Raw genomic sequence first — 94,520 nt, forward strand, 5'->3', positions numbered from 1 at the left:
TCGGTCAGGAAGCGGGGCTTGGCAATCAGGTAGAAATCAGCGCGGGGCATGGCGGGGTCCGGGTTGCAGGCGAAGACCTGGTCGAAACCGGGTCGTGTCATGGCCGGCACGGATGCCGGCCACAGGGCGACAGTGGATCAGGCGCGGCCGACCTGGTCCAGCAGCCACTGGCTCAGCAGGCCGACCGGGCGACCGGTGGCCATGCCGCGCTTGCCTTCGTCGCTGGCCACGCCGGCGATGTCCAGGTGGGCCCAGCGCTGGCCTTCGGTGAAGCGCGCCAGGAAGCAGCCGGCGGTGATCGCACCGGCCCAGCGGCCGCCGATGTTGTAGACGTCGGCAAAGCTGGAATCCAGCATCGGCTGGTATTCGTCCCACAGCGGCAGGCGCCAGGCGCGGTCGAACACGTGCTCGCCGGCGGCCAGCAGTTCGCTGGCCAGGTCGTCGTGCTTGGTCATCAGGCCGGCGGTCTGGTGGCCCAGGGCCACCATGCAGGCGCCGGTCAGGGTCGCCACGTCGACCAGCGCGGCCGGCTCGAAGCGCTGCGCATAGGTCAGCGCGTCGCACAGGATCAGGCGGCCTTCGGCGTCGGTGTTGCCGACTTCGATGGTCTTGCCGGACATCGAGGTGATGACATCCGACGGGCGGTAGGCATTGCCGTCGATGGCGTTTTCAACCGCCGGCACCACCACCACCAGGTTCAGCGGCAGCTTGGCCTTGACGGCGGCCACGAAGGTGCCGATGACGTTGGCGCCACCGCACATGTCGTACTTCATTTCCTCGATGCCGCCCTGGGTCTTCAGGTTGACGCCACCGGTATCGAAGGTGATGCCCTTGCCGACCAGCACGTAGGGCTTGGCGTCGCCGCCGTTGCTCCACTTCAGCACCACCAGCCGCGGACGGTTGGCCGAGCCGCGGGCGACGGCCAGCAGCGAGCCCATGCCCAGCGCTTCCATCTGCGTCTCGTCCAGGATCTCCGCTTCGGCGCCGTCGTGCTCGCCGGCGAACTTCACCGCCACGTCGGCCAGGTAGGCCGGGTTGCAGAAGTTCGGCGGCAGGTTGCCGAGCTCGCGGGCGAACTCCACGCCGCTGGCGATGGCCTGGCCCTGCAGCAGGGCCTGCTCGTCACTGCCGGCGATGGCCAGCTGCTGCAGGCCGGCGTCTTCAGCTTTCTTCTTGCCGAAGGTGGCGGTGTAGCGGTAGCTGGCGTGGTCGGCGGCGATGATCGCCTGGCGGATCGCCCAGGCCGCGTCGCGGTCCTTCACGGGCAGGTCGACCAGGGTGAACAGCGCGCTGCGGCTGGCGCCGGTCTTCAGCGCGCGCACGGCGTCGCCGATGGCCTTGAGGTACTGCGGGACGCCGAAGCGGGCGGCATCGCCCAGTCCCACCACCAGCACGCGCGGGGCGCTGACGCCCGGCAGGTCGTGCAGCAGGGCGGTGGCGCCGGTCTTGCCGGACACATCGCCCCGCTGGGCCAGGGCGGCCAGGCGACCGCCACTGGCGGCGTCCAGCGCCTGCGCGGCGGGCGACAGGGAAAGATCGGCGAAGGCGCCGACGACCACGCAGTCGACCCCGGCAGAGGTCGGCGACGCTTGGTTCAGGGTGAATTGCAGGGCCATTGATCAGATTCCGTTGGCATATCCGTACAATCGCGGACCGTTTACGTCCAGCCGGTAGACTGGGCGGACCCGCGAACGAACCTGAGAGTTTAAACCACGGCCCATGTTGAAGCTCGACCGCTATCTATTGGGCGATTTCGTCCAGAGTTTCCTGGCCACCCTGATCGTCCTGCTGGTTGTCAGCGTGGGCGGCGTGCTGGTGGATATCCTTGGCAACATCGCCGACGGGCGCCTGCCTGCCCGCCTGTTGTTCTCCCAGCTGGGCCTGCAGTTCATCGTCTACATGCCGCTGATCCTGCCGTTGGCGCTGATGCTGGGCCTGCTGCTGGCGGTCGCCCGGCTGTACCGCGATTCGGAAATGGCGGTCATCACGGCCATTGGCGTGGGCCCGCGCCGCCTGCTCAAACCCTTGCTGCTGCTGGTGCTGCCGGTGGTCGGGCTGATCGGCGCCTGCTCGCTGTGGCTGGGTCCATGGGCCGACCGCACCAGTGAGCAGATGATCGACCAGGCCAACCGCAGCGTGCTGATGGCCGGGCTGGAGGCGGGGCGCTTCACCAACCTGTCCAACGGCGGGGTGGTCTATCTGTCTTCCATCTCCCCTGATGGCACCGGCCTGGGCCGGGTGTTCATGAACCGTGCCCGCGAGGGCCGGATCGAGGTCGTATCGGCCGCCAGCGGCAAATTGTTCTTCGAAGGCAAGGACCGCCGCTACCTGCAGCTCAACGATGGCCATCAGATCGAAGGCCCCGCCGACGGCGGCAAGGGCTACCGGCTGGCGACCTTCGCGCGCAACGACGTGGCCATGCCCGACGGTGCGCAGACCCGCCAGTCCAACGATCCCGAACTACTGCCGACCAGCCAGCTGATCGGCGATGAGCGGCCCGAGGCGAAGGCGCAGCTGCACTCGCGCATCGCCCCGCCGCTGATCGCGTTGGCCTTCGCCCTGCTGACCGTGCCATTGGCGCGCAGCTCGCCTCGCCAGCAGCGCTACGGCCGGATGATGCTGGCCTTCCTGGCCTACATGGTGGGCATGAACCTGATGTTCATCGGCACCGGCTGGATTGCCGATGGCAAGGTGCCCAATGGGCTCGGCCTGTGGTGGCTGACCCTGCCGCTGCTGGCGTTGGCGATCTGGATGTACCTGCGTGACGGCCACCTGTCGCGCCCGAAGAGAGTGACCGCATGATTCCGCGTCCGATGCGTTTCGATTACTACCTGGGCCGGGCGGTGTTCGGCACCGTGCTGCTGACCTGGGCGGTGCTGGTGGGACTGGACGTGGTGATGGCGTTCTCCGGCGAGTTCAAGGACGTCGGCAAGAACGGATACACCCTGGGCCATGCGGCGGCCTGGGTGCTGTATACCGTGCCACGCCGCGCCTATACCTTCTTCCCCACGGCGGCGGTGATCGGCTCGCTGATGGGCCTGGGACAGCTGGCGGCGACCTCCGAACTGACTGCGCTGCGTGCATTGGGCCTGTCACGTCGTCGCCTGAGCCTGTCGGTGGCGGTCGCGCTTTCGCTGCTGACCGGCGCAATGGTGGTCAGCGGCGAAACGATCGCACCGTGGGGGCAGGAACGTGCCGACAACATCCGCATGAGCGCCAAGCGCGGCGGTGACATGTCCGTCGCCCGCTATGCCGGTGTCTGGGCCCGCGAGGGCGATACGTTCCTCAACGCACAGGGTGGTGAAGAGCAACTGGTGGAGGGCGGTGGCACGCGCCTGGTGCTGCACGACGTGCGCATGTACCGCATCGGCCCGGAAGGCGAGATCGTATCGCTGACCCATGCCGCCACCGCCGAACACGATGCGTCCGGTTGGGTGCTGAAGCAGGTGCGCCGGGACATTTTCGGCGAGCGTTCACTGACGCGCGAGGAAGCGCCGAGCGAGAAATGGGATTCGCAACTGGATGCGGCGGCGCTGGCCACCGGTATCTCACGGCCGCGCAACCTGCGCGCGGCTGACCTGCGCACCAGCATCGAATACCGCGAGCGCAACGGCCTGGATGCGCGTGACTATGAAGATGTTTACTGGAGCCGCTGGTTCTATCCGGTGAACGTGCTGGCGTTGTGCCTGGCGGCGGTACCGTTCGCGTTCGGTTCGCTGCGCAGCGGCGGCATGGGCAAGCGTTTGTTCCTGGGCATCCTGTTTGCCTTGGGGTTCTGGCTGCTGCAGCTGTTCTTCGGGCGGATGGCCGGTGCGTTGAAGTTTGATTACCGGGTGGCGTATGCGTTGCCGCCGATTTTGATGCTGGGTATTTCGGCGATGCTGTTCCGACGCAAGTCGGGTTGAGTGTGTTTGATTGCCGGGCTGCGCCCGGCACCTGCCGAAGCAACGGCAATTGCAACGGCAAAAGGCGCAGGGCTGTTGCGTTGGCGGGGCGGGTCCGCGGGGGCCTTGGTAGCGCCGACCCATGGTCGGCGGAATGTTTCCGCCAACGGCCCGCTGCGCTCGCCGACCATGGGTCGGCGCTACCAGAGCGCCGTGCCGTGCCGTGTCGGGTGGAGGGAGCCCCTGAGTCAGGGGCGGCCGCGAAACGAGGCACGCAGGATGCAGTCCTTGCCGTCCCCCGACCAGCCCCGCCGCCCGGTGCCAAACCCGTAGCCATGAGCAAGCTGTCAGCCGCGAGGGGGTCTCACCCGTTCGACCCACCCACACCCTGCGCAAGCGCCATGAAGTTCGCCTCAAGCGGAAGCCGCGGCGCAGGGCACAGGCCATCCGGGGCGGACACATCACGCGACATCCAGTCATCCACGATGCCGCCCAGCAGATCGATCCGCATCGGCAGGGTGATGTGGTCCTCGCCGCGCATTTCGATGTAGTGCGCACGCGGACTGGCCTGGGCCAGCCGGCGTCCCTGGTCCACGCGGATATGCTGGTCCTGGTCACCGTGAAGCAGCAGCACGCAGGCGCGGCTGGCGGCGACCGCACGGCTGACATCCACCTGGTCCAGGTCCACCCCCAGCCGCCGGTTGGCTGCGGCGATCACCGCGTCCATGTCCTGGTCGGCATACCGCCAACGGGCGTACGCCGCCACCGCCTGCGCCTGCCAGCCGTGCGGCTGGCTGGCCAGCAGGTGCGGGATCATGCTGCGGATCGCATCGCCGGCGTTGGCGAAGGATTCCATCGCCACCACGCCCTGCACGTCGCCACCCAGTTTCTCGGCAGCAAACAACGCGGTCGCAGCGCCGTAAGACACCCCGAACAGATACAGCGGACCCTGCACTTCACCGCGGGCACGCAAGGCACGGATGACATCGATCACCTCGTCCGATTCCACCGTTCCATAACCTGCCGGGCCACCGCCTGAGTGACCGTGGTTGCGCAGGTCGATGGTGATGACGCGGTAGCCGGACTGGGCCAGCTGCAGCGACCACGGCAGCATCGCATCGCCGCTCATCATCCAGCCGTGCAGCAGCACCACGGTGCCGCGCGGCGCACGCGCATGGAACGGCCGCGGTGGCTCCAGCCGCAGGTCCATGTCCACCGGCTCGCCGCCTTCATGGCGCGGGCGCGCATAGCGGTAGCGCAGCCCGTAGTCGCCTGCGTCGAAGGCGCGCCAGAACAGGCGCACGTCCTCACTGCTGGTCACGTAGCCATTCCGGTTGGGCAGGGTGGCGATGGTGGCTGCGATGTGCGCCTGGTCGAGCAACGGCGAGGCACCGCCGGGCGATACCAGACGTTCGCTCAGCGAGGTGGAAGCAGTAGGGGAGCAGGCGGCCAGCCACAGGCACGCGCAGGCCAGCAGCAGGCGCATCATCATCAGGGCATCGAACGGATTGGCCGTACAGGCTACGCAGCGCCCCGGTGTGCGATCTATCGTGGATCGATGACGGCTTGATGACAGTGCGGCGTGGGTTCAGCTACGCGGGCCGGACTCATCGCTTGGAACGGCGGATCATCCGGGTGCCGCTGGCGCGGTCGTGCCAGGTCAGCCGGTCGCGGTCGATCAAGGCCCACCAGAAGCCCAGCCCGGCAAGGCCCAGGGACACGCTGGCAACGGCGTAGCGAACCCACAGCGAGGGAAGCGACGGCGGCTGCACATCATCGCCGGTCACCGCGATCCGCCACGGCCGCATGCCCAGCGTCTGGCCGCCACGGCGCCAGCTCCAGGTGGCATACAGACCGGTGAGCACCCAGCAACACGCCCACAACGCCCACTGCCAGCCGCTGAACGGAGCGATGTTTTCGTGGGTTGTGTGGCCGTTGATGGTGAATGCAACCACGAACAGCGATGCGGCCAGCATCCACAACGCAAGCGCCGGGAACAGGTCGTACAGCAAGGCGAGCAGGCGCCAGCCAAGCAGGGCAGCAGGGCGCACGGCAGCGGCAGCGACGGCAGGGGCATCATGCGGATCAGCCATGCGGGGAAGCATACGCAATGCTGGTGGGGTGCGCAGCGTGCGGCGTATCCTTCGCCCATGTCCGTTGCTTCCTCGCCTGCCGAACGCCGCCAGCTGATCCAGGCGCTACCCGAACTCGACGCCGCAGATTCGGTGGCGATCACCCGCTTCCTTGATGCGGCCTGGGCCGAACATGGCCTGGCGCGAGCCAGCGTGGACAGCTACCGGCGGGACCTGGAAGGGTTGGCGCGTTGGCGCAGCGGGCAGGCCGGCGGCCTTGCCGGCGTCGATCGCGCCGGGCTGTTCGACTACCTGGCCTGGCGTACCCGCCACGGGTGGTCGCCGCGCAGCAACGCGCGCCTGCTGTCGGCCTTGCGCGCGTTCTTCGCCGACAGTGTCCGCCGCGGTGCACGCAGCGATGATCCGACCGCCTTGCTGGATCCGCCGAAACTGCCACGGCTGCTGCCCAAGGCGCTGGCGGAAAGCCAGATCGACGCGCTGCTTGCGGCCCCCGACGTCGATACGGCGCTGGGCCTGCGCGACCGCGCGATGCTGGAATTGATGTACGCCGCCGGCCTGCGCGTAAGCGAACTGGTGGGCCTGCCGGCAACCGCGGTGAACCTTCGCCAGGGCGTGCTGCGCGTTACCGGCAAAGGCAGCAAGGAACGGCTGGTTCCGCTCGGCGAGGAGTCCCAGCATTGGCTGGAGCGCTACCTGCAGGAGTCACGACCATCGCTGGCGAACAAGCGCAGCGTGCCGGCCGATACCGGCGGCCAGGTGCCGCTGTTCATCGAGCCGAGCCTGCGCCCGCTCAGCCGCCAGGCATTCTGGCATCTGGTCAAGCGTTATGCGGTGCTGGCCGGGATCGATCCGGTACGGATCAGCCCGCACGGCCTGCGCCACAGCTTCGCCACCCATCTGCTCAACCGGGGAGCCGACCTGCGCGCGTTGCAGATGCTGCTCGGCCACAGCTCACTGTCCACCACCCAGATCTACACGCTGGTGGCGCGCGAGCACCTGCAGAAGCTGCATGCCAAGCATCATCCGCGGGGGTGATCGGGGTGATCGGGGTGATCGGGGTGATCGGGATGATCGGGCCTTTCCGATGGCAGCTGCAGCGATTGCAGGGTGCGCTGCAGCGGCATCCGCAGCGCCTCGATGCCATCGGGCTGCTGCGCGGTGATGAACGACAGTATCTCCTGAACCGCGCTGTGCTCCACGAGATCACGATCGGCTTGTGACCCTTGGGCCGCTATGGCCTCGTTGTGTGCCTGCTTCATCACCTGTCTGCGCAGTTCCAGGGGCTCGCTCAGATGCCCCGCCCAGAACGCGTCGGCCAGCATGAGCCGCGCCTGGTTGCGCACGTGGTCGGGGGCCAGCAGTCCCTTCAGCTGCTGCTTCACCGCCGGATCCACCGGGCGGTCGGTGTGCAGATGGGTGCGCACCAGCACCCGGTGGAAGGCGCTGGCCAGTTCGGTGGGGCGGCTGTCGGCCTGCGTATCGATCTCGTACAGCAGTACATCCTGGCGCGCCAGTTCGCGCGCCTTTCGCTGCAGCTGATCCAGCGACAAGCGACCGCCATTGAAGCGGGCAGCGAGCTGGACTTCCCGGTTGTTGATGCCGGTCAGCGCCGCGGTGAACCGGGCGGGAGAATAATGGCATCGGGCCAGCTGCACTTTTGCCGAGAGCTGGTTGAGGACGGTGGCCCGGAAAATCAGTCCGAGCTGGGCGACGATCTGCATGTTGGCCTCCAGTATCCGGCTTCCCTGCTGAAGGATGGCGGGAGCTGGGTGTGATTGCTTCCATGAATCGCTCAGGGCGTCGGAAGGGCTGAGGCAGGACGCGGCGCGACGGTGATACGCCCACTCAGCAGTGCTGTGCGAGAATCCAGCTTCCCTTTCATCCTGCGGTCCCTCCCCGATGCTCCGAGTCCTTACCGCCGTACTGCTCGGCGCGCTCAGTCTGACCGCCTGCGCCCAGCCTGCACCGCCTTCTGCAGGCAAGTCCGCCGTGACAACCAACGCGGCGCCCGCAGGCAGCGGTGCGGAGCAGAAAGTCCGTGCCGCCTTGACCCAGCTGGATCCCAACTTCAAGCCCGACTACATCGGTGCCGCCCCGTTTCCCGGGTTCCGCGAAGTGGTGGTATCCGGCCAGGTGCTGTACGTGTCCGATGATGGCAAGTACCTGATGCAGTCCCAGCCCTACGACATCCAGGCCAAGGCGCTGGTCAACAGCGAAGGCCTGCTGGCGTATCGTCGCGGCCTGCTGGAGAAGGCCAATCACGGTGACCGCATCGTGTTCGCCGCACCGAATGCCAAGCACACCATCAGTGTCTTCACCGATATCGAGTGTGGTTACTGCCGCAAGCTGCACCAGGATATCGCCGAGCTCAACCGCAACGGCATCACCGTGGAGTACCTCGCCTTCCCGCGCATGGGCCTGGGCAGCAAGGACTACACCGACATGATCTCGGTCTGGTGCGCCAGTGATCGCCGCAAGGCCCTTACCGCCGCCAAGCAGGGCAGCCCGGTACCGGCCAAGAACTGCACCAACCCGGTGGCGATGCAGTACGCACTGGGCCAGCAGCTCGGCGTCAACGGCACGCCGGCGATCTTCGCCGCCGATGGCACCCAGCTGGGTGGCTACCTGCCGCCCGCGCAGCTGAAGGCCGCGCTGGACCGCCGCGCGCGCTGAGCCGATGTTTCCGCAAAGGCGCCGGCCGGTCCGGCGTCCTGGCGGAATCCGCTGCAGTAAACATGCAAGCCGGCGCGGTGAGGCGCGTGCAGGGTAGAGGCCTTCTGCTGGAGATTGCCTCTCATGCTGCCGCGCGCTTCTGCTTCCTCCGTTCCACCGCCCCGTCCGCTGGGCCGATCGCCGGCCCCGCCGCCGAGAGTGCCCATCGCCAACCGCCTGGCCGGCGCTGTGCCGACCGCGATCGCCAACCTGCCGCCGCGACCTGCCACGGCGTGCACGAAGGACACGCGGGACACCCGCCGTGACGACGCCGCCACGGCGATCCGCCGGGTGTCCATCTGCAGTGACGATTCGGATAGCTGGCCGCTGGGCAGCAGCGATGACGCGCTGTTCCTGAAAGCACCCTCGGGCAGCTGGCCGCTGCCGCCGGCCAACGTGTCCCACCTGCGGCCGGCGAAACCTTTCTGATGCTCCGTAAAGCAGACGACGACTCCCCGCAGCCCGCAGTGTTCGCGGGGAGCCGTCGCTGGTCTTACTTCAGGCCATCACTGATGCTGCGCGCCAGCGTGCCCTGCGTGTCGTCGCCACTGAACTCCCAGAAAAACGCCCCGCCCAGTCCCTGGGCTTTGACATAGGTCATCTTGCGGCTCACGTTGGCGGGAGTGTCGTAGCTCCACAGCGTGCTGCCGTTGTAGGCCCAGGTGGCGCCGGCGGTCGTGTCGGTGTAGGTCGGCCAGCCCAGGTTCTTCAACACCTTCCAGTCTTCGATGCCGGCCTCATAGGTGCCTGGCGCAGCGCCCGAAGCGGTCTGGTACATGCCGTTGTTGCCGCCGCCCACGCCGTTCCAGCCGCGGCCGTAGAAGCCGATGCCGAGGTTCAGCTTCGACGCCGGAACACCGCGCGCGATGAAGGCTTCGATGGCGTCATTGCTGTTGTACTGCAGCTGGTCGCCAGTGGACGGGTCGGCAGCGGCATTGAACAGCGCCGAGTGATGGTTGGTCCGCGGATCCCACGCGCCGTGGAAGTCGTAGGTCATCACGTTGATGTAATCCAGGTACGGATGATAGGCGGCTGGATTGGTGACCCGGATCTTGTCGATGCCGGCGCCCACGGCGACCGTCAGCAGCAGGCCCGGCCGCACCGCATCGAGCTGGCGGCGGAACTCGGCCAGCAGCGCGGTGAAGTTGGCGTTGTCTTCCGGCGCACCGCAGGCGATGCCGCAGGCGACCGGATACTCCCAGTCGATGTCGATGCCATCGAACACGCCCAATGCTGCCGCCGTGCCGCCCGCGCCATCGGTGACCGGCAGGTTGCCGCGGATGTAGGCGTCGATGCACGAGGCCACGAAGGCCTGGCGGTTCTCCGGGCGGGCGGCGCTGGAGAAGCCGCGCGACCAGGTCCAGCCGCCGAGCGAAATCAGCGCCTTCAGGCCCGGATGCTTGGCCTTCAGCTGCTTCAGCTGGTTCCAGTTTCCACGCAACGGCTGGTCCCAGGTATCGGCACTGCCACTGACGCTTTCGGCGGCGGAGAACGATTTGCTGTAATCGGCGAAGGCATCGCCACCGGCGCCGGTATTGGGGTCCGAAGGCTGGGTGACGCCGACTTCGCAGCGATTGTTGCGTACGTTGCCGAAGGCGTAGTTGATGTGGGTCAAACCCGCTGCCGAGCCGCTGCTGTCGATGTTCTTCACCCGGTAGTTGCGGCCATAGATGCCCCACTGGGTGAAGTAGCCGATGACACGCTTGCCGGTGGTGCCCCCATCGCCGGCCAGGGTCGTTGCGCTGACCGTACCGCCCTGGGCCGACGCATTGCCGGCATTGTCGCGCGCACGGACCCGGTAGCTGTAGCTGGTGGAGGGCGCCAGCCCGCCATCGATGTAGGACGCGCTGGTGGGTGAGCCGACCAGGCTGCCGTTGCGGTACACGTCATAGCCGGCCACGCCGCTTCCGCCGTTGTTGTCGGTGGATGCGTTCCAGCTGAGGGCAACGCTGTTGGCGGTGCGGGTACCTACGGCGAGCCCGCCAGGCACGCTGGGCGCGGTGGTGTCGCCACTGGCCGCGTTGACGGTGATGGAGATCGTGGCGGTGCTGGCCGTGGCGTTGTTGTTGTCGGTGGCCACCGCGCGCAGGGTGTGGGTACCGGCGCTGGCATTGGCCCAGCTGGCACTGTAAGGCGCGCTGGTGTCGATGCCGATGGAGCTGCCACCACGGAAGAACTCGACCTTGCTGATGCTGCCATCGGTGTCGCTGGCGTTGGCGCTGACGTTCACCGTGCTGCCGGCGCTGAAGGTGGCGCCGTTGGAAGGCGAGGTCAGGCTGACCACCGGCGGCTGGTTGCTGCCGCTGCCGTCGCAGGCGCCGAGGTTGGTGTAGTACGGGGCGCCGGCGGGGTGGTCCGGCGGGGCATTCCAGATGTCCTGTTTGGCTTGGTACAGCACCCCGCCTTTCTGCAGGGTGTCGCCGGCGCGGTAGATCCTGGCCTGGTCCCATTGGCCCACCCCTGCGCAGTTGGCGGCTTGCGCCAGCCCAGGCAGGGCGCCACTGATGGCCAGGGCAAGAAGCCACCCGGGGCGGTGCGGGAACGAGCGGGCGGGACGAGCGGCACTGCGTGCAATCGGGTCATGCATGGGATATCTCCGATCGAATCAGATTTTCGCGCGGGTCACGATGACGCCGCGCGTGACGCAGGTCCGCGCGCCGCAGGCAGGCGGCGGAGGGGGAGCGGACGACACCGCCACCCTGGGGTGGTCGGTGACGACAACGTTGTCATCAATGCACACCGCAAACCGTGATCTGGTTCCCTGTTTGTGTGTGAAGGTGGTTACGCCTACATTCGCGAGGATTACAGCCGGAAAGTCTCCCGGTGAGGTTGCGCCGATTCACGCCGTGTCAGGTCTTTAGCATTTGCCACGCGGACGATGTCCCAACAGGCATTGATGTCCTCGGTGACGCGCTGCTCGTGCTTGTCCAGCAATCCACTCGCGCCGATGCCTGTCAACGTGTCAAGCATCTCCTTGATCACGCCCTGTTTGATCTCCGCGTCCCTGGCAAAGAGTTCGGCTTCATCAAGTCCCGCGGGATTGTCGGTGAGTACCTGTTCGATCCTTTCGACGTAGCGTTTCCAGGCCGTCCCAAGTGCGGCCCGGATCCGATGCTGCAGTGTCGTATCAACGGCATCCAGCATCCCGGCCACTGACTCCACCAGGTCGTTGACCGTTGGTTCATGGATCGAAGACAGAGCCTGCGGAGCGTAAACATCCGTGGCAAGGAGGTCGTCGTTCTCGAACATGTAGTCGTCCGGCGCGACCGAGCCGATGGTGCGCTGCTCGGTCAGCGGACCGTCAACGGCGCTCAGGAGCTGCAACGCATCCTGTCGGGTCCAGAGATGCTCCGCGAGCTGTTGGCGCAGGGCCAGGTTCGACGCCGCCATGTCGGGGCTGCGCAGTGCCTTGGACAGGCAGCTGAAGAAGCAGTCGCCATCGGCCGCGACGTCATCGACGACCGCATCCCGGTCGCGCCGCAGCAGGCTGAAATGACGGTCGTGGCGCAGCAGGATGATCTCGTCGTCCTCTACCTCGGGCAACTCCCCGCCGCCCGGGTAATGATATGCCTCGGGTTGCCCGGGGCGGTAAAGATGGATCGCGTCATTGTCGGCATCCACGATGCGCAGCGCGCGGCCTTCGGGCCAGTCCGCGCTGTCAACGATGAACGGAACCAGGTCGCCAGCGCCTTCGTTCCACACACGCGGTTGCTGGAGCAGCTCCAGGGAGAGGCCGACGCACAGCAGATCTCGTTGCTGATCGGTGAGCTGTGCCAACCGGGGACAGCCCGGACCAGGCATGCGGACGGCATCGCGAATGTCGCGCAATGTATCCAGCGACACGCTGGCCGGCTGGATGCCAAGTTCCTGGGCAAGCAGCTCGAAGGCGTGTCTGCTGATGGGCGCATGCACAGGCGCCGTTGCAGCCTGGCTGAAAGCGAGGAACGCAGGATTCCGCATGCCGGTGAGAAGCTCGCCGTTGCGTGGCGGCTGTGCAGTGGGTTCTGCGCCGTTGCGGATAGTGGCCACCGGGAATCCGAAATGGCCACTTGAACGCGGGCGACGTATGGCCGGCGAGATTACTGTTACGGGTAGCGACGTAACGCGCGGCGCCGACAGGTTATCGGGAGAGGCGGTTCCAGGCACGGCGGGTGGATTCCGAAAAGGAGAGGCGTGCGGCAGGCTTCAGCCGTCGGCGTTTCGCGCCTGGGCGATTTCTGTGCTGATGCGCTGCACGGCGACGTCCGCAGTCCGCGTGGCAGCGGTCGCGTTTGCCTGTGCTGCGTAGTGCCCGCTCTGCCACTTCAACCTGATCGTGGCGATCCTGTCCAATGCGCGATCGCCTGCTCCTTCCCCCGGCCTGCTGACCGGCTGCGACGCGGTTGGCGCGCCGGCCGGCACCACCGCTTTTGCAGGTTGCGCCTCGTTTTCTGCCGCCCCGGTGGCGGCTGCGACCAGCACGCCAAAGGTCAATCGCGGCGACGACGCACGCGCGGCGTCGCCCGCCGGACGCTCCATGGCGGTGCGCAGGCCGGGGCCGGCGTTACGCCTGATGGAGGTGAGCGCTTGGTCGGGATCGAACTTGCCGTTCTTCAGGGTGAGGCCGGTGAATGCGCACAGTTTGCGCGTGCTGGCGGGCAGGGTTGGCCGCGCGCTCTGCTCAGCAGCGACCTGCTGCGCAGGGATGAGAAACGAAGACGATTTCGGGCCCCAGGCCCGCATGCCTTGCGCGTAGTTGACTAATCGGTGGGGCACCAGGGGGGTGCGCTGCGCCGGCGATGCGGCCTGCACGGCTGCGCTGGCCTGTACGGTACGCGGCAAGGGCGCAATCGCGCGGTGCATGGGGGGAGGGCTGTAGACGACGCGGATCATGGGGCTTTCGCCTGCAAAGGGAAGGTGCCTCCAGCTTGGCCGCCACCGCGCCGGGACGCTGTCGGAAATCGCGCAGCTGCTGGCTCGCCACGGTCATGTCCGGCCATCGCGGCACCGACCAGCTTCCGATGGATGCCGTAGGGATGCAGTTCGCTTTTCTGCGGGCGCGTGGGATAGCTGTGCGGGGGATGGGGGCAGTGCACCGATGGCCTCGGGATCAGGCCACGCAGCAGGTCGTCAAGGCGTTGCATGTCCGGGCAGTCGCGGCGCCGCGCGGCCATCTGCCGTGCGCAGGCAACGGCCTCTGCGGCCAGGTCCTCGCCATCGGAAGCGCACAGTGACAGGCCGCTGTCGGGTGAGCCGGGCATGCCGTGCAACGGACCCGTAATGGACTTCCACGCACTGGATTCACCCCCGGCCGCGGCATCCCGCGCCTGCTTCAGCGCGACCGCGCGCGCCACCGTGCCACGCACAACGCTGGTGCTGGTGCGGCTGGGCCAGGGATGGCTGCCGTGGCTTGTATTGCGCTCCAACAGCGGCAGTCCCTGCAGGCTGAGCAGGCCCAGCGGATGATGCTCCTCGCGGCGCACCACGATCTGCTGTTCGCACAACCAGCTCTCCAGATCCAGGCTGGGCTCGAAGCGCTTGCGCACGGCCTCGACGATCCTCGGCGGAGCCGACACCTGCGGCCTCTGCCAGGGGCCGCAGCGGGCCAGCGCGAATACACGCGACGGAGGCAACGGGAAAGCGCCGTACAGCGGCCGGGGCGGTTGAGGGTGCGCTTGCGGTCGCTGCGGCGAGGGTGCGGGGCGTACCAGGCTGAGCGGGTCCGGCTGCCCTTGCCAGAAGCGCATGGCGTTTTCACGCACGGCGCGAAGCCCACCCAGGTCCAGCTGGTGATCGGCGATCCGGCCCGGCCGGCAGTTGACGACATGCCGGGGCACGGGAGCGGGCGCCAGCCCGGCCGCGCTGATCTGGCGCAGGCCTTGCCGCAGCAGGGCGGTCGAGGACAGGCGTCCGGATGTAGTGGACAGAATGTTCGCGGAAGCAGGAAGCATGGCAGCGTGCCCGTCGGGAAAGGGGCGATCACCTTCGCGCGTGGTCCGCGCAGCGGCCTCCAGTAATCGGCCATCCGGGCCCGCCGCGCCGCTTCCGGTACACTATCGGGCCCGTTTCCCAACCACGGTTCCCCGGACATGATGGTCCTCGAGGGCGCGCCCGCCCTGTCGGCGTTCCGCCGCGAACGTCTCGAATCCCGCCTGCAGTCCATTGCCGCCGATCTGCGCATCAGCGGAGCCTGGCAGGTCTACTTCATCCAGCCCGACGGGCAGGGCGTGGCCGATACCGCCACGCTGTGCCGGATCCTGGAGGCGCGCGAACGGGCCGAGCCGGTGGCCGAAGGCGCCACCCAGCGCTTCGTGGTGCCGCGCCTGGGTACCCTTTCGCCGTGGTCCAGCAAGGCCACCGAACTGGTACGCGGTGCGGGCCAGCCGGTCAGCCGGGTGGAACGCGGCCTGCGCATCGATGTGCTGGGCTGGCCGACCGACGCGGCGGTGCAGCAGGCGTTGGTGAAGGCGCTGCATGACCCGATGACGCAGTCGGTACTGCAGACCGTGGAGCAGGGCAGCACGCTGTTCTCCACCCCGGCGCGCGGCGAACTGGAACGTGTGGCACTGGATGACCTGGAAGGCGCCAACCAGCGCCTCGGCCTGGCCATGGCGCAGGACGAGATCGACTACCTGCGCGAGCGCTTCGGCCAGCTCGGGCGCAAACCGTCCGACGTGGAACTGATGATGTTCGCGCAGGCGAACTCCGAGCACTGCCGGCACAAGATATTCAACGCCAGCTGGACCATCGACGGCCACGAGCAGGATCGTTCGCTGTTCCGGATGATCAAGAACACCCACCAGCAGACCCCGCAGCACACGCTCAGCGCTTACAGCGACAACGCCGCGGTGATCGAGGGCCATCCGGCCGCGCGTTATCGTCCGGATCCGGCCAGCGGCGAGTACCGCAGCGAAGCGGTGCTGCCAAGCGCGTTCCAGATCAAGGTGGAAACCCACAACCACCCGACCGCGATCGCCCCGTTCCCGGGCGCGGCGACCGGTGCAGGCGGTGAGATCCGCGACGAAGGCGCGACCGGCCGCGGCGGCAAGCCGAAGGCCGGCCTGACCGGTTTCTCGGTGTCGCACCTGCGCATCCCGACCCTGCCGCAGCCATGGGAGGCGCCGCGCGCGCTGAACCCGCGCATGGCCCCGGCGCTGGACATCATGCTCGACGGCCCGCTCGGCGGTGCCGCGTTCAACAACGAATTCGGCCGACCGAACCTGCTGGGTTACTTCCGCACCTTCGAGTTGGCCGAGGGCGGCATCACCCGCGCCTACGACAAGCCGATCATGCTGGCCGGCGGCCTGGGTGCCATCGATCGGGTGCAGGTCGACAAGATTCCACTGCAGGCCGGCGATGCGGTGATCGTGCTGGGCGGCCCGGCGATGCTGATCGGCCTGGGCGGCGGTGCCGCCTCGTCGGTGGCCTCCGGTGAAAGTGCCGAAGACCTCGATTTCGCCAGCGTGCAGCGCGACAACCCGGAAATGGAGCGTCGCTGCCAGGAAGTGATCGACCGCTGCGTCGGCATGGGGCTGGACAACCCGATCAAGTTCTTCCATGACGTGGGTGCCGGTGGCCTGTCCAATGCCATCCCGGAGCTGCTGCACGATTCCGGCGTGGGCGGGGTGATCGACCTGGGCAAGGTGCCCAGCGATGATCCCTCGCTGTCGCCGATGCAGCTGTGGTGCAACGAATCGCAGGAACGCTACGTGCTGGGCGTGGCCCAGGAACGGCTGGCCGAATTCGCCGCGCTGTGCGCGCGCGAGCGCTGCCCGTTCGCCGCCGTGGGCGTGGCGACCACCGAAGAACACCTGGTGGTGGCTTACGGTGCGACGCCGGGCAACATCCCGGCCGATGCTCCGATCGACCTGCCGATGGACGTGCTGTTCGGCAAGCCGCCGAAGATGCATCGTGATACCAGCCACCCGCCGGCGCCGCGCTGGCCGGCGTTGAAGACCAGCGGCCTGGACCTGCATGAAGCCGGCCTGCGGGTACTGGCGCACCCGACGGTGGCCGCGAAGAATTTCCTGGTCACCATCGGCGATCGCAGTGTCGGTGGCCTGACCGCGCGCGAGCAGATGATCGGGCCGTGGCAGGTACCGGTATCGGACGTGGCGATCACCTTGACCGGCTTCGATGGCGTGGTCGGCGAGGCGATGTCACTGGGCGAACGCACCCCGTTGGCCCTGCTGGACGCCGCCGCATCGGCCCGCATGGCTGTCGGCGAGGCGATCACCAACCTGTGTGCCGCCCCGGTGGATGCGCTGGATGAGGTGAAGCTGTCGGCGAACTGGATGGCCGCGGCCGGCCATGAGGGCGAAGACGCGCTGCTGTACGACGCGGTCAAGGCGGTGGGCATGCAGCTGTGCCCGCAGCTGGACATCAGCATTCCGGTCGGCAAGGATTCGCTGTCGATGCAGGCGCAATGGCATGACGCAGGCGAGGCGCACAAGAGTGTGTCGCCGGTGTCGCTGGTGATCACCGCCTTCGCCCCGGTGCTGGACGTGCGCCAGCAGCTGACCCCGCTGCTGCAGCGGGACCTGGACAGCGAGCTGTGGCTGATCGGCCTGGGTGCCGGCAAGCAGCGCATGGGCGGTTCGATCCTGGCCCAGGTGCACGCCGACCACGGTGGCCTGCCGGCCTTCGGTGGCACCGCGCCGGACCTGGATGATCCGCAGCGGCTGCGCGCATTCTTCGAACTGATCCGCGATGCGCGCCGTGATGGCCTGCTGATGGCCTACCACGACCGCAGCGACGGCGGCGCGTTTGCCGCACTGTGCGAGATGGCGTTTGCCTCGCGGATGGGCCTGGACATCCTGCTCGATGCCTGGGGCGATGATCCGTTCCGCAGCCTGTTCAACGAAGAGCTGGGCGCGGTGGTGCAGGTCGCGCGCGAAGACCGGGCGGCGTTCGCCGACCTGGTGGAACGCCACGCCCTGACCGAGTGCGCGCAGCGCATCGCGCGGCCGACCACCGCACCGGTGGTGCGTGTATCGCTGCACGGCGAAAACGTGGTCGAGTGGCGCTGGGAAGCGCTGTTCGATGCCTGGTGGTCGGTCACCCATGCCATGCAGAAACTGCGTGACAACCCTGAGACCGCCGACCAGGAGCGCGAGGTGGCACGTGCGTTCAATGCGCCGGGCCTGAAGCCGAAGCTGGGCTTCGACCTGGATGAGGACATCGGTGCGCCGTTCATCAACACCGGCATCCGGCCGAAGGTCGCGATCCTCCGCGAGCAGGGCGTCAACGGCCAGATTGAAATGGCGAACGCCTTTGAACGTGCCGGCTTCAGTGCGTTCGATGTGCACATGAGCGACCTGATCGAAGGCCGCGTGGACCTGCGCGATTTCACTGGGCTGGCCGCCTGCGGTGGCTTCAGCTACGGCGACGTGCTCGGTGCCGGGCGTGGCTGGGCAACCTCGATCCTGGAGCGCAACGCGCTGCGTGATGCCTTCGCGGCGTTCTTCGCGCGCGAAGACAGCTTCTCGCTCGGCGTCTGCAACGGTTGCCAGATGATCAGCCAGCTCAAGTCGATCATCCCGGGTGCCGAGCACTGGCCGCAGTTCCGCCGCAATGCCAGCGAGCAGTTCGAAGCCCGCACCGCGCTGCTGGAAGTGGTGGAATCACCTTCGATCCTGCTGCGCGGGATGGCCGGTTCGCGGCTGCCGGTGGCGGTGGCGCACGGGGAAGGCCGCGCGGTGTTCGACACCGCCGTGGACCAGGCCGCGGCACGGGTGTCACTGCGCTATATCGACGGCGACGGCAACGTGGCCGGCCAGTATCCGCTGAACCCGAACGGGTCCCCTGAGGGCATCACCGGCCTGACCAGTACCGATGGCCGGGTCACGATCATGATGCCGCATCCGGAACGCACGCCACGTGCGCTCAACCTGAGCTGGGCACCTGCTGAATGGCAGGGCGACTCGCCCTGGCTGCGGATGTTCCGCAACGCCCGCGCATGGTGCGGCTGAACACCGTTCAGTGATGCAGAGCGCCAATTCGCAGGCGTACTGAGAACCCGCCGGGCAACCGGCGGGTTTTTTCTTGCAGCGCGCCCAATGGACGACGTTGGGCGCCGATGGGTGACTGAACAGGCAGCCTTGCGCCCCATGGAAGCAGGCCGCCTTCTTCACATGAATGCACTGAACCGAGAAGGCAGTCACGTCATTTCTTTTTTCTTCGTCAAGCTATTGACGTTGAGAAAGGTTCACGTTAAACCTTTAGCTCGTTCTGGAAACATTCAGTCAGCCACACCCGCAGGACCGCACGCACCGCTTCACGTTGCACTGCGCGCCGTTCGGCAACTGCAGTAAATCACGCGAACAAACGCCCTCAGGGGACGTTGGGCCATCGGGCCCGGCGGTGGCGTTGCTTTGCCCGAAAACCAGCCCAACCAGGAGTCGTACGCAGATGAATCGGATTTATCGCAAGGTCTGGAACAAAGCACTCGGACAGCTGGTCGTGGCCTCGGAACTGGCCTCTTCCGACCAGCCCGGCAACGTCATCGACAAACGCCGCCGAGGCAGTGGTCCGATCCTGGTGGGCGCCTCGTTGGCGATGGCCTTGGGATGGGGAGCGGCCATGCCCTCGGCCTTGGCCCAGTCCGTTGCAGTCGGTGGCACCGAAGAGTGCACCCTGGCGGACGGCTCGCTGGCGCAATGCGCGGTGACCGGCAACGCAGTGGTTTCCGGTGCGACCGCGGTTGCCGTGGGTGACAGCAGCACCGCCACCGGCCTGTACGCCGTGGCCATCGGCGCCGACGCCATCGCCGGCAAATCGCTTGCGTCCGCCTTCGGTGGCGGCGCGCAGGCCACCGCGACCGGCAGCACCGCACTCGGTGCAGGCAGCGTGGCATCGGCCAGCAACAGCGTGGCGCTGGGCGCGGATTCCATCGCCACCCGCGCCGACAGCGTGTCGGTCGGCAGCGCCGGCAGCGAACGCCAGATCACCAACGTGAAGGCCGGCACGGCCGACACCGATGCGGTCAACGTGGCCCAGCTGGACGAAGTGGCTGCCGTCGCCGACACCACGGCGAAGTATTTCCAGGCCACCGGCAGCGACGACAGCGATGCCGGCGCCTTCGCCGCCGGTGCCAATGCCACCGCCATCGGTGAAGCGTCCAATGCGCTGGCCGATGGCAGCACGGCCCTCGGCAGCGGTGCTGCCGCCGTGGCCAGCAATGCGACGGCGGTCGGTTTCAACGCGCTGGCCAGCGGCCAGAACAGCGCCGCCTTCGGCAACAACGCCCAGGCCAACGGCCCGGGCAGCGTGGCGGTCGGTGGTGCGGCAGTGGACGCCGATGGCAACCCGCTGATCACCAACGGCGGCGTGCCGGTGGATACCGGCGCCACCAGCGCCGGCGTGGGCGCCACTGCGGTCGGGGCCAGCGCCGAGGCAAGCGGTTTTGCGTCGTCTTCGTACGGCCTGGGTGCCTACGCCGGCGGCGCGCAGTCCTCCGCTTTCGGTGCGGTGTCCAATGCGATCGGCGATTACTCCACCGCCATCGGCACCGAATCGGTCGCCACCGGCACCAGCAGCGTGGCCATCGGCGGACCGGCGGACCTGATCCCGGGCCTGGGCTACTTCGTGCAGACCCAGGCCAGCGGCGAATCGGCCACGGCCGTGGGCGCCGGTGCCATCGCCAGCGGTGACCTCAGCCTGGCCAGCGGCACGCTGAGCGAAGCATCCGGCGAGCAGGCCACTGCTGTTGGTTACTTCGCCTACGCCCCCGGCGACCGCGCCAGCGCGCTCGGCGCGCAGAGCTGGGCCAGCGGCGAAGACAGCACAGCGGTCGGCTTCTACAGCACGGCACGGGGGGCCAACAGCGTGGCGCTGGGCGCCAACTCCGAGGCAGTGCGCGCCAATTCGGTCGCGGTCGGCAGCGTCGGCAACGAGCGCCAGATCACCGATGTAGCGGCCGGTACCGAGGCCACCGATGCGGTGAATCTCGAACAGTTGGACGCAGTGGCTGCAGTAGCCGACACCACCGCCAAGTACTTCCAGGCCACCGGCAGCGAAGACAGCGACGCCGGCGCGTTCGCGGCCGGCGCCAACGCCACCGCCATCGGCGAGGCGTCCAATGCGCTGGCCGACGGCAGCACCGCGCTCGGCAGCGGCGCGACCGCCGTCGCCAGCAATGCGACGGCAGTCGGCTTCAACGCGCTGGCCAGCGGCCAGAACAGTGCCGCCTTCGGCAACAACGCCCAGGCCAACGGCCCGGGCAGCGTGGCCGTTGGCGGTGCGGCAGTGGACGCCAATGGCGACCCGCTGATCACCAACGGCGGGGTGCCGGTGGATACCGGCGCGACCAGTGCCGGCGTGGGCGGCACCGCCGTTGGTGCCAGCGCCGAAGCCAGCGGCTTCGCTGCCTCCTCGTACGGTGTGGGGGCCTATGCCAGCGGCGCGCAGGCATCCGCGTTCGGTGCGGTGTCCAACGCCACCGGTGATTTCTCCACCGCCATGGGTACCGGCAGCGCAGCCACGGGCAACAGCTCGGTTGCCGTGGGCGCCGATTCGGCGGCCAGTGGCGGCTACAGCACCGCAACCGGCCAGGCCAGCATCGCCAGTGGCACCAACAGCGTGGCCGTCGGTGGGGCGCTGTTCGGCCTGCTCGCCACCGAAGCCTCCGGCAATTTCTCCACCGCCGTCGGTGGCGGTGCCTGGTCACCGGGTGCCAACAGCACCGCGCTCGGCAATGCGGCCGAGTCACGCGGTGACAACAGCGTGGCGCTGGGTGCCGACTCCATCGCCACCCGCGCGGACAGCGTGTCGGTCGGCAACACCGACCTGCAGCGGCAGATCACCAACGTGGCCGCCGGTACCGAGGGCACCGACGCGGTCAACCTGGACCAGCTCAATGCGGTCGCCGCAGGTGCGGAGAACACCAGCAAGTACTTCCAGGCACAGCCGGAAACCGGCACCGACATCGGTGCATGGGCCGAAGGTGAAGGGGCGTTGGCGGCTGGTTCGGCCAGCAACGCCATCGGTGACGGCGCCGTCGCACAGGGCGCAGGTGCTGCTGCCGTCGGCAACGACAGCGTAGCGGTCGGCCGCAACACCAGCGCTGGCGGCGAAGGTGCGGTGGCCATCGGTGGCCTCGGCCAGGCGTATGACGAATACAACTCGCCGATCTTCAGCGACGACGGAACCGCGGTGCTGACCGGCACCAGCGCCAGCGCGGGTTCCACTGCGGTGGGCAACGCGGCGCAGGCTACCGGCCTGGTCAGCAATGCCTTCGGCTCCGGTGCACAGGCCACCGGCGACAACAGCTTCGCCGGCGGCAACAAAGCGCGCGCAACCGGCGGCTACAGCGTGGCGATCGGTGACAGCGCGTGGGCCAGCAGCGATGAAAGCACGGCCGTAGGTGGCTACAGCTTCGCCACCGCGGCAGGTGCAACGGCGTTCGGTTCCAGCGCATGGGCGACGGCGACCAATGCCTCCGCGTTTGGTCCGGCGGCTTGGGCCAGCGGCAGCGGGTCGACCTCCATCGGTTACAACAGCTGGGCCGATGGGGCCAGCTCCACGGCGGTCGGCCGCGGTGCATTCGGCTACGGTGACTACAGCGTCGCCCTGGGTTACCAGGCGCTCGGCAACACCATCAACAGCATCTCCATCGGCACCAATTCCGAAGCGCTGGGCGAGAGTGCCATCGCGGTCGGTGCGGGCAGCAGCGCCGCCGGTGACAACAGCGTGGCGCTGGGTGCAGGTTCGATCGCTGGTCGCGAACGCAGTGTCTCGGTCGGCAGTGCCGGCAGCGAGCGCCAGGTCACCAACGTGGCAGCGGGTACCCAGGGCACCGACGCGGTGAACCTGGACCAGCTGGAAGCCGTGGCGGCAGCAGGCGAAACCACCAGCAGGTATTTCCAGGCCAGCGGCAGCGCAGACAGCGATGCGGGTGCTTTCGTCGAAGGCGAAAACGCCTTGGCCGCGGGCGAGGCCAGCAATGCCATCGGCGATGGCGCCGTTGCACTCGGCAGCGGCGCGACCGCGATCGGCAGCAATGCCGCCGCGGTGGGTTTCAATGCCTTGGCCTCGGGTGAAAATGCCAGCGCCAGCGGCTTCAACGCACAGGCCACGGCGGCCAACGCCATCGCCAGCGGCGCCAACGCCGTGGCATCCGGCGAGTACGCCACGGCCAATGGCGCAGAGAGCCTGGCGTCGGGTGAAATGAGCGCCGCTTTCGGCGCTGGCAGCATGGCAACCGGCGCCGGCAGCACCGCCAGCGGCGTACTGGCTGAAGCCAGCGGCGAAGAAGCCGTCGCCGTAGGTTACTTCAGCACCGCCGATGGCAGCGGTGCCACCGCAGCGGGTTCCGAAGCGGTCGCCATCGGCACGACCGCCGCCAGCTTCGGCTTCGCCGCTGAAGCGACCGCCGGCTACAGCACGGCGGTGGGCGGTTACGCGCAGGCGTCGGCGTTCAACGCCACGGCGCTGGGCAGCTTCGCCGATGCATCGGGCGCGAACTCGTTGGCGCTCGGCGGGGACTCGGTGGCCAGCGGTGCGTACAGCACGGCGGCCGGCCAGGCCAGCATCGCCAGTGGCACCAACAGCGTGGCCGTCGGTGGCGCGCTCGGTGGGCTGTACGCCACCGAAGCATCGGGCAACTACTCCACCGCAGTCGGTGGTGGCGCGTGGTCGTCCGGGGTCAACAGCACCGCGATCGGCAATGCGGCGATATCCGCAGGGCTCAACAGCGTCGCGCTGGGTGCAGACTCCATCGCCGACCGCGACAACAGCGTGTCGGTCGGTGGCGGTGGCGCCACCCGCCAGATCACCAACGTGGCCGCCGGCAGCGAGGCCACCGATGCGGTGAACCTGGCCCAGCTGGAAGCCGTCGCCGCGGCCGGTGCAACGGCCAGCAAGTACTTCGCCGCCAGCGGCAGCGAAGACAGTGACGCCGGTGCGCTGGTGGACGGCGAGAATGCGCTGGCCGCAGGCGAAGCCAGCAATGCGCTGGGGGACGGTGCGATCGCGCTGGGCAGTGGCGCGACCTCGGTGGGTGCCAATGCCTCGGCAGTCGGCTTCAATGCCCTGGCGGCAGCAGCGAATGCCACCGCCAGCGGTGCCAACGCGGCCGCATCGGCCGAGTACGCTACCGCCAACGGTGCAGAGAGCGTGGCATCGGCTGAAACCAGCTCGGCGTTCGGTGCCGCCAGCGTGGCCAGTGGCACTGGCAGCACCGCTGCTGGCGCCTTGTCCGAAGCATCGGGCGTGGAGTCGGTGGCAGTGGGCTACTTCAGCAGCGCCGCCGGCGATGCGGCGACCGCCGTCGGTGCGGAGAGCAGCGCCAACGGCAGCGTGGCCGCCAGCCTCGGCTTCCGTGCCGACGCCAGCGGCGACTTCAGCACGGCAGTCGGCGGCCTCTCGCAGGCCAGCGCCTTCAACGCCACCGCGGTCGGCAACTCGGCCGTGGCCTCCGGTTCCGGCTCGCTCGCCCTTGGCGGTGACGCGCTCGCCAGCGGCGCACGCAGCGTCGCACTCGGTGCCGGTTCGCAGGCGCTGGAAGCAAACGTGGTGTCGGTCGGCGGCGGCAACGGAGCCAGTGCACCGGCGACCCGTCGCATCGTCAACGTGGCCGATGGTCGCCTGACCGCCGACAGCAGCGATGCGGTGACCGGTTCGCAGCTGAGCACCACCAACCAGCGCGTGGGTGCGGTGGAAACCAAGGTCAGCGATATCGACAACCGCATCGGCGGGCTGCAGACCACCCAGGCAAACACCCTGGCCTACGATGACTCCGAGCACGGCAAGCTGACCTTCGGCGGGGCCCAGGGCACGGTGGTGGACAACATCGCCGCCGGCAGCATCAGCGGCGACAGCCGCCAGGCGGTCAACGGTGGCCAGCTGTTCCAGTCGCTGGCCAATGCGGCCAGCATGCTGGGCGGTGGCGCCAGCGTCGGCCTGCAGGGCGTGTTCGTCGCGCCGAACTACATCATCCAGGGCAGCACCTACAACAACGTCGGCGACGCCTTGACCGCGCTGGACAGCCGGGTTTCCAACCTGGGCCAGAGCCTGGCTTCGGGTGCGCCGGTCAGCACCGCACCGTCGCCGGCCGCCGGTGGCAGCGGCCCGTCCACGGCCGCCGGCGGCACATTGCCGGTCGCCACCCCGAGCGCGGACGTCAGTGCGCAGGCGGTGGTGGGCCAGGGCGCGCTCGCCAGTGGTGCAGGCGCCACGGCGATCGGCCTGGGGGCAACGGCCTCGGCGGACAATTCGGTGGCACTGGGCCAGGGCTCGGTCGCAGACCGCGCCAACTCGGTGTCGGTCGGCAGCGTTGGCAACGAACGCCAGGTGACCAACGTCGCCGCCGGTACCCAGGCCACCGACGCGGTCAACAAGGGCCAGCTGGACAGTGGCGTGGCCTCGGCCAACAGCTACACCGATTCGCGCGTCAAGTCGGTCGCCGACAGCTTCGACGTGTTCAAGGGCGATGTCGACGGCAAGCTGCGCAACATGGACCGCCGCATCGACCAGCAGGGCGCGATGAGCGCGGCGATGCTCAACATGGCCACCAGTGCGGCCGGTGTGCGCACCCAGAACCGGGTCGGCGTCGGCGTCGGCTTCCAGGGCGGCGAATCGGCGTTGTCACTGGGCTACCAGCGTGCGGTCAGCGACCGCGCAACGGTGACCTTCGGCGGCGCGTTCAGCAGTGATGACAGCTCGGTAGGCGTCGGTGCCGGCTTCGGCTGGTAACGCCTGGCCGAGCGCAGAAACAACGCGGCGACCGTCCGGTCGCCGCTGGCCAGTGAAGCCTGAGGGGGCGGGTCACGGCAACCCTGGCGAGGCCAGCCAGGGGTAGTTGCAGGGAGTAAGGCCGCAGGTTTGGTTCCACCATCGACCCAGAAGAGGATTTCGACGTGATCAACAAGCAGAACCTTCGCATCAACGTACTCGCCGCCGCCGTACTGTCGCTGACCGCAGGCGCGGGCATGGCCCAGGCCGCCGACCTGAAGGTCAGTGCGCCGCAGCAGGTCCCCACCGCGCAGCAGCAGGCGGCGAACGGCATCATCGTCAAGTACAAGGCCGGCAGCAGCGCGGCGAGCAGCAGCGCAGCCAAGGTGGCGGTCGTCAATGGTGCGCTGTCGCGTGCCACGTTGTCCGGCAACCGCGGGACCGCCAGCGCACGCGCTGCCGCGTTCAGTCCGCAGCTCGCCCGCCGGCTCGGCGTGGGAGCCGACCTGATCCGCCTGAAATCCCGCCTGGCCGGTGCCGACCTGGACAAGGTGCTGGCGGAACTGCGCGCCGACCCGGCCGTACAGTACGCCGTGCCGGACGCACGCATGTATGCCATCGACGCCGGCACGCCGGCGCGCGCGCGCGCCGTCGTACAGGCTGACGCAACGCCGGCCCTGGTGCCGAACGATCCGTACTACGCGCAGTACCAGTGGCATCTGAACAGCGCCACCGGTGGCATCAATGCACCGGCTGCGTGGGATGTGGGGGCCGGCGAAGGCGTGGTGGTGGCGGTGCTGGACACCGGCATCCTGCCGCAGCACCCGGACTTTGCCAGCGGCGCGCTGCTGCCCGGCTACGATTTCATCAGTGATGCGGAAACGTCGCGTCGTGCGACCGACGAGCGCGTCCCCGGTGCGCTGGACATGGGCGACTGGGTCGAGAACGACAATGAATGCTACGACGGCTCGCTGGCCGAAGACAGCTCGTGGCACGGCACGCACGTGGCAGGCACCATCGCCGAGGCGACCAACAACGCGCTCGGCATGGCCGGCGTGGCGCACAAGGCCAGCGTGCTGCCGGTGCGCGTGCTGGGCAAGTGCGGTGGCTACCTGTCCGACATCGCCGATGCGATCACCTGGGCATCAGGCGGCACCGTCGCTGGCGTTGCGGCCAATACGACCCCGGCCGACATCATCAACATGAGCCTGGGTGGCGGCTCGGCCTGTGATCCGCTGTACCAGGATGCGATCAATGGCGCAGTATCGCGCGGTACCCTCGTGGTGGTCGCGGCCGGCAATTCGGCTTCCAATGCGGCCAACTTCCGCCCGGCCAGCTGCAGCAACGTGATCGCGGTCGGTGCGAGCCGCATCACCGGCGGCATCGCCTCCTATTCCAACTTCGGTACGGTCGTCGACCTGTCCGGACCGGGCGGCGGTGGCGGTGTCGATGGCAACCCGGGCGGCTACGTGTGGCAGGCCGGTTACAACGGCACCACCACCCCGACCTCCGGTGCCTACAGCTACATGGGCATGGCCGGCACCTCGATGGCTTCGCCGCATGTGGCCGGCGTGGCTGCCCTTGTGCAGGGCGCGCTGGCCGCTGCGGATCGCGATCCGCTGACCCCGGCAGAGATGGAGACGCTGCTCAAGCAGACCGCGCGTGCGTTCCCGGTCACCATCCCGGCCGGTACGCCGATCGGTACCGGCATCGTCGATGCAAAGGCGGCCCTGGATGAAGCATTGAAGGAGCCGTGCACCGAAAACTGCGCACCGCCTGCCACTCCGCTGACCAACAAGGTCGCCGTGGCCGGCATCGCCGGCGCCAGCGGCAGCGAGAAGCTGTACAGCTTCGTCGCCACGGCCGGCAAGCCGGTCAGCTTCGTCACCTACGGCGGCACCGGCAATGTGTCGCTGCACGTGGGCGCGGACACCGGCACCTCGACCGTGGTGTACACCGCCAAGTCGACACGTGCAGGCAATGCCGAAACCGTGCGCATCACTGCGCCGGTGGCTGGCACCTACTACGTGAAGCTGGCCGGTGACGCGGCGTTCTCCGGTGTTTCGCTGCTCGCCACGCAGTAAGTCATCTCGTTGACCTGGACGGCCCGCCAGCTTGCTGGCGGGCCTTTTTATTTGACGCAATCGAGATTTTCCCGCGCTGAACGGCTGTGACCGATGGCGAACTGCTAAAGTCTGGACGATTGCAGGCGAGGCACTTTGTGAACGCAGTAGCCGACCAGGTCAACGTGGACACCATCGAAACGTCGCTGATCGACGCGCTGCTCCTGCGCGGACGGTTGAAGGATGCCGATCTGGTCCGCGCCCGCACCCTGCATGCCGAATCCGGTGGCAGCCTGCTGTCGCTGCTGGTCCGCCTGGGTCTGGTGTCCGAACGCGACCAGGCGCAGGTCAGTGCCGAGGTGCTCGGGGTGCCGTTGCTCGAGGCACGGCAGATGCCGGAAACACCCCCGTCTTCGCTGGTCGACGCCTTGCCGGTGACGCTGCGCTTCCTCAAACAGTTCCACGTCTGTCCGGTTTCGCTGGATGAACAGGGCCTGCTGCTGTGGCAGGCCGACGTGCATGATCCGTATCCCTGCCAGGCCATCAGCCTGGCCATGGGCGTGGACGTGCACCCGCGGGTGGGCCAGCGTTCGGAGATCGACGACCAGATCGAGCGCTGGTTCGGCCAGGGCCGCAGCGCCATGGGCGCGATCGTTGAAACCGCAGATGGCGAAGGGGCGGCGGTGGATGACATCGAACACCTGCGTGACCTCGCCTCCGAAGCACCGGTGATCCGGCTGGTGAACCTGGTCATCCAGCGTGCGGTGGAACTGCGCGCCTCGGACATCCACGTCGAACCCTTCGAAACGCGCCTGAAGGTGCGCTACCGCGTCGACGGCGTGCTGATCGACGGGGAAAGCCCGCCGTCCAACCTCACCGCTGCGGTGATCAGCCGCATCAAGATCATGGCGCGTCTGAACATCGCAGAACGTCGCCTGCCGCAGGATGGCCGCATCATGCTGCGCGTGCAGGGCAAGGAGCTGGACCTGCGCGTCAGCACCGTGCCGACCGCGCATGGCGAAAGCGTGGTGATGCGCCTGCTGGACCGCGAGACCGTGGTGTTCGACTTCCATCGCCTCGGCTTCACCGATGAATTCCTGCCGGCATTCCGCAAGGTGCTCGAGCAGCCGCACGGCATCCTGCTGGTCACCGGGCCGACCGGTTCGGGCAAGACCACCACGCTGTATACGGCGTTGAGCCAGCTCAATACCGCCGACGTCAAGATCATCACCGTCGAAGATCCGGTCGAGTACCAGATCGAAGGCATCAACCAGATCCAGGCCAAGCCGCAGATCGGGCTGGACTTCGCCAATGCGCTGCGCAGCATCGTGCGCCAGGATCCTGACATCATCATGATCGGCGAAATGCGCGACCTGGAAACCGCGCGCATCGCGATCCAGTCCGCGCTCACCGGCCACCTCGTGCTGTCCACGCTGCACACCAACAACGCGGCCGGTGGCATCACCCGCCTGCTGGACATGGGCGTGGAGGACTACCTGCTGACCTCCACCATCAACGGCATCCTGGCCCAGCGCCTGGTGCGCCGGCTGGAGCCCACCCATGCCGAACGGTATCCCGCCTCGCCGGAGGAAATCGAACGCTTCGACCTGCGTCGGCTGCAGCCGGAAGGCACCATCCATCTCTACCGTCCGCGGCCATCGGCGCTGGCGCCCACCGGGTACCTGGGGCGCACCACGATCGTCGAATTCCTGGTCATGAACGATGAACTGCGGCGCGCGGTGATGCGTCGCGATGGCATGGGTGAAATCGAACGCATCGCCCGCAGTGGCGGCATGCGCACCATGTACGAAGATGGCCTGCTGAAGGCGCTGGCCGGCCAGACCACGCTGGAAGAAGTCCTGCGCACCACCGAGGAAAGCTGAGCATGCCGGTGTTCCGATACAAGGCACTGGATGCGCAGGGCGAAGTAGTGGATGGCCAGATGGAAGCGGCCAGCCAGGCCGAACTGGTGGTCCGGCTGCAGGAGCAGGGCCACCTGCCGATGGAAACCCGCCTGGCCAGCGAAGGCGGCCTGGAGGCGGGGCGCCTGCGCGGCCTGTTCAAGCAGCGTCCGTTCCAGGGCGCCGCGCTGCTGCAGTTCACCCAGCAGTTGTCCACGCTGCTCGGTGCCGGCCAACCGCTGGACCGCGCCCTGACCATCCTGCTGAGCCTGCCCGAAGACGAACGCTCGCGGCGCGTGGTCAGCGAGATCCGCGACACCGTGCGCGGCGGCGCTTCGCTGTCCAGTGCGCTGGAACGCCAGCACGGACTGTTCTCGCGCCTGTACATCAACATGGTGCGCGCAGGCGAAGCCGGTGGCAGCCTGCACGACACGCTGCAGCGGCTGGCTGATTACCTGGAACGCAGCCGCGCGCTGCAGGGCAGGGTGGTCAATGCGCTGATCTACCCGGCGATCCTGCTGGTGGTGGTCGGCGGGGCGCTGCTGTTCCTGCTCGGCTACGTGGTGCCGCAGTTCGCGCAGATGTACGAGAGCCTGGATGTCACCCTGCCGTGGTTCACCCAGCTGGTGCTGCAGATGGGCCTGCTGGTGCGTGATGGCTGGATCTTCTTCATCGTGGTGCCGGCGCTGCTGGCCTGGCTGGGGGAACGCAAGGCGCGGCAGCCGGCGTTCCGGCTGGCGCTGGATGGCTGGCTGCTGCAGCGCAAGGGTATCGGTGGCCTGCTCGGCAAACTGGAGACCGCGCGGCTGGCCCGCACCCTGGGCACCCTGCTGCGCAATGGCGTGCCATTGCTGGCGGCGCTGGGCATCGCGCGCAACGTGCTGGGCAACCGCGCGCTGGCCGCCGACATCGACCTGGCCGCCGATGAAGTCAAGAACGGCAACGGCCTTTCCGCCGCATTGGCACGTGGCAAGCGCTTCCCCCGCCTGGCGCTTCAGATGATCCAGGTCGGCGAGGAATCCGGTGCACTGGATACCATGCTGCTGAAGACCGCCGACACCTTCGAGCAGGAAACCGCACGCAGCATCGACCGCATGTTGTCGGCGATGGTGCCGGCGATCACTCTGGTGCTGGCCTCGGTGGTGGGGCTGGTGATCATCGCCGTGCTGGTACCGATGTACGACCTGACCAATGCCATTGGCTGACCCTGTTTTCCCCGTGGAAAGGAACCCCTGACGATGCGACACCGTCCCCTGAAAGCTTTTACCTCCGCTCGCCGCCAGTCCGGCATGAGCCTGCTGGAGATCATCATCGTCATCGTGCTGATCGGCGCGGTGCTCACCCTGGTGGCCAGCCGCGTGCTGGGTGGTGCCGACCGCGGCAAGGCGAACCTGGCCAAGGCCCAGGTGCAGACCGTTGCCAGCAAGATCGACAACTACCGCCTGGACACCAATCGCCTGCCTGGCAAACTGGATGAACTGGTCACCGCGCCCAGTGGCGTGAACGGATGGATGGGCCCCTACGCGAAAGCATCGGACCTGGACGATCCATGGGGCCGGCCGCTGGATTACCGTGCCCCCGGCGAGAGCCAGGACTATGACCTGATCAGCCTGGGCAAGGATGGCAAGCCGGGTGGCACCAGTTTCGATGCGGACATCCGCTACGAACAGTGATGCAGCCAAGGGCCCGCACATGCCGGGGCTGAGCCGCCTGCGCCTGCAGCCGATGCCCGCGCGCCACCCGCGCGTGGGCGGCATGTCGCTGCTGGAAATGCTGCTGGTCATTGCGCTGATCGCACTGGTCGGGCTGGTCACCGGCGGCATGTTCGCGCGTGGCATGTCCGGCGCCCAGCTGCGCAATGCCGGCAAGGAGCTGGCCAGCCAGCTGCGCCTGACCCGCGCCGAAGCCATCGCGCGTGGTTCCGTGCAGCGCTTCGTCATCGAGCCGCGTGCGCGCCGCTGGGAAGGAGCGGGCGGACGCAGCGGCAGCCTGCCCGAATCTCTGCAGGTGAGCTTCGAGGGGGCCGCGCAGCTTCAGCCGGGCGCGGGGCGTGGCGCGATCGAGTTCCATCCCGATGGCGGCTCCAGTGGTGGCCGTATCGTGCTGAAGCGAGGAGACGCCCGGTGGCGCATCGACGTGGGATGGCTGACCGGCGAAGTACGCTCCGCTCCGGATGCGGCCCCGTGACACGCGCCCGGTATGCAATGCGGGTACGTCGCCGCGCGGGCGGTTTCACCCTGCTCGAAGTACTGGTGGCGTTCGCGCTGCTTGCCATCGCGTTGACCCTGCTGTTGGGCACCCTGTCCGGCGCCGCGCGACAGGTCGGGCAGGCCGATGTGCGCACCCGCGCGGTGCTGCACGCACAGTCCCTGCTGACCAGCGTGGGCATCGAGTCGCCGCTTCGCGAAGGCCAGCAGCAGGGTCGCTGGGAGCAGGGCCGCTACCAATGGCAATTGCAGGTACGTCCCTACGTGGAAGCCCGTGATACGCCCGTGCCGCCCGCACAGGCGCAGGCATCGGCCGGCCCGCGCCTGGTGGAGCTTGAACTGCAGGTGCGCTGGACCCAGCCGCGCGCCGGTGAACTGCGCTGGCGCACGCTGCGCCTGTTGCCGCCGATGCTGGAGGCAAGCCCATGAATCATCGCCCGTCGGGCTTCACCCTGATCGAAGTATTGCTGGCCACCGCGCTGTTGGCTGCCGGGCTCGCCTTGGCCTTCGTCACCGTGCGTTCGGCAATGACCATCAGCCAGCGTGGCGAGGCGGTGGCCGCCGACAACGAGCGCATGCGTGCGGTGCAAAGTCTGTTGCGACGGCAGTTGAGCCAGGCGCTGCGCAGTCGCATCGAGCCAGCCGATCCTGCGCGGGAACCGCTCTATTTCATTGGTGAAGCACAGCGCCTGCGCTTTGTTTCCGAGGTCCCGGGCTACCTCGGGCGCGGTGGATCCTACGTGCATGACCTGCAGGTGGTGCGCAGCGGGCAGGGCGTTCGGCTGCAGCTGGGGCTGGTGATGGTGCAGGACGGCGTGCAGATCCAGGAGCGTCCCGCGCGCGCGCCGGAGCCGCTGGCCGATGGCCTGCGCCAGGTAACGCTGCGCTACCGCGGCCGCGACGAAACCAGTGGCGGATTGAGCGACTGGGTGGACACGTGGCCGGATACGCGCCGTCCGCCGTTGCTGGTTTCCGTGCAGGTGCAGCCGCTGCGCGGACCGGCATGGCCGGAGCTGCGCGTGGCGCTGGAAAACGGCGGCCAGGAGCAGGCGCGATGACCGCCGTGCCAGCCCGTCGCCAGCGCGGTGCGGCACTGGTACTGGTGCTGTGGCTGATTGCCTTGCTGACCGCGCTGGTCGGCGCTTTCGCCTTGTCGGCGCGTATCGAGCAACTGCAGCAGCGGGTGCAGGACGACACCGGTCGTGCGCAGGAAATCGGCCGTGCGGGGGTGGCGTATGCCATGTCCCGGCTGCGCGCCGATTCCGCGCGTCCCCCTTGGCAGCCCGATGGACGGCCGTATCGTTGGCAGTTCGACGGTGCCAAGGTGGATATCCGGATTGAAGACGAAGGCGGCAAGATCAACCTGAACCTGGCCGACGCCGCCTTGCTCGAGGGTTTCCTGCGCGCGCTGCAGGTCGACCCGCAGCAGGCAACGCAGCTGGCCGGTGCGATCATCGACTGGCGCGACGCCGATGACCTCAGTCCCGCAGGAGGCGGCGCCGAGCTGGGCGACTATGTCGCCGCCAGCCTGCCGTACGGCCCGCGCAACGCCCGCTTCGAGACCCTTGGCGAGCTGCAGCGGGTGCTGGGAATCAGCCCGGCGCTGTACCGCCAGATGCGCCCGATGTTGACCCTGCACAGCCGCCAGTCACGCCCGGACGGACGCTTCGCGCGCGGCCCGGTGTTGACCGCGCTGGGCCTGGATGCCGCCCTGGTGCTGGCCCAGCGGGAGCAGGAATGGAGCGGCGCCGACGATCCGTCGCGTCCCGCCTCTATTGCCACCGGCAGTGGCACCTATAGTATCGACTGTCGGGTCACGGACGACCGGGGTCGCATCGCCAGCAGCCGGGCCGTGGTGCGCAATGCCCAGAGCGTGGCGATGGGGCGGGCTTACACAGTGCTTGAATGGGAACAGGGAATGGCATCGCAATGACAGCGTGGCAGCAAGGATTCAGGCAGGTAACGGCGCAGGTAGCGCCGCGAGCCAGCCATTTCCTGCACTGGTGGCGGACTTCACTGCTGGCCTGGTTGCCGGCCCGCTGGCAGTGGGCACTTGGCTGGGCGCCAGCGCGGCTGCTGCTGCGGCAACAGGATGACCAGTTGCACCTGGAACGTGAGATCGGCACCCAGCGGCTGGCGGTGGCCACGCTGCCATGGCCGTGCCAGGCCGCCGCGCTGGCCACTGCACTGCCGCCGCGCCTGCAGCGTCTGCCGCGTTACTGGCTGTTGGATGGCGGCCAGGTGCTGCGCCGCACGCTGCGGGTTCCGGCTGCTGCAGCGGGTCGCCTGCTGGACGTGATGGGCTTCGAAATCGATCGGCAGACCCCATTCACCGCCGACCAGGTGAGCCACGACGTACGCCTGTTGGGTGATGCCGGCGCCGGCCAGCTGGATGTCGAGCTGGTGGTCCTGCCACGCGTGCGCCTTGAGCAGTGGCAGCAGGACGTGGGCAGCTGGGCCGATGCAGTCAGTGGCATCGACGTGATGGATCGCGCTGGTGAACCGTTGAAGGTGAACCTGCTGCCGCCTCCGTTGCGCCGACACATGCGCAATCCCCAGCTGCGGCTGGAGCTGCTGCTGGCGGTGGCCGCGCTGGTGATGTTGCTGCTGGCGGGCAGCCAATTGCTGCATAACCGCGAACAGGCCGCCGATACGCTGCGTGCGGAAGTCGAGCGCAGTGCGCGCAACGCACGTGGCGTGGCCGATGAACGCGCGCGCCTGCAGGCGCTGGTGGATGGGGCACGCTTCCTTGACGAGGAGCGCGACAAGCGACCGACGATGCTGGCGGTATGGAATGAACTGAGTCGGAAGCTGCCCGATGGCAGCTTCCTAGAGAAGATCGGCGTGGAGAACCAGCAACTGCAGTTGATCGGGCTGAGCCGCGAGGCCAACCAGCTGGTGCCGCTGCTGCAGCAGTCAGCGCTGTGGCAGCGGGTGAACCTGACCGGCGTGCTGCAGGCCGATGGAACCGCAGGCGGCCGTGACCGCTTCACCTTGACCGCCGAGCTGCGTGCTTCGGCCAACGCTGCCGCCGCCATGGCGAAGAAGGGAGCGGCCGATGCCGGTGCAAACGACGCCCCGTGACCGCTGGCTGGCGCTGGCGCTGCTGCTCGCCGTGCTGGCGCTGGCCTACCTGCTTCTGGTCCACCCCTTCTTTACCGTGCCGTGGCGCGCGATCGACCAGGAAATCGTCGCACTGCAGGAACGCCAGCACCGTGTGCAGGTACAGATCGACCAGCGACCGGAGGTGAGCGCGCGCCTGCAGCAGGTGCAGCAGGCGCTGCGTGAGCGTCCTGGCTTCCTGCCCGAAGCCACCGCCGAGGCCGCGGCGGCGGCATTGTCCTCGCGCGTCCAGGACGTGGTGCTGTCCGCCAGCCCGGGCAACCGCGGCTGCGTGGTCAGCAATCGCACGCCGATGCCGGACAACCGTACCGAGGCCAGCTATGTCCGGGTCGCCTTGCAGGTCAGGTTGCGCTGCGGCGTGGATGAAACGGCCAGCGTGCTGCACGCGCTGGAAACCGGGGCGCCACGCCTGTTCGTGGAAAACCTCAACATGCTTGCGCAGCGCTTCCAGCAGTCCACCGAGGAAGCCGGTACCGGCCTTGACGTGTCCTTCGAGCTGATCGGTTATCTGCAGCCGGGAATCGCCGATGCCGGCGCGGCCCCTGGCTCTGTGGGAGATGACGAAGCGGCAGCCGCGGCAACGGAGACGGCGCGCGCGCCGGCCACCGACGAGGTCGATGCCGCCGACAGCCCGCCTGCCGAAGTGGAGCAGACCGATGCAGAGTGAGCGCTTCAGCCTGCGCGGCGCGATCCTGCTGGGGCTTGCCCTGCTGGCGGCGGCGGCCTGGTTGGCCACGGTGCTCGGTGTGGGTACCCGCATCCGTGGCCAGGACAACAGCGAGGTGGCGGCGCCCCGCCTGCCAACGCTGCCTGATGCTGCGGCTGATCCGATGGCCGCACTGTCCAGTTTCAGCGCCATCACCGAGCGTCCGGTATTCGCCGAAGACCGCCGGCCGCATCCGTTCCGCCTGGGGGGGCAGCAGCAGGCTACGCCCGGTGGTGCATTGCGCTTGACCGGCGTACTGCTCAGCGGCAGCTTCGGCATGGCCACGCTGTCCGGCGACAACAACCGTTCGCTGCGCCTGCGCCTCAATGGCGAGGCGCTCGAAGGCTGGCAGCTGCTGGCGCTGGAGCCGCGCCGCGCGACCGTACTTGGCCCCGACGGTGCGCAGGTGCTGGAACTGGCGGTGTTCGATGGCCAGGGCGGGCAACCGCCTACCCAGCTACGCGATCCGCGAGCGCCCGCCGGCGCGGCACGGCCGGGCACCGTCGTGCCGTCCCCCGCCGCCGCTGCGGCACGCGCAGGGCAGGGGAGCCCGGCGGCGGTTCCTGCAGCTGCCGCGCCCACCCCTGCCGCCAATGAAGCGCCTGCCAACCAAGGGCCCAGCGAAGAGCAGATGCGCGCCATCCGCGAACGCATCCGTGCCCGCCGCGAGCAACTCCAGCAGCAGCAACAGCAACAGCAACGCCAGTCGACGCCGCCCCCCGGCGGCGCTGCCAACCCTTAGAGTGAAAGCATGAACCTGCGTTTCCCCAGCTGCTCTTTCGCCCTGGCCCTGCTGGTCGGATGCACGACGGTGCCCACGCCGGACGTGCAGCGCAAGGCGCGTTTCGACACCGGCATCAGCACCCCGACCGAGACCCTCGAGACGGAAGAGCAGGGCACGCCCAAGGCCGTGATCCGCCGCGGCACCGGCACGATGATCAACCGGAGTGCCGCAGCGGCGCGGTCACCTGCGCTGGCGCAGGCCAGCAACGGCGATGCCACGTTCAATTTCGAAGGCGAGTCGCTGCATGCGGTGGTCAAGGCCATCCTGGGCGATCTGCTGGGACAGAACTACGTCATCGCCCCTGGCGTGCAGGGCACGGTGACGCTGGCCACGCCCAAGCCGGTGTCCGGCGCGCAGGCGCTCAACCTGCTGGAGATGGTGCTGGGCTGGAACAACGCCCGCATGGTCTACAGCGGCGGCCGCTACAACATCGTCGCCGCCGACCAGGCGCTTGCCGGCACGGTGGCGCCGAGCACCGCGCCAGCGGCCAATGCGCGTGGATTCGAAGTGCGCGTGGTACCGCTGCAGTACATCTCCGCCACGGAGATGAAGAAAGTGCTGGAGCCCTACGCCCGGCCAAACGCGATCGTGAATGTTGACAGCGGACGCAACGTCATCACCCTGGGCGGCACGCGGCAGGAACTGGAAAATTACCTGCACACCGTGCAGATCTTCGACGTCGACTGGTTGTCCGGCATGTCGGTGGGCGTGTTCCCGATCAGTTCCGGAAAGGCCGAACAGGTCTCGGCCGATCTGGAAAAGATCTTCGGCAAGGACAGCGAGACCCCCAGTGCGGGGATGCTGCGCTTCCTGCCGCTGGAAAATGCCAATGCCGTGCTGGTGATCACCCCGCAGGTGCGCTACCTGGACCAGATCCAGCAGTGGCTGGATCGCATCGATACCGCCGGTGGTGCGCCGCGGCTGTTCTCCTACGAACTGCGTTACGTCAAGGCGCGCGATCTTGCCGAACGGCTGGCAGAGGCCTTCGGCAGCAGCGGCAGCAGTCGTGGAGGCGACAGCGGCGCCTCGCTGGCACCGGGTGGCACCAGCTCGCGGATCGACGGGGGCGACAGCCGCGCGCAGGACGCCGGACTGGACAGCAATGCGCTGGGTACCTCCGGCAGCGGCGCCGGCCAGGGTGGTGCTTCGATGAACCTGCCGCAGCGCCAGTCAGGCAACGCCAGCGTCACCCTGGAGATCGCCGGTGACACGGTCGGCGTGTCCGCCGTGGAAGAAACCAACACCCTGCTGGTGCGCTCCACGCCGCAGGCCTGGCGATCCATCCGCGAGGTGGTGGAAAAGCTGGACGTGATGCCGATGCAGGTGCATATCGAAGCCCAGGTCGCCGAGGTCAGGCTGACCGGTGAGTTGAGCTACGGCGTGAACTGGTACTTCGAGAACGCCGTGCAGGGCGCCGGGTATACCGGCGCGGCGGTCGGCGCCACGCTGCCCAATGCGGCAGGCCGCGATATCTGGGGGACCTTCTCCGGTGCGGTCACCGGCGGCAGCGGACTGGGCTGGACCTTCCTCGGGCGCAATGCCGCCGCGGTGGTCAGCGCGCTGGACAAGGTGTCCGATGTCCGGCTGCTGCAGACGCCCTCCATCTTCGTCCGCAACAACGCCGAAGCGACCCTCAACGTGGGTGAGCGGGTGCCGATCACCAGCACCTCGTTCAACAGCGGCGTGGGCGGTGGGACCTACGGCCAGGTGCAGTACATCGATACCGGCGTGATCCTGAAGGTGCGGCCACGGGTGACCCGAGATGGCACGGTGTTCCTGGATATCGTGCAGGAGGTGAGCAACGCCGAGGCGGTCGCCAGCAACTGCGACCAGGCCAGCGGCGGCTGCAATCCGCGCATCACCACGCGCAAGCTGGCCACCGAAGCGGCAGTGCAGAGCGGCGATACGATCATGCTCGCCGGACTGACCACCGACTCCGGCACCGACAGCAGCAGCGGCATCCCCGGCCTCAGTCGTATTCCGGTGCTTGGCGCGCTGTTCGGCAGCAAAGGGCGCAACAGCGGGCGCTCGGAAGTCATCGTGCTGTTGACCCCGACCATCGTCCGCAACGGCCAGGAATCGCGCGACCTGACCGACGAATACAGCCGTCGCTTCCGTGCGATGGAGCCGATCAACGCCCCGCGCGCGAAGTAAATCACGACAAGGACGGTCGCATTGCGGCCGTCTTGCTTGCTACGCTGGCCGCACATGGCCGTGGCAACCGCCCGCCGTGCATCCACCAGCGGAGGCGGGATGGGGGCGATCGTGTTGTTGCCGTTGGGCGTGGACGACGCTGCGTTGGACCGCTGCCTGGCGGCCTTGGATGCAGCCACCCCGCCCGGTACCGCCGTATGGCTGGCCGACGACGCACAGGCCGGACCGCGTGCGCAGGCCGTGGTGGAACATTGGCTGGCCCACACGCCGCTGCAGGCCGAGTACACGCGGCGTGCGCGGCCGTTGGGTGAAGTGGCCCATCTGGATGAGATGCTGCGCGCCTGCGCGGGGCTGGACGTGGCAGTGCTGGCGCCGGACAGCGTGCCGGGACCGGGCTGGCTGGAGCAGCTGCAGGCCTGCTTTGCGCGCGATGCCTCGATCGCCACGGCCACGCCGTGGTGCAACGCCGGCGAGACCGTTGCATGGCCGCGGATGGGAGAGGTCAATGCCATGCCCGACGCGCTTGAAACACTGTCCCGGGCATGTGCCGACATGCCGCCCAGGTATCCGGAACTGCCCTCGGCGGTGACCCACGCGGTGCTGGTGCGGGGCACGGCGCGGCAACGTGCGGGCGGACTGGACGCGGACAGTTACGGCGGCTGGAGCGCGGCGCTGATCGACCTGGGATTGCGCATGGCCGGACTGGGTTGGCGCAACGTGCTGTGCGAGACCGCCTTCGTCGCCCGCGCCGACGAGGGCGGCCACGCGCCGGGGGACCTGGAAGCGCTGGCCAGTCGCTGGCCGGCGTGGACGCCGCGGCTGGCCGATTTCCTGATGCACGATCCGCTGCGTGCTGCACGCGAGGACCTGCAGCTTGGCTACCAGCGCGCGATAATGCCGAAGGCGCAGGGCGATCTGTTCGGCGTCGCCCCGCCGCCGCAGGAGCCGCCCGCTTGAACCCCGCCATCGTCGCCGTCGTCGTCACCTACCAGAGCAGCACGACCATCGAGGACTGCCTGCAGCGCCTGCGCGACGCGCGCGGCATCGCCGAGATCCGCGTGGTGGACAACGGATCGACCGACGACACGGTGGATATCCTGCAGCGGCATGCCAGCCATGACCCGCGCGTGCGCTTCATCGCCAACCCGGACAACCCCGGTTTCGCTGCCGCCAACAACCAGGGCGCCGGCGATTCCAGCAGCCCGTGGCTGGCCTTCATCAATCCTGACGTGATGGTGGAAGCGGAGACCCTGGCCCTGCTGTGCGAGCGCGCGCAGGCGCTGGGCGACTGCCTGCTGGGCGTGGAGCAGGTCGATGAGAACGGCCGTGCCGACGACGCGGTGCGCCGTCGCGACCCAGACTTCCTGGCCATGCTGCGCTCGCCCGGGAGCGGGTCGAAGCTGGCCATCGCACGTGATCCCAGCGTGGCGATGCAGCGCGTGCCGGCGATCTCCGGTGCGGTGATGCTGATGCCGCGCGTGCTGTTCGAACGCATCGGCGGTTGGGATGCCGGCTACCGGCTGCACGCCGAAGACCTCGATCTGTGCCGTCGCGTGCGTGAGGCCGGCGGCGTGGTGGCCATCGCCAACGACCTGCAGGTGCTGCACGTACGCGGCGTGTCCAGCCGCTCGCGGCCATTCTTCGTGGAATGGCACAAGCATCGTGGGCTGTGGCGATACTTCCAGCGCTTCGAAGCGCGGCAGCGCAGCCTGCCGGTGCGGGTGGCGGTGTGGGGGGCGATATGGGCGCACGCGGTATTGCAGGTGCCCAGGCTGCTGCGAGCGGCGTAGCCCCTCGTGGTGGCGGTTGCTTCAGGTGGCCGGGTTGGCGCCGGGTGGTGGGGCTGGGCGGGGGACGGCAAGAGCCGCTCCTGCGGGCCTCGTTTCGCGCCATTCATGGCGCGGGTACACGTCATCGCATTCGCGCTGCCGCTCCCACGGTTTGCTGCGCAAACCATGGGCCCCTCCTCACCAACGCCCACACCCCGCCGCTTCGCGGCCGCCCCTGACTCAGGGGCTCCCTCCACCCGACACGCTACGGGGCCCCGGTAGCGCCGAGCCGTGCTCGGCGAGCGCAGCGGGCCGTTGGCGGAAACATCCCGCCGACCATGGGTCGGCGCTACCAGGACCGCATGGTCCAAGGCGGCCATGGACCTGTCGAAGGTGGGGCGGGGTGGGTTGGCGGGAACGCTCATCCGCATGGATGCGGATGGCGAGCCTCCAAGGACGGATTCACGGCGATTCCCACCAACCCACCCCGCCCCACCAACGCAACAGCCCTGCAGCCATTGCCGTTGCCCTTGACGTTGCCTCTGCGGGCGCCGGGCCGCAGGCCCGGCACCAACCCCCGCACGCGGCGCATAATGGCGGCATGATCATCCAATCCCTGCTCGACACCGACCTGTACAAATTCACCATGATGCAGGCGGTGCTGCACCAGTACCCCGGCGCCACGGTGCAGTACCGGTTCAAGTGCCGCACGCCAGGCATCGACCTGGCGCAGTTCATCGGCCAGATCGACGAAGAGATCGACCACCTGTGCAGCCTGCGCTTCAGCAGCGAAGAACTGGATTACATGCGCGGCCTGCGGTTCGTGAAGCCCGACTTCGCCGACTTCCTCGGCCTGTTCCACCTGGACCGCAAGTACATCAGCCTGCGTGCCTCGGACAGCGTACCCGGCGAGATCGAGCTGGACATCACCGGGCCCTGGCTGCACACGATCATGTTCGAAGTGCCGCTGCTGGCGATCATCAACGAGGTGTGGTTCCGCAACACCACCACTGCCGACATCGCCGAAGGCGAACGACGGCTGCAGGCCAAGGCGGCGCTGCTGCGTGACACCCCGGGTTTCGAACACTGCCGCGTCGCGGACTACGGCACGCGCCGGCGCTATTCGCGCGACTGGCATGCCCGCCTGCTGCCTTTGCTGCGTGACGCGCTGGGAACCCAGCTGGTCGGCACCAGCAACGTACATTTCGCCCGGCTGTACGGCATGACGCCGCACGGCACGATGGCTCACGAGTACCTGCAGGCGTTCCAGGCGATCGGTCCGCGCCTGCGCGATTCGCAGGTGGCCGCGCTGGAATCATGGGCGCGCGAATACCGCGGTGACCTTGGCATCGCGCTGTCCGACGTCGTCGGGCTGGATGCGTTCCTGCGCGATTTCGACATGTACTTCTGCAAGCTGTTCGACGGGGTGCGGCATGATTCCGGCGACCCCTTCGACTGGGGTGACCGCATGCTGGCGCATTTCCAGCAGCGCCGCGTCGATCCGCGCAGCAAGGTACTGGTGTTCAGCGATGGGCTGGACATCGAAAAGGTCATGCGCCTGTTCGATTACTTCCGTGGCCGCTGCCAGGTCGCCTTCGGCGTCGGTACGCACCTGACCAATGACCTCGGTCCGACGCCGCTGAACATCGTGATCAAGATGGTCCGCTGCAATGGGCAGCCGGTGGCAAAGCTGAGTGATTCGCCGGGCAAGAGCATGTGCGACGATCCCGGTTACCTGGCCTACCTGCGCCAGGTTTTCGAGTTGCCGCCAGCGCTCTGATCCGCGCGGACTTCCGCTGCGCTCGCCGAGCATGGCTCGGCGCTACCGAGGGGGTTGGGATCGCCGGGTAGCGCCGAGCCATGCTCGGCGAGCGCAGCGGCAATGCGGTCACTCCAGCGCGTAACGCAGCACGAACAGGCCGGCCACCAGCCAGACCGCGGGATGCACCTCGCGCCAGCGCCCGGTGCCAGCCTTCAATGCGGCGTAGGCAATGAAGCCGAATGCCAGCCCATTGGCAATGGAGTAGGTGAACGGCATCGCCAGCGCGCACAACGCCGCCGGCACCGATTCGGTGAGGTCATTCCAGTCCACCTCCACCAGCTCGCGCAGCATCAGGCCAGCCACGAACAACAGGGCGGGGGACGTGGCATAGCCGGGCACCATCGCCGCCAACGGCGAGAACAGCAGGGCAGCCAGGAACAGCGCGGCGACCACCAGCGCGGTCAGTCCGGTACGCCCACCCACCTGCACGCCGGACGCGCTCTCTGCGAAGGCGGTGGTGCTGCTGGTGCCCAGCAGCGAACCGGCGACGATGGCGGTGCTGTCGGCCAGCAGCGCCCGGCCGAAGCGCTTCTGCGCGCCGGGCAGTTTCAGCAGGCCGGCCCGGCCGACCACGCCGTACAGCGTGCCGGTGGCATCGAAAACTTCCACCAGCACGAACACCAGCACCACCTGCAGCAGCACCGCCAGCGGCGCGCCGCCGTCGTGATGCAGCAGGCCGGGCAGGTCCAACTGCAGGAAGGTCGGGGCCAGGCTGGGCGGCAACGAAACCAGCCCTTGGTACTGCACGCTGCCGAGCAGCCAGCCGGCGCCGGTGACCGCCAGGATGCCGATCAGGATGGCGCCACGCACGCGGCGTGCCTCCAGCACGGCGATCAGCAGGAAGCCGGCAAGCGCCAGCAGCGGCGGGGCGGTGTTGAGGGCGCCCAGCGCCACCAGCGTGTCTTCATTGCCGACGATCACCCCGGATTTCTGCAGGGCGATGATGGCCAGGAACAGACCGATGCCGGCCACGATCGCTGAACGCAGCGATGCCGGTATGCCCGCCACCAGCCAGGCGCGCACTCCGGTCAGCGACAGCACCAGGAACACCAGCCCGGAAATGAACACCGCCGCCAGCGCCTGCTGCCACGGCAGGCCGGCGGCACCGACCACGGTGAAGGCGAAGAACGCATTCAAGCCCATGCCCGGTGCCATGCCCACCGGGAAGTTGGCGGCGAAGGCCATCACCAGCGAGCCCAGTGCGGCGGCCAGGCAGGTGGCCACGAATACCGCGCCAGCATCCATGCCGGTGGTGGACAGGATGTCCGGATTGACGAAGACGATGTAGGACATCGTCAGGAATGTGGTCAGGCCGGCCAGCAGCTCGGTGCGCACGGTGGTGCCGTGCTGCTGCAGCTGGAACAGGCGTTCGAGGAGGGCCATGGAAGTCTCGTGACGATAAGGTGTCACGACCAACGGCCGTGACCTGCCGGAATGTAAACGGCCGCGCAGTGCGCGGCCGTTTTTCCTTCTTATTTAAGCGCCTTGAAGCGCAGGCGCTTGGGCGCAGCGTCATCGCCCATGCGGCGGCGCTTGTCTTCTTCGTACTCGCGGTAGTTGCCCTGGAAGAACTCCACGTGCGAATCGCCTTCGAAGGCCAGGATGTGCGTGGCGATGCGATCCAGGAACCAGCGATCATGCGAAATGACGAACGTGTTGCCGGGGAACTCCAGCAGCGCGTCTTCCAGCGCACGCAGGGTTTCGATGTCCAGATCGTTGGACGGTTCATCGAGCAGCAGCACGTTGCCACCCTGCAGCAGGGTCTTGGCCATGTGCAGGCGGCCACGCTCACCACCGGACAGCGAACCGACCAGCTTCTGCTGGTCCTGGCCCTTGAAGTTGAAGCGGCCGATGTAGGCGCGCGACTGGATCTCCACGCCGTTGATGTTGAGGATGTCCAGCCCGCCGGCGATTTCCTGGAAGACGTTGTGGTTGCCCTCCAGCGCGTCGCGGCTCTGGTCCACGTAGGACAGCTTGACGGTCGGGCCGACCACGATCTCGCCGGTATCCGGTTTTTCCTGGCCGGTGATCATCTTGAACAGGGTCGACTTGCCGGCGCCGTTGGGGCCGATGATGCCGACGATGGCGCCGCCCGGCACCAGGAAGTTCAGGTTGTCGAACAGGAGGCGATCGCCGAATTTCTTCGAGACGTTCTTGAACTCCATCACCGCATTGCCGAGGCGCTCGCCCGGCGGGATGAAGATTTCATTGGTCTCGTTGCGCTTCTGGTAATCGACCGACTGCAGTTCTTCCAGGCGGGCCAGGCGGGCCTTGCCCTTGGTGCGGCCGCCCTTGGCATTCTGGCGCGACCATTCCAGTTCCTTCTGGATGGCCTTCTGGCGCGACTTCTCCTGGTTGTCTTCCTGCTTCAGGCGCTCGTCCTTCTGGGTCAGCCAGTCGGTGTAGTTGCCCTTCCACGGAATGCCGCGACCGCGGTCCAGTTCCAGGATCCACTCGGCGGCGTTGTCCAGGAAGTAGCGATCATGGGTGACCGCCACGACGGTGCCGGTATAGCGCGCCAGGAACTGCTCCAGCCATTCCACCGATTCGGCATCGAGGTGGTTGGTCGGCTCATCGAGCAGCAGCATGTCCGGCTTCTGCAGCAGCAGGCGGCACAGTGCCACGCGGCGCTTCTCACCACCGGACAGGGTGCCGACGATCGCTTCCCATGGCGGCAGGCGCAGTGCATCGGCGGCCACGTCCAGCTGGTTTTCCAGGGTGTGCGCATCGCCGGCGGCGAGGATCGCCTCCAGGCGCTCCTGTTCCTTGGCCAGCTTGTCGAAGTCGGCGCCTTCCTCGGCATAGGCCAGGTACACCGCGTCCAGCGCGGCCTGTGCCTGCAGCACCTCGCCCACGCCTTCCTCGACCGATTCACGAACGGTCTTGGTCGGGTCCAGCTCAGGTTCCTGCGCCAGGTAACCGACCTTGATGCCGGCCTGCGGGCGGGCCTCGCCCTCGAAATCGTTGTCCACGCCGGCCATGATCTTGAGCACGGTGGATTTGCCCGAACCGTTCAGGCCCAGCAGGCCGATCTTCGCCCCCGGGAAGAACGACAGCGAGATGTCCTTGATGATCTGCCGCTTGGGCGGAACCACCTTGGACACGCGGTTCATGGTGTAGATGTATTGCGAGGACATGCAGTCTCCCAGAGGGTCGATCCACCGGACCGAGAGCGCTGGCCGGCGGAAAACGGAATATTTGACCCACGATTATCGCCGATCCCCCCTTTCACTGCCATGGCAGGCGGCGGCGGGTTCAGCCATGGGGGAGCACCGACGGGGCAGGGGCCGTAAGGACCACACCTGAAGGCCGCTATCCCGACTGTGGCAGACCGGGGCACCGATCAGGCTGGTGGCTCCAACCCATGGAAATCACGCATGAACCTCATCCGTACGTTGTTGATCACCGCCCTGCTGCCGCTGTCGGCTGCCGCCCAGGTGGCCCCGCCGCTGCTGCCATCGAGCCTGACGCTGCGGGATCTGGAGCTCGCCTCCGGAAGCCTGCGTGAATTCGAGATCGAGGTGGCACGGACAGAAAAGTGGTTGCCCTATGAACTGGTCGCCGCAGCGGACAGCGCCGGTCTGTCAGGCACCCTGCTGATCTCGCACGCTTATGGGCAGCCGCTGCGGGAGGTCGTGCTGGATGGCAAGCGCATCGTCGGCGGCCTGGTGACGCTGCCCTCCAGTGCCTCCGCGCGTCGGCTGCGGGTCAGCCTGCGCGGCGGCGCGGAGGACATGCGTGCCGACCTCGCGCTGACCCCGCAGCGCCCCCAGCTCAAGTCCGGCCAGGTCGTCCCGGTATTTCCCCGTCGAATGGCAGCGGATTCCTTCGCCGAGACCCTGGAGCTGCGGCTGACCAAGCCCTCCGATGTGGACCTGCGCACCTGGGGAGGCAGTGCCGCGGTGACATTGCAGGTGAAAGGAGAGGCGATGGGGGGCGGCTTCCCGGTAGCGGTCTGCAAGGATCAAGGAGATGCGTGGCGGCGTTGCCTGTTGCCCCGCCTCGGGCCGGGCGTGTACTGGGTATCCGTTGAAGGAACCGGTGCCCCGGTCAACCTGCTCGGAAGCTGGACGGCAAGCCAGGGCGAGGAAATACCTGCCGGAATCTGAACAGGGGTTCCGGCTGACGCATTGGTAAGCGTTTCCAGCCGGAATACATTCAGATCGCATGGGCAATATGGACATCACCACCCACCCAGCAGAGGTAGACAATGCGCATCAATCGATTCCTGGCCGGTGCCGTTGCCTCCGTACTGGCCTTCGCGGCGGTCAGCCCGGCATTCGCCGATGACAACCGGCATCGTGGCCATGATCGTCGCGAGTGGCGCGATGACCGTCGCGATGATCGCCGCGACCACCGCAACGATCGTCGCCAGGCACGGCACGACTGGGGTGACGACCGCCGACATGACCGCCGCCATTGGCGCGATGACCGGCGCCATCCCGGCTATTACCGCCCGGCCCCGCCGCCGCGCGTGGTCTATCGGCCCGCCTATCGTCCGGCGTATGGACCGGGCCCCGGCTATGGGTGGAAAGTCGGCCACCGCTATCGCGATTATTACCGTGGCCCGATCTACGTGGTGAACGACTACAACAGCTATCACGTCCGTCGCCCGCCACGCGGTCACCATTGGGTGCGGGACGACCGCGGCAACCTGTTGCTGGTTGCCATCGCCACCGGGATCCTGGCCGACTTCGTGATCAACGGCCGCTGATAGCGCAGGCCCGGGCAGGGAAGCTGATACGCGACGGCGCCGATGGGCGCCGTCGTCGTTTGTGGGGAAGCCGGCATTGGCCCCCCTCCCGGCGCAGGCACTACAATTGGCAGCCTTGCTGTCCCTTTCCTGCCTGCCCCCGGAGAAACCGATGTTCCCGCGCGACGTCCGAATCGAAAGCTACGATCCCGAACTGGCCAAGGCCATCGCCGATGAGTCCCAGCGCCAGGAAGACCACGTCGAGCTGATCGCCAGCGAGAACTACGCCAGCCCGATGGTGATGGAAGCCCAGGGCAGCCAGCTGACCAACAAGTACGCCGAAGGCTATCCGGGCAAGCGTTATTACGGTGGTTGCGAATACGTCGATATCGCCGAACAGCTGGCCATCGACCGCCTCAAGCAGCTGTATGGCGCCGACTACGCCAACGTGCAGCCGCACAGCGGATCGCAGGCCAACCAGGCGGTTTATTTCGCCCTGCTGCAGGCCGGTGACACCATCCTGGGCATGAGCCTGGCCCATGGCGGCCACCTGACCCACGGCGCCAAGGTGAACGCTTCGGGCAAGCTGTTCAATGCGGTGCAGTACGGTGTGAACGACCAGGGCCTGATTGATTACGACGAAGTGGAGCGCCTGGCCGTCGAGCACAAGCCGAAGATGGTCGTCGCCGGGTTCTCGGCCTATTCGCAGGTGGTTGATTGGGCGCGTTTCCGTGCCATTGCCGACAAGGTCGGTGCGTATCTGTTCGTCGACATGGCGCACGTGGCGGGTCTGGTCGCCGCCGGCGTCTACCCGAGCCCGCTGGAGCATGCCCATGTGGTGACCTCCACCACCCACAAGACCCTGCGCGGTCCGCGTGGCGGCATCATCATCGCCAAGGGCGCCAGCGAAGAACTGGTCAAGAAGCTGCAGTCGATCGTCTTCCCGGGTATCCAGGGCGGCCCGCTGATGCACGTCATCGCGGCCAAGGCCGTGGCGTTCAAGGAAGCGTTGGAGCCTTCATTTGCCGCCTATCAGCAGCAGGTGGTGAAGAATGCCCAGGCGATGGCGAAGACCCTGATCGCACGTGGCTACAAGATCGTTTCCGGCGGCACCGAAAACCACCTGATGCTGGTCGACATGATCGGCAAGGACGTGTCGGGCAAGGACGCCGAAGCGGCCCTCGGCAAGGCCCACATCACGGTCAACAAGAACTCGGTCCCCAACGACCCGCGTTCGCCGTTCGTGACCTCCGGCCTGCGCCTGGGGACCCCGGCGGTGACCACCCGTGGCTATGGCGAACAGGACTGTGTAGACCTGGCCAACTGGATCGCCGATGTGCTGGACGCACCGGCGGACGACGCGGTGATCGCACGCGTGCGCGAGGCGGTCAGCGCGCAGTGCCGCAAGTATCCGGTGTACGGCTGAGCGATCGGGACTTCCGCGGTCGGGCGATGACGCCTGACCGCGCGCCTGCCTCACGCCATGGGCAGCTCTTGTTTGCTGCACATGGCCTTCTCAGGTACCGTTGCGACGCCGCCATGTCCATCGCATGACGTTTCCGAGACTCAAGGCGCCCCATGCATTGTCCGTTCTGCCAACATGCCGATACCCGTGTAATCGATTCGCGCGTCTCTGAAGACGGCGCGACGATTCGTCGTCGGCGTGAGTGCGAGGCCTGCAGCGAGCGCTTCAGTACGCTGGAAACCATCGAGCTGAAGCTGCCGACCATCGTCAAGGGCGATGGCAGCCGCGAAGCGTTCGAAGCGCGAAAAGTACGTGCCGGCTTCGATCGCGCGCTGCAGAAGCGCCCGGTGCCGGAAGACAAGATCGAAGCGGCGGTGCGTTCGGTGATCCACCAGCTGCGCATCTGCGGCGAGCGCGAAGTGCCCTCCATCCGCGTCGGCGAGTTCGTGATGAACGAACTGCGCAAGCTCGACCATGTCGGCTACGTGCGCTTCGCTTCGGTCTACCGCAGCTTCGAGGATGTCGCGGACTTCCGCGAAGAAATCGAGAAGCTGGAGCGGGATCTGCCGGCCAGCACCGGGCAGCTGCAACTGCTGGGGGATGTGATCGCCCTGACCAAGAAAAAGAAAGGCTGACGCGCACCGCTGCGCGCCTGCGCCCAAGGAGCACCGATGAGCGCCTTCTCCGCGCTGGACCACCTGCACATGGCCAGTGCCCTGCGGCTGGCCGAACGCGCCGCCTATACCACCCGCCCCAACCCGATGGTCGGTTGCGTGATCGCTCACGGCGAGCAGGTGGTCGGACAGGGCTGGCATCAACGCGCCGGCGGTCCGCATGCCGAAGTGTTCGCACTGCGCGAAGCGGGCGAGCAGGCGCGTGGCGCCACCGCCTACGTCACCCTTGAACCGTGTGCGCATTTCGGCCGCACGCCACCCTGTGCATTGGCACTGATCGAAGCCGGCGTCAGCCGCGTCGTGGCCGCCCTGCGCGATCCATTCCCGCAGGTCGACGGTGGCGGTTTCGATCTGCTGCGGGCAGCGGGGATCGAGGTCCATGAAGGGCTGATGGCGATGCAGGCTCGGGAACTCAACCGCGGTTTCCTGTCGCGCGTCGAGCGCGGCCGCCCGTGGGTGCGGGTCAAACTGGCCGCCAGCCTGGACGGCCGCACGGCGATGGCAGATGGCAGTTCGAAATGGATCACCGGGCCGGCCGCGCGCGAGGACGTCCAGCATTGGCGGGCGAGGGCCGGTGCGATCCTGACCGGTGCCGACACCGTGCTGGCCGACGACCCCATGCTGACCGTGCGCCTCCCCGGGGTCGACGTGCTGCCGCCGTTGCGCGTGGTGCTCGATGCACGGCTGCGCTCGCTGGAATGTACGCGGGTGCGGGAAGGCGGAGCGCCGACGTTGTACCTGCACGACCCCGCCATCACGGCCCCTGACGCAGCCGATGCGCAGTTCGCCAGCGTGCCCAGCGTGGGGGGGCGGCTGGACCTGGGCGCGGTGCTTGCCCTGCTCGCAGCGCAGGGCGTCAACGAAGTGCACACTGAAGCCGGTGCGACGCTTGCGGGTGCCTTGATGTCCGGCGGCTGGATCGACGAGCTCCTGCTTTACCAGGCGCCGACCCTGCTCGGCGAGCAGGGCCTGCCGTTGTTGTCAGGCCTTGGCATCCAGGCCATGACGCAGCAGTTGCGCATGCAGGTCATTGAACAGACACGGGTGGGAGAGGATCAGCGTGTTCTGCTGCGTCCGCAGTCGCGTTGACGCCAAGGGGCATGTAGCCGTCCGGGGCGCGGCTTGACGTGTCGCGGGGAGACGTGGCTTTCGAACGTCCGACCAGCTTCCTGTTGTTGCGCCAATCATTCCCGCTGACTTTGAACACCAGCAGTTCGCGGTCCTGGGGATTATAGAAAGCAGTGAGAAATGTCTCGCGGGATGCTGCGCCGCTCAGGTACACCGGAATCGTGCCGACTGTTCTGTATTTTCCCGCCGAGCCGTGCAGATGTCCGGCGAAAATGCCGAGAATGAGATCTTCATTGTCCTTCATGAGCTGCCGGAAGCGCGGACTATTGGGCGACTGCCAGTCTTCATAAGGTGGTTTGTGCATGTTGAGGATGACATCCTTGCCTGCTGCGCGCGCCCACTTCAGCTCCGTCTCGAGAAACCCAAGCGAGTCGTTGATGATGAATGTCCTGCGAGCGGATTCGTACCTCACGCTGTAGGTCGGTTCGTTCTGCAACTGGATCGCCAGGATGTCACCCAGAACCAGGGAGTAAGCCAGGCTGCCACGATGCATTTCCCAGCCGTTGTCTTTGACCGAGTAGTCGAATGCGCGTGTGGGGTAGCTTCTTGCCCAGCCCGCCATGTCCTTGTACATGTCCCGCGCGCAGCCGTTGTCGGCGCAGTCGTTCACGTTGTTCTGATAGTCGTGGTTGCCGAGATTGGCGTAGAAATTCCGACGATAGAAGTCCTTGAACGGGTGGTTGTACATGTAGTCCCGTTCCCCGCCATGGCCGAATGCGGTGATGTCGCCGTTGAGGAACAGCGGTACGTTGTCGAGCCCGCCGAACTTGATCCGGTATTCCATCGTGGCCAGTGCCTGGCGGTTGATGAAGAGTTTGGAACGGCGCACCGTCTCGTCGTTGCTCTCAGGCTCGTCAGAGTCCGATTTTTCGGTCCACGGATGTTGCGTGTCGGAGATGAAGACGAAATCCTGCAGCACCGGCTCGGAGGATGAGACCGGGAAGGGCAGCAGGCAGGCTAGAGCGGCTGACAGAAGCCAGCGGACGTTGTCGTGCGGGAGAGGCAAGGGCCAGGAAGCGCTGCAGGACATGGCGGTACTCCTTCGGGGATGCTGTCCATCAGACACGCGCTGGCAAGGCACTGCAGTCGGTGGAATGCCCGCGCGGCCTGGAGGTCGCAGGTGGGCAGGCTGGCCGCGTGGCGGCCCGGACAGGGCCCACCGTCATCGTGGGTCGCAGATGGCCCGGATGCTGTCGGCACTTCCGCACCCTTCAACACGAGCAGAAAAAAAAATGGGCTCCCGAAGGAGCCCATCATGTCCAGCCTGGAGCGACAGGATCAGAAGCTGGCGCGGACGCCGGCCGAGTACTGGGTCACGTCTTCGATGACCTGCACTTCGCCCACCACGCCCCACATCGGGGTGATGTTGATCTGGCCGCCGACGTTGCCGACCCAGGTGCCGTCCATGTCGCTGCCATCCATGTAGCCGGCTTTCAGCCAGGCTTCGGTGCGCGCCGACGGCTTGCCGCGCACGCCGAAGGTGCCGCGGGCGGCGTTGAAGTGGTCCTTCTGGCGTACGGTGGCGAAGCCGGTTTCCTTCAGGGTCAGCTCGGCGTTCTGGCGGGTCCAGGCGATGTCGGCGGTGAAGTCCACGCGGTCGCTCATGCCCATGTGGTAACCGATACCGAACTCGGGCTGGTCCAGTTCCAGCTTCAGGCTGCCGCCATCGAAGCCGTAGGACTTGGACACCTGCGACCAGGCGCCGAACAGGTAGACCTGCGGTGCGATCGCGAACGAGCCACGGATGTAGCCGCCGTCGACCTTGGGGTCGTCCAGGAAGTCATCGTTGACCTGGAACTGGGTCCAGCCTGCCTCGACGTAGGTGTAGCTCAGATCGTCGGCGGCGAAGGCCGGCAGCGGCGACAGGGCGAGCAGGGAGGCGGCCAGCAGCATCTTGCGCATGCGTGAATTCCTTGAGGTTGCGTTCCATTGCAGGCAGCCGGTCCGACCGCCCGGGGCGACGTCGTTGTCGCACTCGGCGCGGATTCTAACGAAACTTTCACAAAAAGCGAGCCTTCAGCCTCATTTGTTACACTGGCCCCGCCGGTTCGCCGGTATACAAACGTCTTCAGGGCGGGGTGCGATTCCCCACCGGCGGTAGGTGCCCGACACGGCACGAGCCCGCGAGCGCTCCGGCAGGGTCATCCCGGCAGGAGGTCAGCAGATCCGGTCGGATGCCGGAGCCGACGGTCATAGTCCGGATGAAAGAAGACGGTGCCACGGAACCTTGCGGTGCCGTGCGTGCCTGTTTGCCTTGCGGCGTTTTTCGCTCACTCCTGCGGAGAACGTTACTTGTTTACTGGAATCATTGAAGGCCTCGGCCACCTGGCCGCCCGCGAAACCCTCGGCGGCGATGTCCGCTTCACCTTCCACGTCGGCAGCCTGCCGTTCGACAACGTCCAGCTGGGCGAAAGCATCGCCATCAACGGCGTGTGCCTGACCGTGATCGCCTTCGACGCGCAGACCTTCCAGGCCGATGCATCGACCGAAACGCTGGGGCTTACCACCTTGGGCCAGCTGGCCGAAGGCGCGGTGATCAACCTGGAGCGCGCCATGCGCCCTACCGACCGGCTGGGCGGACATCTGGTCAGCGGGCATGTCGATGGCCTGGGGCAGGTCCTGTCCATCCATGACGACGCACGCGCGCAGCGCTGGCGCTTCGCCGCCCCGGCCGCCCTGCGCCGCTACATCGCAAAGAAGGGCTCGATCTGCGTCGACGGTGTCAGCCTGACCGTCAATGAAGTGGACGAGGAGGGGTTCGACGTCGCCCTGATCCCGCATACCGTCTCGCACACTGCGTTCTCCAACACGGCGGTCGGCAGTGCGGTGAACCTGGAAATCGACCTGGTCGCCCGCTACGTGGAACGCCTGCTGGGCGAAGGAGCACGCGCATGAATTTCGCCCCGATCCCCGAGATCCTGGAAGACATCCGCCAAGGCCGCATGGTGGTCATCGTCGACGACGAAGACCGCGAGAACGAAGGCGACCTGATCATGGCCGCCGAGCTGGTCAAGCCCAGCGACATCAACTTCATGGTGACCCACGGCCGCGGACTGGTGTGCCTGCCCTTGACCCGCGAACGGGCAGCCGACCTCGGCCTGGCGCCGATGGTGCAGGCCAATACGGCGCAGTTCCAGACCAACTTCACGGTCAGCATCGAGGCCGCCGAGGGCGTGACCACCGGTATTTCCGCGTATGACCGTGCCCACACCATCCGCACTGCGGTCAAGCCCACCGCCAAGGCCAGCGACCTGCACCAGCCCGGCCACATTTTCCCGCTGATCGCCCAGCCGGGCGGGGTTCTGACCCGCGCCGGCCACACCGAAGCCGGCGTGGACCTGGCGATGCTGGCCGGGCTGGAACCGGCCGGCGTGCTGGTGGAAATCCTCAACCCGGACGGCAGCATGGCGCGGCGGCCGGAACTGGAAGTGTTCGCCCGCGAACATGGCCTGAAGATGGGCTCCATCGCCGATCTGATCGCCTACCGGCTGGCCACCGAGAAGACCGTCGAGCGCGTCGATGAGCGGGAAATCGACACCGAGTTCGGTGCCTTCACCCTGGTCACCTACCGCGACCGCATCGCGCATGACCTGCATTTCGCGCTGGTCCGCGGCACCCCGGATGCCGATACCCCCACCCTGGTGCGGGTACAGGTGGAAAACCCGCTGGCCGACCTGCTGCACTGGCGCCGTGATGATTTCGGCGTGGCCGCGACCGATGCGCTGCGCGCTATCGCCGCGGCAGACAGCGGCGTGATGGTGGTGCTGTCGGCACCGCGCGATGGCGAGGCCCTGCTGGCACGCCTGCGCCAGCAGCCGCAGCCGATCGCCCCGGGCAAGGACAAGGATGTAAGCCAGTGGCGCCGCAATGGGGCCGGTGCGCAGATCCTGTCCGACCTCGGGCTGGGCAAACTGCGCGTGCTGGGCACGCCGCGCCGCCAGGTCGGGCTGGCCGGCTATGGCCTGGAAGTGGTTGAAACGCTGGGCTGCTGAGCCCGGCATGGCGCGGGCGGGCTCACGGAGGACCCGCCCACAGCCCGCGCGCGGTAAACTTGCCCTCTCTTACGTACCCCATACCCGCACATGAGCCATTTCGAAGGCGATCTTCGCTCTCCCGGATCGGCGCGCCTGGCCATCGTGGCCAGCCGCTGGAACGCCCGCATCACCGACGCGCTGGTCACCGGCGCGCGGCAGAGCCTGGCCAGCAATGGCATCAGCGAAGAGGCCGTGGATGTCATCCGGGTGCCCGGCGCCTGGGAAATCCCGCTGGTCGCCGCGCGCCTGGCCGCTGCCCACCAGCATGCTGCCATCATCACCCTGGGCTGCGTGATCCGTGGCGACACCCGCCATTACGAGCACGTGGCCGACCGCTGCGCCGAGGGCCTGATGCGCGTGCAGCTGGACTTCGGCGTGCCGGTGCTGAATGGCGTATTGGCGGTGGAACGTGCCGAGGATGCCGAAGCACGTGCTGGCGGCAGCCATGGCAACAAGGGTGAAGAGGCCGCCTTGGCGGCCTTGGAAATGATCAATCTTCTGGAGCAGCTGCCATGAACAACCATTCCCAGGGCAGGCCGTCCGGCAGACCCGTACGCCGTGACGGCGTCGATCCCGTGCTGCGTTCGCGCGCACGTCGCCGTGCCGTGCAGGCCATCTATGCCTGGCAGATCTCCGGCGGAAATGGCCAGTCACTGGTCGCCCAGTTCGCCCACGAACAGGCGCGCGAAGTCGCCGACCTGGCTTACTTCGAGGCGCTGGTGCACGGCGTGCTCGACAACCGTCGCGATATCGACCAGGCGCTGGCGCCGTACCTGGACCGCACCATCGAAGAAGTCGATGCGATCGAACGGGCGGTGCTGCGGCTGTCCGCCTACGAACTGCGCTTCCGTGCCGACATTCCGTACCGCGTAGTGATCAACGAGGCCATCGAATCGGCCAAGCGCTTCGGCTCCGAACACGGCCACACCTATGTCAACGGCGTGCTGGACCGTGCCGCCGTCGAGTGGCGCAAGACCGAAAGCGGCCACTGACCCGTGATGGCGGCGGACGACGTCCGGCGCCACGGACACCTCGTATGTCCCTCGCCGAATTCGCCCTGATTGACCGTATCCGCGCCCGCAGCAAGGGGCGCGATGACGTCGTGCTGGGCATCGGCGACGACGCGGCGCTGCTGCAGCCGCTGGCCGGACACTGGCTGGCGGTGACTGCCGACACACTCAACAGCGGCGTGCATTTTCCGCCGGAAACACGCCCCGCCGACATCGGCTGGAAGACCCTTGCGGTGAATCTTTCCGATCTGGCGGCGATGGGCGCCACCCCCGCGTGGGGCACGCTGGCGTTGTCCCTGCCGGAAGCCAGCGCGGCGTGGATCGATGCCTTCGCCGACGGCTTCTTCGCACTGGCCGATGCGCATGACTGGCGGCTGATTGGTGGCGATACCACGCGCGGCCCGCTTTCGTTGTCGGTGACCGCGTTCGGCCAGGTACCGCACGGGCAGGCCTTGCGGCGCGATGGCGCGCAGGTGGGCGACGACATCTGGGTGAGCGGCACGTTGGGTGATGCGGCCGGTGCGCTTGCGCTTTGGCAGCGTGGTGAGCTGGACGTCACCCGGCCCGCGGCGGATGCGGAGACCGAGTTCCTGCGCCAGCGATTGCTGCGGCCGACCCCCAGGGTCGAGCTCGGCGTCGCGCTGCGGGGGATAGCGTCAGCTGCGGTGGATATATCCGACGGTCTGGTAGCCGATCTTGGCCACATCGCACGGCGGAGTGGCGTCGCCGCCTGTCTCGATGCCTCGTCGCTGCCCCTGTCGCCCGCGCTGCGCGACGGATTCCAGGAGGACGCTGCGCGGAACCACGCCATGGGCGGAGGCGACGACTACGAACTCTGTTTCACCGCAGCGCAAGCCCAACGCCAGACGGTCGACGGACTGTCGCGTGCCCTGAACCTCCGGCTGACTCGGGTGGGACGAACCACTGCGGACGCCGGAATGCACGGCGAAGGGAGCGGGAGCCATGGCTATGAGCACTTCCGATAATAGGATCGGTCAATCGTATTGGACCGTCAGGATCGCCTTGCCTTCCAGCGTGCCAGGCTGCAAGGGACCGGCCGTACGCAGGTAGCGCGCGCCCAGTCGGATGTGCTGATGTCCTTGTTGGGATGGACCGTATGGCCAGGGCGCGCCCAATTGGAGCGGCATGCCATCGCGGGTCAACTGTATCCGCACGCCGCGGGAAGTGGACCCTGCAGGAGGTTTCAACGCATTGCTGCCGTTGGTGAAATCATTTGCGTCGATGAGGACGAGGGAAAGCGGCCTTCCGTCTACGGGGCACTCCATGTCGATCGCAAACTCGCGACCTTCTGCGGTCGAGTCTGGCGTTGCCAGCGAGGAGGGATCCGCTGGATCCAGTTGCTGCGAAACGTCCCGCAGGGTGCACGTCGCAACCGCCACCCTGGCGTGGATCTGCAGGCTGTAGCGCAGCGGATCGGTGCCCGGGTGGGCACTCAATCCAAGCTCCGCTGAAAGCAGAGGGGATACGACGTCGGTCATCTGTCCACCCCGCGAGAACAGGGCGAATGCGAGCGTCAGGCCCACATCACCTCGGCGGGACACCATCATGCGGGTACTGATGGGCAGGTCCGCGCGCACGGCAGCAGGTCGGTTGTCGAGGCCGGAGGCGTTGTCCGCGTACTTCAACAGCTCGAAGATGATCAGCGGAGACGTGGATGACCACTGGAAAGCCGGATGGGCGAGGCCATCAACCGAGATATCCTTTACGTAGTGCAGGCTCGCCATGGAAGGCCGGAACGACAACGCGTAAGACGCGCTCGGCGTGCATCGTCGAAAGCCAAAGCGGCGTTCGGCGGCGCGCTTCCATCCGGTGATCTGGATATCCGGGCGCAATTCATTCGGTATATCCAACGTCTCGCTGAACGAATCCTCGCCCATGGACTGACATTCCTGGGCGGCAGCCGGGGGTACTCCATTGACGGCCAACGCGATGGCATACAAGGCGCGTGGCAAACGCAGCGTCCCGTACACGGCGTGCCTGACCCGCCTGATCAGGGGAGCGGGATGCATCATGGCGAAACCGTTGCCATGGCTTTACGCGATGCGCCGTAGTCGTCCAGCCAGGAATAGGTGACATGCGGGGGGGCAACGGTGCGGGACGGCAATGGCATCCGAAGCGTGCCGAACGGCAGCACCATGTCTGCCGCCAGGGAGGTGCCGTCTGGCGTGGTGACACTTGCCAACGTCACATGGTAGGCGGTCGGATTGTGCAGCAGCAGCGCGCCGTGCACGGCTGTCCACTGCAAGGCCCCCGCAGCATCGGCGGCTTTTCCGGGCAGCCCTTCGGGTCGGAAGAACAGCTTGATCCGCGTGCGTACGGCAAACTGCAGCAGGTTCTTCCCTTCCGCATCGGCCGGCTTGGGAGGGATGTCCAGCAGGTTGAAATAGAGCACCGACTCGCGGTCAGCGGGCAGCGGGGGATCGGAGGGACGAGGTGCGTAGGTGATGCGGTAGGCCTGTCCCTGGTGTGGCTCCAGCAGCCGGGGAGCGGCAGGAGTCAGGTGGAAGGGCACGCGTACGTCTTCGGGTCGGGCGCGGTCATCGCCTGAGTCGATCCATACCTGGGCCAATGCCTTCTCGTCACCCGTGTTGCTGGCTCGTACCGTGACATCACGGCCCTTCGATGCATCGTGCACGATGCGGGTGCCCTGCAGCGTCACCGCCGCGGGCGCAGATGCTGGCAGCGACAGCATTGCCACCAGCAGCAGGTTGTCCTTCAGCCGTGAGTGCGGTCTCATCGATCACCTCGTCGCGTTGTATCCGGGGCCACGTCACCATGCGTTGCGTTCAGCGCAGAGAGCGGTTTACTTGTAGAGCACGACGAAATTGCCGGATGCGTCCGCCGTACCCGCCTCGGCGTCCTGTCCCGGCGCGCTGTACCACGCGCTGTAGGCCAGCACGCCGGTCGCGCCGGCGGCGACTGTGACCCAGCGGGTAGGATCGTCGCCGATTCTCTGGTGGCGGCCATCGGCATCGTAGATCGCCACGCTGACATTACGAGCCGTGGACGCACCCGTCAGCGCAAGGTCTCCGCTGCTGCCGTGCGCGGCGCCGCCGAAACGGATGCCCACGTCCTGGGGCGCGCCCGAACCGGAGCAGTCCAGTGTGATGCTGAAGTTCTTCTGGCCTGCGCGCGTGTTGGCATTGACGGAAGCCAGGTCGACCTTGCCCATCGGTACGCTGATGGCGCCGCCTGGGGTCTGCACCAAGCAGGTTGAGGGCAGCAGTTCGCCGGTAATCTCGAGTTGCTCGGCAAGCGCCACCGGGGCGGTGGGCAACAGCAATATCGCAGCAAGGAATGGACGTGGTTCAGTGCGCATGAATGGCCTATTGAAGCTGATGGATGAAAGCGAGGTCAGGAGATCCCTTGTGGCGTGCAGTTTTGCGTGGCTGCGTCCGCCCCGCCATGCGCAAAACTGCAATGGGGGGCAAAGAACTTGCAATGAATAACGCGTGATTGATCAGCAGGCTAAGTGGTCAATACGTCATAGAAAACGTCATGCCCCGAATCCACTTTCCCTCATGGGCGGTGCCGCGTCGGATAAATAAGCTGCGACCCTTCTTCTCCGGGAAAGTCTGACATGCCGACATCGCCTGCGATGTTCCGCGCGTCCCGGTCGTCGCGACCGATCACACCAGCCAGTCGCTTCTCGCAGCGTCTGGCCCTTGCTGTTGCACTGGCTCTGGCACTGGCAGGCCAATGCGCGCGCGCCGATCCGCAGGCGTCCACCGAGTTCAGTGATGGGTTTCTCATCGGTGGCCAGGCCATCGACATGCGCCACTACACGCATGACGCACTGCTCGAGTCGGGCACGCATCGGTTGGATGTAATGCTGAACGGTCAGTGGCAGGAAACCGCGGCGGTGCAGGTCGAGGCGGGGCAAGCCTGCGTGAGGTCTGGACTGGCTCGCCGATTGGGGTTGAGCGCGGCCCATGTCGCATTGCTTGATCCCGATCCCGATGCCTGTGTAGCGCTGGTCGATCAGGTCGAGGGGAGCAGCGTGGTGATCGACAGCGAGACACTGCAGCTGCGCATCGGCATTCCGCAGGCGATGCAGGAGGCCGCGCCACGTGGCGAGATCACACCGGAGCAACGCGATTACGGTATCACCGCCGGATTCATTGATTACCGCTTCAATCAGCACCGAACCCAGGACCATGACAGCCGCTCGGTGGGGCTGCAGGCGGGATTGAACCTTGGGGGCTGGCGTCTCCGCCACCGCGCCTGGGTCAACCAGGATGGCGGACGTATCGGCTACGCGGCGCTGGCCAGCGAACTGCAGCGCGATCTGCCTGCGTGGAACAGCCAGGTGTTCATCGGCCAGGGGAGTACCGGCGGTGAACTGTTTGAAAGCAGCGCCTTCACCGGTGTGCGGGTCGCCACCGATGAGCGCATGCTGCCCGATTCGGTGCGCGGCTACGCACCGGTGGTGCGGGGCATCGCCGAAGGCAATGCGGTGGTCAGCGTTCGCCAGAACGGCCATGTCATCCATGAAGAAAGCGTTGCCGCCGGTCCTTTCGTGATCGCGGATCTGTATCCAACCAGCTTCGGTGGTGATCTGGAGGTCTGCGTTACCGAAGCCGACGGACGCGAGCAACGCTTCACGGTCAGTTATTCTGCGGTGCCGCAGGCGCTGCGCTCCGGGTCGATGCGGTTCGGCGCAAGTGCGGGGGTCCTGCGTGATGCGGGTGGCAGCATGCAGCCGCTGCGTTTCGCCGAAGGCACCTATGCACGAGGCCTCAATAATCACGTGACCCTGCTCGGTGGCATGCAGGCAGGCGAGGGCTATCAATCGATGCTGGCCGGTACCGCCCTGAACACCGCGATCGGGGCCTTCGGTGCCGACCTGACCCAGTCACGCGCCCGTCGGCAATCTGGGAATCCGCTGACAGGCAACAGCATCCGCTTGAACTTCCAGCGCTATGTCGCAGGCACGCGCACCCATGTCGGCCTTGCCGCGTATCGGTACAGCATGAGGCGCTTCCTCACCCTCAACGACGCCGCGCGCCTGCGCGGCAACCGGTATGAAGGCAGTCACCCGCGGCAGCGTTACCAGGTGAATTTCACCCAGCAGTTCGGCGCGACCAGCTCGGTTTATCTGAGTGGTAGCCGGGTCGGGTACCGGGACAGCACGACCCGGCAGAACGATTTCCAGCTGGGTGTGCAGAGCACCCTGGGCCGGGCGAATGTCAGCCTTTCGGCGATGCGCTACCAGCTCATCGACAGGCGCCAGGATACGCGCTACACGTTCACCTTCGGCATCCCGTTGGGGCGCAGCATCGGTGCTCCCCGCGCCACTGCCCAGCTTGGCCACGCCGCGAACGGCAACACGCTGCAGGCGGGAGTAGCCGGTGCGCTGGGCAAGGCCCGCGCGCTGACTTACACCGTTACGGCCAGTCAGCCGGCCGTCGGCTCCGGCAGCTACGACACCTATGTTGCCTACCAGAGCGGCAGTACTGCGTTGGACGCCGGCTACAGCCATTCCGCGCGCCACCGAAGTGTCACCCTCGGTGCCGCCGGCAGCGTGGTGCTGCACCCGGGCGGGCTCAACTTCGGTCCGACCGTGGGCGAGGGATTCGTGCTGGTCCAGGCCGAGGGCGGCGAAGGCGCGGTGGTCGGTCATGCCGACCAGATCCGCGTGGCACGCAATGGTTACGCGGTGCTGCCGCACGTCAGTCCCTACCGCTGGAACCCGATCGAGCTGGATCCCTCCGGGCTGCCGCTGGAAGTCGAGCTGCTGCAGACCTCGCAGCGGGTGGCGCCTACCGCCGGCAGCATTGTGCGGGTGGTGTTCACGGCACGTCGCGAGCGCACCTTGTTCATCGATGCCACCGATGCGCGCGGGCAGCCGTTGCCCTTCGCTGCGAGCGTGGAGGCCGAAGATGGACGCGCCATGGGCGCGGTCGGGCAGGGCAGCGTGATCCAGCTGCGCGGTGCGCAGGATGCAGGCGTGCTGGTGGTTGACCCTGCCGGACCGCACCGCTGCCGGTTGGAGTACATGACACCGGTGGTGGCGGATCGACATGGCCTGCGCTGGCATCAGGCGAAATGCTTGCCGCTTGCGCCGCCAGCGTTGCCGCGTGCCGAGCCGGACCTGCCGCCGCGCTGATTTTCTTTACTCATCGTTTCAATCGAAGGTTTCCCATGCCAAGCCCCGTGCGTTATTTCCCTTGCATCGTCGTCTGCAGCAGTCTGCTGGCCGGTGTATCGCCGTGCCATGCCGACACCGCCACACTGACCATCAGCGGGCGTGTGCAGCCCGGCACCTGCATCGTGGCTGCGGCGCCGATCAGCCTGGACGCGATCCGCGCGGACCAGCTCGTTCACGGCGACAATGCCTTGAAGGACAGCACGCTTCAGTTGACCGGCTGCGTCGGTGTCAGCAGCGCCGAGTTATCGTTCGAAGGCACGGCGGACCCGGCCAATGCCGAGGTATGGAAGAACACCGCCCCCGCCGGCGCTGCCGACGGCCTGGCGATCGCGCTGCTGTCCGGTTCCAGTGGCACGACTTACGTTAAGAAGGGCGACACGCTTCCCGTGGCCATCAGCGGCAATGGCGGCAGTCTCGCGGTGCGCGCCGGTTACCATCTGTCCGCCACCGGCCCCGCCGCCGTGACCGCCGGGGCCCTGCAGACTGAAATCGTCATAACGGCTGTCTACAAATGAGCCAGGGTCAGCCGGGTCCGCCGGGTGTTTGCCTGGCGTGCCACGGCATGCCGTGGTGATCAGCTCTGTTCGGGCAACACCTTGCCCGGGTTGAGAATCCCATCCGGATCCAGCGCGGACTTGATCGCGCGCATTGCCAGCAACGTTTCGGGGGTAAAGGCCTGTGCCATGAATCCACGCTTGGCCAGGCCGATGCCATGCTCGCCGGAGAGCGTGCCCTCCAATGACAGCGTCAAGGCGAAGATCCGCGGCAGCGCGGCCTGCGCGCGCGCATTCTCATCCACATCGTCCGGGTGATACAGGATGTTGACGTGCAGGTTGCCGTTGCCGGCATGCCCGAAGGTCACGATGGTCAGATCGAACTCGGACGCCAGTGCCTGCACCCCGCTCACCAGCGCCGGAATGCGTGACACCGGCACCACCACGTCTTCGTTGATCTTGCCCGGCGCGATGCTGCGCAGCGCAGGTGAAAGTGCCTTGCGCGCCGCCCACAGCTTTTCCCGCGCGGCGCCTTCCATCGCCACGTCCAAGGCCAGCATGCCTTCGCCTTCGGCTGCGTTGGCCAAGGCCTGCAGCAGGTAGGGCAGGGTGTCATGGTCGCCATCGGCTTCGATCAGCAGCATTGCGCCGGCGTCCGGCACGTCGGCGCCGTTGAGCCGCAGCAACTGCAGGCTGCGCGCATCCATGAACTCCAGCCGCGTCGGCACCACGGGCTGCCCCATCACCCGCGACACCGCCTGCGCGGCAGCGTCGGCATCGCGATACAGCACGCGCAGCCCTGCCTGGGCCACCGCCACCGGGGTCAGTTTCAGGGTGGCTTCCACGATGATCGCCAGCGTGCCTTCACTGCCCACCAGCAGGTGGGTCAGGTCATACCCGGTGGCATCCTTGGTATAGGCGCCACCGCAGCGGATCAGATCGCCATTGCCGGTCACCGCCACCAGCCCGAGCACGTTGTCGCGGCTGGTGCCGTACTTCACCGCGCGCGGCCCACCTGCGTTGCAGGCCAGGTTGCCGCCGATGCTGCAGATGTCCGCACTGGACGGGTCGGGCGCCCAGAACAGGCCATGTGGGGCCAGTGCCTGCTGCAGATCACCGTTGAGTACCCCGGGTTCCACCACGGCGCAGCGATCGCCCGGACGAATGGAGAGGATCTGGTTCATGCGGGCCAGGGACAACACGATGCTTCCCTGCAGGGGGACTGCGGCACCGGTGGTGCCGGTGCCGGCGCCGCGTGCGACCAACGCTACGCGATGCGCGCGGCAGGCCTGCACGATCGCCTGCACCTGCTCGCGGTTGCAGGGCAGGGCCACCGCGAGCGGCCGCTGGCGGCGCCAGGAGTTGTCCTGCGCATTGGCGTCCAGCGCGGTGGAATCGGTGCGCCAACCGTCGGTGCCGAGCAGCAGTGACAGTTCGGCAACCAGCGTGGCGGGCAGTTCGGTGTGCATGGTGATTCCAGCGGAAACCAAAGGATGGGGCGCTCAGCTGTCCAGCCGGAACGCATCGCGCAACCACTGCAGGCGGGGCGGGTCGCCGCTGGCCTGCACCACGTCGAAGCGGCACGGCTGTTCGCACAGCGCCGGATGCGCCTGCAGGTACAGCTGCGCGGCCAGCACCAGCCGCTGCTGCTTGCGGCTGTCCACCGATGCGGCGGCACCGCCGAAATCCGCGCGTGCGCGATAGCGCACTTCGACGAACACCACCGTGCCGGCATCGTTCATCACGCGGTCCAGCTCGCCGCCGCGGAAGTTGACGTTGCGGTCCAGCACCTGCAGCCCAGCCGCGCACAGCAGGCGCTCGGCGGCCGCTTCGACCGCCGCGCCACGCCGCGCCCTGTCAGTTGGCATTGGCGATCGGCATCGGCCGTCCGCCACTGAAGGTCGACCACGCCGGCACGCGCAGGATGTTGCCACCGCCGTCCAGGTACAAGGTGCCGGTGGCGCCGGACAGCCCGCCCTGGGCGGCCAGCGATTCCATGTACGCGCTGATCTTCCACGCATCGAAACCGAAGGCGAACAGCCGGCCGGCCGCACCGCGTGCGCTGGGCAGCATCTGGCCGGCGGTGCCGGCGCTGGGCAGGCCGGCCACGCCGCGCACGTTCCAGGCTTCGTTCGGATAGATGATGCCGTCCAGTGCCACGTCTTCTTCCGGCTTGCCGCTGCCCACGGTCAGCTGCGATGTACCCACGCGGGTGCCGCCGCCGACGCCGGCGAGGGCAAGCTGCGGTGCCAGCTGGCGGGCCTGCGGTGCACGCACGGCCAGCAGCACGCCGTCGGCCTGCCCGGCAGCGCGCAGGCGCGCGCTGATGTCGCCCACGGGGTCGGCCACCCCGATGGTGGCCAGCACCTGGCCGCCGCGCTGGGTGAAGCGTTCGGCGAACGCGGCCGCGGTACGGCGGCCGGTGTCATCACTGCTGTGCAGCACGATCACCTTGGCGCGTTCGCGGCCACGCAGGTATTCGGCGGCCATCACCCCATCGTCTTCCGGCGCCAGCGAAAAGCCCGCGCTGCCGGCCGGCGGCGCGTCCTTGCCGCGGTTCAGCGCCAGCACCGGTACCGGCAACTGGGCGCGGCCGTAGACGGCATCCACTTCGTCGCGTCCCAAGGGGCCGACGATGAAATCCACGCCGCTGGCCACGGCCCGGTCGTAAGCCGACAGGGCGCCGGCCGGGGTCCCGGCGGTGTCGATGAAATCAATCTCCGGCTTGCGCCGGGTTTCACCGTAGTAACCGGTCAGCAGGCCATCGCGCACCGGCTGTGCGGCCGTGGCGAGGCGGCCGCTCAATGGCAGCAGCACGGCCAGTTTCACCGGCGGCCGGTAGCCGTCGCTCATCGCCGGCGGACGCTTGCTGGTGTCGAACTGGGCGCTGGCCGCGTCGCGGTCGAACGGACGCGGCAGCGGCATGCCGCGCGCGATCAAGGCGCGGCCGGCGAAGTTGTACAGCGGATCATTGGCCGGCAGAGCCGCCGCGCGCGACTGCAGCGTGGCATCGTCCAGCGTACCGAGCAGGCCGACGATGGCGGCCTGGTTGTCCGTGCGGGGTTTGCCTGCCAACCCGACATGCGCACGGGCACGCTCCTGGGCGGCGCCGAAGTTGTCGCCGGTGGCCTGCAGCGCAGCGGCGCGGGCCAGCTGCCAGCGCGATGCCAGCGCCGGCAGCAGTTCGGTGGCCGGTTCTGACAGTGCGGCCAGCGCCTGCGCGGGCTGCTTGTCGGCCAGTGCCAGTTCGGCGGTGGTCAGCAGATAGCGCTGGCGGCTGGCGGCGGACAGCTGCCGCGGCTGCAGCTGGGACAGCAGGCTGCGCGCGCGCGTCGCATCGCCGGCTTCGTGCCAGGCAAAGGCAGCGTCGGCCAGCGCGTTGCTGCGTGCGGCGCCACGCAGGGTGCCGGCCAGGCTTTCCAGCTGCATGGCGGCATCGCGCGGACGGCCTTGTTCAATCAGCAGCAGGGCCTGGCTCTGGGCCGGTGACTCCGGTGCACTGGTCAGGCTGGTGGTGGCGCAGCCGGCGAGCAACAGCAGCGACAACGACAGGGCGGAGATCCGGACGACAGGCTTGTTCATGATCGGGTCCATGCAGGAGGGGCAGCGGCGTTGGCCGGGTACACGCTAGGATTCTACCCTTGACCTTGGAGTGCCGCTGAAATGACCGTTGCCACGCTGTATGTCGTTGCCACCCCGATCGGCAACCTCGCCGACCTGAGCCCACGCGGGCAGGAGGTGCTGCGCACGGTGGCGGCAATCTGTGCCGAAGACACCCGGCGCACCGGCCAGCTGCTGTCCCATTTCGGCATTTCCCAACCGCTGGTGGCCCTGCACGACCACAACGAAGAGGTGCTGGCGCAGCGCATCGTGGCCCGCCTGCAGGCCGGCGAGTCACTGGCGCTGGTCAGCGATGCCGGGACCCCGCTGGTCAGCGATCCGGGCTTCCGGCTGGTGCGCGCGGCGCGCCAGGCCGGGATCCGGGTCAGCCCGGTTCCCGGTGCGTGCGCGGCCATTGCCGCACTCAGCGTGGCCGGCCTGCCCAGTGATCGCTTCACCTTCGAAGGCTTCCTGCCGGCCAAGGCCAGCGGACGTCGCGATCGGCTGCAGGGCCTGGCCGGGGAACTGCGCACGATGGTGTTCTACGAATCCTCGCACCGCATCACCGAGTCGCTGGCCGACATGGCCGCGGTCTTCGGCGGCGAGCGGCCGGCGGTGCTGGCGCGTGAGCTGACCAAGCTGTTCGAAACGGTGCTCGACGGTGACCTGCACAGCCTGCAGCAGCAGGTGGATGCTGACGAGAACCAGCGCAAGGGCGAGTTCGTGGTGATGGTGCAGGGCGCCGCCGATGACGAGCAGGCACAGCTGGCCCAAGGCCGTCGCGTGTACGCCACCCTCAGCGAGCACCTGCCGCCGTCCACCGCGGCCAAGCTGGCGGCCGAGCTGACCGGTGCCCCGCGCAAGGCGCTGTACGGCAGCTGATCATCGCGCCCCCGGAAATGGGCGGATGTGGGAGAATGCACGCGGCGGAGTCGGCCAGACAGTCGCGTCATCCTTCGGGATGCCGAGGAAAGTCCGGGCTCCATAGGGCAAGGTGCCAGGTAACGCCTGGGCGGCGCAAGCCGACGGAAAGTGCAACAGAAAGATACCGCCGAACGGCCTTCGGGCGCGTGGCAAGGGTGAAATGGTGCGGTAAGAGCGCACCGCGAGTCTGGCAACAGACCGGTACGGCAAACCCCACCTGGAGCAAGACCAAATAGGGACCTCATGGCGCGGCCCGCGTCGGGTCCGGGTAGGTTGCTTGAGCGTTGCGGTGACGTAACGCCTAGAGGAATGACTGTCCACGACAGAACCCGGCTTATCGGCCGGCTCCGCCACCTTCCATCGCATTCGCCGCGCCCCCTTTGCCAAAGGGGGCTTTGGGCCCCGTGCGTTATTGGAAACCGAGCTGATCCTGGCCCAGGGCCACGCCCTGCGGCCCGAACCGTCGTTCGTGGATGGCACCCCGCCCATCGTGGTCGATCAGGATGAGGGTGCTGGAGCGGGTGCCGTAGTCGTCGCCACGGATGAAGGCCGGGCTGAGCCAGCGTTCCCGTTCCAGTCCGATCCCGGTGTCCGGCAGCTCAGCATCGGCAGGCCGGTGCTCATCGGCCAAGGCCGTCCACAAGGGCTCCAGTGACGAGGTGTCGCCATCGGTCCACGCCCCAAGCGCATCCATCAGTCGTCGCGTCTTCGGCCATGGCGCGTCCAGCGCGCCATTGGACAGGCCGTGGATGCCGGCTGCCAGCTGCTGTTGTTCGGGCGGATGGTTGCCGAGGAACTGCACGGACTGCGCGTCTGCCAGCAGCAGGTTGAACGGGGCGTACGTTGCGGCAACGCGCGACAGCCGGTCGGCGTGCACGGCTGCCGCTGCGCTGCCGCGCAGGTAATCGGCAACCAGCGCGCCGCGCGACGGCCCGGTCTGTGACGCCAGCGGATCGCGCACATTGGTGACCACCGCCATCCGCGCGCCCGCACCGACCCCTGCCCACCCGCCGCCTGAGCGCAGATCACGCCCGCCCATCACCTGCGGCGCGTCGGTCCAGCGGGACAGTGCGGCGGTTGGACGAGCGTGGAATTCATCGCGGTTACCGACCATCACCAGCCGCCAGCGCGGGTGGTGCAGCCAGGACAGGGCAAGCAGGCACATGCCCCGCATTGTGCTGTTTTGCGCAGTCGCCTGCTACGGAATCGGCACGGTCAATGAATGCGCAGGCGCGACTTCACACCCTCTGCACACCCATGAACTTCGGCGAAATCCGAAAATTTGAGACGAAACAGCCACTTGTGGATAAGCCTTGAACAAGTCTCTAAAGATCGCTGCAAGCTATTGATGGGACAGGTGATTTCCTTACCCAAAAGTTGTTGACAACCCTTTGACCGCTGATAAGGTGGGCAACAGAGGGAAAACCGGGTCTTTTGTGGTTTTTCGTGGTTCAATGTTTCATCACGCTGAAGGAAAGGTGCACGCGTCGTGTTTCAGGGCGAGACGGCCATCACAGTTGACGATAAAGGGCGCATGGCGGTTCCGACCGTTCATCGCGACCTCGTCGCGCGCGTGAGCAACAACCGCCTGGTCCTGACCTACAACCCGTTCGAATCCGGCTGTCTCTGGCTGTATGCCGAGTCCGAATGGGAGCGCGTCCGTGACGACGTCATGGCCAAGCCGAACACCCAGCGGGTGGTACGCCTGCTGCAGCAGAAACTGGTCGGTTCGGCCGCACATCTGGAGCTGGACGGCAATGGCCGCATCAGCATCCCCGCCAGCCACCGCGGCGCGGTGGGTATCGAAAAAAAGGCGGTATTGCTGGGCATGGGTGACAAATTTGAACTGTGGAGCGAGCAGGCACACCGCGCATTGATCCAGCAGACGTTGTCTGACGAGGATCTGGGCGATGGGCTTCTCGATCTGAAATTGTGAGCCGGGGTGCCCGGGTGCGCGGAACAGCGCAGACCGGTCACCTCCCGGTGTCGCAGTCGCCGGCGGGTCATCTGCCGGTGCTGTACACCCAGGTCCTTGAAGGCCTGAGGGTGATCGAAGACGGAACCTACCTGGACGGCACGTTTGGACGTGGCGGTCATGCCCGTGGCGTGCTGGAGCAGCTCGGTGAGGGCGGCCGCCTGCTGGTCATGGACAAGGATCCTGATGCGATCGCCGTGGCCGAGCGCGACTTCGCGCCGGACCCGCGCGTGTCGATTTTCCGTGGCAGCTTCGCCCAGCTGCTGCAGTGGGACCAGACGGCTGCCGGCCTGGATGGGGTGCTGTTCGACCTGGGCGTCTCCTCGCCCCAGCTGGATGTCGCCGAGCGCGGTTTCAGCTTCGGCAAGGACGGACCGCTGGATATGCGGATGGACCCGGACAGCGGCGAAAGCGCGGCCCAGTGGCTGGCACGCGCGGACGACACCGAGATCGCCGACGTGCTGTGGACTTATGGCGAAGAGCGCCAGAGCCGCCGCATCGCCCGTGCGCTGGTCGCCCGCCGGCAGAAGCAGCCTTTCGCCCGCACCGCCGAACTGGCCGAGGCGATCGCTTCGGTGATGCCGCGCGGCAAGGACAAGATTCACCCTGCCACCCGCAGCTTCCAGGCCATCCGCATCCATATCAACCGCGAGCTGGCCGATCTCCAGGCCGGCCTGGACGCGGCCGTGCAACGGCTCAAGCCGGGTGGCCGGCTGGCCGTGATCAGCTTCCATTCGCTGGAAGACCGCATCGTCAAGCAATACATGAACCGGTTGGCCAAAGCGCCTCCGAGCAATCGTCGCCTGCCCGAACAGCAGGCCTTCGTGCCTACGCTGGACCTCATCGGCGGCGCCATCAAGGCCAATGACGACGAACTGTCCGGCAACCCGCGCGCGCGCAGTGCGGTGCTGCGCGTGGCACAGAAGCGTGAGGTCGCCGGATGAGCCGGTTGATCCTGATCGTGCTGCTGGCCTGCACGGTCGCTTCGGCGATCGGGGTGGTGTTCGTGCGCCATCGCCATCGCCAGACCTTCATCGAGCTGGCCCGTGCCGAGCGCGTGCGCGATGAGCTGAACATCGAGTTCGGCCGGCTGCAGCTGGAACAGGCCACCCTGGCCGAGGCCAACCGGGTCGACCAGGTGGCGCGTGAGAAGCTCGGCATGAAGTTCCCGGAAGCCGCCGACGTGGTGGTGGTCCGCCCATGAACAAGACCGGCCGCAACCGTCCCCGCAACGCCTTCAACCTGCGCCAGCGGCTGCGCTGGGTCGCGTTGGCGCTTGGGCTGTGTTCGGTCTCGCTGGTCGGTCGTGCCGCCTACGTGCAGTTGATCAACAGCGATTTCTACCAGCGCCAGGGGGAGGCGCGCTACCTGCGCGAACTGCCGATCAAGACCTCGCGCGGGATGATCACCGACCGCAACGGCGAGCCGGTGGCGGTCTCCACGCCGGTCGCTTCGATCTGGGTCAATCCGCAGGAACTGCTGCGCACGCCGGACCGCATTCCGGAGCTGGCCACTGCGCTGGGCCTTTCGGTGGACGACCTGAGCAGCCGCCTGAGCCAGAAGGCGGACAAAGAGTTCATGTACCTGCGTCGTCGCATCAATCCGGACGATGCGGAGAAAGTGGTCGCGCTGAAGATCCCCGGTGTTGCGGCACAGCGCGAGTTCCGCCGCTTCTACCCGCAGGGCGAAGCGATGGCCCACGTGCTCGGCTTCACCAACATCGACGACCGCGGCCAGGAAGGGCTGGAGCTGGCCTTCGACGAATGGCTGCGCGGCGAACCCGGTGCCAAGCGGGTGATCCGCAACCGCAAGGGCGAAACGGTGGAAAGCGATCTGCTGCGCGCCGCCACGCCGGGCAAGGACCTGACCCTGAGCATCGACCGGCGGATCCAGTTCCTGGCCTACCGCGAGCTGCGCAACGCGCTGATCGCCAACAAGGCAGCGGGCGGTTCGATCGTGATCATGGACGTGGCCACCGGCGAAGTGCTGGCCATGGTCAACCTGCCTACCTACAACCCGAACTCGCTGGATGGCGCGGTGCCGGACACGCGGCGCAACCGCGCGGTGACCGACCTGGTCGAGCCGGGCTCGACGATGAAGCCGCTGACGATCGCGTCCGCGCTGCAGGCCGGCGTGGTCACCAAGGACACGATCATCGACACCAATCCCGGCTACATGTCGCTGGGGCGTTACACCATCCGCGACGTGCCACGTAACAACGGCGTGCTCAACGTCACCGGCGTGATCACCCGCAGCTCGAACGTCGGCGCGGCCAAGGTCGTGGCCAAGATGACCGACCAGGTGTTCTACGATTCGGTGCACAACTTCGGCTACGGCAGCCGCCCCGGCAGTGGCTTCCCCGGTGAATCCGGTGGTGTGCTGCCGCGCCCGGCGCGCTGGAGCGGTTCGTCAAAGACCACCATGTCCTACGGTTACGGACTGTCGGTGACCCCGTTGCAGATCGCCACGGCGTATTCGGCGCTGGGCAACGGCGGCCGGCTGATTCCGCCGACCTTCGTCAAGGGCCAGCACAACGAAGCGCGCCAGGTAGTCGATGCGGAAGTCGCCAAGGAAGTGGTGGCGATGATGGAAACGGTGGTCACCCAGGGCGGCGCCAAGCAGGCTGCGGTACTCGGCTACCACGTGGCCGGCAAGACCGGCACCGCACGCAAGGCCGGCCCCGGCGGCTACGAACGCGGCCATTACAACGCGCTGTTCGCCGGCGTGGTGCCGGCCAGCAACCCGCGCTTCGCCACGGTGATCGTCATCAACGATCCGCAGGCCGGCAAGTACTACGGCGGGCTGGTCTCGGCGCCGGTATTCCACAACGTGATGGACGGTGCGCTGCGCCTGATGGACGTGCCGCCGGATGACATCCAGTCCTGGCTGACGGCGCAGCAGTCGGGCAAGACCGGGCATTCTGCTTCGGTGCTGCCGACGCCACCGGCCGATACCGTGCTGCCCGCCGATGCCGCCGCAGAATTCGATGCCGCGCTGCCGACCGCCGCGCAGGCCCCTGCGCCTGCCTCCGCACCGACGGGAGGCACGCAATGAGCCGTTCCCTGCTGCTGTCGACCCTGCTTCCCGATCTGGCCCTGGCAGGCCGCGATGTGACCATCACCGGCCTGGTGATGGACAGCCGCGCGGTCCGTGCAGGCGATGCCTTCGTGGCGATCGCCGGCTTTGGCGCGCATGGCCTCGGCTTCGTCGACCAGGCGCGTGGCGCTGGCGCCTCGGCCATCCTGTTCGAACCACCCGCGCCGCAGGAGCTGCCCGCCCCGGCCGACGCCATCGCCGTGCCCGGGCTGCGCGCGCGCATGGGCGCGATGGCCGACCAGTTCCACGGTGCGCCTTCGCGCGCGATGCGCATGGTCGGGGTGACCGGCACCAACGGCAAGACCTCCACCGTGCAGCTGCTGGCCCAGGCCTGGCACCTGCTGGGCACCCGCAGCGGCAGCATCGGCACCCTCGGCGCCGGGCTGTTCGGCGATGTGCAGCCGACCGGCTTCACTACCCCGCTGGTGCTGCAGATGCATGCCCTGCTGGCCGAGCTGCGTGATGCCGGCGCACAGGCAGTAGCGATGGAAGTCAGTTCGCACGCGCTCGACCAGGGCCGCGTGGACGCGGTGCACTATGACGTGGCGGTGTTCACCAACCTCACCCGCGACCATCTGGATTACCACGGCGACATGCATACCTATGGCGCAGCGAAGGAGAGGTTGTTCCACCGCCCCGGCCTGCGTGCCTCGGTGGTCAACCTCGACGATGGCTTCGGCCGCGAACTGCACGCGCGCCTGGCGGCCGGCCAGCAGGCGATCGGCGTGAGCTCGCGCGGTGCGGCTGGCGCTGCGGTGCGTGCGTGCGACATCGTGCTGGACGGGCAGGGGCTGGCCTTCGCCCTGCAGATCGACGAAGACAGCGCTGACGTGCGCTCGCCGCTGCTTGGTCGTTTCAACGTGGACAACCTGCTGGCCGTGGCCGGCACCCTGCATGCGCTGGGCCATCCGCTGGCCACCATCGCTGGCGTGCTGGGCCAGCTGCAGCCGATCCATGGGCGGATGAACCGCCTTGGCGGCGCAGCGGGCGAGCCCACCGTGGTCATCGATTACGCACATACCCCGGATGCGCTGGAACAGGCGTTGTCCAGCCTGCGTGGCCACGTCGCCGGCCAGCTGGCCTGCGTGTTCGGCTGCGGTGGCGAGCGTGATGCAGGCAAGCGCCCGCAGATGGCTGCGATCGCCGAACGCCTGGCTGACCGGGTGATCGTGACCGACGACAACCCGCGCGGCGAAGACGGCGACCGCATCGTGGCCGATATCCTCGCTGGCTTCCACACGGCGTCTGCGGTTGTCGTGCAGCGTGACCGCGCACGCGCCATCGGCGCTGCGGTAGCCGCGGCAGGCGACGGCGATATCGTGCTGGTCGCCGGCAAGGGCCATGAGCCCTACCAGGAAATCAACGGCGTCCGACATGCCTTCGATGACACCGACGTGGCCGCCGCTGCGTTGGCCTCACGTGTGCACGGGGAGGGAGTGGCATGAGGCGCACCCTGCTTTCGCTGATCGCGCATTGGGCCGGCGGCGAGATCCATGGCGATGACGTCGCCATCGATGCCATCAGCAACGACACCCGGCAGATGAGCCCCGGCAGCCTGTACGTGGCGCTGCGCGGGGAGCGCTTCGACGGGCACGATTTCGGCACCGACGCGCAGGCACGCGGCGCCAGCGCGCTGCTGGTTGAACGCCTGCTGCCGCTGGACCTGCCGCAGGTGCTGGTAGCCGACAGCGAGCTGGCCCTTGCCCGCATCGCCGCCGGCATGCAGCGTGATCGCAACACCGGCGTGTTCGCCATCACCGGCAGCAACGGCAAGACCAGCGTCAAGACCCTGCTGCTGGATATCCTGCGCCAGCATGCGCAGGTGGCACACAAGGTGGTGCACGCCAACCCGGGCAACTTCAACAACGAGATCGGCCTGCCGCTGGCGGTGATCGCAGCGCCGGAAGATGCCGACTTCGCAGTCTATGAAATGGGCGCCGGCAAACCCGGAGACATCGCCTACCTGACCGACATCGTGCGTCCGCGCTGGTCACTGGTGAACAACATCGCCGCCGCGCACCTGGAACGCATGGGCAGCCTGCAGGGCGTGGCCAGCACCAAGGGCGCGATCTACGCCGCGCTGCCCGCCGATGGCGTGGCGGTGATCAACGCCGACGACGCCTTCGCGCCGTGGTTTGAACAGCATTTCATCGGTACCCCGCCGCGTTGTGGTGTGCTGCGCTTCGGCCTGGACCACACCGCGGACGTGTCCGCCTCGGCGATCCGCTTCGATGCCGCAGGCAGCCATTTCCTCCTGCACACGCCGGCAGGCGAGGCGGAGGTGGCGCTGCCGCTGCCGGGCCGCCACAACATCGGCAATGCGCTGGCAGCCACCGCGCTGGCGCTGGCGGCAGGTATTCCGTTGCAGCACATCGTGGCCGCGCTGGCGGTCACCGAACCGGTGCCGGGCCGGCAGATCGCCCACCGCCTGCCCAACGGCGCGGTGCTGGTGGATGACAGCTACAACGCCAATCCCGGTTCGCTGGCGGCGGCGATCGATGCGCTGGCCAGCAGTGGCCAGGACGCCTGGCTGGTGCTCGGCGACATGCGCGAACTCGGCCCGGACGCGGTGGCACTGCATGCGCAGGCCGGCCAGCGCGCGCGCCAGGGCGGCATCAAGCGCCTGTATACGCTGGGTCCGCTCAGCGCTGCCGCGTCGGCTGCATTCGGCGACGGTGGTCGGCATTTCCAAACCCATGACGCACTGGCGCGCGCGCTGCAGGACGACCTGCATGCCGGCGTGCGCTGCCTGGTCAAGGGATCCCGTGGCAGCGCCATGGACAAGATCGTGAAAGCGCTGCTCGCGCAAGGAGAGGAAGCCCCCCATGTTGTATGAACTGGCTCGATGGTTGCAGCAGCTGGAGAGCTCGTTCGGGCTGTTCAACTACCAGACGTTCCGCGCCATCCTGGCCGCGTTGACGGCGCTGTTCCTGTCGCTGTGGATGGGCCCTGCGGTGATCCGCCGGCTGGCCCAGTTCAAGGGTGGCCAGCCGATCCGCACCGATGGCCCGCAGACCCACTTCGCCAAGGCCGGCACGCCGACCATGGGCGGCTCGCTGATCCTGCTGACCGTCACCCTGGCGGTGCTGGCCTGGGCCGACCTGAGCAACCGCTACGTGTGGCTGGTGCTGGCGGTGATGATCTGTTTCGGCGCCATCGGCTGGTACGACGACTGGATCAAGATCGTGCGCCGCGACCCCAACGGCCTGAAGTCACGCTACAAGTACCTGCTGCAGTCGATCTTCGGCCTGGCCGCCGGCCTGTTCCTGTACTTCACCGCCGACGTGCCGTCCGCGCTGACCTTCTACATCCCGATGTTCAAATCGGTGGCGCTGCCGCTGGCCGGCATCAGCTTCGTGGCCATCGCCTATTTCTGGATCGTCGGGTTCTCCAACGCGGTCAACCTGACCGACGGCCTGGACGGCCTGGCGATCATGCCGACCGTGCTGGTGGCCTGCGCGCTGGGCGTGTTCGCCTATGCATCGGGCAACGTGGTGTTCTCCAACTACCTGCAGATCCCGCAGATCCCGGGCGCGGGCGAACTGGTGATCATCTGCGCGGCGATTGCCGGCGCCGGCCTCGGCTTCCTGTGGTTCAACACCTATCCGGCCATGGTGTTCATGGGTGACATCGGCGCACTGGCGCTGGGCGCGGTGCTGGGCACCATCGCGGTGATCGTGCGCCAGGAACTGGTGCTGGTGATCATGGGTGGCGTGTTCGTGGTTGAGACGCTGTCGGTGATGATCCAGGTCGCCTCGTTCAAGCTGACCGGCAAGCGGGTGTTCCGCATGGCCCCCATCCACCACCACTTCGAACTGAAGGGCTGGCCGGAGCCGCGCGTGATCGTGCGCTTCTGGATCATCTCGGTGGTGCTGGTGCTGGTCGGCCTGGCCACGTTGAAGGTGCGCTGATGAATGACCTGTCGCGCCAGGCAACACGCCTTGAAGCCATCGGAGGCCACTTCGACAAGTGGCTGCTCGGCGCGATCATCGCGCTGACCGGGCTGGGCGTGGTGATGGTCGCGTCCAGCTCGATCGCGCTGATGAGCAGCCCGTTCTACTACCTCAACCGCCACCTGATCTTCCTGGCGGTGGGCATCGTGCTGGCCGGGCTGGCCATGCGCACCGAACTGAAAACCATCGAGCAGTACAACCAGCTGCTGCTGCTGGGCTGCTTCGCGCTGCTGATCGTGGTGTTCATCCCCGGCCTCGGCAGCAGCGTCAACGGCGCCCGGCGCTGGATCAACCTGGGCGTGTCCAAATTCCAGACCGTTGAAGCGGTCAAGGTGCTGTACATCGTGTGGCTGTCCAGCTATCTGGTGCGCTTCCGCGACGAGGTCAACGCCACCTGGCCGGCGATGCTCAAGCCACTCGGCGTGGCCGGTGCGCTGGTGGTGCTGATGCTGCTGCAGCCCGACTTCGGTTCGTCCACCCTGCTGCTGGCGATCACCGCCGGCATGCTGGTGCTGGGCGGGGTCAACATGCCGCGCATGTCCATGCCGATCATCTTCGGGATGATCGGCATGACCGCGCTGGCGATCTTCGAACCCTACCGCATGCGCCGTATCACCTCCTTCCTGGATCCGTGGGCCGACCAGCAGGGCGATGGCTACCAGCTGTCCAACGCGCTGATGGCAGTAGGCCGCGGCGAGTGGACCGGCGTCGGCCTGGGCAACTCGGTGCAGAAGCTGTACTACCTGCCCGAAGCGCATACCGACTTCATCTTCTCGGTGACCGCAGAAGAGCTGGGCTTCATCGGCACCTGCCTGATCGTGGCGCTGTATGCGCTGCTGGTGGGACGGACGATGTGGCTGGGCATGCGCTGCGTGGAAATGAAGCGCCACTTCTCCGGCTACATCGCCTTCGGCATCGGGCTGTGGATCAGCATGCAGAGCTTCGTCTCGATCGGCGTCAACCTGGGCATCCTGCCGACCAAGGGCCTGACCCTGCCGTTGATCTCCTCGGGTGGCTCCAGCGTATTGATGACCTGCGTGGCGATGGGCCTGCTGTTGCGCGTTTCCTATGAACTGGACCGCGCCGAGCGCCGCCACGCGGTGCGCATGGGCGGTGGAGACGATGCCAGCGAGGACGTGGTGCGCGCACCGGCCGGCGCCGCGCCCGCCGCCGTGCCGGGCCGCGTGGCCAACGTTGCCAGCAGCCAGGAGACCAGGCCGGACGCACCGGCGCAGGGAACCGCCCCGCGTGGCACCAGCCGCCTGCAGACGCGCATCGAACCGACCTTCGGGAGGTTGTCATGAGCGCCCGCGCTCCTGCCGATCGCCCGGTGATGATCCTGGCCGGTGGCACCGGCGGGCACATTTTTCCCGGCCTGGCCGTGGCCCGCGTGCTGCGCGCGCGCGGCGTTCCGGTGACCTGGCTGGGCGCTGTGGGGCAGATGGAAACGCGCCTGGTGCCGCAGCATGACCTGCCGATCGACACGCTGGACATCGCCGGCCTGCGTGGCAAGGGCAAGCTGGCCCTGCTGGGCGCGCCGTGGCGGTTGCTGCGTGCGATCCGCCAGGCCGGTTTCATCCTGCGTGACCGCAATCCGCGCGCGGTGATCGCCTTCGGCGGGTATGCCTCCGGCCCCGGTGGCCTGGCCGCGCGCCTGCACGGGCTGCCGCTGCTGGTGCACGAACAGAACCGTGCACCGGGCATGACCAACCGCTTCCTGTCGCGCTTCGCGCAGCGCGTGCTGACCGGTTTCCCCGGCAGCTTCGCCGCGCGCGAAGAAGCGGTCGGCAATCCGGTGCGTGCCGAGATCGCAGCCATCTCACCGCCCGAACAGCGCTTCGCCGGCCGCAGCGGCCCGCTGCGTTTGCTGGTGGTGGGTGGCAGCCAGGGTGCGCGTGCACTCAATACCGGCGTGCCGCAGTCCATCGCCGCCCTGGGTGCGGCGTACCCGGTGAGCGTGCGCCACCAGAGCGGCGAGAAGATGCATGCCGAAGCTGTGGAGGCCTACGCCAAGGCCGGCGTCGAGGCGGAGATCACGCCTTTCATTGCCGACATGGCCGACGCCTTCGCGTGGGCGGATGTGGTGGTCTGCCGTTCCGGCGCGTCCACCCTGGCCGAGCTGTGCGCGGTCGGCGTGGGCAGCGTGCTGGTGCCGTTCCCGGCCGCCGTCGACGACCACCAGACGCGCAATGCCGAGTACCTGGTCGAGCGCGATGCGGCCGTGCTGTTGAAGCAGGGCGACGCGCTGGTCAGCGGCATCACGTCACTGTTGCGTGAACTATCCGAAAATCCCGCCCGCCGCATGCAGATGGCGAAAGCCGCACGTGCGCTGGCCAAGGTCGATGCCGCAGAGCGCATCGCCGACATCATCCTCGAGGAAGCTGTATGAACAACGTGCCGCGCCACCGCGCCGACACCACGCGGAGCTGCGCATGATCCGCCGCCTGCACGACACCAACGACCTGGTGCGCGCTTTCCCGCGCGTGCATTTCGTCGGCATCGGTGGCACCGGCATGAGCGGCATCGCCGAAGTGATGCTGACGCTGGGTTATGAAGTGTCCGGCTCGGACAACGCCGACAATGCCGCGACCCGTCGCCTGGCCGGACTCGGCGCACGCATCATGCGCGGCCACTCGGCCGCCAACGTGCTCGGCACCGATTGCGTGGTGGTGTCCAGCGCGATCCGCGAAGACAACCCGGAACTGATGGAAGCGCGCAGCCAGCGCATCCCGATCATGCCGCGCGCGGCGATGCTGGCCGAACTGATGCGCTTCCGTCGCGGCATCGCGGTGGCCGGCACGCACGGCAAGACCACCACCACCAGCCTGACCGCGGCGGTGCTGAGCGAGGGCGGGCTGGACCCGACCTTCGTCATCGGCGGGCAGCTGCTGGCCGCCGGTGCCAATGCCAAGCTGGGCAGTGGCCAGTGGCTGGTAGCCGAAGCGGACGAGAGCGATGGCAGCTTCCTGCGTCTCAATCCGCTGATGTCGATCATCACCAACATCGATGCCGACCACCTGGAAAACTACGGCAACGACTTCGCCCGTGTGCAGGCGGCCTTCGCCGAATTCCTGCAGCGGCTGCCGTTCTACGGCCTGGCCGTGCTGTGCATCGATGATCCGGAGGTGGCCGCGCTGGCGGCCAAGACGCCGCGTCACGTGATGAGCTACGGCCTGAGCGACCACGCCGATGTCCGTGCGGAAAACGTGGTGCAGGAAGGTTCGCGGATGCGCTTCACCCTGCGCCTGCCGCAGGGCACCAGCCAGGAAGTGGTGCTGGCGCTGCCCGGCAAGCACAACGTGCTCAATGCGCTGGCCGCGGCCGCCGTCGGCTGGCAGCTGGGCGTGGCCCCGGATGCCATCGCGCGCGCGCTGCAGAGCTTCGCCGGCGTCGGTCGGCGCTTCAATGACCTGGGCGAAGTCACCACTGCCAGCGGTGCCAAAGTCCGCGTCATCGACGATTACGGCCACCATCCCAGCGAGCTGGAGGCGGTGTTCGCCGCCGCCCGCGGTGGCTGGGCCGACAAACGTCTGGTGGTGGCCTTCCAGCCACATCGCTACAGCCGTACCCGCGACCAGTTCGACAAGTTCGCCGCGGTGCTTTCCAGCGTCGATGCGCTGGTGCTGAGCGAGGTCTACCCGGCCGGCGAAGAGCCGATCGCCGGCGCCGATTCCGAAGCGCTGGCACGCGCGATCCGCGCGCGCGGCCGCGGTGAACCGGTGGTGGTCGGCAAGGCCGCCCAGCTGGCGCACGTGCTGCCTGATGTGCTGCAGGACGGCGACCTGTTGTTGATGATGGGTGCAGGCGATATCGGCGCGGTGGCACAACAGATCGCCAGCGAAGGCTTCAGCGTGGAGGCCCAGGCATGAGCGGCTTGCCTTTCCCGGCCCCGCGCAGCGGCGATCCGGCCGATTTCGGTCGCGTCGGCGTGCTGCTCGGCGGTACCTCCAGCGAGCGCGAAGTGTCGCTGGATTCCGGCCGCAATGTGCTCGAAGCACTGCAGGCGCGCGGGGTGAACGCATTCGCCATCGATGGCATCCCGGCCCTGGCCAAGGCGCTGGCCGCCGGCGAGGTCGACCGGGTGTTCAACATCCTGCACGGTCATAACGGCGGGGGCGAGGACGGCATCGTGCAGGGCCTGCTGGAAGCCTTCGGCGTGCCGTACACCGGCTCGGACGTGCTGGGTTCGGCGTTGAGCATGGACAAGATCCGCACCAAACAGGTGTGGCTGTCCGTCGGCCTGCCCACCCCGCAGTACCGCAGGGTGACCGCCGCGGACGTACACGCTCAGGCCGCCGAGCTGGGCCTGCCGGTAGTGGTCAAGCCGGCCAACGAAGGCTCCAGCGTGGGCATCAGCCGGGTCTTCGACGATGCCGGCCTGGACGAAGCCGTAGCGCTGGCCACGCGCTACGACGGCCAACTGCTGATGGAACAGATGGTGGTCGGTGACGAGCTCACCGTCGGCATCCTCGGCGATGTCGCGCTGCCGTCGATCCGCATCGTGCCCAAGGGCCAGTGGTACGACTACGAAGCCAAGTACAAGGCCGACGATACCCAGTACCTGTGCCCGGGCCTGGACGGCGCGGACGAACAGGAGATCGGCCGCCTTGCGCTGGCCGCCTTCCGCGCCGCCGGCTGCCGGGGCTGGGGTCGGGTGGACGTGATGCGCGACCGCACCACCGGCCGCCTGTTCCTGCTGGAAGTGAACACCGCCCCGGGCATGACCAGTCATTCGCTGGTGCCCAAGGCCGCCGGCCAGGCCGGTATCGGTTTCGAAGAACTGGTCTGGCGCGTGCTGGAACAGACCCTGGCCGATCCATCGCAGGAGAATCGCCACGCATGAACGCGGTGCTGCGCATCTTCGTCTGGCTGATCGCCCTGTCCGTGGTGGCATTGCCCGTGGTGGCCGTGCTCAACGGCTGGGTGGGCGCCGAACGCTGGCCGTTGGCCAAGCTGCGCGTGCACGGTGAGTTCAAGCGGGTGCCGGCAGAACAGCTGCAGAAGGTGCTGCTGCCGTATGCGCATGCCGGCTTCTTCGCGGTGCGCCTGCAGGATGCCCAGGACAGCATCGAGCGCCTGCCGTGGGTGGAAAGCGCCCGCGTGCGCAAGCAGTGGCCGGATGTGCTCGAAGTGACGCTGATCGAGCACAAACCGTTCGCACGCTGGGGCAATGATCGCCTGTTGTCCGAGCAGGGCAAGCTGTTCCCCACGCCGAAGAAGCTGGCCGACCTGCAGCTTCCGCAGCTGGATGGGCCGGACAGCCAGACCGAAGAAGTGGTGACCCTCTACAACGACGCCCGTTCGATGTTCGCCCCGTCCGGGCTGGACGTGACCCGCTTGAGCATGGATGCACGCGGCAGCTGGTCGCTGCTGCTGAGCAACGGGACCGAAGTGGTGGTGGGCCGCGACGACGCGCGTTCGCGCCTGCAGCGCTATGTACGTGTGTTGCCGCAGTTGGCCAGCCAGGCCGCGCCGATCGAGCGCGCCGACCTCCGATACACCAATGGCTTCACCCTCAGCTGGGGTGAACCACCGGCCGCAGCGCCGAAGAAAACGCAGGACAGGACATGAATCGCAAGGGTGACAAATCGTTGATCGTCGGCCTCGACATCGGCACCTCCAAGGTGGTGGCGCTGGTGGGCGAGTACTCGCCCGGCAACCCGATCGAGGTGATCGGCATCGGCTCGCACGAATCGCGCGGCCTCAAGCGCGGCGTGGTGGTGGACATCGAGTCGACCGTGCAGTCGATCCAGCGCGCCGTGGAAGAAGCCGAGCTGATGGCCGGTTGCGAGATCCGCTCGGTGTATGCCTCCATCTCCGGCAACCACGTGCAGTGCAAGAACTCGCCCGGCATCGTGCCGATCCGCGACGGCGAAGTGACCTGGGGCGACCTGGACCGGGTGCTCGATGCGGCCAAGGCCGTGGCGATCCCGGCCGACCAGAAGATCCTGCACGCCATCCCGCGTGAGTACGTACTGGACGATTCGCAGGAAGGCATCCGCAATCCCGTCGGCATGACCGGCGTGCGGCTGGAAGTACACGCCCACCTGGTGGTGTGCGCGCAGTCCGCGGCGGCCAACATCAGCAAGTGCGTGCAGCGCTGTGGCCTGCAGGTGGACGACCTGGTGCTGTCATCGCTGGCTTCCAGCGTGGCCGTGCTGACCGCCGACGAGCGCGAACTGGGCGTGGTGCTGGTGGACATGGGCGCCGGCACCACCGATATCGCCGTGTTCGTGCAGGGCGCGATCTGCCATACCGCTTCGTTGCCGATCGCCGGTGACCACGTCACCAACGACATCGCGCACATGCTGCGCACGCCGACCCCGGAAGCGGAGCAGATCAAGGTGCGTTACGCCTGCGCGCTCGCCCAGCTGGCCACCGCCGAGGAAAGCATCCAGGTGCCGAGCGTGGGTGATCGTCCGCCGCGCCGCATGCCGCGCCACGCACTCGCGCAGGCGGTGCAGGGCCGGTACGAGGAAATCTTTGAAATGGTGCAGGCCGAACTGCGCCGTTCCGGCTTCGAAGAACTGGTGCGCGCCGGCATGGTGCTCACCGGCGGTGCGTCGAAGATGGAAGGCGTGGTCGAACTGGCCGAGGAAATGCTGCAGATGCCGGTACGCGTGGGCATTCCACAGCACGTCACCGGTCTGGGCGAAGTGGTCGGCAACCCTGTCCACGCAACCGGCGTCGGCCTGCTGCTGATGGGCAGCCAGATCGAGCATCCGCGCCGGCCGTCACTGCCGGCCGGACGCGCGGGAAGCATGTTCAAGAAACTGAAAACCTGGTTCCGCGGCGAGTTCTGACCGCGGCCATGCCGGCCCCGGCCGGCTGCTTTGAAACGCAACACCGCAACACCGCAACACACGGCAACACACGGCAACAACAAACCACTACAGCCGCAACGGCGGCATGCAGCGGAAGGCAGGATGCCTCCCCCGCCACATGCCAAAGGAAGCGGATACAACCGAGGACACGGACATGGCGCATTTTGAACTGATCGAAAAGATGGCACCCAATGCGGTGATCAAGGTGGTTGGCGTGGGCGGCGGCGGCGGCAACGCCGTGGCGCACATGGTCAACTCAGCGGTGGACGGGGTGGAATTCATCACCGCCAACACCGACTCGCAGGCCATCAAGAATTGCGGTGCGAAGCTGCAGCTGCAGCTGGGCACCAATGTCACCAAGGGCTTGGGCGCCGGCGCGAATCCGGAAGTCGGCCGCCAGGCCGCGCTGGAAGACCGCGAGCGCATCATGGACGCGCTGCAGGGCGCGGATATGGTCTTCATCACTGCCGGCATGGGCGGTGGCACCGGTACCGGCGCTGCGCCGGTGGTGGCGCAGCTGGCCAAGGAAATGGGCATCCTGACCGTGGCCGTGGTCACCAAGCCGTTCCCGTTCGAAGGCCGTCGCCGCATGCAGGTCGCGCTGAAGGGCATCGAGGAACTGAGCCAGCACTGCGACTCGCTGATCACCATTCCCAACGAAAAGCTGATCACCGTGCTGGGCCGCAACGCCACCATGATCCAGGCCTTCCGTGCCGCCAACGACGTGCTGCAGGGCGCCGTGCAGGGCATCGCCGACCTGATCGTGCGTCCGGGCCTGATCAACGTCGACTTCGCCGACGTGCGCACCGTCATGTCCGAAATGGGCCTGGCGATGATGGGTACCGGCACCGCCCGCGGCGATGACCGCGCGCAGGCTGCGGCCGAATCGGCCATCCAAAACCCGCTGCTGGACGATGTGAACCTGGCCGGCGCCAACGGCATCCTGGTCAACATCACCGCCGGTGCGGACTTCACCATGGCCGAGTTCGACGAGATCGGCCGCACCATCGACGGCTTCGCATCGGAAGATGCCACCGTCGTGGTCGGCACCGTGCTGGATCCGGACATGCAGGACGAAGTGCGCGTCACCGTGGTGGCCACCGGCCTGAACCGCGTGGTCGCCGGCAAGACCCAGCGCCCGGGCGAGCGTGCACCGATCAAGCTGGTCCGCAACGCCACCACCGGCCAGCCGGAATTCTCCGACTTCGACAACGGCGGTGATGCGGTTTCCAAGGCCGTCGGTGGCGTGGGCCTGGGCCTGCGTCGGGCCAGCAGCGACAGCGTGGCGACGTCCTCGTCGGCCTCCTCGTCGTCCGCTTCCAGCAGCTCCACCACGCAGACCGCTGAACTGCCCAACGACTACCTGGACATCCCGGCGTTCCTGCGCCGCCAGGCGGACTGATCGCCGGCGCCGGGGTTGTCCTCCCCGGTCGCCAGCACCATGTCCTGCACTACAGGCGCCGGGCCAGGATGGGCCCGGCAGCCCTGTCATGCATGAGCTTTACCTGCATCGCGCCGTGACCCGCCTGGCTTCAGCCGGGGTAGGGCCGGTCGCGTGTTAATCTGTCCCACCCCCTTGGGCAGGCCATCGCGGCCCGCCGCATGCACCTGGCCACACCCCATGATCCCGCAACGTACCCTCAAGAACACGATCCGCGCTACTGGCGTTGGCCTGCACAGCGGTGACAAGGTCTACATGACCCTGCGCCCGGCACCGGTCAACCATGGCATCGTGTTCCGTCGCGTGGACCTGGATCCGGTGGTCGACGTGCCGGCCAAGGCCGAGCTCGTCACCGAAGTGACTTTGTGCACCGGCCTGACCTGCAACGACGCCAAGATCCAGACCGTCGAACACCTGATGTCGGCACTGGCTGGCCTCGGCGTGGACAACATCATCGTCGAACTGTCCTCGGCCGAGCTGCCGATCATGGACGGTTCGTCCGGCCCGTTCGTGTTCCTGCTGCAGTCGGCAGGCATCATTGAACAGGATGCCGCCAAGCGCTTCATCCGCGTGCTGAAGACCGTCGAGGTCACCGAAGGCGACAAGGTCGCGCGCTTCGAACCTTATGAAGGCTACAGGCTGGGCTTCACCATCCAGTTCGACCACCCGATGATCCCGGCCAAGCAGTCGCGGCAGGAAATCGAGTTCTCCACCGCGGCCTACACCAAGGAAATCTCCCGCGCGCGCACCTTCGGCTTCATGCGTGACCTGGAATACATGCGCGAGCGCAACCTCGGCCTCGGTGGGTCGATGGACAACGCCATCGTGCTCGACGAATTCCGGGTGCTGAACGAAGACGGCCTGCGTTACGCCGACGAGTTCGTACGTCACAAGATCCTTGACGCGATCGGCGATCTTTACCTCGCCGGTGGCCAGGTGCTGGGCGCCTACGAAGGATTCAAGTCGGGCCATGCACTGAACAACAAGCTGGTGCGTGCGTTGATGGCCGATGCGACCGCGTGGGAATGGGTGAGCTACGACTCACCGGCGGCGGCCGAACCTGTCGCCTATGGCGCGCCCGCCTACGCTTGAAAAAGCCTTTCTGCATCAACAGTTTGACGCCGCCCCCCGGGCGGCGTTCCGCGTTCTGGCGATGCCAAAAGTGACGCAACGGGTCCAAGCGCCCAGCGCGTCACAGTTTGTGAACCTGTTCCGCTAAAAGACTGAACTTAACGTTTAAATAACAAAACCCTAACGACTGAGCGGCCTTCCGCCGTTAGGATGCCCCACGGTCCTCGTAAAGTTTCACGCCGCTTCCACGGAAGCAGGCGGTGCGGGGAGGCGGAGCCGGAGGCTTCGCGGTCATCAGGACCTGGACGGTTTCGTGTCCTGGAGGCTAGCCAAGGCGTCGCGTAGTCCTTTGTGCGTGGCGGCTGAAACTGCGTGGGGTCCGTTCCGGTTGTCGATCGCTGGGGAGCGTGGTGGAGCGGGGGATGCAGTCTTGATGGTCACTTTGGTGGCCTTCAGCCCGATGGACCGGGCCGCGTTGATCAACTGTGCTTCGGCGAGCCGCACCTTGGCGTGCCACACAGGGGATTCAACGAGAAAAACGAGGTGCTCGTCGTTCGCGTTGGCCAGCCGGCAATGGCTGCGCAGGCTGGGCGGCAGATGGGGGCGCAACTGCAGGTCCAACGCATCGAGCCACAGGGCGCGACGCAGCGGGTTCCCGCTCTTGTCACCCATGACTGCATCCAGTGCCGGTTTCGGTGCTGAGGCAGGACGGGTACTGGATTTCGGCTCAGACATGAAAACTCACTGATGGCATTTAAAAAGATCGTAATCAAAACGCGTGATGGAAAGGCAAAAACGCCACTTGCGCGTCTTCGCTTCTATTTCGAGGATCGCCCCCGCGCCCTGTTGGGTAGCGTGCTGGGCATGGGCTGCATTATCGGCTTCGCCGGTGGAATGGGCGCCAACCTGCTCGGCGACTCCCGCCTGCAGGCCAAGGTCGACCGCCAGGAACGCGAGCTGGCGCAGGTCCGCCTGCAGTCACAGACCGAAGTCAACGCCCTCGCTGCCCGCCTCGGCGAGCTGCAGGCGCAGGCCACCCGGCTCAACGCCCTGGGTGAGCGCCTGACCCAGATGGGCAAGCTGGAAGACGGTGAATTCGACTTCCAGGAAACCCCCGGCCTGGGTGACGGCGATTCCGATGGCCCGACCGTGGACATCCCGGTCAAGGACATCAACGCCGACTTACAGGTGCTGGAGCAGCGGTTCGCTGCTTCAGGCAGCCAGCTTTCGGTGATGGAATCGCTGATGTTCGACCACCAGCTGCAGCAGAACGCCGTGCCCTCGCGCATGCCGATCCGCAACAGCTACGTGACCTCCAGCTTCGGCACCCGCGCCGATCCGTTCGGCCGCGGTGCGCGCAGCCACAAGGGCATCGATTTCCATGCCAAGGTCGGCGACCCGGTGATGTCCGTGGCCGAGGGCGTGGTCAGCTTCTCCGGTGTGAAGGGCGGCTACGGCAACGTGGTGGACGTCGACCATGGCAACGGCTACGTCACCCGCTATGCGCACAATTCGCGGCTGGTGGTGAAGGTCGGTGACCTGGTCCGTGCCGGGCAGGAAGTGGCCAAGGCCGGTTCCACCGGTCGTTCCACCGGTGCCCACGTGCACTTTGAAGTCTGGGAAAGCGGCCGGGTGGTCAATCCCCGCAAGTTCCTCGGCGATGGCGGCAACACGCCGGTGGGGCGCGTTTCCCGCGGCTGACGGGTATGGGGTGCCGGGCATGGCCATGCGCCCCCCCGCGAACCGCCAAGCGCTTGAAACCCCCGGCCTCCATCCCAAGTTACAATGGGTGATGCCATCGACGGGGCGCTGGGCGCCCCGTTTCGTTTGCGGCGGGCGGATTCCTGAAGGGAGCCGTGCCGGCGTTCACCTGACAACCGGTTCCCTCAATGATCAACAGCCTGCTTACCCGCGTTTTCGGCAGTCGTAATGAACGACAGCTGCGCCAGCTCAACCGCATCGTCGCCAAGGTCAATGCGCTGGAGCCGGACATGGAGAAGCTCAGCGATGCGCAGCTCCAGGCCAAGACGCCGGAGTTCAAGCAGCGCATCGCCGAAGGCGAGGCCCTGGACAAGGTGTTGCCGGAAGCGTTCGCGGTCTGCCGTGAAGCCAGCCGCCGCGTGCTCGGCATGCGCCACTACGATGTGCAGCTGATCGGCGGCATGGTGCTGCACCTGGGCAAGATCGCCGAGATGCGCACCGGTGAAGGCAAGACCCTGGTGGCGACCCTGCCGGTGTACCTGAACGCGCTGGAAGGCAAGGGCGTCCACGTGGTCACGGTGAACGACTACCTGGCACGCCGTGACTCGGCGCAGATGGGCAAGCTGTACAACTGGCTGGGCCTGAGCGTGGGCGTGGTGTACCCGGGCATGCCGCATGGCGACAAGCGCGAAGCCTATGGCAGCGACATCACCTACGGCACCAACAACGAATTCGGTTTCGACTACCTGCGCGACAACATGGCGCTGTCCAAGGCCGACCGCTACCAGCGCGGCCTGCACTACGCCATCGTCGATGAAGTCGACTCCATCCTGATCGACGAAGCGCGTACCCCGCTGATCATCTCCGGCCCGGCCGATGATTCGCCGGAGCTGTACATCCGCGTCAACCGCATCGTGCCGAACCTGGTCAAGCAGGAAAGCGAAGAGGGCGACGGCGACTTCTGGATCGACGAGAAGGGCAAGCAGGTCCACCTGTCCGAAGCGGGCATGGAACACGCCGAGCGCCTGCTGGTGGAAGCCGGCATCCTGGATGCCGAAACCGAAGGCCTGTACGCGGCGCAGAACCTGACCGTGGTGCACCACCTCAACGCCGCCCTGCGCGCGCACGCCATCTATCAGCGCGACGTGGATTACATCGTGCGCGATGGCGAAGTGGTCATCGTCGATGAGTTCACCGGCCGCACGCTGGCCGGCCGCCGCTGGTCCGATGGCCTGCACCAGGCCGTGGAAGCGAAGGAAGGCGTGCCGGTCCAGCGCGAAAACCAGACCCTGGCCAGCATCACCTTCCAGAACCTGTTCCGCATGTACGGCAAGCTGTCCGGCATGACCGGCACCGCCGATACCGAAGCCTTCGAATTCCAGAGCATCTACAACCTGGAAGTGGTGGTCATCCCGACCAACCGCCCGACCATCCGCAAGGATTCGCCGGACCAGGTGTTCCTCAACCGCCAGGGCAAGTTCAACGCGGTGCTGGCCGACATCCAGGAATGCAACAAGCGCGGCCAGCCGGTGCTGGTCGGCACCACCTCGATTGAAACCTCGGAGATGCTGTCCGAACACCTGCGCAAGGCCGGCGTGCACCATGAAGTGCTCAACGCCAAGCAGCATGACCGCGAAGCGACCATCGTCGCCAACGCCGGTCGTCCGGGCGCGGTGACCATCGCCACCAACATGGCGGGTCGCGGTACCGACATCGTGCTGGGTGGCTCGCTGGAAACCGAACTGCACGAGATGGGCGAAGAGGCCAGCGACGCAGAGCGTGCCAGCGCCAAGGCCGAATGGCAGAAGCGCCATGACGCGGTCAAGGCGGCCGGCGGCCTGCACATCGTCGGTACCGAGCGCCATGAATCGCGCCGTATCGACAACCAGCTGCGTGGCCGTTCCGGCCGCCAGGGCGATCCGGGTTCGTCCCGTTTCTACCTGTCGCTGGAAGACAACCTGATGCGCATCTTCGCCTCGGACTGGGTGCAGAAGGCGATGCGCATGATGGGCATGAAGGAAGACGACGTCATCGAAGACCGCCTGGTCAGCCGCCAGATCGAGAAGGCGCAGCGCAAGGTGGAGGCGCACAACTTCGACATCCGCAAGAACCTGCTGGACTTCGACGACGTCAACAACGACCAGCGCAAGGTGATCTACGCCCAGCGCGACGAACTGCTGGACGCCGAGTCGGTGAAGGACAACGTCGATGGCATCCGCGACGATGTGATCTTCGACATCGTGGCGCGCTTCGTGCCGCCGAACTCGATCGACGAGCAGTGGGACCTGCCGGGCCTGGAAGCCACGCTGCTGTCTGATTTCGGCCTGGAAATGTCGGTCACCGACCTGGTCAGGCAGCACGAGGAGCTGGACGCCGAAGGCATCGCGCAGAAGGTGCAGGAGCGCGTCAACGCACACTTCGAGGCGAAGGAAACCGGCGTCGGCCCGGAGACCATGCGCGCGCTGGAAAAGCACGTCATGCTGACCGTGCTCGACCAGAGCTGGAAGGAACATCTGGCACGCATGGATTACCTGCGCCAGGGCATCTACCTGCGTGGTTACGCGCAGAAGCAGCCCAAGCAGGAGTACAAGAAGGAAGCCTTCGAGCTGTTCTCCGGCATGCTGGAAGACGTCAAGCGCGAAGTGGTGACCATGCTCTCGCGCGTGCGCATCCGCAGCGACGAGGAAGTGGCGGCACTGGAAGCGGCCGAACGCCAGCAGGTACAGGCGCGCCTGAGCCAGTCGCAGTTCCAGCACCAGGATGCCGGCGGCTATGGCGCCGACGAAGAAGCTGCACAGGTGCAGGCCGCACAGCAGGATGGCCTGTCGCAGGGTGGCGAGCCGAAGATCGGTCGCAACGATCCATGCCCGTGCGGCAGCGGCAAGAAGTACAAGCACTGCCACGGTCAGTTGAGCTGATTCACCCTCGCTGGTGCAGATCGAAAAGAACCCCGCGCAAGCGGGGTTTTTTTTACGCTGCAAGCGTCACGCCGGCGTGTCGCTATTGCCGCGCCGGCGGCAATCGAGTGTCGTTATTGCCATCAAAACAGGCGCAGAACTGCAGGAAATGCGCGACCACAAATGCATCACCTGCGATATGCCTCATGTGATTGATGTCACCTATTGGAGCCAATCAGAGTTCTCTGACCTTCGTGTCGGGTGCATCCCCACACGAAAGTGGGGAGCACCCCGTCGGAATTTCCTGACATGGCCCTTACGGTCACTGGCCCCGCGCGTTCTTCCACACGCAGGGTTCCAGCGCGCATCCCCCGCGCGCGACGCGCTCACCCGCGTCTTGATCGTCATCCCAAGGAGCTTCATGAACAGGATTTACCGTCTGGTCTTCAACCGCGCTACCGGTGCCATGCAGGTGGCCTCTGAACTTGCGTCCGGCACGTCCTCGTCGGCCCGCAGCGTCGGTGCAACACGCCGTCGCTCACCGCTCGGCGTCGCCGTGGTTGCCGCGCTGTGCGTGGGTGCCGCTGCGGCACCTTCCGCATTCGCGGTGCCCTACGACTTCACCAGCGATGAAGTCATCGGCGACACCCGTGTCTACGCCGACGGCTTCTTCATCGGCAACACGGGCACGGTGGCGATCGACCTGGTCGGCAGCGGCACGTTGACGTCCAATGGCCTGGTATCGCTGGGCACCGTTGCCGGCGCCGATGGCACCCTGCGGGTGATCGGCCCGACCGCTTACCTGCAGATGACCGGCGCGGCGCTGCGTATCGGCGAGGCCGGCAGCGGCACCCTGCAACTGCTCGACGGTGGCACGGCCACGTCCAACAACACGGTGTCGCTGGGTTATGGCGCCGGCGGTACGGGCAACGCGCTGGTACGTGGCGCCGACTCCAGCCTGACCGCACGCCAGCTGCTGGTCGGCCGCCAGGGCATCGGCACGCTGGACATCGATGGCGGTCGCGTCACCAGCGCGATGGCATATACGGTAGTGAACAACTTCGGCATCAGCCTCGGCTCGGACACCGCGGGCAGCGGCACGATCAACGTCCGCAACGGCGGCGAGCTTCTGGTTACCGACAACAATCTGCTGGTCGGCCAGGTGGGCCAGGGTCGCCTCAACGTGGACGGTGGCCGCGTCGAAGCCGGTCGCGGCATCTACGTTGGCGCAGGCACGCAGTCCGGTGCCACCCAGGGCGGTCGCGGCGAAATCACCGTCAGCGGCGGCGGCCAGCTGGTGTCGCAGGACCTGGTGCTTGGCGCCTCCAACAACGCGACCGGCACGCTGACCGTCAGCGGCGCGGGATCGGTGGTCGACGCCACCACCGTGCGGGTGGGCCAGAACGGTGACGGCACGCTGCGCGTAGAGGCTGGCGGGGTGGTCACCGCCGACGAAGTCAATGCGGAAAAGTACGACGCACTGGGCAGCGGTGACTACGGCCAGACCGGCAGCATCGTGGTGACCGGTGCCGGTTCGGCGATCCGCGCCGCGCGCGTGGATGCGAGCAACCATCTGCTGCTGGAAGCCGGTGGCCTGATCGAATCCGATCGCGCGGCGATCAAGGACAGCTTCGGCCCGACCGCCAGCACCGCGCTCATTACCGGCGCGGGCACCGCATGGACCAACACCGGTGCGATGGCCATCAGCACCAACCTGGACGTGCTGGACGGTGCGGTCATCCGCAGTGATTCGGTCAACATCAGCGGCGGCCTCAACGACGTCACCATGACGCCGGCGTTGCTGGACGAACAGGTGCGCGTCAGTGGCGCCGGATCGGCCATCGAAGCGGTGAACGGCCTGACGGTCGGCGCGGTGCTGATGCGCGGTCCGTACGGCATGCTGAGTGTGAACAACGGTGGGCGGGTGGCCGGTGGCAGCGGCATCCTGCTGGACCAGAGCGGCTACCTGGTGCTGGGCGGCGGCATGGCGACATGGTCGGTGGCCGATGGCGGCCCGCAGTGGCTGGCCGCCGAAGAAGCCGGCACGCTGGATGGCGCAGCGATCTCGATGGACAGCAACGCCGGCGGCCTGGTGTTCAACCACACCGGTGACATCACCCTGGGCAACACCATCCAGACCGTCTCTACGGGGTCGTCCAATGCCCACCTGCACGGCGGTGCGCTGACCCAGGTGTCGGGCAACACCACGCTCGATGGCGACCTGCGCGCGTTCGGTGGCGACATCACCGTCAACGGCGGCAGCCTGGTGATCAACTCGGACATGTACGCGGGCGAAGGCTACACAGGCCCCAGCCAGGCGCTGCAGCAGCAGATCGACGTGCGTGGCGGCACGCTGGTGCTGAACGGTGCGGCAGGGTTCCAGCAGACCATCGATTTCGGTGCGGGACTCGGCAGCGAGGTGCGTCGAAGCTCGCTGGCTGAAGTAAGCGGCAGCGGCGTGCTGGCCGGCAATGCGACGGTCGGCACCACTTATGTGCGCGATGGCGGCACGCTGTCGCCGGGCCACGCCGGTGTGGGCACGATGACCATCGACGGCGACCTGTTCTACAACGCCAACGCGCTGCTGCCCGAACAGGTCGCGAACAAGGCCTTCTTCGACGTGGACGTGCTGGGCAACGGACAGGCCGACCTGCTGACCGTGGCCGGCAAGGCCTACATCGGGCGAGGTGCCAACGTCGGCCAGATGGGCGACACCGGTGTGCGTGTCACCGCGCTGGATCCGGCCACCAGCTACCAGGATGGACAGACCTACACGATCCTGAGCGCGGCCGGCGGCGTGGCCGGTACCTTCGACGACGTGATCTCGCGTTCGGCGTTCCTGGATACCTCGCTGAGCTATACCGCCAACGATGTGCGCCTGAACATCGCAGTGAAGGGCACCGGCCCGGTCGATCCGCCGGTCGATCCGCCGGTGGACCCGGTCGACCCGCCGGTTGAACCGCCGGTGGATCCGATCACCCCGCCGGTCGATCCGGTCACCCCGCCGCCGCAGGTCTTCGTTACCGCAGCGACGACCGGCAACCAGCTGGCCACGGCGGCCGCGCTGGATACGCTGCAGCAGTCCGGTGATGCCCTGGCGCTGTACAACCGCCTGCTGATGCTGGATGCGGACAGCGCCCGCCTGGCGTTCGATGACCTGTCCGGCGAGATCCACGCCAGCAACCGTGCGTTGCTGCTGGAAGACCGCTTCCTTCGCGATGGCATCAGCCAGCGCCTGCGCAGCGGCATGCCGGCCGGCGACGGCCCGTCTGCCTGGATCGGTGGCAGCGGTGCCACCAGCCAGCGCGACGGCAACGGCAGCGCCGCGCGCACCCGCGACCACCGCCAGGGCCTGATGGCCGGTGCCGACTGGAGCATCGGCGAGCGCTGGACCTTCGGCGTGGCCGGTGGCCCGGAGTCGCTGCGCCAGCAGGTCAACGCACGCAACGCGACGACCGACGTGGACGCCGTACACAGTGGCCTGTATGCCGGTTTCCGTGGCGACAACGCATACCTCAACGGCGGCGCCAGCTATGCCGACTACGAGCTGGATACACGGCGTACGGTCGGTGCGGGCACGGCGTGGGGGCAGACCCTGTCCAACCGCCGCGATGCGCATGCTGTTTCCGGTTTCGTCGAAGGTGGCTGGGATTTCCAGCTCGACGATGCGTTGACGCTGACTCCGTACGTGGCAGTGGCCTACACCCGCCTGTCCACCGATGCCGGCATCGAAACCGGGGGCAATGCCGCCCTGGCGATCGCTGCCAGCAAGGACGAAGCATGGACCACCACGGCCGGCGTGCGCGCCGCGTGGGACATCAGCGGCGGCCAGCAGGACGGTGCGCGACTGGAGGCCGGGCTGGCCTGGCAGAACGCGGCCGGTGAGCTGCGCGCGGACTCGACCCATCGCTTCGTGGCGGGCAGCGACAGCTTCACCGTGCAGGGCCTGCCGCTGGCGCGCAACGTCGGCATCGCCGAGCTGGGCGTATCGGTCAATACCTCCAGCCGCAGCCGCCTGTCCTTCGCCGCGCAGGGCCGCGCCGGTGACGGCCAGCGCGAAGTCGGTGCACAGCTGAACTGGAACGTGGCGTTCTGATCCCTCGCTGAGCGCCAGCAGGACGGCAACGGGCTCCTTCGGGAGCCCGTTGTCGTTCGGCCGGTCCGATGCCGCCGAGCATGGCTGGGCGCTACCCGGTAGTGACGGCCGCTGGCCGTCAGGCGGTTGCCCCGGTGGGTGGCGACCGTTGGTGGTCCGGTGGGTGACGACCGTTGGTCGTCACGGCCTTCCCATGCCGCTTGCGTCAACTCCGCCATTTTCGGCATGCTGCCTCCATGTCCCCCCCCAAACGATCCATCCATGTGGTGGCTGGCGTCATCACCGATGCGCGCGGCCGCGTGCTGCTCAACCGTCGCACTGAACACAGCGATCTGGCCGGCCTGTGGGAATTCCCGGGCGGCAAGCGCGAACCCGGCGAAAGTTCCGAACAGGCCCTGGCTCGCGAACTGCAGGAAGAACTCGGCATCGAGGCGGACGTCGGCGCTTGGCTGATGGACGTGCCGCAGTCCTACCCCGACAAGGACCTGGTGCTGGAGGTGCGGCACATCCGCAGCTGGAAGGGCAGCCCGCGCGGCCGCGAAGGCCAGGCGATCACCTGGGTGGCGCCGGAAAAGCTGGGACGCTACTCGATGCCGCCGGCCGACCTGCCGGTAGTGGCCGCGCTGCGCCAGCCCGACCGCTACCTGATCACGCCGCCGCCAGCCGACGACGACAGCGACCAGCGGCGCTGGAGCGAGCAACTGCGCCGTGCCCTCGCCGACGGGCACCAGCGCATCCAGCTGCGCCTGCCGCCCGATCATCCGCAGCGCGTGGCGCTGTGCGAAGCGGTGGTGCGCGGCCACCGCCGTGCCGGGCAGTGGCTGCTCAACCGTGATATCGAGCTGGCGCGCACGCTTGGTGTCGGCGTGCACCTGGGGGCCGAGCAACTGGCCACCCTGCAGGAGCGACCGCTGCCGGCCGATCAGCTGGTGGCGGCGTCCTGCCATGACCTGGCGCAACTGCAGGCCGCGCAACAGCTGGGCTGTGACTTCGTGGTGCTGGGGCCGGTGCAGGCGACGGCCAGCCACTCCGGTGCGGAGCCGATGGGATGGGAGCGCTTCGCCGCCCTGCGCGCGCAGGTGGCCCTGCCGATCTATGCGCTGGGCGGACTGGGTGCCGATGACATCGTCACCGCCCGCCGCCACGGCGCGCAGGGCATCGCTGCGATCCGTGGCTTTTGGCCCGCCTGACCGGCTGACCGATCGATCGACCGACCGACCGACCAACCGACCAACGAACGAACCAACCGACCAACCGACCAACCGACCAACCGACCAACCGACCAACCGACCGACCGTCCGACCGACCGTCCGGTAGCGCCGAGCCATGCTCGGCGAGCGCGCGGCGCGGCCTGCGTCCGGCATCGGGAACCCGGAACGGAACGCCGCCGAGCATGGCTCGGCG

At 67.3% G+C, this 94,520-nt stretch carries 76 protein-coding genes, 1 other RNA gene, 1 pseudogene and 1 riboswitch (1 of these 79 cut by a window edge); of the genes and pseudogenes, 57 read left to right on the plus strand and 21 right to left on the minus strand.

Features of this window, described 5'->3' with window-relative positions; all coding sequences use genetic code 11:
- Window positions 1–50 carry the 5' portion of a DNA polymerase III subunit chi gene (locus tag ACI2JH_RS11655; protein WP_101100359.1) on the minus strand. The gene continues 376 nt to the left of window position 1, outside the view, so 50 of the gene's 426 nt are visible here — the first part of the coding sequence; it begins with the start codon at window positions 48–50; its stop codon lies beyond the left edge, outside the window.
- Window positions 51–137: 87 nt separating this feature from the next.
- A complete protein-coding gene (locus ACI2JH_RS11660) occupies window positions 138–1,616 on the minus strand; it encodes a leucyl aminopeptidase (protein ID WP_404736259.1) in 1,479 nt (492 codons plus the stop codon).
- Window positions 1,617–1,719: 103 nt separating this feature from the next.
- Here ACI2JH_RS11660 and lptF point away from each other — a divergent pair, with 103 nt between their 5' ends.
- Together lptF and lptG are read left to right on the plus strand one after the other, a co-directional pair.
- Complete coding sequence (gene lptF, locus ACI2JH_RS11665; RefSeq protein WP_042615077.1) at window positions 1,720–2,802, plus strand: LPS export ABC transporter permease LptF; 1,083 nt, start codon at window positions 1,720–1,722, stop codon at window positions 2,800–2,802.
- Entirely contained in the window at window positions 2,799–3,905 is a 1,107-nt protein-coding gene (lptG, locus tag ACI2JH_RS11670) for an LPS export ABC transporter permease LptG (RefSeq protein WP_101100296.1), read from the plus strand. Before lptF ends, lptG begins: the two co-directional genes overlap by 4 nt.
- 343 nt (window positions 3,906–4,248) lie before the next feature.
- Here the strand turns inward: lptG and ACI2JH_RS11675 are convergent, their stop codons facing one another.
- Window positions 4,249–5,376, minus strand: coding sequence for an alpha/beta fold hydrolase (locus ACI2JH_RS11675; protein WP_182656986.1), 1,128 nt, complete (start codon window positions 5,374–5,376; stop codon window positions 4,249–4,251).
- 115 nt (window positions 5,377–5,491) lie between these two features.
- Window positions 5,492–5,977, minus strand: a complete 486-nt coding sequence (locus ACI2JH_RS11680; RefSeq protein ID WP_404736260.1) for an RDD family protein — start codon at window positions 5,975–5,977, stop codon at window positions 5,492–5,494.
- 57 nt (window positions 5,978–6,034) lie between these two features.
- Here ACI2JH_RS11680 and xerD point away from each other — a divergent pair, with 57 nt between their 5' ends.
- On the plus strand, window positions 6,035–7,012 hold the full coding sequence (gene xerD, locus ACI2JH_RS11685) for a site-specific tyrosine recombinase XerD (RefSeq protein WP_101100299.1): 978 nt from the start codon (window positions 6,035–6,037) through the stop codon (window positions 7,010–7,012).
- Here the strand turns inward: xerD and ACI2JH_RS11690 are convergent.
- Window positions 6,997–7,698: a hypothetical protein gene (locus ACI2JH_RS11690; protein ID WP_404736261.1), complete on the minus strand. Its 702-nt coding sequence runs from the start codon at window positions 7,696–7,698 to the stop codon at window positions 6,997–6,999. The two genes, xerD and ACI2JH_RS11690, sit on opposite strands and share 16 nt — an antisense overlap.
- Before the next feature lie 178 nt (window positions 7,699–7,876).
- On the opposite strand from ACI2JH_RS11690, the gene ACI2JH_RS11695 reads away from it, so the two are divergent.
- Window positions 7,877–8,650, plus strand: a complete 774-nt coding sequence (locus ACI2JH_RS11695; protein WP_319278114.1) for a thioredoxin fold domain-containing protein — start codon at window positions 7,877–7,879, stop codon at window positions 8,648–8,650.
- 198 nt (window positions 8,651–8,848) lie between these two features.
- Window positions 8,849–9,118, plus strand: coding sequence for a hypothetical protein (locus tag ACI2JH_RS11700; RefSeq protein WP_182656990.1), 270 nt, complete (start codon window positions 8,849–8,851; stop codon window positions 9,116–9,118).
- 64 nt (window positions 9,119–9,182) lie between these two features.
- On the opposite strand, the gene ACI2JH_RS11705 is transcribed toward ACI2JH_RS11700, so the two are convergent.
- The 4 genes from ACI2JH_RS11705 to ACI2JH_RS11720 all read right to left on the minus strand — a co-directional run bounded on the left by ACI2JH_RS11705 (window position 9,183) and on the right by ACI2JH_RS11720 (window position 14,619).
- Window positions 9,183–11,276 (minus strand): glycosyl hydrolase family 18 protein, encoded by a 2,094-nt coding sequence (locus tag ACI2JH_RS11705; protein ID WP_404736262.1) that lies wholly within the window; start codon window positions 11,274–11,276, stop codon window positions 9,183–9,185.
- Window positions 11,277–11,491: 215 nt separating this feature from the next.
- Complete coding sequence (locus ACI2JH_RS11710) at window positions 11,492–12,718, minus strand: hypothetical protein (protein ID WP_404736263.1); 1,227 nt, start codon at window positions 12,716–12,718, stop codon at window positions 11,492–11,494.
- A 156-nt stretch (window positions 12,719–12,874) separates the two neighbouring features.
- Window positions 12,875–13,561, minus strand: a complete 687-nt coding sequence (locus ACI2JH_RS11715) for a hypothetical protein (protein WP_404736264.1) — start codon at window positions 13,559–13,561, stop codon at window positions 12,875–12,877.
- Window positions 13,558–14,619: a hypothetical protein gene (locus ACI2JH_RS11720; protein WP_404736265.1), complete on the minus strand. Its 1,062-nt coding sequence runs from the start codon at window positions 14,617–14,619 to the stop codon at window positions 13,558–13,560. Before ACI2JH_RS11720 ends, ACI2JH_RS11715 begins: the two co-directional genes overlap by 4 nt.
- Before the next feature lie 138 nt (window positions 14,620–14,757).
- On the opposite strand from ACI2JH_RS11720, the gene purL reads away from it, so the two are divergent.
- From purL to pncB, 17 genes are all read left to right on the plus strand, one after another.
- The gene (gene purL / locus ACI2JH_RS11725) at window positions 14,758–18,639 is read left to right on the plus strand and encodes a phosphoribosylformylglycinamidine synthase (protein ID WP_101100308.1); all 3,882 of its coding nucleotides are present in this window, start codon (window positions 14,758–14,760) and stop codon (window positions 18,637–18,639) included.
- A 439-nt stretch (window positions 18,640–19,078) separates the two neighbouring features.
- Window positions 19,079–25,360, plus strand: coding sequence for an ESPR-type extended signal peptide-containing protein (locus ACI2JH_RS11730; protein ID WP_404736266.1), 6,282 nt, complete (start codon window positions 19,079–19,081; stop codon window positions 25,358–25,360).
- 164 nt (window positions 25,361–25,524) lie between these two features.
- The gene (locus ACI2JH_RS11735; protein WP_101100310.1) at window positions 25,525–27,423 is read left to right on the plus strand and encodes a S8 family serine peptidase; all 1,899 of its coding nucleotides are present in this window, start codon (window positions 25,525–25,527) and stop codon (window positions 27,421–27,423) included.
- Window positions 27,424–27,560: 137 nt separating this feature from the next.
- On the plus strand, window positions 27,561–29,285 hold the full coding sequence (gene gspE / locus ACI2JH_RS11740) for a type II secretion system ATPase GspE (protein WP_101100311.1): 1,725 nt from the start codon (window positions 27,561–27,563) through the stop codon (window positions 29,283–29,285).
- Window positions 29,286–29,287: 2 nt separating this feature from the next.
- Window positions 29,288–30,508 carry a type II secretion system F family protein gene (locus ACI2JH_RS11745; RefSeq protein ID WP_101100312.1) on the plus strand — a complete coding sequence of 407 codons (1,221 nt, stop codon included), beginning with the start codon at window positions 29,288–29,290 and terminating at the stop codon, window positions 30,506–30,508.
- A gap of 33 nt (window positions 30,509–30,541) precedes the next feature.
- Complete coding sequence (gspG, locus tag ACI2JH_RS11750) at window positions 30,542–30,976, plus strand: type II secretion system major pseudopilin GspG (RefSeq protein WP_223181789.1); 435 nt, start codon at window positions 30,542–30,544, stop codon at window positions 30,974–30,976.
- 19 nt (window positions 30,977–30,995) lie between these two features.
- Window positions 30,996–31,490: a GspH/FimT family pseudopilin gene (locus ACI2JH_RS11755; RefSeq protein WP_101100314.1), complete on the plus strand. Its 495-nt coding sequence runs from the start codon at window positions 30,996–30,998 to the stop codon at window positions 31,488–31,490.
- Between the two features lie 17 nt (window positions 31,491–31,507).
- Entirely contained in the window at window positions 31,508–31,939 is a 432-nt protein-coding gene (locus ACI2JH_RS11760; protein WP_319278147.1) for a prepilin-type N-terminal cleavage/methylation domain-containing protein, read from the plus strand.
- Window positions 31,936–32,568: a prepilin-type N-terminal cleavage/methylation domain-containing protein gene (locus tag ACI2JH_RS11765; protein WP_404736267.1), complete on the plus strand. Its 633-nt coding sequence runs from the start codon at window positions 31,936–31,938 to the stop codon at window positions 32,566–32,568. The genes ACI2JH_RS11760 and ACI2JH_RS11765 overlap by 4 nt, the downstream gene beginning before the upstream one ends.
- Window positions 32,565–33,443, plus strand: coding sequence for a general secretion pathway protein GspK (locus ACI2JH_RS11770; protein ID WP_404736268.1), 879 nt, complete (start codon window positions 32,565–32,567; stop codon window positions 33,441–33,443). The genes ACI2JH_RS11765 and ACI2JH_RS11770 overlap by 4 nt, the downstream gene beginning before the upstream one ends.
- A complete protein-coding gene (locus ACI2JH_RS11775) occupies window positions 33,440–34,594 on the plus strand; it encodes a PilN domain-containing protein (RefSeq protein ID WP_404736269.1) in 1,155 nt (384 codons plus the stop codon). Before ACI2JH_RS11770 ends, ACI2JH_RS11775 begins: the two co-directional genes overlap by 4 nt.
- The gene (gspM, locus tag ACI2JH_RS11780) at window positions 34,569–35,300 is read left to right on the plus strand and encodes a type II secretion system protein GspM (RefSeq protein WP_404736270.1); all 732 of its coding nucleotides are present in this window, start codon (window positions 34,569–34,571) and stop codon (window positions 35,298–35,300) included. Before ACI2JH_RS11775 ends, gspM begins: the two co-directional genes overlap by 26 nt.
- Window positions 35,290–36,081, plus strand: a complete 792-nt coding sequence (locus ACI2JH_RS11785; protein WP_404736271.1) for a hypothetical protein — start codon at window positions 35,290–35,292, stop codon at window positions 36,079–36,081. Before gspM ends, ACI2JH_RS11785 begins: the two co-directional genes overlap by 11 nt.
- A 9-nt stretch (window positions 36,082–36,090) precedes the next feature.
- Window positions 36,091–38,277 carry a type II secretion system secretin GspD gene (gene gspD / locus ACI2JH_RS11790; protein ID WP_349998909.1) on the plus strand — a complete coding sequence of 729 codons (2,187 nt, stop codon included), beginning with the start codon at window positions 36,091–36,093 and terminating at the stop codon, window positions 38,275–38,277.
- Between the two features lie 99 nt (window positions 38,278–38,376).
- Window positions 38,377–39,234, plus strand: coding sequence for a glycosyltransferase family 2 protein (locus ACI2JH_RS11795; protein ID WP_404736272.1), 858 nt, complete (start codon window positions 38,377–38,379; stop codon window positions 39,232–39,234).
- Complete coding sequence (locus ACI2JH_RS11800) at window positions 39,231–40,067, plus strand: glycosyltransferase family 2 protein (RefSeq protein WP_182657006.1); 837 nt, start codon at window positions 39,231–39,233, stop codon at window positions 40,065–40,067. Before ACI2JH_RS11795 ends, ACI2JH_RS11800 begins: the two co-directional genes overlap by 4 nt.
- A gap of 580 nt (window positions 40,068–40,647) precedes the next feature.
- Entirely contained in the window at window positions 40,648–41,826 is a 1,179-nt protein-coding gene (gene pncB / locus ACI2JH_RS11805) for a nicotinate phosphoribosyltransferase (RefSeq protein ID WP_101100324.1), read from the plus strand.
- Between the two features lie 108 nt (window positions 41,827–41,934).
- Here the strand turns inward: pncB and ACI2JH_RS11810 are convergent, their stop codons facing one another.
- Window positions 41,935–43,251: an NCS2 family permease gene (locus ACI2JH_RS11810; protein WP_101100325.1), complete on the minus strand. Its 1,317-nt coding sequence runs from the start codon at window positions 43,249–43,251 to the stop codon at window positions 41,935–41,937.
- Window positions 43,252–43,340: 89 nt separating this feature from the next.
- Window positions 43,341–45,005, minus strand: a complete 1,665-nt coding sequence (gene ettA, locus ACI2JH_RS11815; protein ID WP_057507783.1) for an energy-dependent translational throttle protein EttA — start codon at window positions 45,003–45,005, stop codon at window positions 43,341–43,343.
- Between the two features lie 240 nt (window positions 45,006–45,245).
- Here ettA and ACI2JH_RS11820 point away from each other — a divergent pair, with 240 nt between their 5' ends.
- The 5 genes from ACI2JH_RS11820 to ribD all read left to right on the plus strand — a co-directional run bounded on the left by ACI2JH_RS11820 (window position 45,246) and on the right by ribD (window position 49,789).
- Complete coding sequence (locus ACI2JH_RS11820) at window positions 45,246–45,977, plus strand: hypothetical protein (RefSeq protein WP_404736273.1); 732 nt, start codon at window positions 45,246–45,248, stop codon at window positions 45,975–45,977.
- 101 nt (window positions 45,978–46,078) lie between these two features.
- Window positions 46,079–46,582, plus strand: coding sequence for an RcnB family protein (locus ACI2JH_RS11825; protein ID WP_101100327.1), 504 nt, complete (start codon window positions 46,079–46,081; stop codon window positions 46,580–46,582).
- Window positions 46,583–46,733: 151 nt separating this feature from the next.
- Window positions 46,734–47,987 carry a serine hydroxymethyltransferase gene (gene glyA / locus ACI2JH_RS11830; RefSeq protein ID WP_319278320.1) on the plus strand — a complete coding sequence of 418 codons (1,254 nt, stop codon included), beginning with the start codon at window positions 46,734–46,736 and terminating at the stop codon, window positions 47,985–47,987.
- 152 nt (window positions 47,988–48,139) lie between these two features.
- Window positions 48,140–48,661 (plus strand): transcriptional regulator NrdR, encoded by a 522-nt coding sequence (nrdR, locus tag ACI2JH_RS11835; protein WP_101100329.1) that lies wholly within the window; start codon window positions 48,140–48,142, stop codon window positions 48,659–48,661.
- A gap of 36 nt (window positions 48,662–48,697) precedes the next feature.
- Complete coding sequence (ribD, locus tag ACI2JH_RS11840; protein WP_404736274.1) at window positions 48,698–49,789, plus strand: bifunctional diaminohydroxyphosphoribosylaminopyrimidine deaminase/5-amino-6-(5-phosphoribosylamino)uracil reductase RibD; 1,092 nt, start codon at window positions 48,698–48,700, stop codon at window positions 49,787–49,789.
- Here ribD and ACI2JH_RS11845 read toward each other — a convergent pair.
- Together ACI2JH_RS11845 and ACI2JH_RS11850 are read right to left on the minus strand one after the other, a co-directional pair.
- The gene (locus ACI2JH_RS11845) at window positions 49,728–50,858 is read right to left on the minus strand and encodes a metallophosphoesterase (protein ID WP_404736275.1); all 1,131 of its coding nucleotides are present in this window, start codon (window positions 50,856–50,858) and stop codon (window positions 49,728–49,730) included. The two genes, ribD and ACI2JH_RS11845, sit on opposite strands and share 62 nt — an antisense overlap.
- Window positions 50,859–51,106: 248 nt before the next feature.
- Window positions 51,107–51,730, minus strand: coding sequence for a hypothetical protein (locus ACI2JH_RS11850; protein ID WP_404736276.1), 624 nt, complete (start codon window positions 51,728–51,730; stop codon window positions 51,107–51,109).
- 158 nt (window positions 51,731–51,888) lie between these two features.
- Window positions 51,889–52,045, plus strand: a riboswitch (FMN riboswitch).
- Window positions 52,046–52,120: 75 nt separating this feature from the next.
- On the opposite strand from ACI2JH_RS11850, the gene ACI2JH_RS11855 reads away from it, so the two are divergent.
- The 5 genes from ACI2JH_RS11855 to thiL all read left to right on the plus strand — a co-directional run bounded on the left by ACI2JH_RS11855 (window position 52,121) and on the right by thiL (window position 55,858).
- Window positions 52,121–52,723, plus strand: coding sequence for a riboflavin synthase (locus ACI2JH_RS11855; RefSeq protein WP_101100333.1), 603 nt, complete (start codon window positions 52,121–52,123; stop codon window positions 52,721–52,723).
- Entirely contained in the window at window positions 52,720–53,820 is a 1,101-nt protein-coding gene (gene ribB, locus ACI2JH_RS11860) for a 3,4-dihydroxy-2-butanone-4-phosphate synthase (RefSeq protein WP_042613629.1), read from the plus strand. Before ACI2JH_RS11855 ends, ribB begins: the two co-directional genes overlap by 4 nt.
- 90 nt (window positions 53,821–53,910) lie before the next feature.
- On the plus strand, window positions 53,911–54,378 hold the full coding sequence (ribH, locus tag ACI2JH_RS11865) for a 6,7-dimethyl-8-ribityllumazine synthase (protein ID WP_101100334.1): 468 nt from the start codon (window positions 53,911–53,913) through the stop codon (window positions 54,376–54,378).
- Window positions 54,375–54,854, plus strand: a complete 480-nt coding sequence (gene nusB / locus ACI2JH_RS11870; RefSeq protein ID WP_042613631.1) for a transcription antitermination factor NusB — start codon at window positions 54,375–54,377, stop codon at window positions 54,852–54,854. Before ribH ends, nusB begins: the two co-directional genes overlap by 4 nt.
- A gap of 44 nt (window positions 54,855–54,898) precedes the next feature.
- Window positions 54,899–55,858 carry a thiamine-phosphate kinase gene (thiL, locus tag ACI2JH_RS11875; protein WP_404736277.1) on the plus strand — a complete coding sequence of 320 codons (960 nt, stop codon included), beginning with the start codon at window positions 54,899–54,901 and terminating at the stop codon, window positions 55,856–55,858.
- 9 nt (window positions 55,859–55,867) lie between these two features.
- On the opposite strand, the gene ACI2JH_RS11880 is transcribed toward thiL, so the two are convergent.
- From ACI2JH_RS11880 to ACI2JH_RS11890, 3 genes are all read right to left on the minus strand, one after another.
- The gene (locus ACI2JH_RS11880; RefSeq protein ID WP_404736278.1) at window positions 55,868–56,770 is read right to left on the minus strand and encodes a fimbrial protein; all 903 of its coding nucleotides are present in this window, start codon (window positions 56,768–56,770) and stop codon (window positions 55,868–55,870) included.
- 131 nt (window positions 56,771–56,901) lie between these two features.
- On the minus strand, window positions 56,902–57,585 hold the full coding sequence (locus tag ACI2JH_RS11885; protein WP_404736287.1) for a molecular chaperone: 684 nt from the start codon (window positions 57,583–57,585) through the stop codon (window positions 56,902–56,904).
- 111 nt (window positions 57,586–57,696) lie between these two features.
- Window positions 57,697–58,212: a fimbrial protein gene (locus ACI2JH_RS11890; RefSeq protein ID WP_319278305.1), complete on the minus strand. Its 516-nt coding sequence runs from the start codon at window positions 58,210–58,212 to the stop codon at window positions 57,697–57,699.
- A 261-nt stretch (window positions 58,213–58,473) separates the two neighbouring features.
- Between ACI2JH_RS11890 and ACI2JH_RS11895 the strand changes: the two genes are divergently transcribed.
- Entirely contained in the window at window positions 58,474–61,002 is a 2,529-nt protein-coding gene (locus tag ACI2JH_RS11895) for a fimbria/pilus outer membrane usher protein (RefSeq protein ID WP_404736279.1), read from the plus strand.
- Window positions 60,942–61,559: a fimbrial protein gene (locus tag ACI2JH_RS11900; protein ID WP_223181793.1), complete on the plus strand. Its 618-nt coding sequence runs from the start codon at window positions 60,942–60,944 to the stop codon at window positions 61,557–61,559. Before ACI2JH_RS11895 ends, ACI2JH_RS11900 begins: the two co-directional genes overlap by 61 nt.
- Window positions 61,560–61,618: 59 nt before the next feature.
- Here the strand turns inward: ACI2JH_RS11900 and ACI2JH_RS11905 are convergent, their stop codons facing one another.
- Genes ACI2JH_RS11905 through ACI2JH_RS11915 form a run of 3 tightly spaced genes read right to left on the minus strand, consistent with a single transcriptional unit; the run spans window position 61,619 to window position 65,120 of the window.
- Window positions 61,619–63,007 carry an FAD-binding oxidoreductase gene (locus tag ACI2JH_RS11905; RefSeq protein ID WP_182657017.1) on the minus strand — a complete coding sequence of 463 codons (1,389 nt, stop codon included), beginning with the start codon at window positions 63,005–63,007 and terminating at the stop codon, window positions 61,619–61,621.
- Window positions 63,008–63,040: 33 nt separating this feature from the next.
- Window positions 63,041–63,406 carry a YraN family protein gene (locus tag ACI2JH_RS11910; protein WP_182657018.1) on the minus strand — a complete coding sequence of 122 codons (366 nt, stop codon included), beginning with the start codon at window positions 63,404–63,406 and terminating at the stop codon, window positions 63,041–63,043.
- Window positions 63,396–65,120: a penicillin-binding protein activator gene (locus ACI2JH_RS11915; RefSeq protein ID WP_101100361.1), complete on the minus strand. Its 1,725-nt coding sequence runs from the start codon at window positions 65,118–65,120 to the stop codon at window positions 63,396–63,398. Before ACI2JH_RS11915 ends, ACI2JH_RS11910 begins: the two co-directional genes overlap by 11 nt.
- A gap of 81 nt (window positions 65,121–65,201) precedes the next feature.
- On the opposite strand from ACI2JH_RS11915, the gene rsmI reads away from it, so the two are divergent.
- Together rsmI and rnpB are read left to right on the plus strand one after the other, a co-directional pair.
- Entirely contained in the window at window positions 65,202–66,020 is an 819-nt protein-coding gene (gene rsmI / locus ACI2JH_RS11920) for a 16S rRNA (cytidine(1402)-2'-O)-methyltransferase (protein ID WP_101100342.1), read from the plus strand.
- Window positions 66,021–66,066: 46 nt separating this feature from the next.
- Window positions 66,067–66,415, plus strand: an RNA gene (gene rnpB / locus ACI2JH_RS11925) — RNase P RNA component class A.
- Between the two features lie 56 nt (window positions 66,416–66,471).
- Here rnpB and ACI2JH_RS11930 read toward each other — a convergent pair.
- The gene (locus ACI2JH_RS11930; protein WP_182657020.1) at window positions 66,472–67,227 is read right to left on the minus strand and encodes an NRDE family protein; all 756 of its coding nucleotides are present in this window, start codon (window positions 67,225–67,227) and stop codon (window positions 66,472–66,474) included.
- 324 nt (window positions 67,228–67,551) lie between these two features.
- On the opposite strand from ACI2JH_RS11930, the gene mraZ reads away from it, so the two are divergent.
- From mraZ to lpxC, 15 genes are all read left to right on the plus strand, one after another.
- Window positions 67,552–67,998 (plus strand): division/cell wall cluster transcriptional repressor MraZ, encoded by a 447-nt coding sequence (gene mraZ, locus ACI2JH_RS11935; RefSeq protein ID WP_042613641.1) that lies wholly within the window; start codon window positions 67,552–67,554, stop codon window positions 67,996–67,998.
- Between the two features lie 14 nt (window positions 67,999–68,012).
- Window positions 68,013–68,981, plus strand: coding sequence for a 16S rRNA (cytosine(1402)-N(4))-methyltransferase RsmH (gene rsmH / locus ACI2JH_RS11940; RefSeq protein ID WP_101100362.1), 969 nt, complete (start codon window positions 68,013–68,015; stop codon window positions 68,979–68,981).
- Window positions 68,978–69,241 (plus strand): cell division protein FtsL, encoded by a 264-nt coding sequence (gene ftsL, locus ACI2JH_RS11945; protein ID WP_042613642.1) that lies wholly within the window; start codon window positions 68,978–68,980, stop codon window positions 69,239–69,241. Before rsmH ends, ftsL begins: the two co-directional genes overlap by 4 nt.
- Window positions 69,238–71,091 (plus strand): penicillin-binding protein 2, encoded by a 1,854-nt coding sequence (locus tag ACI2JH_RS11950; RefSeq protein WP_101100344.1) that lies wholly within the window; start codon window positions 69,238–69,240, stop codon window positions 71,089–71,091. The genes ftsL and ACI2JH_RS11950 overlap by 4 nt, the downstream gene beginning before the upstream one ends.
- The gene (locus ACI2JH_RS11955) at window positions 71,088–72,578 is read left to right on the plus strand and encodes a UDP-N-acetylmuramoyl-L-alanyl-D-glutamate--2,6-diaminopimelate ligase (protein ID WP_404736280.1); all 1,491 of its coding nucleotides are present in this window, start codon (window positions 71,088–71,090) and stop codon (window positions 72,576–72,578) included. The genes ACI2JH_RS11950 and ACI2JH_RS11955 overlap by 4 nt, the downstream gene beginning before the upstream one ends.
- Complete coding sequence (gene murF, locus ACI2JH_RS11960; protein WP_182657023.1) at window positions 72,575–73,969, plus strand: UDP-N-acetylmuramoyl-tripeptide--D-alanyl-D-alanine ligase; 1,395 nt, start codon at window positions 72,575–72,577, stop codon at window positions 73,967–73,969. The genes ACI2JH_RS11955 and murF overlap by 4 nt, the downstream gene beginning before the upstream one ends.
- Window positions 73,959–75,044 carry a phospho-N-acetylmuramoyl-pentapeptide-transferase gene (gene mraY, locus ACI2JH_RS11965; RefSeq protein ID WP_057507808.1) on the plus strand — a complete coding sequence of 362 codons (1,086 nt, stop codon included), beginning with the start codon at window positions 73,959–73,961 and terminating at the stop codon, window positions 75,042–75,044. Before murF ends, mraY begins: the two co-directional genes overlap by 11 nt.
- Window positions 75,044–76,390: a putative lipid II flippase FtsW gene (ftsW, locus tag ACI2JH_RS11970; RefSeq protein ID WP_042613647.1), complete on the plus strand. Its 1,347-nt coding sequence runs from the start codon at window positions 75,044–75,046 to the stop codon at window positions 76,388–76,390. Before mraY ends, ftsW begins: the two co-directional genes overlap by 1 nt.
- Window positions 76,387–77,475 carry an undecaprenyldiphospho-muramoylpentapeptide beta-N-acetylglucosaminyltransferase gene (gene murG, locus ACI2JH_RS11975; protein WP_404736281.1) on the plus strand — a complete coding sequence of 363 codons (1,089 nt, stop codon included), beginning with the start codon at window positions 76,387–76,389 and terminating at the stop codon, window positions 77,473–77,475. The genes ftsW and murG overlap by 4 nt, the downstream gene beginning before the upstream one ends.
- Before the next feature lie 43 nt (window positions 77,476–77,518).
- A complete protein-coding gene (gene murC, locus ACI2JH_RS11980; RefSeq protein WP_404736282.1) occupies window positions 77,519–78,955 on the plus strand; it encodes a UDP-N-acetylmuramate--L-alanine ligase in 1,437 nt (478 codons plus the stop codon).
- On the plus strand, window positions 78,952–79,929 hold the full coding sequence (locus ACI2JH_RS11985; protein ID WP_404736283.1) for a D-alanine--D-alanine ligase: 978 nt from the start codon (window positions 78,952–78,954) through the stop codon (window positions 79,927–79,929). Before murC ends, ACI2JH_RS11985 begins: the two co-directional genes overlap by 4 nt.
- Window positions 79,926–80,657, plus strand: a complete 732-nt coding sequence (locus tag ACI2JH_RS11990) for a cell division protein FtsQ/DivIB (RefSeq protein ID WP_101100351.1) — start codon at window positions 79,926–79,928, stop codon at window positions 80,655–80,657. The genes ACI2JH_RS11985 and ACI2JH_RS11990 overlap by 4 nt, the downstream gene beginning before the upstream one ends.
- A complete protein-coding gene (gene ftsA / locus ACI2JH_RS11995; RefSeq protein ID WP_042613652.1) occupies window positions 80,654–81,889 on the plus strand; it encodes a cell division protein FtsA in 1,236 nt (411 codons plus the stop codon). The genes ACI2JH_RS11990 and ftsA overlap by 4 nt, the downstream gene beginning before the upstream one ends.
- 175 nt (window positions 81,890–82,064) lie before the next feature.
- Window positions 82,065–83,312 (plus strand): cell division protein FtsZ, encoded by a 1,248-nt coding sequence (gene ftsZ / locus ACI2JH_RS12000; RefSeq protein WP_101100363.1) that lies wholly within the window; start codon window positions 82,065–82,067, stop codon window positions 83,310–83,312.
- A gap of 219 nt (window positions 83,313–83,531) precedes the next feature.
- Window positions 83,532–84,443: a UDP-3-O-acyl-N-acetylglucosamine deacetylase gene (gene lpxC, locus ACI2JH_RS12005; RefSeq protein WP_101100352.1), complete on the plus strand. Its 912-nt coding sequence runs from the start codon at window positions 83,532–83,534 to the stop codon at window positions 84,441–84,443.
- A gap of 273 nt (window positions 84,444–84,716) precedes the next feature.
- On the opposite strand, the gene ACI2JH_RS12010 is transcribed toward lpxC, so the two are convergent.
- Window positions 84,717–85,157, minus strand: coding sequence for a DciA family protein (locus tag ACI2JH_RS12010; RefSeq protein ID WP_182657025.1), 441 nt, complete (start codon window positions 85,155–85,157; stop codon window positions 84,717–84,719).
- A 12-nt stretch (window positions 85,158–85,169) separates the two neighbouring features.
- On the opposite strand from ACI2JH_RS12010, the gene ACI2JH_RS12015 reads away from it, so the two are divergent.
- The 6 genes and pseudogenes from ACI2JH_RS12015 to ACI2JH_RS12040 all read left to right on the plus strand — a co-directional run.
- Window positions 85,170–86,123: a M23 family metallopeptidase gene (locus ACI2JH_RS12015; protein ID WP_101100353.1), complete on the plus strand. Its 954-nt coding sequence runs from the start codon at window positions 85,170–85,172 to the stop codon at window positions 86,121–86,123.
- A 188-nt stretch (window positions 86,124–86,311) separates the two neighbouring features.
- Window positions 86,312–89,041, plus strand: coding sequence for a preprotein translocase subunit SecA (gene secA / locus ACI2JH_RS12020; RefSeq protein ID WP_319278283.1), 2,730 nt, complete (start codon window positions 86,312–86,314; stop codon window positions 89,039–89,041).
- Between the two features lie 400 nt (window positions 89,042–89,441).
- Window positions 89,442–93,116: an autotransporter domain-containing protein gene (locus ACI2JH_RS12025; protein WP_404736284.1), complete on the plus strand. Its 3,675-nt coding sequence runs from the start codon at window positions 89,442–89,444 to the stop codon at window positions 93,114–93,116.
- 236 nt (window positions 93,117–93,352) lie between these two features.
- Window positions 93,353–94,306 (plus strand): Nudix family hydrolase, encoded by a 954-nt coding sequence (locus tag ACI2JH_RS12030; protein ID WP_404736285.1) that lies wholly within the window; start codon window positions 93,353–93,355, stop codon window positions 94,304–94,306.
- Window positions 94,212–94,412 (plus strand): annotated as a pseudogene (locus tag ACI2JH_RS12035) (PT domain-containing protein); the annotation flags it as partial. The gene ACI2JH_RS12030 and the pseudogene ACI2JH_RS12035, both read left to right, overlap by 95 nt.
- A partial coding sequence (locus ACI2JH_RS12040) for a PT domain-containing protein (RefSeq protein ID WP_404736288.1) occupies window positions 94,322–94,520 on the plus strand: 199 nt, incomplete at its 3' end. The pseudogene ACI2JH_RS12035 and the gene ACI2JH_RS12040, both read left to right, overlap by 91 nt.

It is taken from the genome of Stenotrophomonas sp. NPDC078853 (genome assembly GCF_044901215.1).
GTDB lineage: Bacteria > Pseudomonadota > Gammaproteobacteria > Xanthomonadales > Xanthomonadaceae > Stenotrophomonas > Stenotrophomonas lacuserhaii.

Coding starts and splice junctions, on each gene's coding strand:
- ACI2JH_RS11810 (WP_101100325.1), bottom strand. CDS start 43,251: ATGGCCCTCCTCGAACGCCTGTTCCAGCTGCAGCAGCACGGCACCACC.
- ACI2JH_RS11760 (WP_319278147.1), top strand. CDS start 31,508: ATGCGGGTACGTCGCCGCGCGGGCGGTTTCACCCTGCTCGAAGTACTG.
- ribD (WP_404736274.1), top strand. CDS start 48,698: ATGAGCGCCTTCTCCGCGCTGGACCACCTGCACATGGCCAGTGCCCTG.
- pncB (WP_101100324.1), top strand. CDS start 40,648: ATGATCATCCAATCCCTGCTCGACACCGACCTGTACAAATTCACCATG.
- ACI2JH_RS11695 (WP_319278114.1), top strand. CDS start 7,877: ATGCTCCGAGTCCTTACCGCCGTACTGCTCGGCGCGCTCAGTCTGACC.
- lptG (WP_101100296.1), top strand. CDS start 2,799: ATGATTCCGCGTCCGATGCGTTTCGATTACTACCTGGGCCGGGCGGTG.
- ACI2JH_RS11985 (WP_404736283.1), top strand. CDS start 78,952: ATGAGCGGCTTGCCTTTCCCGGCCCCGCGCAGCGGCGATCCGGCCGAT.
- gspG (WP_223181789.1), top strand. CDS start 30,542: ATGCGACACCGTCCCCTGAAAGCTTTTACCTCCGCTCGCCGCCAGTCC.
- ACI2JH_RS12025 (WP_404736284.1), top strand. CDS start 89,442: ATGAACAGGATTTACCGTCTGGTCTTCAACCGCGCTACCGGTGCCATG.
- ACI2JH_RS11825 (WP_101100327.1), top strand. CDS start 46,079: ATGCGCATCAATCGATTCCTGGCCGGTGCCGTTGCCTCCGTACTGGCC.
- ettA (WP_057507783.1), bottom strand. CDS start 45,005: ATGTCCTCGCAATACATCTACACCATGAACCGCGTGTCCAAGGTGGTT.
- ACI2JH_RS11795 (WP_404736272.1), top strand. CDS start 38,377: ATGGGGGCGATCGTGTTGTTGCCGTTGGGCGTGGACGACGCTGCGTTG.
- ACI2JH_RS11690 (WP_404736261.1), bottom strand. CDS start 7,698: ATGCAGATCGTCGCCCAGCTCGGACTGATTTTCCGGGCCACCGTCCTC.
- thiL (WP_404736277.1), top strand. CDS start 54,899: ATGTCCCTCGCCGAATTCGCCCTGATTGACCGTATCCGCGCCCGCAGC.
- nusB (WP_042613631.1), top strand. CDS start 54,375: ATGAACAACCATTCCCAGGGCAGGCCGTCCGGCAGACCCGTACGCCGT.
- ACI2JH_RS12010 (WP_182657025.1), bottom strand. CDS start 85,157: ATGTCTGAGCCGAAATCCAGTACCCGTCCTGCCTCAGCACCGAAACCG.
- mraY (WP_057507808.1), top strand. CDS start 73,959: ATGTTGTATGAACTGGCTCGATGGTTGCAGCAGCTGGAGAGCTCGTTC.
- ACI2JH_RS11895 (WP_404736279.1), top strand. CDS start 58,474: ATGCCGACATCGCCTGCGATGTTCCGCGCGTCCCGGTCGTCGCGACCG.
- ACI2JH_RS11675 (WP_182656986.1), bottom strand. CDS start 5,376: ATGATGATGCGCCTGCTGCTGGCCTGCGCGTGCCTGTGGCTGGCCGCC.
- ACI2JH_RS11950 (WP_101100344.1), top strand. CDS start 69,238: ATGAACAAGACCGGCCGCAACCGTCCCCGCAACGCCTTCAACCTGCGC.
- ribH (WP_101100334.1), top strand. CDS start 53,911: ATGAGCCATTTCGAAGGCGATCTTCGCTCTCCCGGATCGGCGCGCCTG.
- ACI2JH_RS11680 (WP_404736260.1), bottom strand. CDS start 5,977: ATGGCTGATCCGCATGATGCCCCTGCCGTCGCTGCCGCTGCCGTGCGC.
- ACI2JH_RS11885 (WP_404736287.1), bottom strand. CDS start 57,585: ATGCTGTCGCTGCCAGCATCTGCGCCCGCGGCGGTGACGCTGCAGGGC.
- ACI2JH_RS12030 (WP_404736285.1), top strand. CDS start 93,353: ATGTCCCCCCCCAAACGATCCATCCATGTGGTGGCTGGCGTCATCACC.
- murF (WP_182657023.1), top strand. CDS start 72,575: ATGAGGCGCACCCTGCTTTCGCTGATCGCGCATTGGGCCGGCGGCGAG.
- ftsA (WP_042613652.1), top strand. CDS start 80,654: ATGAATCGCAAGGGTGACAAATCGTTGATCGTCGGCCTCGACATCGGC.
- ACI2JH_RS11755 (WP_101100314.1), top strand. CDS start 30,996: ATGCCGGGGCTGAGCCGCCTGCGCCTGCAGCCGATGCCCGCGCGCCAC.
- ACI2JH_RS11660 (WP_404736259.1), bottom strand. CDS start 1,616: ATGGCCCTGCAATTCACCCTGAACCAAGCGTCGCCGACCTCTGCCGGG.
- ACI2JH_RS11990 (WP_101100351.1), top strand. CDS start 79,926: ATGAACGCGGTGCTGCGCATCTTCGTCTGGCTGATCGCCCTGTCCGTG.
- lpxC (WP_101100352.1), top strand. CDS start 83,532: ATGATCCCGCAACGTACCCTCAAGAACACGATCCGCGCTACTGGCGTT.
- ACI2JH_RS11955 (WP_404736280.1), top strand. CDS start 71,088: ATGAGCCGTTCCCTGCTGCTGTCGACCCTGCTTCCCGATCTGGCCCTG.
- ACI2JH_RS12015 (WP_101100353.1), top strand. CDS start 85,170: ATGGCATTTAAAAAGATCGTAATCAAAACGCGTGATGGAAAGGCAAAA.
- gspM (WP_404736270.1), top strand. CDS start 34,569: ATGCCGGTGCAAACGACGCCCCGTGACCGCTGGCTGGCGCTGGCGCTG.
- ACI2JH_RS11775 (WP_404736269.1), top strand. CDS start 33,440: ATGACAGCGTGGCAGCAAGGATTCAGGCAGGTAACGGCGCAGGTAGCG.
- ACI2JH_RS11905 (WP_182657017.1), bottom strand. CDS start 63,007: ATGCACACCGAACTGCCCGCCACGCTGGTTGCCGAACTGTCACTGCTG.
- ACI2JH_RS11720 (WP_404736265.1), bottom strand. CDS start 14,619: ATGCTTCCTGCTTCCGCGAACATTCTGTCCACTACATCCGGACGCCTG.
- gspD (WP_349998909.1), top strand. CDS start 36,091: ATGAACCTGCGTTTCCCCAGCTGCTCTTTCGCCCTGGCCCTGCTGGTC.
- rsmI (WP_101100342.1), top strand. CDS start 65,202: ATGACCGTTGCCACGCTGTATGTCGTTGCCACCCCGATCGGCAACCTC.
- lptF (WP_042615077.1), top strand. CDS start 1,720: ATGTTGAAGCTCGACCGCTATCTATTGGGCGATTTCGTCCAGAGTTTC.
- ACI2JH_RS11930 (WP_182657020.1), bottom strand. CDS start 67,227: ATGTGCCTGCTTGCCCTGTCCTGGCTGCACCACCCGCGCTGGCGGCTG.
- ftsZ (WP_101100363.1), top strand. CDS start 82,065: ATGGCGCATTTTGAACTGATCGAAAAGATGGCACCCAATGCGGTGATC.
- glyA (WP_319278320.1), top strand. CDS start 46,734: ATGTTCCCGCGCGACGTCCGAATCGAAAGCTACGATCCCGAACTGGCC.
- ACI2JH_RS11705 (WP_404736262.1), bottom strand. CDS start 11,276: ATGCATGACCCGATTGCACGCAGTGCCGCTCGTCCCGCCCGCTCGTTC.
- xerD (WP_101100299.1), top strand. CDS start 6,035: ATGTCCGTTGCTTCCTCGCCTGCCGAACGCCGCCAGCTGATCCAGGCG.
- ACI2JH_RS11880 (WP_404736278.1), bottom strand. CDS start 56,770: ATGGGCGAGGATTCGTTCAGCGAGACGTTGGATATACCGAATGAATTG.
- murC (WP_404736282.1), top strand. CDS start 77,519: ATGATCCGCCGCCTGCACGACACCAACGACCTGGTGCGCGCTTTCCCG.
- ACI2JH_RS11850 (WP_404736276.1), bottom strand. CDS start 51,730: ATGCGCAAGATGCTGCTGGCCGCCTCCCTGCTCGCCCTGTCGCCGCTG.
- nrdR (WP_101100329.1), top strand. CDS start 48,140: ATGCATTGTCCGTTCTGCCAACATGCCGATACCCGTGTAATCGATTCG.
- ACI2JH_RS11820 (WP_404736273.1), top strand. CDS start 45,246: ATGAACCTCATCCGTACGTTGTTGATCACCGCCCTGCTGCCGCTGTCG.
- ACI2JH_RS11770 (WP_404736268.1), top strand. CDS start 32,565: ATGACCGCCGTGCCAGCCCGTCGCCAGCGCGGTGCGGCACTGGTACTG.
- ribB (WP_042613629.1), top strand. CDS start 52,720: ATGAATTTCGCCCCGATCCCCGAGATCCTGGAAGACATCCGCCAAGGC.
- ACI2JH_RS11745 (WP_101100312.1), top strand. CDS start 29,288: ATGCCGGTGTTCCGATACAAGGCACTGGATGCGCAGGGCGAAGTAGTG.
- ACI2JH_RS11910 (WP_182657018.1), bottom strand. CDS start 63,406: ATGCCAACTGACAGGGCGCGGCGTGGCGCGGCGGTCGAAGCGGCCGCC.
- ACI2JH_RS11730 (WP_404736266.1), top strand. CDS start 19,079: ATGAATCGGATTTATCGCAAGGTCTGGAACAAAGCACTCGGACAGCTG.
- murG (WP_404736281.1), top strand. CDS start 76,387: ATGAGCGCCCGCGCTCCTGCCGATCGCCCGGTGATGATCCTGGCCGGT.
- ACI2JH_RS11915 (WP_101100361.1), bottom strand. CDS start 65,120: ATGAACAAGCCTGTCGTCCGGATCTCCGCCCTGTCGTTGTCGCTGCTG.
- ACI2JH_RS11715 (WP_404736264.1), bottom strand. CDS start 13,561: ATGATCCGCGTCGTCTACAGCCCTCCCCCCATGCACCGCGCGATTGCG.
- ftsW (WP_042613647.1), top strand. CDS start 75,044: ATGAATGACCTGTCGCGCCAGGCAACACGCCTTGAAGCCATCGGAGGC.
- ACI2JH_RS11900 (WP_223181793.1), top strand. CDS start 60,942: ATGCTTGCCGCTTGCGCCGCCAGCGTTGCCGCGTGCCGAGCCGGACCT.
- ftsL (WP_042613642.1), top strand. CDS start 68,978: ATGAGCCGGTTGATCCTGATCGTGCTGCTGGCCTGCACGGTCGCTTCG.
- ACI2JH_RS11845 (WP_404736275.1), bottom strand. CDS start 50,858: ATGTCCTGCAGCGCTTCCTGGCCCTTGCCTCTCCCGCACGACAACGTC.
- ACI2JH_RS11765 (WP_404736267.1), top strand. CDS start 31,936: ATGAATCATCGCCCGTCGGGCTTCACCCTGATCGAAGTATTGCTGGCC.
- secA (WP_319278283.1), top strand. CDS start 86,312: ATGATCAACAGCCTGCTTACCCGCGTTTTCGGCAGTCGTAATGAACGA.
- purL (WP_101100308.1), top strand. CDS start 14,758: ATGATGGTCCTCGAGGGCGCGCCCGCCCTGTCGGCGTTCCGCCGCGAA.
- ACI2JH_RS11785 (WP_404736271.1), top strand. CDS start 35,290: ATGCAGAGTGAGCGCTTCAGCCTGCGCGGCGCGATCCTGCTGGGGCTT.
- ACI2JH_RS11890 (WP_319278305.1), bottom strand. CDS start 58,212: ATGCGCACTGAACCACGTCCATTCCTTGCTGCGATATTGCTGTTGCCC.